Source organism: Halalkalibacter okhensis, assembly GCF_000787375.1.
GTDB lineage: Bacteria > Bacillota > Bacilli > Bacillales > Bacillaceae_D > Halalkalibacter > Halalkalibacter okhensis.
Genome location: NZ_JRJU01000006.1, coordinates 57,672 through 151,259, shown reverse-complemented (window position 1 = coordinate 151,259; position 93,588 = coordinate 57,672). Strand labels below are relative to the sequence as shown.

Genomic DNA, 93,588 nt, shown 5'->3' with positions numbered 1-93,588 from the left:
AATAGTTAAATACTTTAAAGCTATATCTATTAAAAAGGTAGAGCTTTATTCTTTTTGAATATAAATAAGGATCTTTTCTTTTGTATGTGATAATTTAACAAGGAAGTAGAGAGGCGATTAACTCTAATTTTTCTTTGATGCGAGATCAGATCGTTGTGTATCTAACTATTACTCATAATGATTATTCGTTCCTAATATACGCATGAAAAAACAAAAAAATGAATTTTGGTAATATTCAATAAAAAATCATAAAAAAGCGTTTACAAAATAGAAAATATCATGTATCTTTAATTTATTCAAAGAAAGAGCTTCAAACATTATTATAATGCTTTTTGTAATCGATTGCATAACCTGTAGTAGATGGTGTTTGATGCATGATTATTTGAGTAGAGCCAGCAAGTTTATAAGGGGGATGGTAGCAATAAGGTTGGAGGTCTTGTTTTTGGATTTTGTGAAAACGATTACAAAAAAATAATCTTATCAGGGGGAATTACAAATGAAACTTAGAAAAACAATTCTAGCTTTTGTTGGAGTAATCATGCTATTGTTCTTAACAGCTTGTGGAAGCGGGAACGAAGCGAGTTCAGAAATAGAAACAGAAGGCTCTGGAGATAAAAAGACAATTGGTGTTTCAATTTCTAATTTAGATGAATTTTTAACATATATGCAAGACGCGATGAAAGAAGAATCGGAAAATCATCCTGATTTTGAGTTTATTTATAGTGATGCACAAAATGATAGCGCAAGACAAATGGATCAAATAGAGAACTTTATCACACGTCAAGTTGATGCGATCGTTATCAATCCTGTAGATACAACAGCAGCAGTAGATATTATTAATATGGTCAATAATGCAGGTATTCCAATTATTGTTGCTAACCGTACATTTGATGGAGTAGAAGAAGCGACAGCCTATGTTGGATCTGAATCTATTCAATCAGGCCTCTTGCAGATGGAAGAAGTAGCAGAACTCTTAGGTGGAGAAGGTAATATCGCTATTATGGAAGGTGAATTAGGGCACGAAGCACAAATTAAGCGTACAGAAGGAAATGTGCAAATTATTGATGAGCATGATGGATTAAAAGTTGTTCATCAAAACACTGCAAAATTTGATCGCTCTGAAGGTATGAGATTAATGGAAAACTGGTTAAATTCCGGTACTCAGATCGATGCGATTGTTTCGAATAACGATGAAATGGCCCTTGGTGCAATTTTGGCACTTGAAGCAGCTGGAAAATTAGATAAAGTGTTAGTTGCGGGAATCGATGCAACGCCAGCAGCTTTAGAAGCAATGAAAGCAGGTAAACTCAGCGTTACAGTATTCCAGGATGCAAAAGGTCAAGGAGCAAATAGTATTATTGCTGCTGTAAAAGCAGCAAATGGTGAAGAAGTAGAAGACGTTTTAGTCCCTTATCAACTTGTGACACCTGATAATGTAGATGAGTATGTCGCTAAGTACGAGTAATGCTTAAGAAACAGCTAATGAAAGGAAACCTCATTGGTTTCCTTTCATTAGAAATATCCTATTGAAAATGGGAGGGTACAAAGTGAGTGAATACATTTTGCAATTAGAAAACATCACAAAAGAATTTCCTGGTGTAAAAGCATTAGACGACGTTCAATTAAAAGTAAGAAGAGGTACTGTTCATGCTCTTATGGGTGAAAATGGAGCAGGAAAATCGACTCTCATGAAAATCATTATCGGAATGTACACACCAGATACGGGAAAAATGATCTTTGAAGGTGAAGAGTTAAAGCTAACCAATATTAATGATTCTTTGGATAAAGGGATATCAATGATTCATCAAGAGTTAAGTCCTATCCCTGAAATGACTGTTGCAGAAAATATTTATTTGGGACGGGAGCCAACTTATGGGAAAAGTGGACTTGTAAATAATCGTAAGTTATATCAAATGACTAAAGATCTATTAAACAGTCTAGAAATAAATCTTGATCCTAAAACAAAAATGATCGATTTAAGCATTGCTAATACACAAATGGTTGAAATTGCAAAAGCGATATCCTTTGATTCAAAGTTAGTCATTATGGATGAGCCCACTTCTGCCATTACGGAAAAAGAGGTTGCTCAACTTTTTAAAATGATTCGCTCATTAAAAGAAAAAGGTGTAGGTATCATTTATATTACTCATAAGATGAGTGAGTTGTATGAAATCGCAGACGACATATCTGTATTTAGAGACGGTCAGTTTATCGGTACGGATACAGCTGCGAACATGGAAAGAGATAGACTAATTAAGATGATGGTAGGACGAGAATTAAATCAAGTATTCAATAAACCTGAAAATGAGATTGGAGAAGTGGCCTTATCAGTTAAAAATTTAAGCCATAATGGTTGGTTTGAAGACGTTAATTTTGAAGTTCGAAAAGGAGAAATTGTCTGTTTTGCGGGTTTGATGGGTGCTGGAAGGACAGAAGTACTTGAAACGATTTTTGGTGTGAAAAAAGTGGATCAAGGAGAGATATTTGTTCATGGCAAAAAAGTTAATATTAAAACTCCAATAGAAGCTATTAAAAATAATCTAGGCTTTCTAACTGAAGATCGAAAATTAACAGGTTTGTTTTTACCTCTATCAGTTAGAGAGAATATGATAACTGTCAATATTGATCAGTATATATCATCGGGGCTATTGAACTACAAACAAGTAAAATCTGACTGCTTAGAGCAAAAAGAAAACCTTAAAATCAAAACACCAAGCATTGATCAAATTGTTGAAAATTTAAGTGGTGGGAATCAGCAAAAAGTATTATTAGCAAGATGGTTATTGAAAAACCCAGATATATTATTTCTAGATGAACCGACTCGTGGAATTGATGTTGGTGCAAAATCGGAATTTTATAACATTATTTTCAAATTAGCAAGCCAGGGAAAAGCCATTGTCGTTGTTTCTTCTGAAATGGCAGAGATATTGGGCTTATGTGATCGTGTTATTGTTATGCATGAAGGACGAATTACTGGTGAATTAAGCAGAGAAGAGGCCAATCAAGAAAGAATCATGCAATATGCTACTGGTCAAAAAACGATTAGTGTAAAAAATACTAGGCAGAGTGAAATGCGACAGACGGTAACTAACTAATATTGAAATGGAATAAAAGAGCCTTGTGAATAAAACTAGTTTGGAGGAACGTAAGATGGGTTTAGAGTTAGAAAAGACGGAAACGAAACAAGTGAAAAATAATCAAGGTAAAGAGCTAGCAGTGAATATCTTAAAGAAATATGGTATATTTATCATTTTAATTCTACTAATTGTCTTAATGTCTATATTAACTCCCCACTTTCTAAGCGCTACTAACTTAATAAATATTGTAAGGCAAATGTCTATAATAGGTATTATCGCAATAGGAGTTACACCTATCATCATTACAAAAGGGATAGATCTATCATCTGGTTCAGTAATTGCATTAGTTTCAGTTGTAGTGGCCACGTTTGCTCAAGGTGATTTTCCGTTAGTTGTTCCGATCTTTGTAGCTCTAGGTGTCGGTTTATTAGCTGGTCTAATTAATGGAACACTCGTAGCAAAAGGAATGCTAGCTCCTTTTATCGCCACATTAGGAATGATGACAGCGGCTCGTGGAGCTGCGATGCTTTATAGTGACGGTCGACCAATCGGTGGTATTTCTGAATCATTTACATTTATCGGTCAAGGTATTATTTTTGGGATTCCAGTTCCAGTTATCATCTTTGGATTAGTAGGTTTAGTGACATGGGTCCTTCTTAACAAAACGAAGGTTGGTAGATATGTTTATGCAATTGGAGGAAATGAACAAGCGGCTGTTACAGCTGGTATTAATGTAAGCAGAATTAAGTTGATGGTTTATGCATATGCTGGTCTTTTAGGTGGTATTGCCGGTATGATTCTTACTTCAAGGATTGCATCTGGTCAGCCGCAAGCAGGTATTATGTTTGAGTTAGATGCAATTGCTGCAGCTGTTATTGGTGGTACGAGTTTATTTGGCGGGATTGGTACAGTTGGTGGAACAATCATTGGAGCCTTAATTATTGGTGTCATGAACAATGGTCTAGACCTTCTAGGTGTTAGTTCCTATTGGCAGCAAATTGTAAAAGGGGCAATCATTGTTGCTGCTGTATATATTGATTCTAGAAAGAACCGAAAAAAATAATGTTATCATTACAGAAATCGATTACATGATAGCGAAAATAAGTGCTTTTAAATTTGTTGAAAATGAATTGATTAGCCTGTAATCTAAAGATTGGTGACAGGCCCTTCTTAGATTTAATAACATGAAGGTAAATTTGTTAAAAATAATCAGATAAATAGCTAAAAAAGTATTGACTGAAAACGCTTTTAATATTATTCTGAAACAGAAGTTATCAAAACTTAACCAAAATATGATAACAAATATAATTTATTAAGTTTACAGGTACAAAATAATGCTTTGAACTTTTGCTAATATGTTTAAATATTAGCAAAAAAATTTAGTTTCAATGAAATCGATTTCATTAAGTTCGCTTATTTTTAGGAGGTAGTTGTAATGAGTAAATTGCTTCGTAAGCCAGGAAAAACGGAAATGAGAGACGGTATCACGCTCGTCCATGATGTGACATCTGAAAATTCATCTCTTGAATATGTAAATTTTAAGATGGTTGATTTAGCTCCTGGAGCAACATATTCAGAGGAGTTAGGTAAGCAAGAATGTTGTATTGTTGCCGTAACAGGGAAAATTACCGTTTCTGATAAAGAATTTACATTTGAGAATTTAGGAACACGCGAATCTGTATTTGAGAAAGTACCTACAGATAGTGTTTATGTATCAAATGATAACACCTTTGAGGTGAAAGCAGTTAGTCAAGCGCGTATTGCACTTTGTTATTCTCCATCAGAAAAACAATTGCCAACGAAATTAATTAGTGCTTCAGATAATGGGGTTGAATATAGAGGGAAAGGTAACAACAAGAGAATGGTTCATAACATACTGCCAGATTCCGATCCTTCAGCAAATAGCTTATTAGTTGTAGAAGTATTCACAGAAAGCGGAAATTGGTCCAGTTACCCTCCGCACAAACATGATCAAGATAACTTACCAGAAGAGTCATTTTTAGAAGAAACTTATTATCATGAAATGAATCCTCCACAAGGGTTTGTATTCCAACGTGTTTATACAGATGATCGTTCACTAGATGAAACTATGACTGTTGAAAATGAGTACGTGGTTATTGTCCCAGTAGGATATCATCCAGTAGGTGTTCCTGAAGGATATACTTCGTATTATTTAAATGTAATGGCAGGCCCTACACGTGTTTGGAAGTTTCATAATGATCCAGATCACGAGTGGATTCTAAAAGGTTAATTAATTATAAATCTATTAAAAGGAGTGTTAGGTTTAATGAATTATAACTTTAACGAGAACAGACAATTCGATATTATTGCAATAGGTCGAGCGTGTATTGATTTAAACGCAGTTGAGTTTAATCGCCCGATGGAAGAGACGATGACATTTTCTAAATACGTTGGTGGTTCACCAGCTAATATCGCAATAGGAAGTTCAAAACTGGGCTTGAAAGCAGGATTTATTGGGAAACTTGCAGACGATCAACATGGTCGTTTCATTGAGCAATACATGAGTAAGGTCGGAATCGATACATCTAATATGGTTGTTGATAAAGAAGGACATAAAACGGGCTTAGCATTTACAGAGATTAAAAGTCCAGAAGAGTGTAGCATCCTTATGTACAGACAAGATGTAGCAGATCTATACCTTGACCAAAGCGAAGTACATGAAGAGTATATTAAAAAATCTAAAGTTCTTCTAGTTTCAGGTACAGCTTTATCAAAAAGCCCATCTCGTGAAGCGGTGTTGAAATCGATTAGCTTAGCGAAGAAAAATGATGTAAAGGTTATTTTTGAGTTGGATTATCGTCCATATTCTTGGAATAGCTCTGAAGAAACGGCAGTGTACTATTCATTAGTTGCAGAACAATCTGATGTTGTTATTGGTACTCGTGAAGAGTTCGATGCACTTGAAAATAGAACGACTGAAGGAAAGAACGAAGATACGGTAAACTACTTATTTAAACATTCAGCTGATTTAGTTGTTATTAAGCATGGCGTAGAAGGTTCATACGCTTATGCAAAATCTGGAGAAGTTTTCAGAGGTTTAGCTTATAAGACAAAGGTTCTAAAAACATTTGGTGCAGGTGATTCGTACGCATCAGCATTCTTATTCGCATTAATTAGGGGGAAAGATATTGAAACAGCTTTAAAATATGGAAGTGCATCAGCGTCCATTGTTGTAAGCAAGCATAGTTCATCAGATGCTATGCCTTCTGTAGAAGAGATTGAAGGATTAATTGAAAAGAATGAAACCATTTCAGTGGGATAGAGGAGACGCTTATGAAAACGTTCAGATTAACAACAGCGCAAGCTTTAATCAAGTTTTTAAACCAACAATATATTCATGTTGATGGAGAAGAGATCCCGTTCGTGGAAGGGATTTTTAACATCTTCGGTCATGGAAATGTATTGGGTATAGGCCAAGCACTAGAAAGCGATTCTGGTCATTTAAAAGTGATCCAAGGGAAAAATGAACAAGGTATGGCCCATGCTGCGATCGCATACAGTAAACAGCTTTTACGTAAGAAGATTTATGCTATTACAACGTCAAGTGGACCTGGGTCAGCTAACTTAGTAACAGCAGCAGGAACAGCACTTGCGAATAATATTCCTATATTATTAATTCCGGCGGATACGTATGCTACTCGTCAGCCTGATCCGGTATTACAACAAATCGAGCAAGAACATAGTCTAGCCATCACAACAAATGACGCTTTAAAACCAGTATCTAGATATTGGGATCGTGTGACACGTCCAGAACAATTAATGTCAAGTTTAATTCGTGCGTTTGAAGTAATGACAGATCCTGCTAAAGCAGGTCCTGCAACGGTGTGTATTTCACAAGATGTTGAAGGGGAAGCATTTGATTTTGATGAAAAGTTCTTTGAAAAGCGCGTTCACTATATTGACCGCAAACCAGCAAGTGATCGTGAATTAAAAGGTGCTGCGAAATTAATTAAAGCAAGTAAAAAACCTTTAATTGTTGTTGGTGGAGGAGCGAAGTATTCAGAGGCACGTGATATTTTAGTAGAATTCTCAGAGAAATATAATGTGCCATTAGTAGAAACGCAAGCAGGTAAGTCTACTATTGAGCATTCATTTAAAAATAATCTTGGTGGTCTTGGTATTACAGGTACACTAGCCGCAAATAAAGCAGCGCAACAAGCTGATTTAGTAATTGGGGTAGGTACGAGGTACACAGACTTTGCCACTTCATCGAAAACGATCTTTAACTTTGATGAATCTAAATTCTTAAACGTAAATATTAGCCGTATGCAGGCTTATAAGCTTGATGGATATCAGGTAGTAGCAGATGCAAGAACCACGTTTGAAGCATTAACACCAATGCTAGAAGGATATGTCAGTGAATTTGGAGACACCATCACTGAATTGAAAGAAGAATGGTTGGCTGAGCGTGATCGCTTAAGCAAAATAACATATAGTCGTGAAGACTTTGTTCCTGAAATCAAAGATCATTTCTCTCAAGAAGTGATGAATGAGTATGCTGATGCGTTAGGAACAGAATTTGCTCAAACAACAGCGTTACTAACCATTAATGACACGATTGATCCTGATAGTATCATCATTTGTGCGGCAGGCTCGCTACCAGGAGACCTACAACGTCTATGGCATTCCTCGGTTCCTAATACGTATCATCTAGAGTATGGATATTCATGTATGGGATATGAAGTTTCAGGTACATTAGGGTTGAAATTAGCAGAACCATCAAAAGAAGTATACACAATAGTAGGAGATGGAAGCTTCTTAATGCTTCACTCTGAGTTTGTAACAGCCATTCAGTATAATAAAAAGATTAATGTTTTATTGTTCGACAATTCTGGCTATGGTTGTATTAACAATCTGCAAATGGATTTTGGCGGCGGTAGCTACTTCTGTGAATTTAGAACAGATGATAATCAAATCTTAAATGTAGATTATGCGAAAGTAGCTGAGGGTTATGGAGCGAAAGCATATCGTGCTAATACGGAAGAAGAACTAAAAGCAGCTTTAGAAGACGCTAAGAAACAAGATTGTTCTACGTTAATTGAGATGAAAGTTCTTCCTAAAACGATGACAGACGGTTATGAAGGAAGCTGGTGGAACCTTGGAGTTTCTGAAGTATCGGATCGTGAAGGAATCCAAAAAGCATATGAATTAAAGCAAGAAAAACTGAAAAATGCAAAGCAATATTAATAATAGAAGGTGAATGCTAATGAGTAATCAAGATATTTTATGGGGAATTGCTCCAATTGGCTGGCGTAATGATGATATTCCAGAAATCGGCGCAGAAAATACATTACAACACTTATTAAGTGATATTGTTGTAGCAGGGTTTCAAGGTACGGAAGTTGGAGGATTTTTTCCTGAAGCAAAAGTACTAAACAAAGAACTTAGTTTGCGTAACTTAAAAATCGCAGGTCAATGGTTCTCAAGTTTCTTGATTCGTGATGGACTTGAAGAAGTAGCAAAGGAATTCCACAAGCATTGTGCGAATTTACAGCAAGTAAATGCAGCTGTTGCGGTTGTTTCTGAACAAACATACAGTATTCAAGGTACAAAAAAGAATGTATTTGCAGAGAAACCTTATTTTACAGATGAGGAATGGAATACGTTGTACCAAGGTTTGAATGAGCTCGGAAAAATCGCCAAACAGTATGATTTGCATTTAGTATTTCACCACCATATGGGAACAGGAGTACAAACGTTAGAGGAAATCGATCGTTTATTAGAGAGTACGGATCCTAATCATGTTCACCTTCTTTATGATACAGGACACATTTATGTTTCAGATAATGACTATATGACATTATTAAAAAAGCATATGAATCGGATCAAACATGTCCACTTTAAAGATGTAAGACAGAACAAATTAGAAGAATGTAAGGCAGCAGGAAATTCGTTCCTAGATTCGTTTTTAAATGGAATGTTTACCGTACCAGGTGATGGTTGTATTGACTTCACAGAAGTTTATCAAACCTTACTTGATCAAAACTACAAAGGATGGATTGTCATTGAAGCTGAGCAAGATCCAGCTAAGGCTCATCCACTAGAATATGCTTTAATTGCACGTAAATATATTGATCAAAAATTATTTCAAAAAGTAACAGTCTAACTAGACTTAAACCGGGTCTTTCGTCTAGAGAGACCCGGTTTACTATAGTTTTAAAAGGATGCTTTTTTAAACGGAAATAAAAAGGAGGTGCCAGGTAATTGGCATTAGTATCAATGAAAGAAATGCTTACTCTAGCAAAAGAAGGAAACTATGCGGTAGGGCAATATAATATTAATAGCTTACAGTGGGCACAAGCCATACTACAAGCAGCTCAAGAAGAACAAGGACCAGTTATTGTAGCAGCTTCTGATAGACTCGTTGATTATTTAGGTGGGTTTAAAACAATAGCAGCGATGGTGAAAGCTCTAGTAGAAGAAATGGATATTACTGTTCCGGTTGCATTACACTTAGACCATGGTATGAATGTTGAAAGATGTAAACAGGCGATTGATGCAGGGTTTACTTCTGTTATGATCGATGGATCCCATTATTCTATTGAAGAAAATATCGCTATGACAAAAGAAGTGGTTGATTACGCCAAACCTCATCAAGTTTCAGTAGAAGCAGAAGTAGGAACAGTCGGTGGAATGGAAGATGGACTTATTGGTGGTGTAAAATATGCCGATCCTTATGAATGTTTGCGCCTTGTTGAAGAAACGGGAGTGGACGCATTGGCAGCCGCTTTAGGATCTGTTCATGGGCCATACCAAGGTGAACCGCAACTTGGCTTTGATGAAATGAAACAAATATCAGAAATGACTGGTATTCCATTGGTTTTACATGGAGGATCAGGAATTCCGGATTACCAAATTAAAAAAGCGATTGAGCTTGGACATGCAAAAATTAATGTGAATACTGAATGCTTACAATCATGGGCAAAAGCAGTCCGTGAAGTATTCATTAACGACAGTGACATTTATGATAACCGCGCAATTACCATACCTGGTAAAGAGGCTATCGTTGCTACAGTAAAAGAGAAAATGAGAGAATTTAATACAAGCAATAAAGCGGCTGAAAAATCTAACGTCTAAAAAAGTGCTATTAAAAGACCTGTCATGAAAAATATAACAGGTCTTTTTTCTATATAAAAAGGTCTTATAGATTGTCTAGTGGTTTGAAGTTAATCTGCAATAATTAGTTGATAATCATTTTCTTCAGCATATTTTGTGTAACTATCGGAAGGGACAGAGTCTGTAATGAGAACATCTATTTCCTGTAACTCACAATAGGTCATGACCGCGTGTCGATCAAATTTATTGACGTCAATTAAAAGAAATACTTCGGAACTTCTCTCAACGACCGTACGCTTGAGATCGGTTTCAAGAGGGCTTGAATTTGTTACTCCGTTTTTTATTGACACACCGGAGGAGGCCATAAATGCTTTGTTGATATTATGTGACTTCAGAATATCTTGCTTAGTGAAACTTGCAAATGAGTTGGTCTTACGTTCTAGTACACCACCAGTTGAAATCACATTTAAATTATCAAATGGAAGAGTTCGTATGATGAAATCAAGATTATTCGTAATGATTGTTAACTCAAGTGTTTTGATAAAATCGACCATTTCTAGTGTGGTTGTTCCTGAGTCGATAAAAATTACATCTCCATCTAGTAAATAACTTGCTGCTTTTTTTGCAATCAGTCGCTTTTGGTGAAGATGGCGTGTTTTTCTATCGTGAAAAGGTTCAAGACGTGTTTGGTTTACACTGATCCCACCATATACTTTTTTGTAATCACCAAATTCAACCAGTTCCTGTACGTCCCGTCTGATCGTATTTTTGGAAACACCAAATACTGTAACTAAGGTATCTAAAGAGACCGTTTGGTGTTGATCAATATAGGTTCGAATTTGTTTAATACGTTGTATTTTTAACATGTTTACCAGTCCTTAGTTTAGTTAAAATTGACTAGATTAATTTTAGAAGGTTTAACACGTGATTTATATTTCAGATATTGAAATGAATTGGAAAAAAACTTATTCATAGTATATCAACAATTAATCAAAAACATCACCAAATATTTTTAAAGAAGTAACAATTATTGTGTGTTCATAATAATTATTTAGTAACCGTTTTCGTAACATGGTAAAATATATATACGCTTTATTTTGACAAAGGTTTTACGTTTACTTATAATTTATTACTTAAATGATCATTTGAACTGATAGAAAGACTTTTATATAAATTCTTAATAAAGCGCTTTTACAGTGGAAAGAAGAGGAGGTGTGATGAAAATATGAAAATGAGTGATGTAGCCAAACTAGCAAATGTATCTGCGGCAACAGTTTCAAGAGTACTAAGCCAGCCTGAAAAGGTTAGTAAGGAAACAAGGGAAAAAGTTTTGGATGTTATAAATAAAGTGAAATACAAACCTCATATAGTTGCAAGGCAATTTAGAACTCAAGAAACGAAAATCATCCTAGTAGTTGTTCCAGATATTACGAGTGCATTTTTCTCAAAAGTGTTACGTGGTATTGAACATATTGCGTTGGAAAATGGCTATCAAGTAATTTTAGGGGATACAGAAAATGATATCGAGAGAGAGAACAGTTATATTAACTTATTATTACAAAAACAAGTGGACGGCATGGTATTATTAACAGCGCGGCTTGATAAGAATAAGTTAGAAGAACTTGCTAGTGAGTTTCCTTTAGTACTCGCGTGTGAATATGTAGATGGATTGAACGTGCCAACGGTCTCAATTGATAATGTAAGCAGCGCACGCAAGGCAACTGAACATTTAATTCAATTAGGACATTCAAAAATTGCACATATTACAGGACCGATTAATATTATCCTAAGTCGAGACCGGTTAAAAGGATATAGGCAAGCAATGATTAGTAACGATTTAGAGGTTGATCCTGCATATATCCAAGAAGGAGATTTAAGCTTTGAATCTAGTTATAATGAAACATTAAAACTATTGTCATTATCAACCCCTCCAACTGCAATCTTTGTATTTAATGACGAAATGGCAATGGGGACTATTAAGGCAGCAAAAGATAGCGGTCTAAGTGTGCCAAACGATTTAGCGGTGGTTGGTTTTGATAATATAAAGATGTCAACGGTATTTGAACCTAACATAACGACAATTGATCAACCGAAATTTGCTATTGGAAAAAAAGCGATGGAATTATTACTTCATTTAATAAAAGGCGAGCCGATGAAGAAGAAGAAATTTGTGATGAAAGATGAATTAATAATTAGAGAATCTACACTTATTAAATGAATCGAGTGAGAAAATGATGGGGGGCGTCTCAAAGGTCTGTTTTAACTTTTGAAACACCTCCATTACCTGTATAATTCTGTTTACAAAAAAAACTGAATAATATAAAATGAAATAAGAAGAATTAAATCTGTTTACTATTTATAAATAATAACAGGAATATTCTTGGCCTAGTGTAAGAGTTAAAATTGTCTTCTTTTTTAAAAGATTTTGTAATCGTTTACAAAGGCCATTTAGAATATGGGAGGTGAGACTATAATAACATGAAGATGAGTGATGTAGCCAAACTAGCAAATGTTTCTCCTGCTACAGTTTCAAGAGTGCTCTGTCACCCGGAGCTTGTAAGTAAAGAAACGAAGCAAAAAGTTATGGATGTTATCAACGAGGTCAATTATAAACCTCATGCAGTTGCAAGGCAATTTAGGACAAAGGCTACAAAAATCATTCTTGTTGTTGTTCCGGATATTACAAGTGCTTTCTTCTCTGAAGTTCTAAGAGGGATAGAGCATGTAGCTGTTAGTAGTGGATATCAAGTAATTTTGGGGGACACTGAAAATAACATAGAAAGAGAAGCAGAATATATTAACCTATTGTATCAAAAGCAAGCTGATGGGATGATTCTTTTAACAGCTCGTTTAGATAAGTACAAACTAGAGGCACTTTCTGAGCAGTACCCATTAGTGTTAGCTTGTGAATACATCGATGGATTGAATGTTCCGACAGTATCAATTGATAATATTAGTAGTGCAAGAAAGGCTACGGAACACTTAATTCAATTAGGTCATACTAGGATAGCTCATATTACAGGTCCAATAAATATTGTCCTAAGCCGAGATCGATTAAGGGGTTACAAGCAAGCGATGATTAGTCATGATTTAGAGATTGATTCAGCGTATATTCAGGAAGGGGATCAAACCTTTGAGTCTGGGTATAATCAAATGCTGAAATTATTAGCATTAGAATTACCACCAACTGCTATCTTTGTTTTCAACGATGATATGGCAATGGGGGTAACAAAAGCAGTAAAGGATTGTCATTTAAAAGTACCTGAGGATATCGCTGTTGTCGGTTTTGATTATATAAAAATGTCATCAATACATGAACCGAGCCTAACGACGGTTGCTCAACCAAAATATGAAATGGGAAAACAAGCGATGGAATTATTATTAAAACAAATAAGTGGTGAACCACTACACAAAAAGAAAATAGTAATGAAGGATGAATTAATCATCGGCGAGTCCTGTGGCTCGAAGATAAACGTTATAAAGTCATTAGAAAGAATTTAAAGAAAGAGTGAAATCGATTTCAAAAAAATACCCGAAAAAAAGCTGGTAATTACCATTAGAAGAAAGCATATTTATGTTAAAAAGATTAATTTTTTTATGTCACTTTTCAAACGGTTTTCCTGGTACATATAACTCAATCTAGTATATTAAAAGGTTTATTTGATGAAAAGTACTTTGGAAATAGCAGAAAAAAACAAGAAAAAGCATTTACAAAAAAAACTGAATACTATACAATAAATAGTGTAAGTAGAAGTTGGAAAACTGATTTTGATGTAATCGATTTCACTTAAGGGTTAATTGTTACTTCTAGAATGTGAACAGTCTCGTTTGTGAGACAGATACAGAACAGCAAATTCTACAAATAATAAATTATTAATAGAATTGCTGAAAAGGTTGATGCTTCCTATTATGAAAAGGATTTCATTGGTAGATAAAAAAAGTCTGAGTATAGGAAGTCTTGAAAGGGTAGTAAAGAAAAAGAAATTTTTGAAACAAATATTGAGAGGAGTAATCACTATGTCAAATGCAGTAACTGTACAAAATCTTAAGAACTATATTGGAGGTCAATGGGTAGAATCAACTTCCGGAAAAACAGATGCTGTTTTCAACCCTGCTACAGGTGAAATTATTGCGCATGTGCCGATCTCAAGTCGTGAAGATGTAGATCAAGCGGTAGAAAACGCAGCAGTGGCATTTAAAAAGTGGAGCAAAACAGCAGTACCACGCAGAGCTCGTATTCTATTTAAATACCAACAATTATTAGTAGAGAATTGGGATGAGTTAGCTCGTCTCGTAACATTAGAAAATGGTAAAAGTTACAGTGAAGCATATGGAGAAGTTCAACGTGGAATTGAGTGCGTCGAGTTTGCAGCAGGGGCTCCTTCTCTAATGATGGGTAAGCAATTACCAGATATCGCAACAGGGATTGAATCAGGAATGTACCGTTATCCAATTGGGGTAATTGGTGGGATTACACCATTTAACTTCCCGATGATGGTACCGTGCTGGATGTTCCCTCTTGCAATTGCATGTGGTAATACGTTTGTATTAAAGCCATCTGAGCGTACACCATTGCTAGCTAACCGTCTAGCTGAATTGTTTACAGAAGCTGGTCTTCCAGAAGGGGTATTAAATATTGTTCATGGTGCACATGATGTTGTTAACGGATTACTTGAGCATCCAACAGTTAAAGGTATTTCATTTGTCGGTTCTCAGCCAGTAGCAGAATACGTATACACAACAGCATCAGCTCACGGCAAGCGTGTTCAAGCGTTAGCTGGAGCAAAAAACCACTCAATCGTTATGCCAGATGCTGATTTAGATGGTGCAGTTAACCAAATCATGAATGCAGCATATGGATCAGCAGGTGAAAGATGTATGGCTGCTGCTGTTGTCGTAACGGTTGGCGATGTAGCTGAACCGTTTATGGAAAAATTAGTAGAAGCAGTTGATCAGATTACTATTGGTAATGGAATGGAAGAGGGAGTATTCCTAGGTCCAGTTATCCGTGATTCTCATAAAGAAAAAACAGAGCAATACATTGAACTTGGTGAAAAAGAAGGGGCTACGTTAGTTCGTGATGGGCGTCAGGATGCAGCAAGCTCAGGTGCAGGATACTTCGTTGGACCTACCATCTTTGACCATGTAAATACAGAGATGACAATTTGGAAAGAAGAAATTTTCGCACCTGTTCTATCAATAGTGCGTGTGAACTCACTAGAAGAAGCGATTGATTTAACCAATCAATCAGAATTTGCAAATGGTGCTTGCATTTATACAGATAGTGGAAGTGCAGTACGTCAATTCCGTGAAGATATTGATGCAGGAATGCTTGGCGTAAACTTAGGTGTACCAGCTCCAATGGCGTTCTTCCCATTCTCTGGTTACAAGAAATCGTTCTACGGTGATTTACATGCGAATGGTACAGATGGCGTTGAATTCTACACTCGTAAGAAAATGCTAACGTCTCGTTGGTAAATTAGTTAAGGTACTAAGCATGGACGCTTAGTACCTTTCCTTTGATATGGAGTGGTCATTTGAAATCTCATATTTCAAACAAAGAAAAGTATATCTTTTTAATTGTTTCATTTTCGATTTGGTTTCCGCATTTTATTTATCTTCCTATTTTGTCTCCGTATATAGAATCAATGGGTGGCACGTATATCTTTATAGGGATTGTCTTGAGTAGCTATGGTTTGATGCAATTTATTTTGCGATTACCAATAGGAATAAGTTCAGATTTACTAAAGCTTCGTAAACCATTTATTATTCTAGGAATATTATTAAGTGCTACTAGTTGTTTTATATTTGCTTTAACCGATAGTTTAGGTTGGATTCTTTTTGCACGCTCGTTAGCAGGAGTATCAGTAGCAACTTGGGTTGTATTTGCCGTGTTATATTCAAGTTATTTTACTGATAAAGAAGTTCATCGAGCGATGAGTAGTATTTCCTTTGTTGTTGTCTTAGCTCAGCTTTTAGGGATGATTTTTAGTGGTTATATCGTGAATGCATGGGGGTGGCATGCACCTTTCTGGATAGGTGGGTTCGTTGGGGTTTTTGGAGCTGTATTTGCATTTTTTATTTTTGAACCGAAAGAATCTGACTCGAGAGTGCCACTAAAGTTGAAAGATCTATTAACCGTTATGAAAGAACCTCATCTATTAAAAGTCTCATTGCTATCTATAATAGCGCATAGTATCATATTTACAACGATGTTTGGTTTCATTCCTACATATGTAACGAGTATTGGGTTAGAGGAAAAAGATATTAGTTTGATTGTTTTTGCCTTTATGATCCCGCACGCTATTGCTACATTGTTTATGGGGAACGTTGTTGTTCTGCGGCTAGGAAAATGGAAATCTTTGAAGTGTGCATTCTTGCTAACGGCGATATGTACTTTGTTAACCCCTTTCGTTGAATCAAAAATCATGCTAGGTGTTCTTCAAGGAGTTAATGGCTTTGCGCTTGGCTTGTTGTTCCCATTATTGCTGGGGATGTCGATAGAATTCATAACTCATGAGAAAAGAGCAACTGCTATGGGTGTTTATCAGGCATTATACGCCATTGGGATGTTCTTAGGTCCTTTGATAGCAGGAATCTTAAATGCTAGTTTTGGTATTGCTGCAGGTTTTTTCTTTGCAGGAATATTGGGTTTAACAGCGAGTGGTTTAATCGTGATGTGGGGAACGAAAAAATCCTATAAACAAATGGGAAAATACCCAATGAGGCTCTAGCGCAGTGGAACAACTATGTAATTTACACCAAATCTATTAAATAAGGTATACCGGTCACAGCTTAATGTGTCCGGTTTTATTTGTTTATGACATAGATTTGTCTGTTTGATCTATGCTGCTAGTGATGTACATCACAGATGAAATTTCAGACAATTAGTATGATAAAAGCATAGAAACACATAACTTTCATTTTAAAAGGAATTTTAGGAGGAGATCACCTATGAGGTTCAATATTCGTGGAGAAAATGTAGAAGTAACAAATGCTCTAAGAGAGTTCATAATAAAAAAAGTGGATAAATTAGAAAAGTACTTTGATCAACAAATCTTATCTGATGTTCAAGTAAAGTTAAAGGTATATGAAAAGGATACGAAGGTAGAGGTTACAATTCCCATGAAATCGCTAGTTCTGCGCGCCGAAGAACAGCATGAAAATATGTATGCAGCGATTGATTTAATTGTTGATAAATTAGAACGACAAGTTCGTAAATATAAAACAAAAGTAAATCGCAAGCCTCGTCAAGTGAAAGCGGTGAGTAAAGGTGACGCAAATGCAGTCCAATTACTTGAGCAAGAAGTTGATACTCTAGAGCTAGAAGATGCGTTTCAAGTTGTAAGAACAAAGCGATTCAACATAAAACCAATGGATACAGAAGAAGCAATTCTGCAAATGAATATGTTAGGACATCAGTTCTTTGTTTATACAGAAGCGGGGACGTTAGAAACTCATATAGTGTATCAGAGAAATGATAAAAAGTACGCTGTTATTGAAATTGAGTAGTTCTTTGAATGCCTAAGAGTCAAAGCACCTTGAACAAAATTCAAGGTGCTTTTAAGTGGAGGCAAGGAGGTTTTTATATATTAGAAATTAGAGCCTTGCATTTGCTGTTCTGCCATTTGAACTAGTCGTTTCGTAATTTCTCCTCCAACGGAACCGTTTGAGCGAGCTGTAGAATCAGCCCCAAGTTGAACGCCAAATTCTTGAGCGATTTCAAGTTTCATTTGATCAAGTGCACCCTCTACACCTGGAACTAAAAGGTTGTTGCTGTTGTTTTGTGCCATATCTAATCACCTCTTTATTAGTTTCAAGCATAGTATCTGTGTTATCTAATAAATTATACATAAGTTGAACAATAATTATATTTTAATAAAATGAATGGTCGGTCATATATGATTTCTCGCCTATTTGACTAAACTTTTACATTGATAGAACACCTAATGCACATCTTAGTAAGAAAACATGATAAGATAGAATTAGATACAAAAATGGATAAGCAAAGTCATAATGTTGTTTGAAAGATGAAGGAGGGTGTAAATTGTCATTACTACGAACGATTACTGGAATTTGGAAAAGTCACGAAGAAACGAGTGAAAAACCTAAGTTAGAGGGACTAAATACTCGTTACTATAAAAAAAGTCGTGAAGCAATGATTGACTATGTACATAAAATTGTAAATAATAATAAACTGCCAAACTGGAAGGTCTCAAGTGTAGATGAAGAGCGTGGAGAAATCGTCTTAGAAAAAAAGGGAGTATCTTCAAGTGTGATGGTCATTACTGTATTTAAAATTACTCCAATTAAATCGGCAGTAGATATTTATAGTTCAAAACAAGGATCTTTTGGAGATTTAGGAAGTAGTTATAAAAATATATTAGAATTTTTTAAAGCGCTTCACACAGAAGTGCAACCTGAGGATCAGCGTTAAAAACAACAGAGCCTATGGTCATGGTAAATGATCGTAGGCTCTGTTGTTTTTAAGTGCGGATGTTTTTAGTTAGTTGGTGATGTTCCGGTAATATTTAAAATACCGTTTGCACAATTAACGGTCGAAAAACCGATAAATCACAAATGTGTGAAAAGAGAAATTTTTAATAAAAAAGTATTGTCATTTGAAGAAAGACGTTTTATAATGAATTCAACCAAGTGGAACCGTTTTCAATGTGTTTTGATCGCAGTTCTTTTTTTTATTGTTTTATTGAGCAAACGGTTGCACTATAGTGCAAAAATTGCGCGAGTTTTCTCGATCCTTCAGTCATGATGTGATTGCAATGAGTACCAAATAATTGTAATTTTTACTTTTGATTTTACTAGGGGGTGTAATGGAGTCGTTTTAATAGTAGCAATTAGTAAGTCAATTATTTAAAAGGGGGACAAATCAAATGTTCAAGAAAACAAAGTATGTAACTGCAGTATTAGCATTAACTTTAGGACTTACGGCTTGTGGGGCACCTGCTGAGGAAGCTCCAGAAGAATCAGGTGTTGATGAAGGAATTGGTGCTGGTGAGGAAGCTGTAGATTTTGAAGTTGTACCTGAAGAAGGAGCGGAGTTGTTATTATGGACTGATGGCGACGAGCAGCTAGAGTGGGCAGAGCTAATGGCTGAGAAGTTTGAAGCTGAATACGGAGTTCCAGTTCAAGTAGAAGAAGTTGGTCAAGAGGATGCACCGGAGCGTTTAGCAACAGATGGTCCACAGGGGTTAGCTGGTGATGTATTCGCTTCGACTCACGATCGTATTGGTCGTGCCATTTCTGCAGGGTTAGTACTGGAAAACTTCTGGCCAGAAGAGTATGAAGAGGAGTTTATGGAAGCGGCAATTGATGCTACATCATTTGATGGAGAGTTATTTGGTTATCCGACAGGTATTGAAACATATGCTCTTTACTACAATACGGACTTAGTTGATGAGGCACCTGAGACTATGGATGAATTAATAGAAGTTGCAAGTGAATTGAATGAAGGCAGTCAATTTGGGTTTATGTATACACCTGAAACTCTTTACTTTAACTATGCTTTTATTGGAGGCTACGGTGGATATGTCTTTGGTGAAGATAACACAAATGTGAACGATATTGGTTTGAACAATGAAGGAGCCGTACAAGGAGTAGAACTATTAGTCAATATCCGTGACGAGCTACTTCCTAATATGGAAATGGAAGATATAACTGATGATGTGAGAACTGCTCTATTTGAAGGTGGAGATTTAGCGTTTGATATGAATGGTCCTTGGGCTGTACGTGGTTATGAACAAGCGGGAGTTAATTTTAATGTAGCACCACTGCCACTGCTTGATAATGGTGAAGCACCAACTAGCTTTTCAGGTACTCGAGCTTTCTATGTTAACGCATATACAGATTACCCAGATGCAGCTGCATTACTAGCTAAGTTTATTACAAGTGAGGAAAGTTTATTGGAGCATTATGAAATTGTTGGGCATTTGCCTCCTCGCTTAGCATTGGTGGAACATGAAGACATTCAAAGTAACTCAATTTCAGTTGGTTTCTTAGAACAAGCAACACACGCTGTTCCAATGCCGAACATCCCTGAGATGCCTCTTGTTTGGGATCCGATGGAAGCGGCTTTTACAGAAGTGTGGAATCGTGATGTTGATATTCAAGAAGCATTAGATCGAGCAGTAAGAACAATTGAACAAGCAATCGAAGAGCAACAACAATAAACATCATTGAATGGATCAGTGAGTGTGGTATATAGGAATCCCCCTAAACCACCTCACTGAAGATCCATTATTTAGAAAATATTAGTTAACAATTGAAGGGGGAATTATTGTGTCTATGAATGCACAAACTCAAGCGTCGCATAAAGGTAAAAGTTACAGCAAAACCGCAGCTTTGCTGTCTGTTCTCTTTATGGGACTTGGTCAAATGTATAACAAGCAGTACTGGAAAGGGATCGCTTGGGCTATATTTGAACTTATTGTCATTATTTTTTATATAAGACCTATCATGAGTGGGTTACATGGTTTAATTACGTTAGGTGAAACACCTCAGGTTAGACAACGAGGACGGATTGTTGATCCGGGTGATCATTCAATCTTACTAATGGCTGAAGGTCTCATGATGTTAATTTTACTTCTAGCTATACTGGGACTATATTATTTAAGTGTTCGTGATGCCTATCTTGTTGGAAAGCTTCGTGAGTTTGGACAGAAAGTGCCGAACTTTAGAGAAACGATTCGCAATGTATGGGAAAACGGGTATGCATACATTTTAATTACACCAACTGCAATTTGTATGTTGTTATTAACCGTTTTTCCACTTGTCTTTACTGCCTTAATTGCGTTTACTAATTTCTCGTCGCCCAACTATTTGCCTCCAAGGGCTTTAGTTGATTGGGTCGGAATTGAGCAATTTATTCGCTTATTTACAATGGAATCTTGGAGAGGTACGTTCCTTGGAGTTTTCTCATGGACTATTATCTGGGCAGTACTATCGACTTTACTCGTTGTGTTTGCCGGATTATTTGTAGCTGTTGTTTTATCACAAAAGGTCGTGAAATATACGAAGTTTTGGAGAAATATCTATATTATACCATGGGCAGTTCCTGGATTTGTCAGTATTTTAATCTTTAGAAATATGTACAATGGGCAGTTTGGAGTTATTAATCAAATGTTACAGTCTGTTGGCTTGAATCCAATTCCTTGGTTATCCGATCCGATGTGGGCTAAAGTAGCGGTATTGCTAACAAACCTCTGGTTAGGATTCCCTTTTTGGATGGCTTTGTTTACAGCAGTACTTACAACTATTAGTAAAGAGTTATATGAAGCTGCAGAAGTCGATGGAGCGACTATTGTTCAACAATTTCGCAATATAACATTCCCAATTGTTATGGTTGCTGCTGTTCCGTTAATGGTCTTTACGTTTGCGTTTAACTTTAATCAGTTAACATTTATCTACTTAATGACAGAAGGTGGACCAACGAACGCAAATTATAACTATGCAGGCCATACCGATATCTTATTATCATGGATCTTCAAAATGACACTAGATAACGGTCAATATGCGATAGCTTCTGCAGTTGCCTTAGTTGTCTTCTTGATCATTGCTGGGTTTGCGTATTTCAACTTACGAAATACAAAATCCATGAAAGGGGATGTGTGATAAATTATGCTAAGTACTAAAGCGAAACGAACAATAAACTACATTATTGTCTACAGTATTTTGATTTTGTTAGCGATCATTTGCTTATTTCCTGTCTATTTCATTTTCATTGGTTCTGTGAATCCGGGTTCATCTTTGCACTCTTCGCAAATTTTTCCGAGTCCTGCTGATTGGAACTGGGGGCATTACCGAGCTTTATTTGAAGAACATAATTACGTAACTTGGTATAAAAACACAATGTTTATTGCTGTATCCAATATGCTTATTTCAACATTGTTTGGTGTGTTTTCTGGCTATGCCTTTTCGAAGTTTAGGTTTAAAGGGAAGAAGCAAGGTTTGATGGCCATTATTATTTTGCAAATGTTCCCGACGATTATGGGGATGATTGCGATTTATACGTTACTTGGAGCTTTCAACCTTTTGGATACACACCTTGGATACATTTTAGTATTAGCAGCAGGAAGTGTGGCTTTTAATACATGGATTGTAAAAGGGTTCTTTGATGGGATTCCAAATAGTCTAATGGAAGCAGCTCGAATTGACGGAGCTACAAATTCAGAAACGTTCTTCAAGATCATGCTTCCATTAGCTATGCCAATTATTACATTTGTTGCATTTAATAGTTTTATTGCAGCAAGTATGGATTTTATCATGGCTGAAGTAATTCTTAGATCTAGTAGCAATTGGACTTTAGCTCAAGGCTTGTTTACATTAGTATCAGGGCAAGCGAATAACAACTTTACGGTGTTCGCAGCTGGAGCTGTGCTCATTTCAGTCCCACTTATGGTATTATTCTTTGTTTTCCAACGATATATCGTAGAAGGAATGACAGCTGGAGCAGAGAAAGGATAACGCTTTGCTAGGAAGGTGATTCTCATTGTTCGGGAAGTATAAAGTATTATCAATGATATTAATATTGCTAGCAGTAGGCATGTTTTTATACTCTGCATTGTTACTTTGGATTGTAACAACAACATAGAGTCACCATATACAATGGGGCATTATCTGTCTATATCTGGATAAGATAATGCCCTGTTCAATTATTTTTTGAAACCAATGGATTGTCTAAAGGGTATGTAAGGGCTAGAATAAAAGAAACAAAAGGAGTGGGAGGTGGATACCGATGGCGGTCACCATTAAGGATGTCGCTAAGCGGGCTAATGTAGCACCGTCGACGGTATCTCGAGTTATTGCAAATAGCTCGCGTATTAGTGAAAAAACGAAAGAACGTGTAAGAGAAGCAATGAAGGAATTAGGGTATCATCCCAACTTCAATGCTAGAAGTCTAGCTAATAAAAGTACGAATACATTAGGGATTGTTATGCCAAATTCAGCAAAAATTGCCTTTCAAAACCCGTTCTTCCCAGAAGTTATAAGGGGCATTAGTACAAAGGCACACCAAGAGGGGTATGGACTTTATTTATCAACTGGGCAGACAGAAGAAGAAATTCTTGAAGAAGTAAAGCAGATGGTGTATGGAGGCAGAGTAGATGGGATCGTTCTCCTATATTCTAGAGTGAATGATAAAGTAATGCCTTTTCTAATAGAACAGGGTTTTCCTTTTGTGCTAATTGGCAGGCCATACAATATGAATGAAGATGAAGTAACGTTTGTGAATAATGACAATTTTAAAGCGGCTAAAACCGTAACGGAGTATTTAATGTTATTAGGTCACGAAAGAATTGGATTTATCGGTGGTAATCTAGATTATGTTGTTACTATTGACCACATGAGAGGATATGAACAAGCGTTAACTAATGCTCATATTCGGATAAGAAAAGAATACATTGTCCACCATGAAGAAGTAAAAGAAGGTGGACAAGATGCCGTTATTGAACTCATGTCTATTGAAGAGCGTCCAACAGCCCTAATCGTTGCTGACGATATAATGACATTTGGCGTGCTTAGAATGCTTGCGGATATGAATGTGAACGTTCCAAAAGATATCTCAATTGTTAGTTTCAATAATGTCATGATCTCGGAACTATCTTCGCCAAAGATGACAACGGTCGATATTCATATTTATGAATTAGGATTTGAAGCGACAATGTGCTTAATTACTAAAATAAAAGAACCTGAGGTTGGAGAAAGAAAAATCATTGTCCCTCACAGGCTAATAAAAAGAGAATCTTGTAAATAAACGATTAATGCATATGATGGTTTTAAAAAAGAAGTCCGATTCAACGATAATGGGAAGTGTTTGTTAAATAAATTATTCGTAGGGTGCCTTAGAGGTTATAAAACTTTAAGAGCATCCTTTTTAATTTCAAAAGAAAGAGAAATTCAAAGAAAAAGAGAAAATGAAATTAGTGCAAACGGTTGCGCTTAGGTTCGTTCTATGATATTTTTATTGATAGATAAGGAGGAGCAAACATGAAAAAAACATGGTGGAAAGAAGCGGTAGCTTATCAGATTTACCCACGTAGCTTTATGGATTCAAATGGTGATGGGATTGGAGACATTCAAGGTGTCATTTCAAAATTAGATTATTTGAAAGCGCTTGGAATTGATGTGATTTGGATTTGTCCTATCTTTAGTTCTCCAAATGATGATAACGGTTACGATATTAGTGATTATAAAGGAATTATGGCTGATTTTGGAACAATGGAAGATTTTGATCAGCTCCTTAAAGAAGTGCATCAGAGAGAAATGAAATTAATTCTCGATCTTGTTATTAATCATACTTCTGATGAGCACCCTTGGTTTATTGAATCACGTTCTTCAAAAAACAATCCATACAGGGATTATTATATATGGCATAAAGGTAAGAAAGGGCAAGAGCAAGAGCCAAATAATTGGGAGTCAATTTTTGGAGGTTCGGCTTGGGAGTATGATGAGAGTACACAAGAATACTTCATGCATGTATTCTCTCGTAAACAACCTGATCTAAATTGGGAGAATCCAAACGTGAGAAGTGAGTTATATGACATGGTTAATTGGTGGTTGGATAAAGGAATTGATGGATTTCGTGTAGATGCGATCTCCCATATAAAAAAAGTCGCTGGTTTTCCTGATTTGCCGAATCCAAAGAAAAAGAAGTATGTCCCATCATTTGATGGACATATGAACCAAGAGGGGATTCATGTGTTCCTCGAGGAACTTAAGCGAGAAACGTTTGATAAATACGATATAATGACAGTCGGCGAAGCAAATGGAGTAAAAGTAAACCAGGCAAAACAGTGGGTTGGAGAAGAAGATGGCTGCTTTGATATGATATTTCAATTTGAGCATTTAGATCTGTGGGGCAAAAGCACAGATGGGCGCTTAGACTTACCTGCTTTAAAAAGGACTTTAACCAAGTGGCAAAAAGGCTTAGATGGATTGGGTTGGAATGCGCTATTTTTAGAAAATCATGATCAGCCAAGATCCGTTTCAACATGGGGAAATAGTGAGAAGTACCGTAATCAATCAGCAAAAGCATTAGCAACGATGTATTTTCTCATGCAAGGAACGCCCTTTATTTACCAAGGTCAAGAAATAGGGATGACAAATGTAAAATTTCCTTCTATTGATGATTATAATGATGTCGCTATTAAAAATTTATATCGAAATGAAAGAGAAGAAGGCAAGTCGCATGAGGAAATCATGGAGGTTATTTGGCAAAACGGTCGAGATAATTCGAGAACTCCAATGCAGTGGAACAATGGGGGAAATGCCGGGTTTACGACAGGAAAACCTTGGATAAAAATCAACCCGAATTACCAAGAGATAAACGTTGAACAATCAATTGAAGATCCTTCTTCGATTTATAACTATTATAGAAAGCTTATTCAACTTAGGAAAGATAACGATGTTCTTATTTATGGAAGTTATGATCTTGTCCTTATAGATCATGAACAAGTATATGCTTACACTAGAACGATGGACGATGAGCTGTTTCTCATTCTTACCAACTTATTCGATGAGGAAACAGAAGTGGAGTGGCCACCGAGTCTAGAAGGGAAAAGTAAGAAGTTAATGATTAATAATTATAAAGTTGATATGATTGAAGACAAGACTAATCTAGTATTAAAACCATATGAAGCAAGGGTATATAAAGTAAAATAGTATATTTCACCCTTCCATGCAAACGGTTGCTCAGGAAACGGAAGGGTGATATAAATAGGGGGGGAAGTAGTATGAAAATCACTTCGTTTGATTTTTGGCAAAAGTTTGGTAAAGCTTTGATCGTAGTAGTAGCTGTTATGCCAGCTGCTGGTATTATGATTTCACTAGGTAAGCTGATTGCCATGTTTGAAGTGGATTTGGCGTTTGTACAAACGAGTGCAGTTATTTTAGAAGAGCTAGGTTGGGCTATTATTGGGAATATGCATATTTTATTTGCTGTGGCAATTGGGGGATCTTGGGCGAAGGAACGTGCTGGAGGAGCTTTTGCTGCTTTAATAGCTTTTATCTTAATTAACCGTGTAACAGGTGCTTTTTTTGGAGTTAATAGTAGCATGCTCGGGGATCCTGACGCTACCGTAACATCCATTTTTGGAAGTGAATTAATTGTACAAGATTTCTTCACAGACGTTCTTGGTGCACCGGCTCTAAATATGGGGGTGTTTATTGGGATTATTTCTGGGTTCCTTGGTGCTGTTATCTTTAACAAATACTATAATTATGACAAATTACCACAAGCATTGTCATTCTTTAATGGAAAGCGCTTCGTTCCATTTGTTGTTATTTTATGGTCAGTTGTAACCGCATTAACTCTTTCATTTGTCTGGCCAGTAATACAAGGTAGTTTAAATGATTTTGGTCGGTGGGTCGCAACATCTAGAGAAACAGCTCCATTTCTAGCTCCATTTATTTACGGAGCAGTAGAAAGATTATTGCTTCCTTTTGGATTGCATCATATGTTAACGATACCAATGAACTTCACAAACCTTGGTGGTACATATACCATTTTAACAGGGACAAATGCAGGACAGGTTGTTGCTGGTCAAGAGCCGCTTTGGTTTGCATGGATTGCTGATCTGAATAATTTAAGAGCCGCTGGCGATCTTGCCGCTTATAACCAGTTATTAGCTGAGGTGACCCCTGCTCGTTTTAAAGTCGGACAAATGATTCTTTCTAGTGCGGCCTTAATGGGGATTGCGATAGCGATGTATCGTAATGTCGACCCAGATAAGCGAACAAAATACAAATCCATGTTCTTTTCTGCTGGTCTTGCAGTCTTCTTAACTGGAGTAACGGAACCGATTGAATTTATGTTTATGTTTATTGCTCCTGTTCTATATATCATATACGCGCTTATGACTGGGCTTGCTTTTGCAGTCGTTGATCTTGTTGATATTCGTCTTTCATCTATGGGGATGTTGGAGCTATTAACTAGAACTCCGATGGCAATTAGAGCAGGATTATGGTTAGATTTTGTTAACTTCAGTGTTGCTTGTGCTGTATTTTTTGGTTTGAATTTTGTCGTTGCTAACTTCATGATTAAGAAGTTTAAATTTGCTACTCCTGGTCGTTTAGGTAATTATATTGATGAAGGAAGCGATCAAAGTACTCACAAAGGCAATGCCAAACAACCAGATGAATCGTTAGCTAGCTCTATTATTGTACTACTAGGTGGAAGAGATAACATAGAGGAAGTCGATGCGTGTATGACAAGACTTCGTGTAACGATAAAAGATATTACTGCCGTTGCCTCTGAGGAAGAATGGAAGAAAAACGGTGCATTAGGTTTGATCGTAAAAGGTAAGGGTGTTCAAGCAATCTATGGTCCAAAAGCGGATATTATTAAATCTGATATTCAAGACCGAATAGGAGCGTAATACATGAAACTGCTAACTGTAAATTGCCATGCTTGGCAGGAGCACAATCAATTAGCCAAGATAAAAACTTTAGCAAAAGCGATTAAAGAGAATTCATATGATGTGATTGCTTTACAAGAAGTGAGTCAGTCAATGGGGGCAGAAATCATAGAAGGTGCTGTGAAAAAAGACAATTATGTTTTGGTGTTGCTTGATGAGTTAATGGCGCTCGGTGTTCGTGACTATCACTATGTGTGGGGTTTTGCGCATATTGGATTTGAAATATATGAAGAAGGTCTTGCCATCCTAACAAAACATAAAATTGAGAATGAACATTCTTTCTTTATTACTCAATCTGATCATACGGAAAATTGGAAAACAAGAAAGATTGTCGGTGTGACGATTTCTTACAACGAGGAACCCATTTCTTTTTATTCATGCCATCTTGGCTGGTGGAATGACGATGAAGAACCGTATAAGAATCAAGTTGATACACTTTATTCATTTGTTCAAAAGAATGAACGTTTCTTCTTAATGGGAGATTTCAATAATGATGCTAGTTCAAAAGGCGAAGGCTACGACTATTTACTTGGAAAAGGTCTATTTGATACGTATCAGCTAGCAGAGGATAAAGATAAAGGTATAACTGTAAAAGGAAAGATTGCTGGATGGGATCAAAACAAACGAGATTTACGAATTGATTATATTTTTACGAACACTCTAGTTGATGTGAAAAGATCAAATGTAATTTTTAATGGAGAAAATCGACCAGTCATTTCTGATCACTTTGGCGTAGAAGTTGAAGTGGAATTCTAAAAAATGCAGATTCAAACGGGTTTAAGAGGTGGAAAGAATACGAAATGTTGGAGGCAGACATGGATATGCATAACCAGCAAATTGAAAAAGCTAATCAAGAAGTGAATAAATTAAAAGAGCAAGTTAGTAATCACGAATGGAACCTCCAATACCATGTGATGCCGCAAGCAAATTGGATGAACGATCCGAATGGGTTTTCTTATTATAAAGGAGAGTATCATCTTTTTTATCAACATCATCCATATGATTCAAAGTGGGGCCCGATGCATTGGGGACATGTGAAAAGCAAGGACCTTGTTCGTTGGGAACATCTGCCTATTGCCTTGGCTCCAAGTGAGGATTATGACAAAGACGGCTGTTTCTCTGGTAGTGCAATAGAGAAGGATGGTAAGCTCTATCTAATGTACACAGGGAATGTCTGGATTGAAGGGAAACTGGATGAAGATTTAAAACAAGTACAGGCGATAGCCGTAAGTGAAGATGGGATTCATTTTGAAAAGATAAAAGAAAACCCTGTCATTTCAGAAGTGCCTGGAGGAGATATTAATATTTTTCATTTTCGAGATCCGAAAGTATGGAAACACGAGGGTTCTTACTATTGTGTTTTAGGGTCTAAGACGAAAAGCAATACAGGACAAGTATTGTTATACCGTTCTTCTAACTTAATTGATTGGGAATTTGTATCCGTCATGGCAAAGGGGAAGGGCAATTTCGGGTTTATGTGGGAATGTCCTGATCTGTTCGAGCTTGAAGGAAAAGAAGTTTTGGTTATGTCTCCACAAGGGGTGAAGCCTGAAGGAAACGATTATCACAACCTACATCAGGCTGGTTATGTAATTGGTGAGCTTAATTACCAAACTGGAATCTTCCAATATGGTCCGTATTACACATTGGATCATGGCTTTGATTTTTATGCTCCACAAACGATGGTTGATGATAAAGGACGGAGAATTCTTATTGCATGGATGGATATGTGGGAAAGTGATATGCCAACTCAAGAATTTGGCTATTCAGGTGCAATGACCATTCCGAGAATCGTATCGTTAAAGAATAGCAGACTGTATATGTTACCAGTTCCTGAACTAGCGGAACTTCGGGAAGAAGAAACGTACTATTCTGATGTTAAGATTAATGGCGAACAATCTTTCGAAGGCGTTTACGGTGACTGTTTAGAACTTAACATGGAAATCAATGTTAAAGAGGCAACAACCTTTGGTCTGAAACTTAGAAAAGATGCTGCGACGAAACAAGAGACTATCTTGTCATTTGATAAGCTCGATGGTCTTGTTACACTCGATCGAACGAAAGCTGGGGTTGGACCAGGTGGAGTTCGTAAGGCAGCGATTTCGCTTGACGAAATCATTACACTTCACATTTTTATTGATAAATCCTCAGTAGAAATATTTATTAATGAAGGAGAAAGAGTCATGAGTGCACGAATCTATCCAACAAAAGAGGCGCAAGGCATAACGTTTTTTTCTGATCGCTTAATCACCATCACAAGCTTATCAAAGTGGAATTTAAAAAAAGCTATTAAATAGTGATTAACCACCTCTCTATAAATGGGGAGAAGGATACTGAAAAAGGAAAAAATCGTCCTTTTTTCAGTATCCTCATAAATGGGGAGGGGAATATAAATTTATGTTGTTTTTTCCAGTGGGCTATTTTAAAATAAAAGTAGTTCGTGAAAGCGCTATCGTACGGAAGATCTCATACTCCTCTAAAATAGAAAGGAGGGTTACGGTGGCAACGATTGAAGATGTAGCTAAGTTAGCTGGATTATCAAGATCTACGGTTTCTAGAGTGATAAATAATCATCCGTATGTAACAGAAAGAAAAAAACAGCTTGTTTATCAAGCGATGAAGGAATTAGATTATTATCCTAATTCATCTGCACAACGCCTTAGAAAGCAAAGAACAGACACAATTGCTGTCCTTGTTCCAAGCCTTACAAATCCATTCTTTCCTTTCCTTATTGAAGGGCTAGAAATAGTAGCAGTGGAGAACGGGCTGCAATTACTTATTTGTCAAACACACCAAAACAAAACCAAGGAGTATAATTACTTGCAATTGTTACAAACAAAGCAAGTAGACGGATTGATCTTCACTTCATTAGAAAATGATTGGGCTTCCATTGCACCATTTAAAGAGTCAGGTCCGATTATTATGTGTAATGAATATCGTTCAGAGGCAACGATTCCCGTCGTAAGACTCGATCAAGTAAAGGGCAGTTACTTAGGTGCCAAACACTTAATTGAAAACGGACATAAGAAGATTGCCTATTGTGGAAGCAACAAAGGCGAGCTTGGTATGGATCGCCAAAAGGGATTTTTAGCTGCACTGAGTGAGAGTAACATTGAAATGAATAGTCAGTGGATTTTCAGAGATAACCCAAGTATAGAAAGTGGAAAAAAAATATTAAGAGCTATTCTGTCTCTTGAAGACAAACCAACGGCCATTTTTGCAGGAAGTGATGAAGTAGGCGCAGGAATGATTAAAGAGGCCAAAATACATGGATTGAACATCCCAGAGGATCTAGCAGTTATTGGTTTTGATGACCTGCCAGTTGCTCAATTAATGGAACCTGCCCTTACAACAGTGAAGCAGCCAATTAATGAGATGGGACAAAAAACTATGGAGATGATGGTATCCATGTTAACGAATCAAGATAAAAGTATTAAAAATGTAGTAGAGCTTCCAATCGAACTAATTAAGAGAGAGTCTGTCTAGTATGGGATCGATCTCATAACTATCTCAATCTTGTTAGTGGTTGGTAGACAAATAAATAGACGATATGGGATCGTTCTCATATTTTGCTATTCCCAACTATGTTGGCTTATATGAGAACGATCTCAGGTAGGAGGTGCTATCCTTTATTATTCTTTTTTAGTACTTGAGGAATTATGGCTAATCTTGATCGTCAAACTGTAAAAACGAAAATTATGGTCATTAAAGAGGAGGAAATAAGATGGTGAACGTAACAGTATGGAACGAAAATCGTCATGAACAAAAAAATCCGGTCGTGCGCGACATTTATCCTGAAGGTATTCATGGAACGATAGCCAATTTTATAAAGGAAGATCAAGTGCAAGTAAAAACAGCAACTTTAGACGATCCGGAACATGGTTTAACAGAGGAGGTACTTAACTCAACAGACGTGTTAATCTGGTGGGGACATTTGGCTCATGATGAAGTTGAGGATGTTATTGTTGAAAAAGTGAAACAAAGAGTGCTTGAGGGTATGGGGCTAATCGTTCTTCATTCAGGACATTTCTCCAAAATCTTTAAAACATTAATGGGAACAACATGTGACTTAAAATGGCGTGAAGCAAATGATAAAGAACGTTTATGGATTATAGACCCAAGTCACCCTATTGTAGAGGGCATCGGTGAGTTCATTGAACTAGAAGAAGAAGAAATGTATGGTGAGCATTTCGATATTCCAGCTCCAGAGCAATTAATTATGATGAGTTGGTTTAGTGGTGGAGAAGTATTTAGAAGCGGCTGTACGTATCAAAGAGGGAAAGGGAAGATCTTCTACTTCCGTCCTGGACATGAGACGTATCCAACGTACCATAACGAAGAAATACAAAAAGTGATCAAGAATGCTGTTAGCTGGGCAAAGCCAACAGAACGAAAGATGCCAGTTTACGGAAATGCGAAACCATTAGAGCAAATCTAATAAACTAATACATTTAGGGGGAGTCTACATGAGTAAATTAAAGGTTGGAGTTATCGGTTGTGGAAGTATTGCAAAGCACCGTCATTTACCAGAGTATGCAAATAATTCTGAGGTAGAAATTGTTGCTGTTTGTGACATCGTTGAAGAGAGAGTCCATGAATTTGCAAAAGTCTATAGTGCTAAGGCTTATACAAGTTACGATGAGTTACTCTTAAGTCCTGATGTTGACGCAGTTAGTGTTTGTACACCAAATTATTTACATGCACCTATTTCTATTGCAGCTCTAAAAGCAGGAAAACATGTTCTTTGCGAAAAGCCAATGGCGACTTCAAGTGAAGACGCGGAAAAAATGATTGAAGCTGCAAAAGAAAATAATAAGAAATTAATGATTGCTCATAACCAACGTTTTGTTCCTTCTCATCAAAAGGCAAGACAATTAATTGAAGCAGGTGAAGTAGGGAAGATTTATAGCTTCCGCACGGCATTTGGTCATGGTGGTCCTGAAGGCTGGAGTGCAGATGGAAGTGAGAGCTGGTTCTTTAGAAAAGAAGAAGCATTTATTGGTGCCATGGGTGACCTGGGTGTTCATAAAACCGATTTATTGCGTTTTGTTCTTGGAGAAGAATTTGTAGAAGTAGGTGCTTTTATTGAAACAAGTGCAAAGCAAAACACAGATGTCGATGATACAGCTGTGTGTGTATTAAAGACGAAAAGTGGGATTATCGGAACTCTTGCTGCTAGCTGGTCTTATGTAGCGAGCGAAGATAACTCGACAATAATCTACGGAGAAAAAGCGATTCTGCGTTTAGAAGATGACCCTGTTAACTCTCTAGTCGTTCAATATAAAACAGGTGAAGTCGTAAAGTATGAGCTTGGTGGTATTCAAACGAATGAAGCAGGTGGACAAAACAATACACAAGTTATTGATCAGTTTGTAAGTGCGATCTTACAAAATAAAGACGTTCCTGTATCAGGAGAAGAAGGGATGAAATCGCTTCAAGTGGTGTTAGCTGCTTTAGAATCAAATGAAACTAAACGAATTACTAGCTTGTCATAGAGGGAGTTTGTTATGCAAAAAATTAGAATGGGAATCATTGGAGCAGGAGGGATTGCTCAGGATCGTCATATCCCTTCCTATCAACTTATTTCAGACAAAGTATTAATAGAAGCTGTTTGTGATGTCAATCTTGATACAGCAAAAACAGCTGCAAAAAAGTTTGGTATTCCTAAAGTCTATTCTGACTACCGTGACCTTTTTAGCGAAGTTGATGCGGTTACCATTTGTACACCAAATAAATTTCACGCGGAAATTACCATTGCAGCCCTTGAAGCTGGTGTTCATGTCCTTTGTGAAAAACCAATGGCTATGAGTACGGATGAATGCATGGCGATGATTGAATCGGCAAATGAGTCAGGAAAAGTTCTTTCTATTGGTTATCACTATCGTTTTATGAAAGAATCACAGGCTGCAAAAAGGGTCATCTTAGAGCAGGAAATTGGTGAACCGATTGTAGCAAGAGCACAAGCGCTAAGAAGACGTAAGGTGCCAGGCTGGGGGGTATTTACGAATAAAGAACTCCAGGGTGGCGGGAGTTTAATAGATTGGGGGTGTCACTTTTTAGATTTGTCGCTTTGGCTTCTTGGCAATCCGAAACCAGTTCAGGTGATGGGGAAAGCCTATAATCATCTTAGTAAAATGCCAGATCAAGTGAATCAATGGGGAAGCTTTAATCATGAAACGTTTGATGTAGATGATCATGTCACAGCCTATATTACATTTGAAAACGGTGCATCGATGTTATTTGAAACATCGTGGGCTGCAAATATTAAAGATGATGTCGAGAATGTTAGTATTTCAGGCTTACAAGGAGGTATTGACTTATTTCCATTTGAACTTAATCAGGCAAAGCACGGCATGCTCCTAAATAGTCAACCAAACTGGATTCCAGGTGAAGATAACCCTGGGCTAGTTCAAGTAAGGAATTTCGTTGATGCTTGCTTAGGCAACGACGAATTAATTGTTAAACCAGAGGAAGCCTTGCAAGTATCTCAAATAATAGACGCAATATACAGAAGCAGTGAAACGGGGCAAAGTATAAAAATAAAAAATAGGGAGGACTTTGTATGAAAGTAGGCGTATTTACTGTATTGTTTTCTCAAAAGAAGTTTGAGGAAATGCTTGATTATGTTAAGGATGCTGGAGTAAAAGCTGTAGAAATTGGCACGGGGGGCTATCCTGGAAACGCTCATTGTGATATAGATAACCTTCTAGAAAGTGAAGAGTTACGTAAAGATTATATGGAGAAGGTAACGTCACGCGGTCTAGAGATTAGTGCGTTCAGTTGCCACGGGAATCCAATTTCACCAGATGAGGCTTTTGCAAAAGAATCACATGAAGCATTAGTTAAAACAATCAAGCTAGCTAGTCTAATGGGAGTACCGGTTGTGAATTGTTTCTCTGGTACAGCTGGAGATCATGAAGGTGCAAAATATCCAAATTGGCCTGTTACTCCGTGGCCAAATGAATATGGTGATATCTTAAAGTGGCAATGGGAAGAAAAGCTCATTCCTTATTGGAAGGAGTGGGGTCAGTTTGCGAAGGATCATAATGTAAAAATTGGTTTAGAACTTCACGGCGGCTTTTTGGTTCATACTCCATACACTTTATTAAAACTACGAGAGGAAACATGTGATGCGATTGGAGCAAATCTCGATCCAAGTCATTTGTGGTGGCAAGGAATTGATCCTGTTGCAGCCATTAAAATTTTAGGAAAAGAAAATGCCATTCATCATTTTCATGCAAAGGACACATACATTGATCAAGATAACGTCAATATGTATGGATTAATTGATATGCAGCCATATGGTGAAGTCAAAACGAGAGCATGGACGTTTAGATCTGTTGGTTGTGGTCATAGTGTTCAAGAGTGGTCAGATATGATTAGTGCCCTTAGAACGTATGGGTATGATTTTGTTGTAAGTATTGAGCATGAAGATCCAATTATGTCGATTGAAGAAGGGTTTGCTAGAGCCGTTAAAAACCTTAATTCAGTCGTAATTGAAGAAAAGCCATCTGATATGTGGTGGGTGTAACCATAACCTAAGGAAAAGGATACCGTAACGGTGTCCTTTTGTAATTATTTTTTTCTGGAATATCAAAAAACGACCGTTATGTGATAGGATTATTTACATAACAAATCTTAAGATAGGGATGGAATATATGGAAAACAAATGGCTAGTTGGTGTAGATATTGGCGGTACAACAATTAAGATGGCGTTTTTAAGCGAGGATGGCGAAATCATATTTAAATGGGAAATTGATACGGATACAAGTCAAAATGGAAAACAAATTCCTAGTGATATAGCAAGGTCCATCGATCAAAAATTAGATGAATTAAATCAATCAAAGAGTAATTTGATAGGGATTGGAATCGGTGCACCTGGCCCGGTGAACTTTGCGACTGGAGCAATTGAAGTAGCTGTTAATTTAGGTTGGAAGAACTTTCCGCTCAAAGAATTTTTAGAGAAAGAAAGTGGATTGCCAGTTGTTGTTGACAATGACGCCAACCTTGCAGCTTTAGGGGAAATGTGGACAGGTGCTGGTGAAGGTGCCAATGATTTGATTTTTGTTACATTAGGAACAGGCGTTGGAGGAGGCGTCATTTCTAATGGAAGAATTGTCCATGGTAAAAATGGAGCTGGAGGAGAAGTTGGACATATAACATCGATTATTGAAGGTGGGGCGCGTTGTAACTGTGGCAAAAATGGATGCTTAGAGACAATTGCTTCAGCGACTGGTATTGTCCGCTTAGCGATAGAAGAACTAGAAAGAGTAGATGCAACTAGTCAACTTAGAGCTTATTACGAGAAACATAAGACGGTAACAGCTAAACTAGTTTTAGATGCTGCTAAAGAAGATGATGAAATTGCAAAACAAGTGATCGGAAAAGTTACATTATATTTAGGACTTGCTTTAGCTAATCTAGCCAACGGCCTTAATCCAGAGAAGATTGTTATTGGTGGAGGTGTATCAAGAGCTGGAGATACACTATTAACCCCGATTGCAGAACAATTTGCGCGTTTTGCCTTTCCAAAAGTATTAGAGGCTGCTGAGTTAACAATTGCGACACTTGGAAATGATGCTGGTGTAATTGGAGGAGCCTGGTTAGCGAAAACAAAATTATCTTAAAGATATCCGAAATATAAGCCCCTTAACTTTATCGTCAAGGGGCTTAATAGTTATTAACGAATTCTTAATTCACTTTCAGTATCAAAGAAGTGTACTTTGTTCATATCAAATGCTAGATCAACTTTTTGTCCCATCTTCACATCAGAACGAGCATCGATACGAGCAATAAAGTCTTGACCATCTACTTTAGAATAAAGATATGATTCCGCTCCTAATAACTCAGATACATCAACAGTAGCTGTGAATTTTGACTCAGGAGATGATTCTAAGAATAGTAGTTCATCATGGATGTCCTCTGGACGAACTCCTAAGATCACTTCCTTATTAATGTAGTTTCTTTCTTTTAATGTTTTTAACTTACCTTCAGGAACTTTTACTTGGATGTCTCCCATTTTAAAGAATCCATCTGCAGTAAGTGAACCTTTAAAGAAATTCATTGCCGGAGATCCGATAAATCCACCAACAAAGACATTATCTGGATTGTCATATACTTCTTTTGGTGTCCCAACTTGTTGAATGATTCCGTCTTTCATAATAACGATTCGCGATGCCATTGTCATCGCTTCTGTTTGGTCATGTGTTACATAGATTGTTGTAGTTTGTAAGCGTTTGTGTAATTTCGTAATCTCAGCACGCATTTGAACACGAAGCTTTGCATCTAAGTTTGATAACGGCTCATCCATTAAGAAAACTTGAGGGTCACGGACAATTGCTCGTCCTAAAGCAACACGTTGACGCTGACCACCAGACATGGCCTTTGGCTTACGATCTAGCATTTCTGTTAGACCTAAGATTTTTGCTGCATCTTTTACTCTTCTATCAATCTCTTCTTTTTTAAATTTACGTAGTTTTAAACCAAATGCCATATTATCGTAAACATTCATATGTGGATAAAGGGCGTAGTTTTGGAATACCATCGCAATATCACGGTCTTTTGGAGCTACATCATTTACGCGACGATCTCCGATATAGAGGTCCCCTTTAGAGATATCCTCAAGTCCAGCAATCATACGTAACGTTGTTGACTTACCACAACCAGAAGGTCCAACAAATACGACAAACTCTTTATCTTGAATATGCAAATTGAAATCCGTTACAGCTGTTACGTCTCCGTCATAAATCTTGTAAACGTTATCTAATCTAATTTCACCCATATCGATCTCTCCTTTTGAATATCTTTAATATAGATAAAGTGTAACTTTTGTAACCGTTTTCGTATACGGTAAAAGTGCATAAAAAAGAATGCATTGTTTTTGTGCACAATGCATTAATGGATGTTTTTTTCAATTAATAGAGAGAGATAAACAGTAACTGCACTTCGAAAATGTCTGATATCAATCCCTGTTTTTTCTATGAATTTATCAACTCGGTATTGTAAAGTATTTCGATGCAGAAATAGTTTTTTTGCAGCAAGGGATACATTCATGTTGCAATCAAGATATACTTTGATACTTTGAATTAAATCATGATCTTCGAGGACTGGTTTCAATGTCTGCTCTTTTATTTGCATTAAAGTGTTAGAAGAAGCTTTGCCAATTAGGAGAAAAGGTAGTTCTTCTTCTCCTTTATACACTTTTTTCTTGTAGAGCTGCTTTACTGTATGAAAGCTCGACTTTTCCCATTGATAGCGACTTTTAGCATCTGTAATTGAAACGTTACTAATCCCTATATACATGACGATCTCTATAAAGAAATCACTAATGATATTATCAACGATCGATTCAAAAAGGTTTTCAATTGTGTCTGTTATTTTAGGATCCAAGTCAATGATCACACCAGAAGATTCATTTTCCCACAAGAGGATGGTCTTTGCAGGGAAGAGACTTTTTATCGCACCTGTAAATGCCTCACGTTCTTGCAACTCATCTTTTAAATGAAAGTACACAAATCGAAAGGACTCTTCGGTATGCTGATCTAATGAGGTTTCAGTATCTTTAAATAATATGGATGACCAATATTCTTCCTCTTTAGATCTAGGAAAATATTCATTTTGTTTCGGAAGGGGAGTTAGGAATATATTTAAGATGTCTAGTTCTTTCTCGTGGATCCGATCAATTGGAAACCCAATAGTTATATTATCAGGAGTTATAAACCAATAATAATTTTCGTCATATGTATTGTAATCATTACCTATAATAAATGTATCTCCGAAATGCGCCTTAAGCTTGTCTAGCATGTATGATCAAATCCTTTTCAAAGTAGTTCTACCTTGAAATAAGTATAACAAATCAACAAAGGCAAGAAAAAGGTAACGCAGTCATTTTGATCAATTTATATAGAGTGCAATGGCAATTCAAAACGATTTGTAAGAATAAAAGCGCCTTTTTTTAGAAGGCGCTGTTTATTTTGGTTGTGCAGAAACTATTTATACCAACTAGCACCTAGGATAATAAGCAATATGACTAGCACCACAATTAGTGCGAATCCAAAGCCAAATCCCGGGCGGGGTGTTGGGGGACAACAATATCCACCGTACCCGCCATATCCGCCGTACCATGGACCATAGTAACCCATTTTTCACACCACCTTTCAGGAGGGTTACTACACACTATGCATATGTCTCGGCTTTCGAGATAGGTAAGTGTGGAATTTGGATAAAGTTTAGATAATTTATTATATATAAAAGGAAATGAATCTATTAATCTGTTATGATATTAGTCAAAAAAAGTAAGGTTGGGGAACAACATGTGGGTTAACGATTTGATCGTGTATATAATGGTCGGATTTTTATGTCTTGGAGCATTAGATAAATTACTTGGGAATAAAATGGGGCTTGGTCAAAGCTTTACAAACGCATTTATGACCATGGGTTCTTTGACACTTGCTATGGTTGGAATTGTTTCTTTGGCACCTGTTATCGCTGCTATCTTAACTCCTTTAATTTCACCTGTTTATGGGTTAGTCGGAGCCGACCCTGCTGCCTTTGCTAATACTATATTAGCACTTGATATGGGGGGATATGCTCTTGCGAAGGAGATGGCTCAAAGTCAAGATGCTGAATTGTTCTCTTGGGTTTTCCTAGGAACAATGCTTGGGCCAACGCTTGTTTTTACGATCCCGGTTGCATTGGGAATCATTGAGAAAGAAGATCATCCGTATTTTGCTAAAGGGATCCTTCTTGGAATTATTACCGTTCCGATTGGTTGTTTAGCTGGAGGCCTCATTGCCCAACTTGATATGGTGACGGTCATTCGAAATTTAATCCCTACCATCGTCTTATCCATATTGATCTCTTTAGGACTTTGGAAAATGACTGATGTCATGATTAAAGGATTTCAATGCTTTGCAAAATTGATCGAGATGATTGCTATTATTGGCCTAACAGCAATTATATTTGAAACGTTAACAGGATTTGCTGTCATTCCAAATATGACTCCGTTGGAAGAAGGTATTAAGATTGTTGGGATGATTGTCATTGTATTAGCCGGTGCTTTCCCGTTAGTCACTTTCATTAATCAAGTATTTCTCAAGAAGTTGAAGAAGCTTGGAGCACTACTGCGAATAGACGAGAAGTCTACTGCGGGGTTAATTGCTTCATTAGCGCATGTCATTCCTATGCTTACAATGTTGAAAGAGATGACACCAAGGGGCAAGGTTTTTAATGTTGCTTTTGCCGTAAGTGGTGCGTTTGTTTTAGGAGGGCATTTAGGTTTTGTTGCGGGCATGCAACAAGAAATGGTATTTGCCATGGTTGTCGGGAAACTCGTCTCCGGGTTTTGCGCATTAGTACTAGCACATGTCGCTTTGGAACAAGTCTGACTGCTGAATGAGGAATCATTTCATTTGAATCAACAATTATTTGTTAGAATTTGCGATATATGCTACGCTTTTTTCGGGAAATTCTAGCGCTATATTTAGGAGAGATTTGTTATGTTTGAAAAAGAGAAGATAAAAAAGCAAGTAGTAGATGCATTCATGTTCCGCCATGCAACAAAAGTTTTTGATCCGAACAAAATTATTTCGGATGACGATTTTAACTTTATTTTAGAAACGGGTAGGTTATCTCCAAGTTCTATTGGTCTTGAGCCTTGGAAATTTGTTGTGCTACAAAATAAAGAGATGAGAGAAAAGTTAGGTGAGTTCGCATGGGGGGCTGGAGGGCAACTTCCAACAGCGAGTCATTTCGTTATTATTTTAGCTCGAACGAGTAAAGATGTCCGTTACGATTCTGAATATATTACAAATCATTTTAGAAACGTGAAGAATGCACCAGAAGAAATTGTTAGAGAGCTTCCAGCACGATACCAAAATTTCCAAGAGAAGTTTGGTGTGTTGGAATCGGAACGTACAATTTTTGATTGGTCGTGTAAACAAACGTATATTGCATTAGGAAACATGCTAATTGCTGCTGCACAAATCGGCATAGACTCTTGTCCGATTGAAGGCTTTAATTATAAGCTTGTTCATGATTTCCTTCATGAACAAGGAGTGCTAGAAGATGGGCATTTTGACGTTTCCGTTATGGCAGCGTTTGGCTATCGAAAAGATGAACCAAGACCAAAGACAAGAAAAAAACTAACTGATATCGTGACATGGATAAAATAGTGTATGTTTTTTAGGTTGTTTAGTGGTCACTAAAAAAGGTCAAATCACCTTTTTTGTGACCATATTTTATTCTCGTTATGGTTTTACTAATTCCTTCAGTTGGATAAGAATCTTTGAAAAAGCATCCTCATTATTAACTTCGCGAAAAGAAGAGAAGGGGTCTTTTTCTGTTTCTAATCGTTCAATCACAGCTGGAAGTGTGAAGCGATCAGGGGTTAATGAATCAGTTACATCTTCCCATTTTAATGGAGTCGCAATAAGCCCTTGGATGCTTCCGCGAGGGGAGTATGGTGCGACGATGGTTTTACCTTGATCATGTTGGATGTAATCAAGGTATAATTTATTATTCCTCTTTTTTTTCAGGCGCTCCGTTGTAAACAAATCAGGCTGTTGCTCACATAAAAATTGACAAATGAATTGAGTGAATACTCGCGTCTCTTGGTACGTGAAACGATTAGTAGGCAGTGGAATATATACTTGCAGCCCTTTCCCGCCAGATGTTTTAACAAAAGAGGTAAGATGAAATTGATCAAAGATTGCTTTCATTTGCTTAGCGGCAATAACAGCTAATGAAAAGTCTTCTACCGACGGTGGATCTAAGTCGAACACAATTTCTGTTGGTTTGTCTGTATATCTTGTTTGAAAAGGGATGTGCAATTCAAGAGCAAGTTGATTCCCTAGCCAAAGAAGAGTTTCAATATTATTGCATATAATATAATTTATATCTTCAACCTCTTCTGTCTCGATGAATTCAGGTGCGTATTCGGGACAATGTTTTTGATAAAACCGTTCGCCTTCTGCACCATGTGGATACCTAATTACAGTCAATAGTCGTTCACGTAAAAATGGAAGCAAGTATGGTGAAGCTTTTTGTAAGTACAGTAAATAGTCATCTTTTGATATGTTAATGTCTGTCCAAATTGGTTTTTGGGGATTTGTTATCGTAATATGTTCAGGAATGGGATGAAGCTGACGTTGCATCTGGTTCCATGTGCACTCTGGTGGTTCCTGGTTGAAATTAAATGCATGGAAACGAGGCTCACGTAGTTGTTTCCCGTCAAAATCAATACAAGCAATGTCAACGCATATAGATGGAGGCAGCTCCCATAGATTTGTTCCTCTTTTCACCCCATTGTTTTCGAAAAAAGTAAATAATGTCTTCTCTTCTTCATCCGTTAATCCATGCTTGAAGTTGACAACCTCAGTAAGATGGTTCTCTTGATAGATGGCACCATGAAAATAGCCGTTGTTTTTATCATATTTCGTTAAGATGACAGAAACAAATCTGTAGTTTTTTATTTTAAGCCAGCTCGTTGTTCTTTTATCGTTTTCCCACAGACTTGCTGCTCGTTTGGCAACAATTCCTTCTCCGTTATAAGCGATAATTTGATTCCATAAATAATCTTTGTCCGTAAAAACATCAATTAATTGAATGCGGTGACTGTTTCGATAATCAACAGTAGTTTGTAATTTATTATCTGAAAAGAAAGCTTCTAATAATTGCTTTCTTTTTGTTAACTTTTGGGCAACGAGTTGTTCACCCTTTAGCGATATAATATCAAAAACAATAAAATGACATGGGTGTTCTTCTGCGTGTTTGGAAATAGTTACTTGATTTTTCATTCGCCCACGAACTTGGACAGTTGAAAAGTGACTTTGAAAGTTGTTTCTTAAGTTCACCAGTTCCCCGTCAAACGTTAAAGGCAAATAATTCTTAAGTAACGGATACATGTCCTCACAGTACTGCGTTATTTCAGGGAAATGGATAGTCAATTCTTTTCCAGTTCGGCTAATCAATTTAATCGCGTCTTTATCCCAATACAATAAACAACGAAAACCATCAAACTTTGTTTCGTAAATCCAATCCTTACCTGTAGGAATATCAATTGCAGGAGAAAGGAGCATTGGTTTCATAAATGTCACCTTCTTTGTTATGCCAGTTACTATTTAAGCTGTAACAAAAATATAACAACCATACATAATCGTTCATAAAAAATTGCACATTAAAAGAAAAGGCAGGTGATCCTTATGCATACCGTTTGGAAAGGCAGCATTAGTTTCGGACTCGTTAATATTCCAATTAAGCTTCATACAGCAACGGAAAACAAAGATATTAAATTGCGACAAATACACAAGGAGTGTCATACACCGATCAGTTATCAAAAGGTGTGTCCAGGTTGTGAGAAGGAAGTAAAGAGTGAAGATATTGTTAAAGCGTATGAATATGCAAAAATAAATTTGTTGTTTTAGATGATGAGGAACTTGAAAAATTAAAGAAAGAAAATGAAGATAAAGCTGTTGAAATAATTGACTTTGTAAAATTAGAAGAGATTGACCCAATCTTTTTTGAGAAAAGCTATTTTATTGCTCCAGATAACGGTGGGGGCAAAGCGTATTCATTGTTAAGAAAAGCGTTAACAGAATCAGGAAAGATTGGAATTGCCAAAATTATTATCCGATCCAAAGAGCAATTAGCCGTTGTACGAGTATACAAAGATACTCTTTTAATGGAAACCATTCATTTTCCTGATGAAGTACGTAATGTACAAGATGTTCCTAATGTCCCTTCAGAACAATTAGTGGAACAAAAAGAACTTGATACAGCACTAATGCTTGTTGAACAACTAACGACAACGTTTGAGCCAAAAAAGTATACGGATGAATACCGTACTGCATTGATGGAGTTAATCGAGGAAAAGAAATCTGGAAAGCAAACCGTTACGGCAACAGAAAAGGAACCTGCTGCCGCAGCTTCGAATGTAACAGACCTAATGTCTGCATTACAAGCTTCTCTAGATAAAACAAAAACGAAGAAGCCTGCAACAAGAAAGAAGAAAGCACCAGTTAAGAAAAAGACAGAGGAAAAAGTGACAACTGCACGAAAGAATGCGTAAAGAAAGAGGAGATTTATAGCGATCTCCTCTTTCTTTTTATGGAAGACCACTGAAAAAGGTACGATTTTCATCTTTCTCCGTGGTCTTTAAGCAATGAGCGGGTTACTCGTAACAGGTGCGCAATGTGTGGAGCCATTGCTGCTTCCTCGAATTACGAGAATGGACTTTTTCAGTAGCTTCCCTTTATGGTAGTGGAGAATTCCCCTATTTATATAGAAGTACTATGGTTTATATAGTAAACTATTAAATATTACCAAAAAAAAGTCAGGAGTATCTAAAAAGTTATGAAATTAAATACAAAGCTTCTAATCGGATTGGGTTCAATACTAGGTATCATTATCATCTTAAGTATGATTGTCTTTTACACGTTAACACAACAAAATACGTATATGCGTGAAATTGTTACGGAAGATCATCAAAAGGTGGTGTTAGCACAAACGCTCAATCTAGAAACCAATACCATAGCACGAGAAATGAGAGAGCTTTTGTTAATGGATGCTGATACCGAAGTGCCAGAGAAGATAGCAATTATTAATAATGCGTTAGGGAATCAAGTTTCCATTATAGAATCTCTTCAAGAATTAAGCTCATTAAATGAGGCTGAAGTAGCAGCAATCTCGTCGATTCAGCAAATTAGAAATGACTATAACGAAATGGTACAAACCATCATATCGCTTGTGACCTCAGATAATTACACAGGGGCAATCAATTATTTGTTAGATGAAAATGAAGGTTTGCGACGAGATATGCTAATTGAAGTAAATTTATTTACAGAACAAGAACAGTTGATCATGCTCGAAAGACTACAAGAATCAGAAGCTACTTATCAAAGTGCAATTACATATTTAGTTATCCTAACAATTATTTCGTTGGTAGTGATTTCAACGATTACATATTCTATTGTGAAAAATATTAATACAAGCATTAATAGGGTGCGAAAAGTGATCACGAGTGTAAGAAGTCATCCTTTAGATAGGCTTCCCCGAATAGAAGTAAAGACGAAAGATGAAATTGGTGAGATTGCTATTAGCTATAACAATATGGCCGATTCGTTGGAAACAGTAACGAAACAAGAGAAGGAGATTGCTGAAGCATTAAAAGAAGAAAACTGGATTAAATCCAGATATGCAGAAATTGCTATGAAGTTTCAAGGGATTAAAGATTTAAACGAATTTGGCACGGTATTTATGACAAATATTGCTCAATTTGTAAGAGCAACGTACGGAGTAATTTATGTAAGGGAAGAGGGAAATACATTAACGAAAATTGCCTCTTATGCCGCTTGCGATAGCAATATTGGAACGGAAAAAATTCACCTTGGACAGGGGCTAGTCGGGCAGTGTGCTGCGGATAAGAAGCTAATGATATTCGATCACCTTCCAAATGAATATGTATCCACAACTTCTGGTTTAGGAGCAGCTGCTCCAACCTCTCTAATCCTTCTGCCTATTGAATTTGATCAAGAAATTGTAGGAGTTTTAGAATTAGCGAAATTTGAGCCTTTCAGTCAATCAGAAATAAGGATATTGGAACAATTAAGTCAATCATCTGGTTCTAGTATTGAACGAATCTTAGATCATATGAAAATAGAGGAGTTACTTACTGAATCTCAAACTCAATCCGAAGAGCTCCAAACTCAATCGGAGGAGCTTCAACAACAGCAAGAAGAGCTCCGATTAATTAATGAGCAATTACATGAACAATTTAGACAATCAGATGAGAAAAATCAGGAGCTTGAACTAATTAAAAAGGATTTAGAAGAGAAAAATCGAAATATTAAACTTGGCTCAAGATATAAGTCTGAGTTCTTAGCTAACATGTCTCATGAACTAAGGACACCTTTAAATAGTATGTTAATTTTATCGCAAATGCTTGCTGAAAATGTAAATGGAAATTTAACAGATAAACAGGTTGAGCATGCCTCAACCATTTACTCATCCGGTAGAGACTTACTAGATTTAATCAATGATATATTAGACTTATCAAAAATTGAATCAGGCAAGATTGAAGTGTTCCCAGAAGAGGTATTAATTAGTGATATAAAAGCATTTGTTCAGAGACAATTTGCCCCTATCTCTAGCCAAAAAAATATAGATTTTAACATTGTAATTGACTCAGAATCTCCAGCGATACTTTTTACGGATGATCAGAAGTTGAAACAAATCTTAAAGAATTTATTATCAAATGCTTTTAAATTTACTAATGCAGGCAAAGTTGAGTTACATTTTAAAAAAGCAATGGAAGCCGATAGTGGAAAATTGGGCATATCTGTTGTTGATACAGGAGTCGGTATTGCCTTAGATAAACAGCGGAGTATTTTTGAGGCATTCTATCAAGAAGATGGTACAATCACTCGCAAGTATGGAGGAACAGGTCTCGGCTTATCCATTAGTAGAGAGCTGTCAGAGTTGTTAGGTGGCTATATTAGTGTGAAAAGTACAGAAGGTAAAGGGAGTGTCTTCACTTTGTACTTACCAGACTACCATCAAGAACCTGAATATGAAGAACCGTTAATGGATGAAGTGGCAGGAACCATAGAGGAGAGTGTGGTAGTTGAAGAAGATCATACTGAAGTAATAGAACAGAATGAACAAGTAACAGAACAGTTGCAAAATAAAACCGTTCTAATTGTAGACGATGATATGCGGAATGTTTTCTCGCTAACAGCAGCTTTAGAAGGACAACATATGAAAGTCCTTTTTGCAGAAAATGGAATGGAGTCGATTGAGGCCTTATCAGAACATACGGAGGTTGATATCGTCTTAATGGACATTATGATGCCTGAAATGAATGGCTATGAAGCGATGCAAGAGATTCGAAAAAATGAGAAGTGGGCTCAGTTACCTATTTTAGCGTTAACAGCAAAAGCGATGAAGAATGATAGAGAAAAATGTATTAGTGCAGGTGCATCTGATTATATTAGCAAGCCTGTTAATATGGAGCAGCTTTTGTCATTAATGAAGGTTTGGCTCCATAAGTAGTGTAGAGAGAGAGTGATGCCGATGATTGATTCGTCTTTAATCCAAACTCAAGAAGGACGCTCGAATGAGATAGAGAGAACCGAAATTAAGTTATTGCTTGAAGGGATTTATCAGACGTATGGGTATGATTTTCGTAATTATGCTTATTCATCGATAAAAAGAAGAATTTGGTACCGCGCTCAATTTGAAGATGTTAAGAACATCTCAGAGTTTCAGGCAAAAGTGCTGTATCAACCTGAACTGATGAAGCAATTGTTGCGTGATTTCTCCATTAATGTAACAGAAATGTTTCGAGATCCGAGCTTTTTTAAAGCTTTTCGTACCGAGATTGTTCCGATATTGCGGAAACTCCCATATATTCGAATTTGGCATGCAGGCTGTTCATCAGGGGAAGAAGTTTATTCTATGGCGATTGTTTTGTTAGAAGAGGGTCTTTATGATAGAACAAAGATTTATGCTACTGATATGGATGAAGAAATTATTGAGAGGGCAAAGCTTGGCAAGGTATCACTTGAGCATATGAAGTTATACACTAAAAATTATCATCAAGCAGGAGGGAAGAAGGAGTTCTCGGAATATTATTCGGTATGTGATAATGAGGTAGTCCTTCACCCTTTTCTAAGAGAAAATGTTGTCTTTGCTCACCATAATCTAGTAACGGACCATTCTTTTAATGAATTTCAAATGATTGTTTGTAGAAATGTCCTTATTTACTTTAATAAAAAGTTGACAAATCGAGTGTATGATCTTTTTTACGATAGCTTAAGTGATGAAGGATTTTTAGGCCTTGGATCAAAAGAATCGCTTAGCATGTACAATTCAGCAGGATTATTTGAGGAAGTAAATCCTGTTGAAAAAATATATATAAAAGTCTGAAGGAAAATAGAGAGGTATCGTTATGTCTGCTCACGATAAGGTTGCAATATTAATGGTTGATGATCGACCAGAGAACCTAATGGCTTTAGAGGCAGTGTTAGACTCTGAGCAATATCTCTTGATCGGTGTGAGGTCAGGAGAAGAAGCATTAAAGAAAGTTTTACTATATGATTTTGCTGTAATTCTCTTAGACGTTCAAATGCCCGGCTTGAATGGCTTTGAGACGGCAGAGATAATCAAGCAACGTAAAAGTTCAAGCCATATTCCAATTATCTTTATTACGGCATTAAGTAAAGCGAATGAACACGTGTCAACAGGCTACTTAACCGGTGCAATTGATTACATATTTAAACCATTTAATCCGATAATCTTAAGAAGCAAGGTCGACGCGTTTGCTCAAATTCATCGAAAACAAAAAGAGATTGAACAGCAAAATTCTCATTTGGAAAAAACGTCGATTGAATTACAAGAAAAGCATAACAATCTTGAAAATCTGATAAACGAAAAAACAAAAGAATTAGTACAAGCAAATGAAGAACTGCAAGTATCCCAGGAACGATTCCAAAAAATATTTCAGCATAGTCCCAACTTAATGGCGATTCGTTCCTTAGTTGATCAACGATATGTAGACGTAAATCAAAGTTGGCTTCAATTTTCTGGTTATGAGTATAAGGAGCTTGCTACATTAGGTAACGATGTGTTAAGGATCCATTCAAACTCGGTAGTGATACATAGTCCAAAAGGACAACCAGAGGATTTACAAAATGGGGTTTATAACAAAGAAATTACATATGTGACAAAGCAAGGCGAAAAACGTGAAGGGCTGCTTTCTACTGAAACTGCAACCATTGATGGTGAACCATGCATAATCAGTACGATTACCGATATAACTGAAATTGTTGATTTAGAAAGAGAGGTTACTCGGTTAGATCGATTAAACTTAGTGGGAGAAATGGCAGCAGGTATTGCGCACGAAATTCGTAACCCGATGACAACCGTACTAGGATTTCTACAATTGGCTAAGAATCAAAGTCAACACCCTCAGCCTGAGGAGTACATTAATTTAATGATCGATGAATTGCACCGAGCCAATGGAATTATTACAGAGTTTCTGACGTTAGCAAAAGATAAAGCAAATAATCGTAAGAAAAAAGACTTAAATGAAGTAGTAACAACCTTGCATCCTTTACTAAGAGCAGAAGCGCTGATGAATAATAAAGTGGTTATATTGGATTTAAAACAATGTCCAATGCTATTTCTAGATGAAAAAGAAATCAGGCAGTTAATCCTTAATATTGGATTAAATGGATTAGAAGCAATGGAAAGTGGAGGAAGATTAACACTAAAGACATATACACGTGATGATTACGTTATCTTAGAAATTGCAGATACGGGTCCTGGAATTAAGAAAGAGGTTTTAGAGAATATAGGTACACCGTTTTTTACGACAAAGGATGAAGGCACAGGACTAGGGCTAGCTATATGTTATAGCATTGCCTCACGTCACTTTGCAAATATAGATATAAAAACAAGTGGCAATGGAACTTCTTTTATTATTTCTTTTCAACAAAATACAGTTGAGAATCATCAAGTTACGAATCGTCTTTCTTAATCATATTTGAAAATCATGTTTACATAAAGATAAATCTGGGTATGGAGTACAAACACCGTTGCAGGAGGTATATGCCATAATGAATGGAAATGTAAAATATCCCAATTTGAGACGTTCTGTTGAAAAAAACTTAACAAGAAAAACAGATGAAAAAGAAAGAAGCTTCATGAAATGGCTGATTAAAAAGGCGAATACAAGCAAATTAAACAAAATGTAAAAAAAGCAACTCTATAACGAGGCTGCTGAACAAGCCTCTCCAGACGTTGCGAACCGATTGATAGCAGCCTTAAGACAAAGTACCGGTTCCGTTCATTGCTTAAAGACCTGAATTTTTCTCATTCATATTTCGTCAAAAATGTACGATACTAATGGAGAAAAAGGAGGGAACTATATTGACAAATCATAAAGATAAAAATTCTGTAAAGTCATCAGAGGACGTTGCGCAAAACTCCTATCAACCATCTGATTATCAAAGTACGGAAGAAGTAGAAAAAGGATTAGCAGCCACGCATGAACAAGTTAGTGATGCCTATGTTGAAGGCACAATTGATGGTCAAATTGATAACTATGAAGGTGAAGATTTAGACCTTCCAAAAGAAGGTTATCAAAAAGATGTCTATAAAGAAAAGTAAATTTTACAGGGTGTGGGGTGTCTAAAGAGGAGAAAACTTAGGCACCCCTCTTTATATTACAATTTCACTTCCACTCCTAATTACTTTTAGGCTTGTCCTCAATACAAAAAAATGCAGGAATAGTAGAGTATAATACAATATTGTTTTATGTACCTTTTTAACCTACCTATGATAAAATACTATGTGCAAAGGTGGGATTTTTGATGGAGATTGATAATTGGAAATGGGATGCCTTCGTTCATTCGTTAAATCGTTTAGAATGGGCTGATATTGGAATAGCAATTGCTATTTTTTCTGTGTTTTTGTTATTTAGGAAAATATTCACAAGATACATTTTTAAGCTTATTCTAATGATGCTAAAGAAAACGCCAACTGAATTCTTTTCTAATCTCTTAATATCTTTTGAAAAGCCAATTCGTGTTTTGTGGATTGTAATTGGTACATACTTGGCACTCGTATATTTGCCTTTTCATTTTACTACTATTGAATTTGTAGAACACCTTTATCGATCAATTATTATTATGATTATTGGGTGGGGTCTTTACAATTATACTTCTGAATACTCTATGGCAATTATTAAACTTGCCCGCAATATCGATTTAGATGAGCAAAGTATGTTTGTTCCTTTCTTATCGAAAATCTTGCGTTTTGCAGTCATTGCTTTAGTGATCGTCGTTGTTGCTAGTGAGTGGGGCTATGAAATAAGCGGTTTTATAGCTGGTTTAGGTCTCGGTGGACTTGCGTTTGCTTTAGCAGCTCAAGACACAATTGGAAATTTCTTTGGTGGAGTCATTATTATTACGGAGAAGCCGTTTCAAAAAGGAGATTGGATTCAAACCCCTTCAGTAGAAGGAACTGTTCAAGACATTAGTTTTAGAAGCACACAAATACGAACCTTCTCGGATTCAATTGTTACAATTCCGAACTCTACGTTGGCGAATGAACCGATCACGAATTGGTCAGAGATGGGGAAGCGCCGGATCGCGTTTAGTGTCGGTGTTACGTATTCAACTCCTAAGGAGAAGCTTGAAACGTGTGCAAGACGAATTGAATCTGTACTAAGATCACATGAGGAAGTTGACCAAGAGTTAATAATGGTTCGTTTCAATGAATTTAATAGCTCTAGCTTGGATATATATATTTACTTTTTTACAAAAACGATTGTATGGGTTGAGTGGTTTAGAATTAAAGAAGAAATTAATTTTGAGATTATGAACATATTAGAAGAAGAAAATGTATCGGTGGCGTTTCCAAGTAGAAGTATTTATATGGAAAATGAACGAATAGCTAAAAATGAAGAATATACTGTAAAAGAGAGTTCTAGCGAAAGCTGAGCTCTCTTTTTGGTATTGATGTTCTTATTAATAAATATTTTAATTTGTCGCAAGCTAAATAGGAGAGTAGGGAGTAGGAAAGGAAGGAGATAAAAAACGTGAAGAATTTAACTGTTACTTATAAGATTTCGGTTGTGATGGCTCTTATTTTTGTTATTTGGGGAGCATTGTTTCCTGAGCAACTTGGAGAAATGATGGGTATTGCACAAGCTTTTTTCTTAAGTGCTTTTGGTTGGTTTTATAACTTAGCTGCTACGTTCTTTTTAATTTTCTCGCTCATATTGATTTTTAGTAAATACGGGAAAATAAGACTCGGTAAAGATACAGATAAACCAGATTTCAATAGAGCAACCTGGTTTGCTATGTTATTTAGTGCCGGTATGGGGATTGGACTTTTATTTTATGGAGTATCTGAGCCTGTCTCCCATTATGCTGCTCCTCCAACAGGCGAAGGAAGTACAGAAGCATCAGCTCTTCTTGCTCTTCGGTATACGTATTTGCATTGGGGGTTTCATGCTTGGGCGATTTATGCTGTTGTTGCCTTAGCGCTTGCTTATTTTAAGTTTCGAAAGGGTGCACCTGGTTTAATGAGTGCAACCTTGCATCCCATTTTTGGAGATCGTGTTAATGGCCCGCTTGGATATACAGTTGATATTATTGCTGTATTTGCAACGATCTTTGGAGTTTGCGCTTCATTAGGGTTAGGTGCTCAACAAATTAATGCTGGACTAGGGTACTTGATTGGGGTCCCTGTTAATTTTACGGTTCAACTTATCATTATTTCTATTATTACAGTATTGTTTATTCTCTCTGCTAGTACAGGAATTAAGCGTGGGATTAAGTATTTAAGTAATACTAATATGATCTTAGCAACACTTTTATTGATTGCAATGGTGATATTGGGACCTACCTTGTTTTTGTTGAATTTATTTACACATACATTAGGGGAATATATTCAAAACTTGCCACAAATGGGTTTACGAATATTTCCATTTGATGAACAAAGAGCTGCCTGGACACAAGGTTGGACCATCTTTTACTGGGCGTGGTGGATTTCTTGGTCGCCATTTGTAGGTATGTTTATTGCAAGGGTTTCAAGAGGGCGAACCATTCGAGAGTTTACAATCGCCGTTTTAGTTGTTCCTACCCTTGTTTGCGCCTTTTGGTTTTGTGTGTTTGGTGGAACCGGGATAAACTTGGACTTATTACATGGTATTGATGTTGCTGGACAAAGCTTAGAGACAGGCCTGTTTTTTGTATATGAACATCTCCCTTTAGGTGGGTTTCTTTCCGTTGTTACTGTCTTATTGATTACAACATTCTTCATTACTTCTGCAGATTCTGCAACATTTGTTTTAGGTATGCAGACGACTGAAGGAGATATGGATCCCTCTAATTTCATAAAAATATCTTGGGGTTTAATTCTATCCGCATCAGCTATTGTTCTTATGGCATCGGGTGGTTTACAGGCACTTCAAACAGCAATTATTGTAAGTGCTTTTCCTTTGACCATTGTATTACTAATTATGAGTATTGGCATTCTCAAGGTATTTAAGACGGAAGTGAAAGGCTTTAAAAGAACGCGCAAAGAAGGATGATGTAACGTTAGATGACCTATTCCTCCGTAAGTATGAATGATAGGGAGGATTAGGTCATCTTTTTTGGCATGCTTATTTATGAATTACATACACTAATAAGGTTAATTAGTTTCATGTTCGTCAACACTTTTATTATTTGCATTACTAAGAGGTGAGCGAAATGAAAAATCTTTTATTTATCGTTTTATTATTGTTATTAACAGGGTGTGGACAAGTCTCTGGTGAAGAACCAATTGTTGAAAAGCAGGGGCAAATTACAAAGGTCGATATGAGTCAAACGGGTTCTTTCCTATCGTTTTCATGGATCGAGCAGGGGTATACTGGAATTTTCACCCCTGTGCAAGCTTATATTGAACAAAGTATAGAAGAGGTCAGGAAACAATTAGGTGAGCCGATAGCGCAGGGATATTATGAAGGTGGAGTTTATTTGGAGTACGATCAGGCAACGTATTTTTTTGATCCAGAAACAAACATTGGTGTTGCTATTGCCATAAATATAGGTGATCATCAGCTTACTAATGAAGAGATGAAAAGACAACTAGGTACCCCAGATCAAAGTGAAATAAATGAAATGGATGGATATTGGACGTTTGTATATAAACTAGATAATTATGAATTGATGTTTGAAGCCAAAACAGAGGAAAGTCATTTAGCTTATGCATGGTTAAAAAGAGCGAGTGAAAACGATAACTAAAAGGGGATTAGATGATTTGTATCCTATTATTTAATCTACAGCATTTTATATGAATTAAATAGGATCCTGATTCGCTATAGACTCAAAATCAATAAACTTTAAGGTCATAACAGAACGAGGATCCGAATCTATAAAGAGAACAATCATATAAATAAAATAGCGGAATGAGGATCAGGTAAAACTACAAAATGTAGCTCATTCCTAAAGTTGTTAGACCAAAAACGCTCAGATATTTCTGAGCGTTTTTTGATGTTATTTGTATTGCCCCTGTTTTAATTGAACCTTTGCTGTTATTAACATGTCTCTCGCAACCTTTTCATGCCTTTTTTTGTTCTCTATTAACGGTTCTCAATGAAAGCTTTTCTGACCTCAGCAAAGAAAATTCAGAAAAAAAGAAAAAAATGGTTGCAGAACCACCTCTTCTGTTATATTATAACAACATAAGTTAATAACTGTATTAATACAGATGAGGGAGGAGAAAGTTGTGAGTCAGGACACGAAGCAAGGCCTGCGAGTAGTTGGGCTAGTAAATCAATGTAGTAAAGAAATCTTAACACCTGAAGCTTTAGCTTTTGTTGAAGGGCTATGCAGAACATTTAATGGACGAAGGGAGAAGCTTTTGCAAAGGAGGCAAGTTCGACAAGAAGAGTTAGACCAGGGGATCATGCCATCATTCTTGGATTCAACAAAGCACATTAGAGAAAGTGATTGGACGATTGCTCCACTTCCGAATGATTTGCAAGATCGTCGAGTTGAAATTACGGGGCCAGTTGAACGGAAAATGGTTATTAATGCATTGAATTCAGGCGCACACGTTTTTATGGCTGATTTTGAAGACGCTAATGCTCCTACATGGGATAATACAATACAAGGTCAAATCAATCTCCGTGATGCAATTAGAAGAACGATTCAATATGAAAATACGAAAACAGGCAAAATTTATCAGCTCAATGAAAATACTTCAACTTTGGTTGTGAGGCCACGAGGATGGCATTTAGTTGAGAAACATCTTTTATTAGATGGGCAGCCTGTTTCTGCTAGTCTTGTTGATTTTGGTTTATATATGTTCCACAATGCCAAGGAATTAATCAGTAGAGGAACGGGACCATACTTTTATTTACCAAAGATGGAGAGTCACCTTGAAGCTAGGCTATGGAATGATGTATTTATTAGTGCGCAAAGGCAATTAGGCATTCCAAAAGGAACGATTAAAGCGACGGTATTAATTGAAACGATCTTAGCATCCTTTGAAATGGACGAAATTTTATTTGAATTAAAGGATCATTCAGCCGGATTAAATTGTGGTCGTTGGGATTATATATTTAGTTATTTAAAGCGCTTCCGCAATCATCCTGATGTTGTACTGCCAGATCGAAGTCAAGTCACAATGACGTCTCCATTTATGAGAGCTTATTCGCTCTTAACAATTAAAACATGTCACAAAAGAGGAGCACCTGCTATTGGAGGGATGGCTGCACAAATTCCTGTTAAAAACAATGAAGTGAAAAATAGAGAAGCGTTTGAAAAAGTACGTCTAGACAAAGAAAGAGAGGTCCGAGATGGACATGATGGTACTTGGGTAGCACATCCAGCTCTTGTTCCAGTTGCAAAAGAAGTATTTAACTGCTATATGCCAACACCAAACCAAATAGATAAAAAGAGAGAAGATGTTGAAGTTACGGCAAAGGACTTAATCGAAGTGCCTGATGGTTCGATTACGGAAGAAGGACTTCGTATGAACATTAGTGTAGGGATTCAATATATTGAATCATGGTTAAATGGAAATGGTGCTGCACCGATTCGGAATTTAATGGAGGATGCAGCTACAGCAGAAATTTCTCGTGCGCAAGTATGGCAATGGATAAGGCATCCAAAAGGGATATTAAATAATGGGACCGATATCACTTTAGAGCTAGTTAAACGCATTCAAGAGGAGGAGCTAGATATTTTACGTGGTGAACTAGGTGAACAGAGGTGGGGACAAGGAAGATTTACTGAAGCTGCACATTTATTTACTACTTTAATTGAAGAGGATGAATTTGAAGAGTTTCTTACGCTACCTGGTTATCAACTAATAAACTAATAAAAAAGATAGGGAGAGATGGAAATGAGTATGCAAATGGAATCTAGACAAATGGAAGTAAGACAGTTGGAGAGAAAATGGGGAGAAGATTTAAGGTGGAATGGGATTGAAAGACCTTATTCAGCTGAAGATGTTGTTCGGTTAAGGGGGTCTGTTCAAGTTGAGCATACACTTGCTAGAAGGGGTGCCGAGAAACTATGGAAGTTATTAAAGAAAGATGATTACGTAAACGCCCTAGGTGCACTAACTGGAAACCAAGCTGTTCAACAAGTGAAGGCAGGTTTGAAAGCTATTTATTTAAGTGGGTGGCAAGTAGCTGCCGATGCAAATCTTGCTGGTCAAATGTATCCAGATCAAAGCCTATACCCCGCCAATAGTGTTCCAAGTGTAGTAAAGCGGATCAATCAAGCATTGCAGCGTGCTGATCAGATTCAACACATGGAGGGCACAGGGGATATTGATTATTTTGCGCCGATTGTAGCCGATGCGGAAGCTGGATTTGGTGGTCAACTGAACGTATTTGAATTAATGAAAGGAATGATTGAAGCAGGCGCTGCAGGAGTGCATTTTGAAGATCAACTCGCATCTGAGAAAAAATGCGGTCATCTTGGGGGGAAAGTTCTTATTCCAACACAAACAGCTATTCGAAATTTAACAGCTGCACGACTTGCTGCTGATGTAAGTGGAGTTCCGACAATCATTGTGGCGCGAACAGACGCGGATGCTGCTGACTTAATTACAAGTGATATTGACCCTAGTGATCATCGATTTATTACAGGAGAGCGTACACCAGAAGGGTTTTACCGAACAAAAGCAGGAATTAATCAAGCGATTGCAAGGGGTCTGTCTTATGCTCCTTATGCTGATTTGATTTGGTGCGAAACGTCTAAGCCATCATTAGAAGAAGCAAGGCAATTTGCAGACGCTATACATGCAAAATATCCAGGGAAAATGCTTGCCTATAATTGTTCACCATCATTTAATTGGGAAGCAAACCTTGATAAAGAAACGATTGAAACATATCAAGTTGAATTAGGGAAAATGGGCTATAAGTTCCAATTTGTAACACTTGCAGGATTCCATGCACTCAATCATAGTATGTTTGAGCTCGCTCATGGATACAAGAAGCGCGGTATGGGTGCATACTCTGAATTGCAACAAGCCGAATTTGCAAGCGAACAAAAAGGGTATACTGCAACACGACACCAGCGTGAGGTAGGAACAGGGTACTTTGATGAAATCTCTCAGGTTGTTTCAGGGGGGACATCTTCAACGACTGCTTTAAAAGGTTCAACAGAGGAAGCGCAATTTCAGAAATGAATGAGTAACTGATCGTGTTTATATTTTTTTGGAGTTACTGTTATACTACACAAATTAATTTATTATATTGATATGGTACATGGAATGAGTTGTCGATACAACTCATTCCATGTACCATTTTTTTATTTCTTGCCGGGGAAATATCGAGACTGATCTATTCAATTCGTTCAAAATGAAGAGTATAATGGTCGATATACATAATTTAGGAAGTTCAGGTTGGAGGATTCAAAATGGATATATTTATTCAAGTGGTCGTACCTGTTTTTTTTGTTTTTATTATTGGATTTGCCGTTCAAAAGTGGAAGAGAATAGACATAAAACCAGTATCGACGGTTGCCATTTTTATTATGACACCTTGTTTAGTGTTCCGAACATTTTATAGTGCTGACTTAAATGTACAGTCTTTTTATATGGTTATTTTTTCTATTATTCTATTATTTAGTCTAATTGTGGTAAACAAAATTTACGCTAAGATCATGAAATATAATCAGTCCACAGAAAGTGGCTTAATTCTTTCAACGGCTTTTATGAATGCAGGGAATTATGGTGCCCCCATTATTTTATTTGCTTATGGTGAAGAGGCTTTCGCTTATGCAGTTATGTTTCTTGTATTGCAATCGATTATTATGAATTGTTTCGGTGTCTATTATGCCGCTAGAGGAAAGGCTGGATTTGGGGTTGCGCTTAAAGAAGTTTTTAAGATGCCGGCAACGTATGCGGTAGTCATTGGCCTTTTCTTGAAGGTCTTTAATGTGTCTTTGCCAGATAATGTTCTAGTTACAGTTGATATCATAGCAGAAGCGGCGATCCCAACAGTGATGATTATTTTGGGGATGCAATTAGCGAGAATACAATGGGGGGGATTTGAATGGGGGAAAGTAACTTATTCAACCATTATGAGGTTGCTCATTTCTCCGGCTATTGGATTTGGTATAACATTAGTGTTACCCATGGATCCTACTATGGCTAAAGTGTTAATTGTTTCTTCAGCCATGCCTTCAGCGGCAACAATCGTCATGTATGCTGTACAATTTGATTCACATCCTAGACTTGTTTCTAGTGTGACGTTAGTTTCAACTATTCTAAGTGTCATAACAATCACTGTGTTGTTAATTATTTTAGGATGAAAGGCTAAAAGTCACTGAGAGGCCTATGCAAAAATCCTTTTAGTAAATTCGAGGAAGCGGCAATGGCTCCACATGTTGCGCGCCTGCTATGAGAACCCCAATCACAGCAGGCTTAAGACAAAGCAACGGTTCCGCTCATTGCTTAAAGGCAGCTGAAAAAGATGAAAATCGTACCTTTTTCAGCTACCTGTCGAAAAACAGTCTTTTTCCATTGCTTTTTTTCGGCGAAATCTTTATCATAATGAAGAGATTGTTTTAGAAAGGTAGGAGGACTTAAACATGAAAATGATGGATGCAAATGAGATTATTCAATTTATCTCTAATAGTGAAAAGAAAACCCCAGTAAAAGTACATATTAAAGGTGATTTAGAGGGCTTAAACTTTGGAGCCGATACAAAAGCATTTATTACAGGTTCTGCAGGCGTACTTTTTGGTGAGTGGAGTGATATTGAACCTGTATTAAAGGAAAATGAAGCGAAAATTGAAGACTATGTTGTAGAGAATGATCGTCGTAACTCTGCTATTCCGCTTCTTGACATGAAAGGAATTCAAGCGCGCATTGAGCCTGGTGCTGTTATCCGAGATCAAGTTGAAATCGGAAACAATGCGGTTATCATGATGGGGGCTAGTATTAATATCGGTTCTGTTATCGGCGAAGGCACGATGATTGATATGAATGCAGTATTAGGAGGACGTGCAACAGTAGGAAAGAACTGTCACATTGGCGCAGGTTCAGTATTAGCTGGAGTGATCGAGCCACCTTCTGCGAAGCCAGTAGTTGTTGAAGACGATGTAGTAGTTGGTGCAAACTGCGTTATCTTAGAAGGAGTAACTGTAGGTAAGGGGGCTGTTGTAGCTGCAGGAGCGATCGTAACTGAAGATGTTCCTCCAAATACAGTAGTCGCTGGTACACCAGCACGTGTGATTAAAGAAATTGATGAAAAAACAAAAGGCAAAACAGAGATTAAACAAGAACTTCGTCGTTTAAATGAAGATAGATAAGTAAGTGGACAAGCAGCTTTGTTGTAAGGGATCCTCCTTTCGGCAAAGCTCTTTCCGTACTTGGAATGAAAGGGGATCATTTTGTGTCAAATTGGATGGAACGTGACAACCAAGTCATCATGTCTACATATGGACGCTTACCGATTGTGATTGATCGTGGAGAAGGAAACTATTTATTTGATGAAGAAGGCAAGAAATATTTAGATTTATTTACAGGCTTAGCTGTTAATATTTTAGGCCACTCTCATCCTGAGATTACGAAAGCACTTACGGGTCAAGCGGCAAAATTTCTTCATATATCAAATTATTTTTATAACAAACCAGCGATTACATTAGCAGAAAAATTGATTGCACGCTCAATTAAGGGTAAGGTTTTCTTTGCGAACTCAGGGGCAGAAGCTACAGAGGCTGCATTGAAGTTTGTTCACAAATGGTCAAAAGAACAAACAGAAGATCGTAACGGTGTTGTTGTGCTGGAAAAGAGTTTTCATGGTAGAACTTTAGGGGCATTAAAGCTAACAAGACAAGCAGGGGTCTATCAAGATTTCCCTGTCACTGATACACCTGTGTATGAGGTAGAACCTCATAATGTAAAAGCGTTAAGAGACATTTTTGAAAAGGATAAACCAGCTGCAATCATTGTTGAGCCAATCTTAGGATCTGGTGGTATTGTGACACTTGAAAAAGAATATTTACAAGAAATATCTAGACTTTGTGATGAATTTGGTGTCCTGTGTTGTATGGATGAAATTCAAACAGGTGTAGGACGAACAGGAACATTTTTTGCTTATCAACACGCAGAGATTGAACCTGATGTTATTCTTTTTGCAAAAGGGATTGGTGGAGGTCTTCCACTTGGCGGGATTATTGTTGCAGAACGCTATGCACATTTGTTTAAACCTGGAGACCATGGTACAACCTTTGGACCATCACCATTAAGCGCTGCATTAGGAAATGCGGTTATTGATGTTTTAATTGAAAAAGGACAGCTTGAAGAAGGCAATAAAGTGGCTTCTGAGCTATATCAATCTGTCATAAAATTAAAAGAGCAGTTTCCAAGTATCATCACAGATGTACGCGGCAAAGGTATGATGCTTGGCATTGTGATGAACGTTGAAGCCGCCCAAGTGAAAGAGATTCAACGTCAGTTACTTGAAGAGGGGCTTATGGTTGATGTGACTCAACAAACAATTATACGCTTGTTGCCACCGCTAACATTAACTAGTCGAGAGGTTACTTTATTTATTAAGGCATTTGAAGAAAAGCTACAAAAAGTGGTGAAATCTAATGTTATCAGTTGAGCAATTAACACAAATACGTCGTGATTTACACCGAATTCCGGAATTCGGTTATGCGGAAGTAAAAACACAACAGTATCTACTAGAACAGATTGGGAAACTACCGCAAGAGCTCTTAACAATAAAAAAATGGAAAACAGGGATACTAGTTCATGTGAAAGGATTAGACAGTTCAAAAACAATTGGTTATCGTGCCGACATTGATGGCTTGCCAATTGATGAACAAACGTCCTATACGGAATTTCGTTCGACACATGAAGGGGCAATGCACGCATGCGGTCACGATCTACATATGACGATTGCCTTGGGCGTGTTATCGTATTTTGCTCATCAACAACCTAAATATAATCAGGTGTTTATCTTTCAACCTGCTGAAGAGGGGCCAGGTGGTGCTAAGCCTATGCTCGAATCACCTCAGTTAATGGAATGGAAACCTGATCAAATTATGGCGCTTCATATTGCCCCTGAATATCCAGTAGGTACGATTGCCATTAAGACAGGCTTGTTATTTGCAAATACTTCTGAGTTATTTATAACGTTAAAGGGAAAAGGTGGGCATGCAGCCTATCCTCATACTGCTAATGATATGGTCGTTGCAGCGAGTCATCTTGTAACCCAGTTACAAACGATTGTATCTAGAAATGTCAATCCGTTAGATGCTGGTGTTGTAACGATTGGAGTGATTAAGGGTGGGACAAAACAAAATATTATTGCTGATACGGCCGTAATTGAAGGAACAATTAGAACACGTTCAATCGAGACAATGAAGTTAATAAAAAAACGAATTGAAGATTTAACAAAAGGGATGGAGATCGGCTTTGATTGCTCCATTTCGATAGATTATGGAGCTAATTATTGCCAAGTGTATAACGAGGAACGTGTTACAAATGATTTTATTGAATATTTGAAAGGTAAGGAATCGGTCAATCTTGTTATATGTGACGAGGCAATGACTGGGGAGGATTTTGGCTACTTCTTAGAAGAAATTCCTGGCTTTATGTTCTGGCTCGGTGTTGATAGTGCATATGGGCTGCATGATGCGAGGTTAGAACCAAATGAGAAGGCCATTTCCTTTGCGGTTCCAACCATTATAGACTATTTAAGTAGATAAAGATGAGAAAGTGTCCGATTATCCCATTTTTCGGACGCTTTTTTGTACGTTATTTTTGCTATTTCATGCATAGTTACCATATTTTTGGGGAGTTTAATTATTGAAATGGAATTAAATTTTTATATTGTGGAGGTAAGAATCATGCCAAAAATTGGTGTCGAGCAATCGCTTACAGATGTACAGCAAGAATTACAATCCATGGGTTATGATGTCGTTCAATTAAAGCAGGAACAAGATGCGAATGGATGCGACTGCTGTGTCATTACAGGGCAAGATCAAAACGTAATGGGTGTGCAAGATGCAGCTATTAATGGTTCTGTTATCAATGCACATGGAATGTCAGCACAAGAAGTATGTCAGCAAGTTGAGCAAAAGATAGGTCATCAACAATAATACAAAGGAGGCTGATACACATCAGCCTCCTTTTAACATAATTTGTTTTGTTATTGTTCTTTCTTTTCAATGTATACTTGATGTGGAAATGGAATTTCTATGTTGTTCGCATCTAATGCCTCTTTTAAAGCTTTTCTTAATTTCCTTTCAACAGCCCATTGCTCCATATTTTCTGTTTTAGCAATAATCCTAATAACAACATCAGAATCTCCAAGACCTTGGACACCAACGACATTTGGTCCTTCTTTAATCGTTTCATCTTCTGTTGCCAATTTATCGCAAGCTGCTTGTAAAACAGCCATGGCATGATCAATATTATCATTATATGAAATGCTCATATCAACGAGTGCTCTCATGTTTCCTCTTGAATGATTGCTAACATTAGTGATTCCTCTATTTGGTATGTAATGCAACGTGCCATCAAACCCTCTAATCTGAACATTTCGCAAACCTACCTCTTCAACAATGCCATCAATTCCACTAGCGGTGACATAATCTCCTACGTCAATTTGTCTCTCAAGCAGGATAAAGAAACCTGTGACAACATCACTCACGAGACCTTGAGCTCCGAAGCCGATAGCTAGACCGACGACACCAGCCCCTGCGATTAACCCAGTCGCATCAAGCCCAAAGATACTGATAATGATCGTGATAAATACGAATATTAGTACGTATGAGAAGGCGTTCACTGAAAGTTTTTCAAGCGTTTTTACACGCGGGGCCGACATTCCTTTTTGGGATTCCATTTTTGAGAATCCACCTTGAATAATTCTTTTCCCAATCGAACGCGCGATCAAAAATGCTAAGATAGCTAAGACGATTTGACCGACGAGTTTCACCAATCCTACAAGAATGGTTCCTTCTGTAAATTGGTTAAGCCATTGTTCCATCTAAAATCACTCCTAAATATAAAAAAACTCTATCAAAGCTATTCCCGTTTGGTTACACATTCAAACCATTTTTTGATAGGTGAATACTAATCCTAGCATAAAAAAGTAATTCTCTCAGTAATGAAATCGTAATTTAGTGAGAATGATAAGCATATTTGTCGCATTACGTGGAAAGGGCTGGTATAATTTAATTTGGAAAGGTCGTTTATTAGCGCGAACCATGGGTATACTACAATTGGTGCTGATGTAAGAGAAGATAACATATTAATTTATATTTATTATTAATTAATATTGACTCGTAATAAATCTTCTTTTATAATGACGGCTGTATAGAAATTTTTTTATAAATTGGAGGTTTTACATATGACAGACAAGCGTATGGTAGCAAAGCAAGCGCCGCGTTTTGAAATGGACGCAGTTATGCCAAACAAAGAATTTGCAAAGGTTAGCCTAGAAGAAAACATGAAAAATGACAAGTGGACAGTTCTTTATTTCTATCCAATGGACTTCACTTTCGTTTGTCCAACTGAAATTACTTCATTAAGTGATCGTTACGATGAGTTCGAAGACTTAGACGCAGAAGTAATTGGAGTATCTACTGACACAGTTCATACTCATAAAGCATGGATTAACACATCTCGTGATGAAAATGGTCTTGGTGAATTGAAGTACCCACTTGCTGCTGATACAAACCACGTTGTTTCTCGTGAGTATGGAGTCTTAATTGAAGAAGAAGGTGTTGCTCTTCGTGGACTTTTCATTATCAGTCCAGAAGGTGAGTTAATGTACTCAGTTGTTAACCATAACAACATTGGCCGTGATGTAGACGAAACTCTTCGTGTACTTCAAGCTTTACAAACTGGCGGTCTTTGCCCTGCGAACTGGAAGCCAGGTCAAGAAACACTTAACGTGTAAGAAAAAAGGAAAGATAAAGGGTCTAGCAGTGATGTTAGGCCTTTTTTTATCCTAGATGCTTTAAAAAAAAGGAGGTATGATTATGGCGTTAAAATTAAGGTCTCAAATGCCGGAGTTAGAAGGAGCTTCAACTTGGTTAAATGGTGAAGTAACAAAAGGTGAATTGGTAGGTGATAAGCCAACCCTTTTTCATTTTTGGTCTATTAGTTGTGGTTTGTGTAAAGAAGCGATGCCAAATGTAAATGAGTTTCGTGATTTGTACAAAGATAAATTAAATGTAATTGCTGTTCATATGCCTCGATCTGAGAAAGACTTAGATCTAGATGAAATTAAAAAAGTGGCCGAAGAACATGGGATTACTCAACCGATTTTTGTTGATAATCAGCACAAACTTACCGATGCGTTTGAAAATGAATATGTGCCTGCGTATTACGTATTTGATGAGGAAGGCCAACTTCGCCACTTCCAAGCAGGCGGCGGCGGTATGAAAATGCTGACAAAACGAGTGAATCGAGTACTTGGAATAAAAGAATAATAATGATGTTAGAGGTGTTCTAGGGGCTATGCTCAGGTAGAACACCTTTTTTGTGGTAACTATTCTATTTAGTTACATCACTTTTGATCATTTCTTCATATATATACAACGAGGTGATTTTATGAACATAATTGATAAGCGAAGTTCTCTTGCGTCTAGTCGTTCAAGAACGTATCGAAAAAGAGCAAGAAGTGCCATTCGAAACATTGCTATCCACCACAGTGCGACAACTTCTGGAAGTGCAGAAGCGTTTGCTCGCTATCATGTTAATGAATTAGGTTGGCCGGGAATAGGTTATCACTATGTTGTTAGTAGAGATGGATCAATTAGTCGTTGTCATGATTTAGAAGTTGTCAGTTATCACGTCGGTAACAGCAATAGCCATGCAGTAGGAATCTGTATGGTCGGAGATTTTAGAACTCAGTCTTTACCAGATGCCCAAAGGCGTGCAACTCTTGATTTAACAAGGTATTTAATGGACGAATTAAATATTCCCGTTGATAATGTTTGGGGACATATAGAATTTCCCGGCTATTCATGGAAACCTTGTCCATCGATCAGTATGCAAAGCTTTAGGAATTGGCTTCGTGAAGAAGGAGGGGCTATGTCGAATCGTCCAACACAATCTCCTACGTATGTTGCTGGGGTTAGACAAAGGAGCATTCTTTCTAGAGGTGATCAAGGAGATGATATACGAGCGCTACAAGAAAGGTTAGATGAACTTGGGTTTCATCCAGGGCCAATTGATGGGATTTTTGGTCGCCAAACACGTGACGCAGTCATGAGGTTCCAAAGATCAGCTTCAATATCAGTGGATGGGATTGTGGGACCGCAAACGAGGGAGGCCCTTCGCGATTTTGAACCTACTATTGAACAACCGGATCATGCCTCTCCTACCGATGAACCTGATGAACGCGAAGAAATGTACTATAGTGAGACTAGGAGAATGCTTCGATTGATTCAACCGAGGATGCGAGGGACGGATGTCCAAGAGGTTCAACGAAAAGTTGGTGCTACTGTAGATGGAATTTTCGGACCAGAAACACAAGAAAGGGTTAGGCAATTTCAAAGTAATGAAAGGATTACAGTGGATGGGATAGTAGGTCCTCAAACGTGGCGTGCCTTAGATCGCGTTGAGCAGTCCAGTAGAAACAGAGTAAGCTATCAACGTCTTTTATCTGTTCAAACTCCTAATTTACGAGGTTCCGATGTCAAACAAGTACAGGATGCACTCGGTGTCACTACTGATGGCATATATGGGCCAATGACGGCAGAGGCGGTTCGGAGTTTTCAAAGAAGAGAAGCGATAACAGTAGATGGAATTGTTGGACCGCAAACGTGGAGAAGGCTATTTGAATAAATCTATTGAGAGAGAATGGCGACATGCTGTTCTCTTTTTGAGGTTTAACATGTCGTGGGTTTTGGTTCTTTGACTAATTGATTGAATAGGAAATGACTTGGTGCCTCATAGTAAGAAGAGTGAATTCTAAATAAGGAGGGTATACATGAGACGCCGTTTTTTCATAGGCTTAACTATTGCTGCAGTTGTTATTGCTGTATATATGGGACTAAATTATTTTGAACCAAGCTATGCAGTAAATCCATCTAGCGACATTTCTTTGAATCACCCCATTGAACATGAAATGAATGATGTATATGGTTTTGATATTTGGGGAGTGTCTGTGTCCGCAATTGAAGCGAAAGAATTAATAAATTCTGAAGAAGGTAGAGATATGCTTTCGCTACATAATGGTGCTGTGAAAGTAGATGAAGAGTTTGTGCAAGAAGGTCGTAATTTATTTTACGAAGAAACATTTAATAATGAAGAATTTATAACGGACGTACTTGGAATCTTAGAAGGGCCGTTATCCGTGATAAATATTGGAAAAGCAGTTCTGAAAGCTAGAGGAGAAGGAACGACCAACTTAAAAGTGGAACTAGCTGAAGATGCTGTAATTGGCGGAAAATCATTTAAAAAAGGTCAGACGATTGAAACAGGGTTAGATGTGCCTAAAGGAGCGTTCGCTCCACTTGGAATGCCTATGAAATTTAGTGATGGTCGTTTAAAAGCCGGGATTTCCTGTGCAGCCTGTCATGCTACGGTTGATCGTGAAACGGGAAAAGTTATCGAAGGGGCACCAAATGCCGATTTCAACGCAGGATTAATGATGGCCCTAGCAACGAATTCAACTGCCTACTTTACGAATACAGATGTGGATGCAGAGAAGATCGAGTCTTTTATTAATCATCAAGATTGGATGAAAGAGAAGGAACTAGGGCAGGAAAGCTTTGTTGCTTTGCCAGATGCTGAAAAATTAGAAGATGCAGTGGATCGTGCGTTGTTAGCTTGGCCGCGGGGAAATTTTGATTCAACGATGGACTTAGAAAATAATCCAACGCAAATACCGGATTCGTTCACGTTAGGGGATCATCCGTACGGTTGGAATGGATTTGCTTCTATTGGACCGTTTAAAGGGTTAACGGCATTAAATAATAATGTTCATGCTCAAAATTCTGACTTATTGGCTCAAGCAGACCAAAGTGATGAATTATTTGACATTGAGAAAGAACGTTATATTGGTACTCTTCTACAAAATGCACCGAATCCTAACTATCGTTATACCAACTCTGTAGAAGAAAAGCCAAGTGAACGATTAGCAAGAGTTGATCATAACAAAACCGTTTATGGATTCAATGATATGATTCGTCCACCAACCTATCCTAATATTTCCCTTTTCACTCCAAATGGAACGGTCATAGGTTCAGAAGGGCATACAGTTTTGGAGGAGTTAAATGCTTTATCGGCATATCAAAATGCATTAAAACCACCATCTGATGTACCTACGTATACCGTAGCTGAAGCAACTGGTAGAGAGGTATTTGATCGAGCGGGATGTATAAGTTGTCATGCAGGTTTTTCGCGAACAAACAACAAGGTCATTCCAAATGATATCGTAAAAGCAGAACCTTCACGTGCCAAAGCATTCGAAGATTCAATAAAGTTATTAAAAGAATCGTGGTTTTATCCGTTAGATACACCAATTCCAGTACCGGAACATGCAGAAAGAGTGAAAATCCCAACAGGTCACCTAGATATGGATCAAGTTAAACTGACGCTTGCTCAAGGGAATGAAGGTGGATATAAGGTCAAAGGGTTAGTTGGTTTAACGTTTTCACCACCATACTTACATGATGGAGGGGTCGCGGTAGGTAAAGACAAAGCATCGCAATTAGGTCTTACGGGGACCCTAGAAAAGGGAATTATGCCCGATGCTTATAACAGTTTATTAGCACTTGTGGATCGAGATTTACGTGAAAAAGTTGTTAAAGCTAATAAGAAATCAAAACGCTTGCAGGAAGCTCATTCAACTGGTGAAGGGCACAAGCACTGGGTAGATAAAAAAAATGGCTTCTCAAAAGAAGAACAGGACGCGTTAATACAATATTTATTATCGATTGATTTAGAGAAAGAGAAACAAGCTGAGAATGAGTAGAAGGTGGTTTCATAAATGAACAAGAATTTCTAGCAATAATAAGAAGGCGGATGACTTAGGATGTCATTCGCCTTCTTCACTATACTTCCATTATGATTGGTAAAATCATTGGCTTTCGTTTCGTACGTTCATATAAAAATGGTCCAAGTAAATCTGTAATTTCATTTTTGATCTCTGACCACTGCGTTGTTTTACGTTCCATTACGTCATTTAAATGAGATGCAAGTAACTTTTGAGCTTCATGAATTAAATCACTAGATTCCCTCATGTAGACGAATCCGCGAGAAATAAGATCAGGGCCAGCAGTTACTTTAAACTCTTTCATATTCAAACTAACAACTACAACAACAAGACCTTCCTCTGAAAGGATACGTCTGTCTCTTAAGACGATGTTGCCAATATCTCCAATTCCATTTCCGTCAACATAGACTGATCCTGAAGGGATTTTGCCGACCACACCAGCTTCTTCTGGGTGAAGAGCTAAAACATCACCATTATCCATGATGAAACTATTCTGTTTTGGTACGCCACAATCCTCAGCAAGTTTCATATGCATTTTTAACATACGATATTCACCGTGAATCGGCATGAAATATTGTGGTTTCATCAGGCGTAACATTAACTTCTGTTCTTCTTGACCACCGTGCCCAGAAGTATGAATGTCATTTAAAGAACCGTGAATGACATCTGCTCCTGCACGATACAATTGGTTGATGGTCTTGCTAACACTCAATGTATTTCCAGGGATTGGAGAAGATGAAAATACAACAGTATCTCCTGGAATAATCTGTATTTGCCGGTGTGTACCATTGGCAATTCTTGATAGGGCTGCCATTGGTTCGCCTTGGCTTCCTGTGCAAAGAATCGTTACTTGATTATCAGGTAACTTATTTAATTGAGATGGCTCAATAAATGTACCTTTAGGGGCTTTAATATATCCTAACTCTTGCCCGATTGTTAAAGCGTTCTCCATGCTACGCCCAAATACAGCCACTTTTCTCCCTTGCTGAACGGCTGCTTCAACGACTTGTTGGAGGCGATGGATGTTAGAAGCAAATGTGGCAAAAATAACTCGTCCATCTACTTTTCTAAAGATGTTACTAATACTTTCTCCTACTTTTCGTTCAGACATGGTGAACTCAGGAATTTCACTGTTTGTACTATCTGATAGTAAGCAGAGTACACCTTCTTCACCAATTTTGGCCATCTTTGTTAAATTCGCTGGCTCCCCAACTGGTGTGAAATCAAATTTGAAATCACCCGTATGAACGACATTTCCGGGTGGGGTCTTAACAACAATCCCGTACGCATCTGGAATGCTATGAGTCGTACGGAAGAACGTAACCGACGTTTTCGTGAATTTAACAATTTGGTCTTCGTGAATTTCATGTAGCTTTGTTTTACGAAGTAAGCCGTGCTCTTCCAGTTTTCCTTTTAATAATCCAAGAGCCAACTTTCCTCCGTATATAGGTACGTTTACTGCTCGGAGTAAATAAGGAATTCCACCGATATGGTCCTCATGACCATGTGTAATAAATAGACCTTTGATTTTGTCTTCATTTCTTACTAAGTACGTATAGTCAGGTATAACATAATCGATACCAAGAAGCTCGTCCTCTGGAAACTTAATCCCAGCATCGATTAATATGATTTCATCTTGGAATTGAACTGCATACGTATTTTTTCCGATTTCACCTAGGCCACCTAAGGCAAATACTGCAGTTTGGTTGTTTTTTACTTGTTTCATAAAATTAAATAGTCTCCACTTTAAAATCTTCGTTTTGTTGCTCGTATTCCAAATAAGCCCCAGAGACAGGCGTTACAAATTCAATATTGTAATTACGATCGACTAGTTTTTTTCTTACATCTTCTTCACTTTCACCTTCTACGAATATCGTTTCAGTAAATTCACGAACGGGAACTTGATTAAAATTCTTTTGATAAAATACTTTAAATAACATGTTACTACCTCTCCTTACCATTGGTTATATTTTCATTATAAAGCAAATGTCTCCTCATTTCATGTTATTTATTTACGAGTACGGTTTCGTCTCTACATAAAAGCACAGTATTCACGATATTTAAGTGTATTAAACTTCGATTAAACGGCTTTTTGGTAAAAGGTTTTTGCACCCTTTTACGATTTTCTTTTTCCATCTACGTAACATTCGTTCACTCTCCTTTATTCACGTTTTTCTAAGGGGTGAGAGGGTTTTTATATGTATAGTATGTGTAAGTTAACATTTCACTGTTCAAGGTAATAATTGGATAAAAAAAGATCCAAAACCCGAGAAACCTCAGGAAATGAATCATTTGTTTTATACCTTATTAGGTAATTCCTTTTTTAATTTATCTTTAAAGTCTTCAATTCGATCATAAAACATGATTCCATTTAGATGATCAAGTTCATGTTGGAAGACAATGGATACTAAACCACGTAAGCGTAAAGTTACTTCTTCACCTTCTAAATTAGTTCCTTTGACAGTAATCCTTGAATAACGAGGAACGTTTCCAGGAATATCTCTATCTACAGATAAGCATCCTTCGCCACCTTCTAAATGCGTTTCCTCAACAGAGTGGCTTATGATTTTGGGATTAAATAGTCCCATGCTATACAGTTGATCTTGTTCATCTGTTACATGAACAGCAAACATTCTTTTAGAAATCCCAATTTGAGGAGCGGCAATTCCGACACCTGGTCTTAACTCGTATTTCTCAGCTATATCAGGGTCTTGGCTGTTAATAACGAAATCAAGCATCTTTTGTAAAGTTTTTTTATCTTCTTCACTTGCAGGTAGTGCCACTTCTTTAGCTATTTCTCTTAAAACAGGGTCGCCTTCTCTTACTACATCTTTCATGGTTAACATTATGTATCACTCCTTTTACACATACGTTTACTTTATGAAGAAATAAATGAAATATCAAGTAATTTTCAAAACAAAAAAGGAATAAGACGAATCGCCTTATTCCTTTTCGATCATTATTAGCAATGTCCGAACTTAGAAGCTCCAACAATGATAAGCAGGATGAATAGTACTACGATTAACGCGAAACCTTTTCCAGCACCAGGTGCGTAGCTTGCTCCTGCAACTACTGGGGAACCGTAACCATATCCACAAGGATCAGTACATCCAAAACCTGCACCATAACCTGCGCCATATCCGTAACCAAACATTTTGCATTCCTCCTTTTTGTCTTGCACCGCATTGGCTGCGATTCACTAACTACATTATGCATGCTTAGGCAAGTTGGTTGGACGAATGCCCATTTTTTCCAAATCTTTCAGAATAATTTAATGGACAGGCTCATAATACAAAAACGCTACTCATATACTAGCTTTGTAATTGCCATATTGTTAATTTGGATGGTTTGTTTTAAGGTAGAGCTTAAGTATTTGGATAGGGGGGAATGGCTGGTGGTTGTTATAAGATGGGGAATCTTAGTTATAGTAATGATGTTCTTTTTAACAGGGTGTGGGGAGAATCCGGCAGAATCAGTATATCAGCATTTGGAAACCGCAGTAGAGTTAGAACTTCCATTTGAACAGCAACAAGAGCCTCTTCAAAAAGCAGAAATAAGAGAAAATGAATTATTTGAGGAGATTGTTACATTAGGTATGAATGAATATGAAGAAATTGTTTTGTTAGCCGAAGAGGCATTGTCGTCAATAAATTCTAGGGAATCGATGTTGCTACAAGAGAAAGAAAGTATTGAGGAGAGTTATCAAGAGTTTTTGAAAATTGAAGAGCAACTTGAGGATATTGATGGAGAAGTGCTCATCTTATTAAAGGAACTTCAAACTTCGATGACCGAGCGGTATGATTATTATCAACAATTACATGATCGCTATAGTGAAGCAATACAATTAGATAAATCATTATTTGAAATGCTTCAGCAAGAAGATTTAACAATGGAAGAGTTACAAGAACAAATTGATAAAGTAAATGACATTTATGAAAAAGTTGTCGTTCAAAAAGAGAAATTTAATGACTCGACGGATACGTATAACGAACTAAAGCGCGAATTTTATAAAAAAGCAGAGCTTAACGTACAGTATGACTAGTGCGTTAAGTTTTTTTGTGAAAAGGCTTTTTCGTAAAGATCATTGCTGAGTAATAGTTTCTCATGTAGTAAAAGCTAGTTGGTGGAGCGCTGGTGGAACGAATGTGGAGACTGCGTAACCCATGAAAACAACAAAGTATGTGAAAATAGTCTTTGAAAAAAACATTTCTGAGAGGATAGATTCCAATCTGTACTAATATTGTATCGAGTTGTAATATAACAAGTTACTTGGAAGTGTTTGCTAGGGGGACTGAAAAAAATCTAAAAAATAGATGAGCAAAAGGATTGACGTATTTTGTTGTAGTGATGTAGACTTAATTTCGTAAGTTATGTTGTATCACTTCATTGGTAATTAGACTAATACAGATAAGATTATGACATAAAGCTGGACTTGAATATAAAAGCTCTAGACTTTGTACATTAAGTAGCTTGCATGAATTTTTGTTTCAATCTTTACTCCAAAGGTTATGGAAGATAAGAGTTTGGGTATCCTATGGGGGAGATTTGTCAAATAGTCATTAGATTACCTTAATTATTAATTTTTTTTATTAGAAAGGAAGAGGTGAAGGTAGTGAGTACAAAAACGTTAGAACAAGTTGAAAATCAATTTGAAACTTTCCAGATTTTAAATGAAGAAGGCGAAGTTGTGAATGAAGCCGCTATGCCTGATTTAAGTGATGAACAATTACAAGAAATGATGAGACGTATGGTGTATACACGTATTTGGGACCAGCGTGCTATCTCATTAAACCGCCAAGGTCGCCTTGGTTTCTACGCACCTGTAGCAGGTCAAGAGGCTTCTATGTTAGGAAGTCAATTTGCTCTTGATAAAGAAGACTGGATTCTACCTGGTTACCGTGATATTCCACAAATTGTCTTTCACGGACTTCCGTTACATCAAGCATTCTTATGGTCTCGTGGTCACTTTGCAGGAAGCCAATTCCCTGATGGGTTAAACATTCTTTTCCCTCAAATTATTATTGGTGCACAGATCATTCAAACAGCTGGTGTGGCATTAGGTCTTAAGCGTAAAAATAAAAACAACATTGCAATCACTTACACAGGTGATGGTGGAGCTTCACAAGGGGATTTCTACGAAGGAATGAACTTTGCTGGTGCTTATAATGCTCCTGCTGTATTTATTGTACAAAACAACCGTTTCGCAATTTCGGTACCTGTTGAAAAGCAATCAGCTGCAAAAACAATTGCTCAAAAAGCTGTTGCTGCAGGTATTGAAGGGATCCAAGTAGATGGTATGGATATTCTTGCTGTTTACGCTGCGACAAAAGATGCTCGTGATCGTGCATTAGCAGGTGAAGGTCCTTCACTAATTGAGACAATGACTTACCGTTACGGTCCACATACAATGGCTGGGGATGACCCAACTCGTTACCGTTCTTCTGATTTAGATGATGAGTGGACGAAAAAAGATCCACTAGTTCGTTTCCGTAAGTTCTTAGAGACGAAAGGGCTTTGGACAGAAGAAAAAGAAAATGAAATTGTAGAACAAGCAAAAGAAGATATTAAAGCTGCAATGAAACAAGCTGATGCTGCACCTAAGCAAAAAGTGACAGATCTTATTGGTTTCATGTTCGAAGATTTACCTTACAATCTTCGTGAGCAAATGGAAGAATACACAGCAAAGGAGTCGAAGTAACCTATGGCACAAATGACGATGATTCAAGCGATTACGGATGCAATGCGTAATGAGCTTAAGAATAATGAAGATGTTCTTGTGTTTGGTGAAGACGTCGGTCAAAACGGCGGAGTATTCCGTGCGACTGAAGGCCTACAGAAAGAATTTGGTGAAGAGCGCGTATTTGATACACCACTTGCAGAGTCAGGAATTGGTGGTTTAGCAATTGGTCTTGGTTTAACAGGATTCCGTCCTGTTATGGAAATTCAATTTTTTGGATTCTTATTTGAGGTATTTGATTCAGTTGCTGGTCAAATGAACCGTATGCGTTACCGTACAGGTGGCAAATTAACATCACCAATTACTGTTCGTTCGCCATTTGGTGGAGGAGTTAAAACACCAGAGATGCATGCAGATAGTTTAGAAGGCTTGGTTGCACAAACTCCTGGTTTAAAAGTAGTTATTCCTTCAACTCCTTATGATGCAAAAGGGCTTTTGATCTCAGCTATTCGTGATAACGATCCTGTTGTTTATCTTGAACATATGAAGCTATATCGCTCATTCCGTGGAGAAGTACCTGAGGAAGAGTACACAATTCCACTTGGGAAAGCAGACATTAAGCGTGAAGGTAAAGATTTAACTATTGTTACATACGGAGCAATGGTACACTCTTCGCTAAAAGCAGCTGAAGAGCTTGAGAAAGAGGGCATTGACGTTGAGGTTATCGATCTTATGACGATCAGTCCACTTGATATCGATACGATTCTTGCTTCTGTAGAGAAGACAAATCGTGCGATTGTGGTTCAAGAAGCTCAAAAGCAAGCGGGAATTGCAGCAAATGTAGTAGCTGAAATTACTGAACGAGCGATTTTAAGTTTAGAAGCTCCAGTACTTCGTGTAGCTGCACCTGATACGGTTTATCCATTTGCTCAAGCAGAAGATGCTTGGTTACCTGACTATAACGGAATCATTGAAACGGCTAAAAAAGTTATTAATTTCTAAGAAGTTAGACAAGCTCACGAAAAGGAAAGATACTGTCTTTCCTTTTCATTTAAATTCAGTTTAAGAGGAATTAAAGGAGGCACTTCAAAGTGGCATATAATTTTAAACTTCCTGACATTGGTGAAGGTATTCACGAAGGCGAAATTGTAAAATGGTTTGTTAAACCAGGTGACGAAATTAAGGAAGATGACATTCTTCTTGAAGTTCAAAATGATAAAGCTGTTGTAGAAATTCCATCACCTGTTGATGGTAAAATTATTGAAGTTAAAGTAGAAGAGGGTACGGTTAGTATCGTAGGTGATGTTCTTCTAACGATTGATGCTGGAGATGCAAACCCTGCAGAAGAAGAGAGTGCTCCGGAAGCTGAAGCACCTGCAGCAAAAGAAGAAGTAGCAAAAACTTCTGAGCCTGCTGCTGATACTGCAAATGATGAAGTAGATAATGATACGCGTGTCATTGCAATGCCTTCAGTGCGTAAATATGCTCGTGAAAAAGGTGTCGCTATTCAAAAAGTTAGCGGAACTGGAAAAAATGGTCGTGTTGTTAAAGAAGACATCGATACATTCTTAAACGGTGGCGCTCAAGAAGCACCAACTGAAGCATCGCAAACAGAAGAAAAAGAAGCACCAGCAGCATCTGCACCTCAAAAATCAGAACCAGTTGCTATCCCTGTTGGTGAGTTAGAGCACCGTGTTCCGTTCAAAGGTGTTCGTAAAGCAATCGCAAAAGCAATGGTGAACTCTAAGCATACTGCACCACATGTTACACACATGGATGAAGTGGAAGTATCTGCATTAGTTGCTCACCGTAAAGAGTATAAAGCTACTGCTGCTGAACAAGGTACAAAGCTTACTTACTTACCATACGTTGTGAAAGCTTTAACGGCTGCCCTACGTAAATTCCCTGCACTAAATGCTTCAATTGATGATGCAAACGATGAAATTGTTTACAAAAACTATTTCAACATCGGTATTGCTGCAGATACAGAGCATGGGTTATTTGTACCAGTTGTTAAAGACGCAGATCGTAAATCAATTTTTGCTCTTGCTGATGAAATTAATGAGTTGGCAGTTAAGGCACGTGATGGTAAACTTAGTGGTGCAGAAATGAAGGGCGGATCTGCCACAATTTCCAATGTTGGTTCAGCTCGTGGTCTTTGGTTCACTCCAGTTATTAATCACCCAGAAGTTGCCATTTTAGGTATTGGTCGTATTGAAGAGAAGCCGGTTGTAAAGAATGGCGAAATAGTAGCTGCTCCAGTACTAGCGCTTTCAATCAGTTATGATCACCGTCTTATCGATGGCGTTACAGCTCAGAATGCACTAAACCACGTAAAACGCCTATTAAATGATCCACAATTATTATTAATGGAGGGGTAAACATGGTTGTAGGAGATTTCGCAAATGAAGTAGACACACTTGTCATCGGTTCTGGTCCTGGTGGATATGTTGCAGCAATTCGCGCAGCGCAACTAGGGCAAAAAGTAACCATCGTAGAAAAAGGAGAAATGGGCGGCGTTTGTTTAAACGTTGGTTGTATCCCTTCAAAAGCATTGATTGCTGCAGGTCACCGTTACCATAATGCTAAGCATTCTGAAGACATGGGGATTATTGCAGAAAAAGTATCCATTAACTTTGAGAAAGTACAAGAATGGAAAGCTTCCGTTGTCAATAAGTTAACTGGTGGAGTAGAAGGACTACTAAAAGGAAATAAAGTAGAAATTGTACGTGGTGAAGCGTACTTTGCTTCTGAAAACTCTGTTCGTATTATGGATGAGAAAAGCGCACAAACATACAATTTCAAAAATTGTATTATTGCAACAGGATCTACACCAATTGAGATCCCTGGTTTTAAATATACGGATCGCGTCATTAATTCAACTGGTGCTTTGGCTCTTAAAGAAGTACCTAAGAAAATGGTCGTTATTGGTGGAGGCTACATTGGTATTGAGTTAGCTGGTGCTTATGCGAATATGGGAACAGAGGTTGTTGTTCTTGAAGGCTCAAAGCAAATTCTTGGCGGATTTGAAAAACAAATGGCTAAGGTTGTTGAACGTCGTTTGAAAAAGAACGGTGTTGAATTCAAGATGGAAGCACTTGCTAAAGGTGTAGAAGAGACAGGTGACGGCGTAAAAGTAACAGCTGAGGTAAAAGGTAAGGAAGAAGTCTTCGAAGCTGACTACTGCTTAGTAACAGTTGGTCGTCGTCCAAATACAGATGAGATTGGCCTTGAGCAAATTGGTGTTGAAACAACAGATCGCGGTATTGTTAAGATCGATAAGCAGTGCCGTACAAGCGTTTCAAATATCTATGCAATTGGTGATATCGTAGAAGGTCCACCGTTAGCTCACAAAGCATCTTATGAAGGGAAAATTGCTGCTGAAGCCATTGCAGGTGAAAAGTCTGAAATAGATTACCTTGCAATTCCAGCTGTTGTATTCTCTGATCCTGAGCTAGCAAGTGTTGGTTATACAGAAGCAGAGGCAAAAGATGCTGGGTTTGATGTCATTGCATCTAAATTCCCATTTGCGGCTAATGGACGTGCGTTATCTTTAAATGAAACAGATGGATTTATGAAACTTGTTACTCGCAAAGATGACGGACTTGTTATTGGTGCTCAAGTAGCCGGCCCTAACGCTTCTGATATGATTGCAGAGCTAGGTCTTGCGATTGAGACAGGAATGACTGCTGAAGATATTGCTTTGACGATTCATGCACATCCTTCCCTTGGTGAAATTACGATGGAAGCAGCAGAAGTTGCTCTTGGTACACCAATTCATATTGTTAAGTAATAAAAGAAAGACCTTCCGCTTTTGTGGAAGGTCTTCTTTGTGGAACGAACATGTGAAGAACATCTCAAACGCAATAATGTATGCCAAACAGCCATATTTAATAAACAAATCCAGCTTCTTATAAAGAGAAACTGGATTGTTCTATGTAATGAAGGGATATAGTCTTGCGGACGCTTTTTGCTTCTTTTTCTATTCGAAAGACTTCCATTAATTGAGTTAATATTTCGTCTTTTGTGAAAATACCTTCCATTCGTAAATCTTCATGACTACCGGTTATGACAAGCATTGTTGGGAATTGTTCAATGTTAAAATAACGAATGGCGTCACGTTCATCTGCGTCAATAATTAAAAATGAGGGCATTTCACTTGGATGATTTTGTTTGAGTTCGAGTAACGCATCATAATATGTCTTCTCATCTTGCATCGAAGAAGAATCTGAAAAAAGGACAGTAATTGTTTCGTCAGTGTGCTGCTCTAAAGGATTTTCCATCGAAGACGCTGTTGAAAAACAAGAGCTTAATAATAGAATAGATCCTATTATCATTAATTCGATACACTTGTCCATTACTAGTCACTTCCTTTTTCAAAAATTACAATTTTTTACTAATTACGTAATGATACTTCATTTTATCACGCATTCATTCACTTAGGATATTTATTATATAAATGTAATCAAATAGAAATATTTAGGACTTTTATGTGACAAAAGGCGTCTCTCCAAAGGTAAAAAATGGAGAGACGCCTTTCAGTTTATCATTTTATTTTTTCTTTTTTTGTTCTGCCTTTTCTTTTTTGAAGGCAGATTTCTCTTCTTTTAATCGTTCCCGTTCTTGTTTCAGTTCATAACGTTCAAGACGAATACGTTCTTTCTCACTTGCTAAAGTTGGTTTCTCAGCCTTTAATGATTTCATGATCGAGAATACCATCATAATCATAATAATCGTAAAAGGGAGAGCGGCGATAATGGCTGCTGTTTGTAAGGCGCCTAAACCTTTCTCTGTAGATAGCAAAACAGCGGCTATTACTGAAATTATAAGTCCCCAAACAAACTTCACCCCATTTGGTGGATTTAAATTTCCATTCGTTGTCTGCATCCCAAGTACGACTGTCGCTGAATCCGCAGATGTGACAAAGAAAGAAGATATTAAAAAGACAGCAATAATGGACAGGAGTAAGCCTAGTGGGAATTGTTCAAGTACGGCAAATAATGCCACTTCCATTCCGCTATCAGACATGGTTTGCATGATATCTGCTGTTCCTAATCTTTGCATTTGAATGCCGGTACCACCGAAGACAGCGAACCACAACGCACCGAAAAGAGATGGCACAGCTAATACACCCACTACGAATTCCCTAATGGTCCGTCCTTTTGATACACGAGCTATAAATGTCCCTACAAATGGCGCCCAAGAAATCCACCAAGCCCAATAGAAGATAGTCCAGCCTTCAACCCACGTTGTCTCAGGGTTATACACATCGAGCCTAAAGCTCATTCCAGCTAGGTTTTGAAGGTAACTTCCAATTCCTTGTGTGAAAACACCCATTATGTAACTCGTTGGACCAAGTATTAAAACAAATAACATTAATGCTATAGCAAGGTAGACATTTGTTTTACTCAGTATACGAATTCCTTTATTTAACCCAGTTTGGGCGGAAATCATAAATAAAACAGTTACTACCAAAATGACAATTAGTTGTAGAAGTACTTGATTCAGATCTTGTAGAGCAGGTATTAAATAAGCAAGTCCTGCTGAAATTTGAGCAGCTCCAAATCCTAAAGAAGTTGCTACTCCAAAAATCGTTGCAAAGACAACTAATACATTAATAGAGGTCCCAAGCCCACCATTTGCTCGTTCTCCTAAAAGTGGCTGTAGAATAGCACTCATTACAGCTGGGGATTCTTTTCTAAATCTAAAGTATGCTAATGCTAATGCGACAACAGAATAAATCGCCCATGGATGTAGCCCCCAATGGAAGAATGCATACCGCATCGCTTCACCAGCAGCTTGAGTAGAACCTGGTTCGGCTGTTGGAGGATCAAAGAAATGGTAAAGCGGTTCTGCTACACCCCAAAAGACAAGTCCAATCCCCATTCCGGCTGTAAATAAAAAAGCAAACCAAGTTAAATAGTTGTATTCTGGTTTATCGTCAGGTTTACCTAATTTAATTCTTCCGTAAGGACTAAATATTAAGTAAATACAAAAAATCAAAAATGAAGTGGCAGCTAATAGGTAAAACCACCCTAATTCATTCGTAATAAAGCTTTGAATGCTTGTTGTGACTGCCTCTAGATTTGAAGGAGCAGCAACGCCCCATATAATGAATGCTAGAGCAATCGCAACTGAAATGGTAAAAACAGGTGTTATTTTTTTCATGATTCATCAACCTTTCTTTAAAAACCATCTTCTACCGTAACATAAAATTGGAAGTGAGTGCAAAAGATTTCCTTCAATAAATAAAAGTACCCGCAATCTCGGAATGAAAACCGATTACTTAATCATATAACGCCTGTTTTTGAAATATATAGGTTGGATAACTTGTTTCTTGCATAGAAAATCTTCGTTCATCTGTTGTTACCAATGCTAATTCAGAAGTAACTTCATTCAACGAAATCAGTTCATGGCAGATTTGTGATATGAATGAATCTTGTTTGGTTTGCTCGGATCGCATTTGTTTTATTTTTTGTATATTGGTAAAATGAGCAGTTGTTATTTGGTGATAATGATCTTCATATATAGTACAAAAAGACCTAATTGTATCGCGAAGAAGCTCCTGATCTTTTTTAGATAAAGTTTGATTTAAACGAAGATGGCAAATCTTTCCTAGATGAAATAATGTAAGGTGCAAGTAATCTAACTTTTTTTGTAAATAACCAAATGATCTTCTTTCAAACTCACACGAACGTCTATATTGCCACTCATCATGCTGAAATTGTGTTAATTGATAGGCCTTAGTTAACTCCTCGTGTAATTGCCGATAGTATTGTGTACGATCGTGTGCATCATCTAAAAAATGGGATTCGAGAATCGTAGCAAATTGCTTTGAAGTTTGTTTGTACAAAGCATCGACTTTCTTTACTAATATTGGTCCAAATTTTGGTGGAAGTATAACAAAATTCACAAAAGTTGATACAATAATGCCAATGGATGTACCAGATATTCTGATTGAAAAGTCAAAAATAGCATGGTCTGTAGTGCCGGGAATCATTGCTACAGCAGTTAAAGTAGCGACTAGTGTACCAGTATCGAGCTTAAGTTTAGAACAAGCGATTATTGTGAGCATCGCCACAATTGCATACGTGATCGCATTCTGTCCAAGTACAAAATCAGCAGCAATAGCAAAGGTTGCTCCAAGTGCTGCGGCAGGTAATCGAATCATCCCTTTTTTTAATGAATCAGCAGCTGTGGGTTCTGTTGTTACAATCGCGGTAATAACGGCAAACGTAGGTGGCAAATTAATAAGGTGGCAAACAAAAGCAGTTATGAAAACTGCGACACCTGTTTTTATTACACGTCTCCCAATCCAGCTTTTCATATCAACACGAACTCCTTAGGTCAAACTAGTTTTTATTTTCATGAAGGATACATACTAAATAAGTCCTATGATGGTTAGTATGAGAGAGAAAAAGAGAAGTTATACTCCATCTTTCGACATTTGTAGGAATGTCTGTAAGGATAGAAAGGGTGATGAGAATGGTGATACGACTATTAGTTAGTGTGTGTATGATGTGCTTCGTTATCATGGTCGGATGTCAATATGATGCTAGTCAAGGGGAAATAGAACAGGTGTCCCAATATGCAGAGAAATGGAAGGAAGAGGAGCGCGAAAAAGAGCAATCACTTGATAAAGAGGAGCATTATGAGAAGCACAGCCTTGAAACAGAAGAGATAGAAAATAACGCTGAAAAACAATATATGATTAATCAAACGAATTGGTTGGTTGAACCGATAGGTGACGCATCTGATCAAGTAGTACTTTTAACGATAGATGATGCTCCTGAACAATATAGTGTGAAAATGGCAGAAATATTGAAAGAACTAAACGTTGGAGCTATTTTTTTCGTGAATGGGCACTTTTTACAAACGGAAGAAGACCGTGAGAAGTTAAGAAAAATTCATGAGCTTGGTTTTGAAATTGGAAACCATACAATGACGCATCCAAACCTCAGTCAATTATCACCAGAAGAGCAAAAAAATGAAATTGTAGAATTAAATCTTTTAATTGAAGAAATTATCAATGAACGTCCAAGATTTTTCCGGGCACCTTATGGAGTAAATACGGATACGTCAAATCAAGTGGTAGAAGATGAAGGAATGCAAGCCATGAATTGGACGTATGGTTATGATTGGGAGAAGGAGTATCAAGAAGCGGACTCTTTAGCCGAAATCATGGTTCATAGTCCTTTGCTTACAAAAGGAGCAAACTTGTTAATGCATGATCGGAAGTGGACAAAAGAAGCGTTAGCAAAGATCGTTTTGGGACTAAAAGAGCAAGGGTATGACATTGTTCACCCTAATATGATCAAAAGTAGATAATGGTGTAACGAATTAGTGAAGAAAGCTAATTCGTTTTTTTTTTTTGCTTCTTTTATCACCTTGTCAACGGTAGTAAACAAAGGGTAAAATAGTCGATATGTGACGAATTATACATACAAGGAAAGGTGTACTATATGAAAGCAGCTAAGAAGATATTTTCCGTACTATTTGTTTTATACCTGATATCCGGTTGTCAGGTCGGGCAAAATAACACGGACAAAGAAACATCTCAATCGGAAGCCCCGATTGAAAGTGAGTATCAAGAATCAGTAGCGATTGAAATTAAAGAAAATGAAGCAAGATTTTTACTAGATGACTTACTAGAGGTTGTTGGTGGTAGCTATGAATTTGATGAAATTCACCGAACTTTGCAATTAACTATTAATGAGGACTCTTATTATTTAATTGATGAAGTTCCTGTTTTAGAAAGAAATGGGGAGTATATTCCAACGGAGGACATCTACTTAATTGTTGAAGGGGAAGTCGGGAATGAAGAGATTTATTTACCAGTGGAATTTCTTGGACAAGCTCTCGATACAAATGTTGTCTTTAATGATGAACAAGTTACGTTTGATTGGTTCGGTCCCGCTGAAAGAGTAGGTGGGCCTCCAGAAGCATTCACATTTGAAGATTGGACTGTCGATGAAATGGTTGAATACTTATCTTTTCTAGAAAAACCAATCAAAGGAGCTCAAGTTAGTAAAGTTCCGAGCCACCTACCGGGTGCTCCGAGAGCTTACCGTAACGGATTCCATGAGGGGATCGACTGGTATGATCATGCCAGCGGTGGCGGCATAACAACCGAGACGCCCATTTACGCGATGGCTGAGGGGATCGTTGTAAGAGCAGATCATGACTTTGTAGAATATGAGTCGTCAGAAATAAGAAATCAAGATCTAGCTTATACAGCCGAACTTCAAGCTACCCCTGAATATATCTTCGACAGATTAAGAGGAAGACAAGTCTGGGTTCAATATCAAGGCGGTGTGATGAATCGCTTTGCTCATCTACATGAGATTCCTAGTGATTTACAAGTTGGGGATCGTGTAACGGCTGATACGATCATTGGCTATGTTGGCAATTCAGGGACAAGTGATGGAGTAGCTGGGGACTTTGAAGCAGGCTTGCATTTGCATCAGGACCTCTTGATCTATGGTGAACTGTTTTGGAAACCTTTATCTCAAGAAGAAGTGTTAGAAGTATTAGAAAGAATTTGGGATTAATTGTGTCGACGAGAATTGCCTAAACAAACCAACCTTCGACATCCGTAATTATGGTAAGCTAAGTATAAAAGTTAGTTGATTTTGTTTGGTTGGAGGTATTTATATGGATAAGTCCTATTTTCTTGATGAGTTACGCCTAGAAATTGGCCTTGTGCGTGAACAAGTTCAAACATTATCTAGTTTCTATATTGGTATTACGAGAAAGTTTGCTACTATTATGGATGATCGTTCCTCTGTTTCGATCTTTGTGGCCACAGATCGCGATTTTGTCATGAAAGTTTGTGCTGGACCATGTTACGTAGATCAAACGATGCCATTTGGTGAGGGGATACTTAGTGAAGTGGCAATAAAAGGAGATTTGTTGTTTCAAATTGAAAAAGATATGCAAATTATTTATTTGCCATTTTATAAATCACACCATCTACTTGGGGTCATGGTGTTTTATATTTCGTTGGATTCTTATGTTGTATCTGACGATGATTTTATTTTCATAAAAGAGGTAGGGCGCTTTATTGAAGTACAGCATGAGACGTTTTACCCACATACTTATTAAAAGTTGTAGAGGATACTTAAAAGGTGCAAATCACCTTAAAAAGTATTCTCTTTTTATTTTTAAAAAAATAATTATGTCATACAATTAATGATTGACGTAACCATTAGTGTGTATTATTATGTCATTAAGGGTAATAAAACCGCTTCCAAAATACTAAAATGCATAAAGGGGATGACTCAAATGGGGATTATCATTTGCCAATCATGTAACAAGACGATCGATGTGTTTGAAGGTGAAAAAGTCACAAAGCTTTATGCAAAGGGAAATGGTTGTACGCATTGTAAACCGGCCGAACAAAAAAAATGATGATAAAAAGAAGAAGGGCATCCATTTTCGGAAGTCCTTCTTCTTTTTCTTAGAATATAAATCTGTGGAGATATTCAATCATTAGAAAAGACCACCCATTGAAAAAGGTGAAAGTCGTACCTTTTTTAGGGGTCTATTTCTATTGTATTGCTCTATGTTCTTTAATAACCCGCAATGTTTGAAATGTTCCATCCTCTGGTCCTTGTACAGGTAAACCGTTTTTTAGATTTTCTTCAATATAGGAAAGATTTTCTTCTGTGACAATCTCTCCTGGAATAAGAATAGGGATTCCAGGTGGATAAACCATTATAAATTCAGCAATAATTCTACCGGATGATTCGTGAAAAGGAACAACCTCTGTTTCAGCATAAAAAGCATCTCGAGGTGAGAGCGCCAAAGTAGGGATGTTCGGAACATAAACAGATGATGTTTGATTAGATTGAGTATTAATCGTTTTTGTAGATGCAAGTTGTGATAGGGCATCAATTAAAATATTCATTTTTTCTTGTGTATCCCCTAATGTAACGATACAAAGAATATTGTACAAATCAGACATTTCCACTTCAATAGAATGATGATCCCGGAGCCACATTTCCACTTCATGACCACTAATGCCTAAATCCCTTACACTAATTAGCAATTTTGTAGGATCAATATCAAAAGTGGCTTTTGTCCCTAAAATTTCGTCACCTACACATGCTAAACCATCTATGTTATTTATGCGGCTTCTTGCTGTTTCTGCTAAAGTGATCACTTCAGAAATCAATTGTTCCCCTTTTGTTGCAAGCTGTTTTCTGGCAACGTCTAATGAAGCTAGTAATAAATAGGAAGTTGAAGTTGTTGTCAACATGCTAATGATAGATTGAACACGGTTTGGTGATACAAGGCCCTCTTTTACATTTAGTATAGAGCTTTGAGTCATCGACCCGCCTAGTTTGTGAACACTAGTGGCTGCCATGTCAGCTCCAGCTTGCATGGCAGACATTGGTAACTTATTATGAAAATGAATATGAACACCGTGAGCCTCATCAACGAGAACAGGAACATCATAAGAGTGAGCAATTTCCACAATTTTTTTTAAATTGCCGGCAATCCCAAAATAAGTGGGGTTGATTACAAGAAGTCCTTTTGCATCAGGATGTGAGTCCAATGCTTTTTCAACTGAGTCAGTAGTAATACCGTGAGATATTCCAAGTAAAGGATCGATCTCAGGGTGAATAAAAATAGGAGTAGCTCCAGAAAAAATTATGGCAGACATAATAGACTTATGCACATTTCGAGGAACAATAATTTTGTCTCCTGGTCCACAGACAGACATAATCATGGTCATAATGGCACCGCTTGTCCCTTGAACAGAAAAAAAGGTATGATCTGCTCCAAAGGCTTCGGCAGCCAACTCTTGAGCTTCTTTAATAATGCCGTGAGGATGATGAAGGTCATCCAAAGGTTCAATATTTATCAAATCAATTGAAAGGGCATTTTCTCCAATGAACTGTCTGAATTCAGGATCCATGCCTTTTCCTTGTTTGTGTCCAGGGATATGAAATTGAATGGGTTGTTTTTCGGCGTGATTACGAACACCGGTGAACAACGGAGTAAGATGTTGTCTTGACAACAGGTTCACCTCATTTTTCTTTATAAACTAAAAACTAGTTGCCTAAAAGCTCACAAAAAGGTGAACATCCGTTTTTGCGAACTTATAAAACAAATTTGAGTATATCAAAAATGCGAGGGAATGCAAAGATTCAATACATACAATGAAATAATAATTCGACATTTTTCTTCTTACTTATATGGTACGATTTTGTCAATTCAGGAAGGGGAGGGTTTTCGATGTGGGGAAATAGAGTAACACAATTACTTGGAACTACTTATCCAATAATTCAAGGAGGACTTGCTTATTTGGCATATTCTGAATTAGCATCAGCTGTTTCGGCTGCGGGAGGGCTAGGTCAAATTACAGCGATGTCACTCTCGTCACCTCGAACGTTACGAGAAGAGATTAGAAACGTGAGGCTGAGAACAGATCAACCATTTGGTGTGAATTTTGCCATCGGACAACATGGGCGAAGCTTTGAACCTATGCTTGACGTTGCGATTGACGAATTTGTTCCGGTTATAACAATGACTGGAGGAAATCCTGCTCCGATATTAAACAAACTCAAAGATACAAAGATTAAGAAAGTGGTTTTAGTCGCATCGAGACGTCAGGCAGTAAAGGCGGAAGAGCTTGGGGCAGATGCTGTAATGGTTGTTGGGCAAGAAGGAGGGGGACACTTAGGGAGATCAGATACAGGAACTTTCGTGTTAGTTCCTCAGGTGGTGGACGCTGTGTCCATTCCTGTTATAGCCTCAGGTGGAATTGGAGATGGTAGAGGAATGATGGCGGCTTTAGCCCTTGGAGCAGAAGGAATTGAAATGGGAACTAGATTTATCGTTACAAAGGAATGTGTCCATGCACATCCGAATTATAAAAGGAACATTATTGCAGCTACGGAGGATGACACAATCGTAATTAAACGTTCATTGGGTACTCCAGGACGTGCTCTGAAGAATGAATGGACAAATAAGATTCTTCAAATTGAGAACAAAGAGCCGACCTACGACGCTTTAAAAGAGTATATTAGTGGGGAAGCGAATAAGTCCTATATCTATGGGGGGAAGGAAGATAAGGGGTTTGGATGGGCAGGACAAGTGGTGGGTAGAATACATGAAGAGTTGACAGTCTCTCAATTAATAACGAAAATAATCAATGAAGCAAACATTATTCGAAACCAATGGATGTTCTAGGAGGCGAAACAAGTGGAATCAAAGCTACCAATCTCACTTGACTGGACGACAGATGAAGTGATAGCTGTCATTCAATTTTTTGAGACCGTTGAGAAGGCATATAAACAGGGAGTCGAAAGAGAGAAACTCCTTTCTGAATATCGGAGGTTTAAAGAAATTGTTCCAAGTAAAAGTGGAGAGAAGCAACTTTTTAAACAATACGATGAAGAATTAAACATTTCTAGTTTCCAGGTTATAAAGAAAGTTCGTGAAGGAAATGAAAAGGTAATTAAAATGGAAAGAGGGTGATTCACCCTCTTTCCATTTTTGTAATTATGATTGTGACATTGCTAGTTGATAAATCGGGAGGAGTTGTTCATATGTTTCTTTCGTAAAGGTCAACAATGCCTGTCCGTCTTGGACGAGTGATTGTTCGGGCTGAAGGTGACGGCCTACCAAATATTCCGCCTTCTTTACGTCGCGTAACCTTTCTAAATCAGTTATAACATCACTTTCATTTTTTTCACCAATGGTTGTTGCGTCCTTTTTCATGTGATCTAATGAAATGACATAGTCTTCTGGCAGATCCATAATTAAATGGCTATTCGTCATCAAACTTTCTGCGATAGCTTTTTTATTAGGTGCTTCATAAATAAGTGCAAACCAAATAAAAAGGTGGTCATCAAATAAACCTAATTGAAAATGTGGATGTTTCTTATAGCCACGCTTATCATGAGCAATCGCCATCCACGTATCGTTCGGTGGATTAACTTTTCGTCTAGCATGCTTGGCAATGTGAAGATACATCTCATTTCCTAAAAGCACAGCGAGTTCATCAGCTAAAATATCGCCAAAAGCTTTAAACTTTGGTTGAATTTGTGACTGAATTGCCTCCATTCTAGCTTCAAGCCCGTCGATATGAAAAACGTCAAAATCTGACTTTGTAAATCCTTTTAAACTCATAACTTTACCTCACTTTATCATTTATATATGTATTTTATCATATCTTAGCTAATAAACTCGAATGATATGCAGTTATTAGCAAAGTCAAAAAGCAGTACTGTAATAAGATTTTATTCTTTTTGTAATTTACATTCTCTTCTACATGTAAATGTGCTATAATATAATTAATTTAAATAACAGAAAATTTAGTTTTAATAAGAAGCAAGAATTTTAAGTAAATAAAGAGGAGTGAAGCCGTATGGAACAAGTTGTGCAAGCTTTTATTCGTGAAGATGGTGAAATGAGAATTCCGGTATTGCGACTTGAAATTGATTATGAGCTAGCGACTCTTCATGATGCTTTACTCAATGAAGATTTACTTACAATTAAACAAACGAAACAACGACTTGAACAATTACGCCAAGAACTTATATTGTTGGAAGTATAGTAAGCGTAAAATTACTTGGGAGTGGCTTTGTAAATGAATAAGCTACTCTCTTTTTTTGCATTTAAAGAAGAGTTACGATTTTTCTATTTGGAAAATGTATGTCATAATGGAAATGAAAAGTGAAGTACCATTTAGGAGGTCATGTAGATGTCAGTCGACTGGTTAGAACTTGAAAAGGTTGCTAAAGCATGGACATATGAAGCTGCTGGCTTGATTAAACAATCACTAGCCAACCCAATTCATATAGAAGCCAAGTCTAATCCGGATGATTTAGTTACTGAGGTTGACAGAGCAATTGAATCATTCTTTTATCATAAGATTGATCAAACTTATCCCGAGCACCACTTTTTGGGTGAAGAAGGAATTGCAGAAGAACTTAATTCGTTAGATGGAACGGTTTGGATTATTGACCCGATTGATGGGACAATGAATTTTGTTCATCAAAAATATAATTTTGCCATCTCAGTCGCTGTCTATCATGATGGGGTCGGAATGGTTGGTCTTATTTATGATGTCATGAATGATGAATTATTTCATGCTATACGAGGCCATGGTGCTTATGTGAATAATGAAGAGCTTGTACCTGTTAAGGAACGCCCTTTACATGAATCCATTATTGGATTAAATGCGAAATGGTTAGTACAAGAGAAAAATCCATATAAAAATCCTTTGAAAGCGCTCGTACGTGATGTGAGAAGTATTCGATCTTATGGTTCTGCTGCTCTTGAAATTGCTTATGTCGCTGCAGATCGATTAGATGGATATATAAGTGTAAATCTTTCTCCTTGGGATTATGCAGCAGGGATCGTTCTATTAGAAGAGGTTGGTTGCAAGGCTTCTACCTTTAGAGGAGAACATTTAGATTACTTGCAAAAGAGTACCGTTATTGTTGGAAAGCCAAGTTTACATAAAGAAATGGTTTCTTCTTATGTTGGAGAGGAGTTATAAGTGATGAGAAAAGTAGGCTTTATCGGATTAGGAACAATGGGGTTACCAATGACGAAACATTTGATTGATTCGGGGTACGAAACTTATGTAGTAGGACGCAGCAGGGGACCAATCGATCGTGCTGTAGCGTTTGGTGCAAAAGAACTAGCTACTCCAAAAGAATTGATGGAGCAAGTCGATATGGTCATGACATGTTTACCGGTACCTCAGACAATTATTGATGTATATGAAGGTGAAAACGGATTAATTGCGGGAGCCAAAGAAGGCAAAATTGTTATAGACCATTCCACGGTGAATCGTGAAACAAATGAACATGTAGCTAATCTATTAGCTGAAAAAGGAGCTTCTTTTATTGACGCACCTGTTAGTGGGGGGCCGATGGGTGCCTCTGCAGGGACATTAACCATTATGTGTGGTGGAGAAGAAGACGCTTACGAACGAGCTCTACCAGTGATGAAAGCATTTGGTGAATATATTGTTCATGTTGGGCCAACTGGTAGTGGAACGGTTGTGAAATTGCTTAATAATATGTTAATTGGCGTACATCAATCAGCTCTAGCAGAATGCTATATCATGGCCGAAAAAGCAGGTGTAGATCCGGCTGTAGCTTATGACCTAATTAAAAGAAGTGCAGGGTTCTCCAAAAGTATGGATTGGTCTGTTGATGCGATCCTTGATCGAAACTTTGATCCCCGCTTTTCTATTAATCTTTTACATAAAGACATTAAGCTTGCCTTGCAATTAGCTGAGGAAGTGGATATGCCGCTTGATTTAATCAGGTTAGGCGAACAAAAAGTAGCTGAGGCGAAAGAAAAATACGGTGAACAAGACGTCTGTGCAATCGTTCGTCCGTTAGAGGAAAAAACAAATACGATCCTTAAAAGAAGAGAAGGATAATATGGAAAAGCACGCAAAAAGGTTGGATGTTAACCTTTTTGCGTGCTTTTTTACATTTCACTAGATTCTCTTACTTTTTTGCGGAGTGTGAAGCCTAGGCCAGTAGCGATGAAAACCCCAGCAATGGCAAGAACAGCAATTAAAATACTTCTTTCAGCAACAGCCACTCCGATGCTCATTATGCAAATTACTGTGATTGCAGAAAGTAATAAAAACAGTATATTCTCTTTTTTCATTGATGAGATCCCCCTCAAAAAGATCATTCTCTTATCTTAAGTGTAACTCTTATTATAAAAAAGAAAAACCCCAACATTGTGACAAATACGTTAAACATGATACAGATAGTGTTAATAAGGTTGTTTAGCTGAGGCGAATTCGTTCATAATAACGAGTATACAACAAATAGAATGAACTGCAATGTATTTGTCGATAATTGTTTCTTTATATGGAATTTATGATATACTTGTACAGTTAATGAACGAATAAGGAGAGAAAAAAATGACAATTCGTAATGATATACGTAACATCGCAATTATTGCTCACGTTGACCACGGTAAAACGACGTTAGTTGACCAATTATTAAAACAATCAGGTACTTTCCGTGAAAATGAGCAAGTCGATGAACGAGCGATGGATTCTAATGCCCTTGAAAAAGAACGTGGAATTACAATTCTTGCTAAAAATACAGCAATTAATTATAACGATAAGCGGATCAATATTATGGATACGCCAGGACACGCTGATTTCGGCGGAGAAGTAGAGCGTATTATGAAAATGGTTGATGGTGTATTACTAGTTGTTGATGCATACGAAGGGTGTATGCCACAAACTCGATTTGTTCTAAAAAAAGCTTTAGAACAAAACCTTACGCCTATTGTGGTTGTCAATAAAATCGATCGTGACTTTGCTCGTCCAGCAGAAGTAGTTGATGAAGTCATTGATTTATTTATTGATCTAGGAGCAAATGAAGATCAATTAGAATTCCCGGTTGTGTATGCTTCTGCTATTAATGGTACAGCAAGTATGGACGCGGAGAAGCAAGATGACAACATGTCTGCATTGTTTGATACGATTATTGATACAATCCCAGCACCGATTGATAATAGTGATGAGCCTCTTCAGTTCCAAGTGACGATGCTTGATTACAATGACTACGTTGGTCGTATTGGGATTGGACGTGTGTTTAGAGGGACAATTAAAGTAGGACAACAAGTAGCTTTAATGAAACTTGACGGTTCTGTTAAAAATTATCGTGTGACGAAAATGTTCGGCTTTTTAGGATTGAAACGCACAGAAATTCAAGAAGCGAAAGCTGGAGATTTAATTGCGATTTCAGGGATGGAAGAAATTAATGTTGGTGAAACAGTTTGTCCTGTTGAACATCAAGAAGCTCTTCCTATTCTCCGTATTGATGAACCGACGCTTCAAATGACGTTCTTAGTTAACAATAGTCCATTCGCTGGTCGTGAAGGGAAATTTGTAACAAGCCGTAAACTTGAAGAGCGTTTGAAGTCGGAGCTTGAAACAGATGTAAGTCTTCGTGTTGAAAATACAGAATCTCCAGATGTTTGGGTTGTTTCTGGTCGTGGTGAGCTTCACCTTTCTATTCTTATTGAAAATATGCGTCGTGAAGGATATGAGCTTCAAGTTTCTAAGCCAGAAGTAATCATTCGTGAAATTGATGGAGTGAAATCTGAGCCAATGGAACGAGTGCAGATTGATGTTCCAGAAGAATACACAGGATCTGTAATGGAGTCAATCGGTGAACGTAAAGGTGAAATGCTAAATATGACGAATAACGGTAGCGGCCAAGTTCGTCTAGAGTTTTTAGTGCCAGCTCGTGGTTTGATTGGTTACACAACAGAGTTTCTTTCACAAACGCGTGGATATGGAATTATTAATCACTCGTTTGATAGCTATGCACCGCTTACTCCTGGACAAGTTGGTGGACGTCGTCAAGGTGTTCTTGTTTCAATGGAGACAGGAAAATCTAGTCAGTACGGAATTATGCAAGTAGAAGATAGAGGGACGATTTTTGTCGAGCCTGGTACGGAAATATATGAAGGTCAAATTGTAGGAGAACATACTCGTGACAATGACCTTGCTGTCAACATAACAAAAATGAAACAGCAAACAAATGTTCGTTCTGCGACGAAGGATACAACGGTAACAATGAAGAAACCTAGAATCATGACACTAGAAGAAGCACTTGAATATTTAAATGAAGACGAGTACTGCGAATTAACGCCTGATTCCATCCGACTTCGTAAGAAAATTCTTGTGAAATCAGAGCGTGAGCGTGAAGAAAAACGTAGAAAGCTTGCGGCGAAGTAACATTATAAAGTTGGTGATCGAATGGACAACCAGTTTACGGAAGAAGAAATAGAAGCATTAACATGGATGATGCGAATGACGGCGGAAAATCCATGGTATGGTTTTTTATCGTATCTAGTCGTCGTTTTATTAACCATAGTTGTATTTAACTTAGGCTTTGCAAGAGAGTTACCCGTTCTCAAAAAAGCAATAGTCTATGTGTTATTAGTTGTTGGTAGCTTTGTTATGTGGTTTTTGGAATTTGCATTCGGTGCGCCCATTATTGCGGTATTAATTATCTCAGGATTTATTCTCGGTATGTATCGTTTTAGACTCCATAAGCATCGTAAAGAACAAGCCTAACGAAAAGAGAGCGTTTGGAATTACATCCATTCGCTCTCTTTTTTTGTTTCTACTGTTAATTGAAAGGAACTAGACGCTTTTCACGTCTCGGTTCGATCTTTTATGCGTTCGTAACAAGTGTCGCACATATAAGTGTGGATAGGACGGTTACGTAAGCGTTTAGCTAAAGGTAATTGATCATCTAATTTATCAATCTTATCACATAATACGCATTTCACTCGCATGTGCTAATCACTCCATTCTCCTTTTATTGTAACAAAAAAAACAAAAAAAGCTATCTTTGATGGAACCGAGTTTTCGAAAATGAAAGTAGTTTTTTTGAAAAAGTGTAATGAAGCGTTCAAACTTGCTTAAGAATAATGGTATGATAGTAATAAATGTAAGTAGAAATCACAAGGAGGGTTAGGGATGGCCAACCAAGTTGAACATGCATTAACGGAAGAAATGTTACCACTTCTCCAAAAAGAATGTTTCGTTACCATTGCAACGGTCGACTTTGAAAGGAAAATTCCTCATGTTAAAGCTATTTCATGGATCTATGCTCCAAATGGACAAACGGTACGTTTTTTAGTTGATCATCGTTCTCGAATGATTGATAACATTAAAGCGAATGATGGTGTGGTTTTGACCTTGATTGCCAATGGCTCGACCTATTCGATCACAGGCTCTGCTCGAGTTGTAACAGAACGAATTGAGCAACTACCTTTAAAGCTGTCTTTAATCGAATTGGATGTTAAAGAGGTGCGTGATGTGATGTTTTATGGGGCAAAAATGACAATGACGCCTTCTTATGAAAAGACATATGATGCAGAAGCTGCTGCTAAATTAGATCGTCAAGTTATGGAAGTACTAAAGAAAACTGAATGACTACTATATCCAAATAATCGTGACTACTTAAGTCCGTTATTTGGATTTTTTTATGATAACTACGTTTTGTTTGTGATTCCTTCGTCTAAGTTTGATAGCTTGAACATACATTCATAGTAAGAAGATAATTATTGAACAATTGGTTTGAAGTTATGGACCGTCTTGTTCAATTTGCATAACTTAATAGTATGAGTTGATAAACGATTCTTTAGTCAGGAGGCGGAATGTTGAAAAAAATCTACGTATTGGACACGAACGTACTCTTACAGGATCCTTACTCCATTTTTTCATTTCAAGATAACGAAGTAGTGATACCAGCAGTTGTATTAGAAGAGGTTGACTCGAAGAAACGCTATATGGACGAGATTGGTAGAAACGCACGACAATTT

Annotated in this window: 84 protein-coding genes and 2 pseudogenes (1 of these 86 cut by a window edge); 68 read left to right on the top strand and 18 right to left on the bottom strand. The window is 37.3% G+C overall.

Annotated features, from left to right (window positions below; translation table 11 throughout):
* Positions 1–496: 496 nt before the first annotated feature.
* The 8 genes from LQ50_RS06910 to fba all read left to right on the top strand — a co-directional run bounded on the left by LQ50_RS06910 (position 497) and on the right by fba (position 10,175).
* Positions 497–1,465: a sugar ABC transporter substrate-binding protein gene (locus LQ50_RS06910; RefSeq protein ID WP_034627471.1), complete on the top strand. Its 969-nt coding sequence runs from the start codon at positions 497–499 to the stop codon at positions 1,463–1,465.
* Positions 1,466–1,532: 67 nt separating this feature from the next.
* On the top strand, positions 1,533–3,095 hold the full coding sequence (locus tag LQ50_RS06905) for a sugar ABC transporter ATP-binding protein (protein WP_034627510.1): 1,563 nt from the start codon (positions 1,533–1,535) through the stop codon (positions 3,093–3,095).
* Between the two features lie 55 nt (positions 3,096–3,150).
* The gene (locus LQ50_RS06900) at positions 3,151–4,140 is read left to right on the top strand and encodes an ABC transporter permease (protein ID WP_034627468.1); all 990 of its coding nucleotides are present in this window, start codon (positions 3,151–3,153) and stop codon (positions 4,138–4,140) included.
* A 372-nt stretch (positions 4,141–4,512) separates the two neighbouring features.
* On the top strand, positions 4,513–5,328 hold the full coding sequence (iolB, locus tag LQ50_RS06895) for a 5-deoxy-glucuronate isomerase (protein WP_034627467.1): 816 nt from the start codon (positions 4,513–4,515) through the stop codon (positions 5,326–5,328).
* A gap of 36 nt (positions 5,329–5,364) precedes the next feature.
* Entirely contained in the window at positions 5,365–6,360 is a 996-nt protein-coding gene (gene iolC / locus LQ50_RS06890) for a 5-dehydro-2-deoxygluconokinase (protein WP_034627466.1), read from the top strand.
* An 11-nt stretch (positions 6,361–6,371) separates the two neighbouring features.
* Positions 6,372–8,285: a 3D-(3,5/4)-trihydroxycyclohexane-1,2-dione acylhydrolase (decyclizing) gene (iolD, locus tag LQ50_RS06885; protein WP_034627463.1), complete on the top strand. Its 1,914-nt coding sequence runs from the start codon at positions 6,372–6,374 to the stop codon at positions 8,283–8,285.
* Between the two features lie 19 nt (positions 8,286–8,304).
* Entirely contained in the window at positions 8,305–9,204 is a 900-nt protein-coding gene (iolE, locus tag LQ50_RS06880; RefSeq protein WP_034627461.1) for a myo-inosose-2 dehydratase, read from the top strand.
* 98 nt (positions 9,205–9,302) lie between these two features.
* Positions 9,303–10,175 carry a class II fructose-1,6-bisphosphate aldolase gene (gene fba, locus LQ50_RS06875; RefSeq protein ID WP_034627459.1) on the top strand — a complete coding sequence of 291 codons (873 nt, stop codon included), beginning with the start codon at positions 9,303–9,305 and terminating at the stop codon, positions 10,173–10,175.
* 89 nt (positions 10,176–10,264) lie between these two features.
* On the opposite strand, the gene LQ50_RS06870 is transcribed toward fba, so the two are convergent.
* Entirely contained in the window at positions 10,265–11,020 is a 756-nt protein-coding gene (locus tag LQ50_RS06870) for a DeoR/GlpR family DNA-binding transcription regulator (RefSeq protein WP_034627457.1), read from the bottom strand.
* A 359-nt stretch (positions 11,021–11,379) separates the two neighbouring features.
* Here LQ50_RS06870 and LQ50_RS06865 point away from each other — a divergent pair, with 359 nt between their 5' ends.
* From LQ50_RS06865 to hpf, 5 genes are all read left to right on the top strand, one after another.
* A complete protein-coding gene (locus LQ50_RS06865) occupies positions 11,380–12,372 on the top strand; it encodes a LacI family DNA-binding transcriptional regulator (RefSeq protein ID WP_034627456.1) in 993 nt (330 codons plus the stop codon).
* Between the two features lie 260 nt (positions 12,373–12,632).
* Complete coding sequence (locus LQ50_RS06860) at positions 12,633–13,655, top strand: LacI family DNA-binding transcriptional regulator (protein WP_034627455.1); 1,023 nt, start codon at positions 12,633–12,635, stop codon at positions 13,653–13,655.
* Between the two features lie 516 nt (positions 13,656–14,171).
* The gene (locus LQ50_RS06855; RefSeq protein ID WP_034627452.1) at positions 14,172–15,632 is read left to right on the top strand and encodes a CoA-acylating methylmalonate-semialdehyde dehydrogenase; all 1,461 of its coding nucleotides are present in this window, start codon (positions 14,172–14,174) and stop codon (positions 15,630–15,632) included.
* 59 nt (positions 15,633–15,691) lie between these two features.
* Positions 15,692–16,888 (top strand): MFS transporter, encoded by a 1,197-nt coding sequence (locus LQ50_RS06850; RefSeq protein ID WP_034627451.1) that lies wholly within the window; start codon positions 15,692–15,694, stop codon positions 16,886–16,888.
* Between the two features lie 220 nt (positions 16,889–17,108).
* A complete protein-coding gene (gene hpf / locus LQ50_RS06845; RefSeq protein WP_034627448.1) occupies positions 17,109–17,666 on the top strand; it encodes a ribosome hibernation-promoting factor, HPF/YfiA family in 558 nt (185 codons plus the stop codon).
* An 80-nt stretch (positions 17,667–17,746) separates the two neighbouring features.
* Here the strand turns inward: hpf and LQ50_RS06840 are convergent, their stop codons facing one another.
* Positions 17,747–17,947 carry an alpha/beta-type small acid-soluble spore protein gene (locus tag LQ50_RS06840; protein WP_034627446.1) on the bottom strand — a complete coding sequence of 67 codons (201 nt, stop codon included), beginning with the start codon at positions 17,945–17,947 and terminating at the stop codon, positions 17,747–17,749.
* A gap of 254 nt (positions 17,948–18,201) precedes the next feature.
* On the opposite strand from LQ50_RS06840, the gene LQ50_RS06835 reads away from it, so the two are divergent.
* The 15 genes from LQ50_RS06835 to LQ50_RS06765 all read left to right on the top strand — a co-directional run bounded on the left by LQ50_RS06835 (position 18,202) and on the right by LQ50_RS06765 (position 36,210).
* Positions 18,202–18,591 carry a hypothetical protein gene (locus tag LQ50_RS06835; protein WP_034627444.1) on the top strand — a complete coding sequence of 130 codons (390 nt, stop codon included), beginning with the start codon at positions 18,202–18,204 and terminating at the stop codon, positions 18,589–18,591.
* A 454-nt stretch (positions 18,592–19,045) separates the two neighbouring features.
* Positions 19,046–20,341: a sugar ABC transporter substrate-binding protein gene (locus LQ50_RS06830; RefSeq protein ID WP_034627442.1), complete on the top strand. Its 1,296-nt coding sequence runs from the start codon at positions 19,046–19,048 to the stop codon at positions 20,339–20,341.
* A gap of 115 nt (positions 20,342–20,456) precedes the next feature.
* Positions 20,457–21,782 (top strand): sugar ABC transporter permease, encoded by a 1,326-nt coding sequence (locus LQ50_RS06825; protein WP_034627508.1) that lies wholly within the window; start codon positions 20,457–20,459, stop codon positions 21,780–21,782.
* 6 nt (positions 21,783–21,788) lie between these two features.
* Complete coding sequence (locus tag LQ50_RS06820) at positions 21,789–22,634, top strand: sugar ABC transporter permease (RefSeq protein ID WP_052144618.1); 846 nt, start codon at positions 21,789–21,791, stop codon at positions 22,632–22,634.
* Between the two features lie 271 nt (positions 22,635–22,905).
* Entirely contained in the window at positions 22,906–23,922 is a 1,017-nt protein-coding gene (locus LQ50_RS06815; RefSeq protein WP_034627440.1) for a LacI family DNA-binding transcriptional regulator, read from the top strand.
* 233 nt (positions 23,923–24,155) lie between these two features.
* Positions 24,156–25,829: a glycoside hydrolase family 13 protein gene (locus tag LQ50_RS06810; protein WP_034627438.1), complete on the top strand. Its 1,674-nt coding sequence runs from the start codon at positions 24,156–24,158 to the stop codon at positions 25,827–25,829.
* A 71-nt stretch (positions 25,830–25,900) separates the two neighbouring features.
* Positions 25,901–27,544, top strand: a complete 1,644-nt coding sequence (locus LQ50_RS06805; protein ID WP_034627436.1) for a PTS transporter subunit IIBC — start codon at positions 25,901–25,903, stop codon at positions 27,542–27,544.
* A 3-nt stretch (positions 27,545–27,547) separates the two neighbouring features.
* Positions 27,548–28,339, top strand: coding sequence for an endonuclease/exonuclease/phosphatase family protein (locus tag LQ50_RS06800; protein ID WP_034627434.1), 792 nt, complete (start codon positions 27,548–27,550; stop codon positions 28,337–28,339).
* A 59-nt stretch (positions 28,340–28,398) separates the two neighbouring features.
* Entirely contained in the window at positions 28,399–29,880 is a 1,482-nt protein-coding gene (locus LQ50_RS06795) for a glycoside hydrolase family 32 protein (RefSeq protein WP_034627503.1), read from the top strand.
* A gap of 202 nt (positions 29,881–30,082) precedes the next feature.
* A complete protein-coding gene (locus tag LQ50_RS06790) occupies positions 30,083–31,069 on the top strand; it encodes a LacI family DNA-binding transcriptional regulator (RefSeq protein ID WP_034627432.1) in 987 nt (328 codons plus the stop codon).
* Positions 31,070–31,307: 238 nt separating this feature from the next.
* A complete protein-coding gene (locus LQ50_RS06785; RefSeq protein WP_034627431.1) occupies positions 31,308–32,021 on the top strand; it encodes a ThuA domain-containing protein in 714 nt (237 codons plus the stop codon).
* Positions 32,022–32,049: 28 nt separating this feature from the next.
* On the top strand, positions 32,050–33,078 hold the full coding sequence (locus tag LQ50_RS06780; protein WP_034627429.1) for a Gfo/Idh/MocA family protein: 1,029 nt from the start codon (positions 32,050–32,052) through the stop codon (positions 33,076–33,078).
* A gap of 12 nt (positions 33,079–33,090) precedes the next feature.
* The gene (locus tag LQ50_RS06775) at positions 33,091–34,149 is read left to right on the top strand and encodes a Gfo/Idh/MocA family protein (protein ID WP_034627427.1); all 1,059 of its coding nucleotides are present in this window, start codon (positions 33,091–33,093) and stop codon (positions 34,147–34,149) included.
* Positions 34,146–35,114, top strand: a complete 969-nt coding sequence (locus LQ50_RS06770) for a sugar phosphate isomerase/epimerase family protein (protein ID WP_034627425.1) — start codon at positions 34,146–34,148, stop codon at positions 35,112–35,114. The genes LQ50_RS06775 and LQ50_RS06770 overlap by 4 nt, the downstream gene beginning before the upstream one ends.
* A gap of 127 nt (positions 35,115–35,241) precedes the next feature.
* Positions 35,242–36,210 carry an ROK family glucokinase gene (locus LQ50_RS06765; protein ID WP_034627423.1) on the top strand — a complete coding sequence of 323 codons (969 nt, stop codon included), beginning with the start codon at positions 35,242–35,244 and terminating at the stop codon, positions 36,208–36,210.
* A gap of 53 nt (positions 36,211–36,263) precedes the next feature.
* On the opposite strand, the gene LQ50_RS06760 is transcribed toward LQ50_RS06765, so the two are convergent.
* The 3 genes from LQ50_RS06760 to LQ50_RS24870 form a co-directional block, all read right to left on the bottom strand.
* Positions 36,264–37,364 carry an ABC transporter ATP-binding protein gene (locus LQ50_RS06760; RefSeq protein WP_034627422.1) on the bottom strand — a complete coding sequence of 367 codons (1,101 nt, stop codon included), beginning with the start codon at positions 37,362–37,364 and terminating at the stop codon, positions 36,264–36,266.
* Positions 37,365–37,477: 113 nt separating this feature from the next.
* A complete protein-coding gene (locus tag LQ50_RS06755) occupies positions 37,478–38,386 on the bottom strand; it encodes a PucR family transcriptional regulator (protein WP_034627420.1) in 909 nt (302 codons plus the stop codon).
* 185 nt (positions 38,387–38,571) lie between these two features.
* The gene (locus tag LQ50_RS24870; protein WP_084138640.1) at positions 38,572–38,724 is read right to left on the bottom strand and encodes a YjcZ family sporulation protein; all 153 of its coding nucleotides are present in this window, start codon (positions 38,722–38,724) and stop codon (positions 38,572–38,574) included.
* Between the two features lie 171 nt (positions 38,725–38,895).
* On the opposite strand from LQ50_RS24870, the gene eutH reads away from it, so the two are divergent.
* Together eutH and LQ50_RS06745 are read left to right on the top strand one after the other, a co-directional pair.
* Positions 38,896–39,969: an ethanolamine utilization protein EutH gene (gene eutH / locus LQ50_RS06750; protein ID WP_034627418.1), complete on the top strand. Its 1,074-nt coding sequence runs from the start codon at positions 38,896–38,898 to the stop codon at positions 39,967–39,969.
* A gap of 111 nt (positions 39,970–40,080) precedes the next feature.
* Entirely contained in the window at positions 40,081–40,755 is a 675-nt protein-coding gene (locus LQ50_RS06745; RefSeq protein ID WP_034627417.1) for an NAD(P)H-dependent oxidoreductase, read from the top strand.
* Between the two features lie 75 nt (positions 40,756–40,830).
* Here LQ50_RS06745 and LQ50_RS06740 read toward each other — a convergent pair whose 3' ends face one another.
* Complete coding sequence (locus LQ50_RS06740) at positions 40,831–42,669, bottom strand: DNA ligase D (protein WP_034627415.1); 1,839 nt, start codon at positions 42,667–42,669, stop codon at positions 40,831–40,833.
* 114 nt (positions 42,670–42,783) lie between these two features.
* Here LQ50_RS06740 and ku point away from each other — a divergent pair.
* The 16 genes and pseudogenes from ku (at position 42,784) to LQ50_RS06665 (ending at position 61,710) form a co-directional block, all read left to right on the top strand.
* Positions 42,784–43,649, top strand: a pseudogene (ku, locus tag LQ50_RS06735) (non-homologous end joining protein Ku).
* A gap of 284 nt (positions 43,650–43,933) precedes the next feature.
* Positions 43,934–46,630 carry a response regulator gene (locus LQ50_RS06730; RefSeq protein WP_034627413.1) on the top strand — a complete coding sequence of 899 codons (2,697 nt, stop codon included), beginning with the start codon at positions 43,934–43,936 and terminating at the stop codon, positions 46,628–46,630.
* A gap of 15 nt (positions 46,631–46,645) precedes the next feature.
* A complete protein-coding gene (locus LQ50_RS06725; RefSeq protein ID WP_052144617.1) occupies positions 46,646–47,506 on the top strand; it encodes a CheR family methyltransferase in 861 nt (286 codons plus the stop codon).
* Positions 47,507–47,528: 22 nt separating this feature from the next.
* A complete protein-coding gene (locus LQ50_RS06720) occupies positions 47,529–49,118 on the top strand; it encodes an ATP-binding response regulator (RefSeq protein ID WP_034627410.1) in 1,590 nt (529 codons plus the stop codon).
* Positions 49,119–49,197: 79 nt separating this feature from the next.
* Positions 49,198–49,335 carry a hypothetical protein gene (locus LQ50_RS25345; protein WP_161784660.1) on the top strand — a complete coding sequence of 46 codons (138 nt, stop codon included), beginning with the start codon at positions 49,198–49,200 and terminating at the stop codon, positions 49,333–49,335.
* 175 nt (positions 49,336–49,510) lie between these two features.
* Positions 49,511–49,750: a YozQ family protein gene (locus tag LQ50_RS06715; protein ID WP_237563659.1), complete on the top strand. Its 240-nt coding sequence runs from the start codon at positions 49,511–49,513 to the stop codon at positions 49,748–49,750.
* A gap of 203 nt (positions 49,751–49,953) precedes the next feature.
* Positions 49,954–51,084, top strand: coding sequence for a mechanosensitive ion channel family protein (locus LQ50_RS06710; RefSeq protein ID WP_034627405.1), 1,131 nt, complete (start codon positions 49,954–49,956; stop codon positions 51,082–51,084).
* Positions 51,085–51,182: 98 nt separating this feature from the next.
* Positions 51,183–52,682, top strand: coding sequence for a glycine betaine uptake BCCT transporter (locus LQ50_RS06705; RefSeq protein WP_034627402.1), 1,500 nt, complete (start codon positions 51,183–51,185; stop codon positions 52,680–52,682).
* 160 nt (positions 52,683–52,842) lie between these two features.
* Complete coding sequence (locus LQ50_RS06700) at positions 52,843–53,376, top strand: DUF4309 domain-containing protein (protein ID WP_034627400.1); 534 nt, start codon at positions 52,843–52,845, stop codon at positions 53,374–53,376.
* Between the two features lie 466 nt (positions 53,377–53,842).
* Positions 53,843–55,459 (top strand): malate synthase A, encoded by a 1,617-nt coding sequence (gene aceB / locus LQ50_RS06695; protein WP_084138639.1) that lies wholly within the window; start codon positions 53,843–53,845, stop codon positions 55,457–55,459.
* A gap of 36 nt (positions 55,460–55,495) precedes the next feature.
* A complete protein-coding gene (aceA, locus tag LQ50_RS06690) occupies positions 55,496–56,779 on the top strand; it encodes an isocitrate lyase (RefSeq protein ID WP_034627498.1) in 1,284 nt (427 codons plus the stop codon).
* A 230-nt stretch (positions 56,780–57,009) separates the two neighbouring features.
* Entirely contained in the window at positions 57,010–57,906 is an 897-nt protein-coding gene (locus LQ50_RS06685) for an AEC family transporter (protein WP_034627394.1), read from the top strand.
* Between the two features lie 279 nt (positions 57,907–58,185).
* The gene (gene dapD, locus LQ50_RS06680; RefSeq protein WP_034627392.1) at positions 58,186–58,908 is read left to right on the top strand and encodes a 2,3,4,5-tetrahydropyridine-2,6-dicarboxylate N-acetyltransferase; all 723 of its coding nucleotides are present in this window, start codon (positions 58,186–58,188) and stop codon (positions 58,906–58,908) included.
* A gap of 83 nt (positions 58,909–58,991) precedes the next feature.
* A complete protein-coding gene (locus tag LQ50_RS06675) occupies positions 58,992–60,209 on the top strand; it encodes an aspartate aminotransferase family protein (protein WP_373279174.1) in 1,218 nt (405 codons plus the stop codon).
* Positions 60,196–61,317: an N-acetyldiaminopimelate deacetylase gene (locus LQ50_RS06670; protein ID WP_034627388.1), complete on the top strand. Its 1,122-nt coding sequence runs from the start codon at positions 60,196–60,198 to the stop codon at positions 61,315–61,317. Before LQ50_RS06675 ends, LQ50_RS06670 begins: the two co-directional genes overlap by 14 nt.
* A gap of 141 nt (positions 61,318–61,458) precedes the next feature.
* Positions 61,459–61,710 (top strand): YkuS family protein, encoded by a 252-nt coding sequence (locus tag LQ50_RS06665; protein WP_034627386.1) that lies wholly within the window; start codon positions 61,459–61,461, stop codon positions 61,708–61,710.
* 50 nt (positions 61,711–61,760) lie between these two features.
* Here the strand turns inward: LQ50_RS06665 and LQ50_RS06660 are convergent, their stop codons facing one another.
* Entirely contained in the window at positions 61,761–62,600 is an 840-nt protein-coding gene (locus LQ50_RS06660) for a mechanosensitive ion channel family protein (RefSeq protein ID WP_034627384.1), read from the bottom strand.
* A 363-nt stretch (positions 62,601–62,963) separates the two neighbouring features.
* On the opposite strand from LQ50_RS06660, the gene LQ50_RS06655 reads away from it, so the two are divergent.
* From LQ50_RS06655 to LQ50_RS06640, 4 genes are all read left to right on the top strand, one after another.
* A complete protein-coding gene (locus tag LQ50_RS06655) occupies positions 62,964–63,515 on the top strand; it encodes a peroxiredoxin (protein ID WP_034627382.1) in 552 nt (183 codons plus the stop codon).
* A gap of 82 nt (positions 63,516–63,597) precedes the next feature.
* A complete protein-coding gene (locus LQ50_RS06650) occupies positions 63,598–64,050 on the top strand; it encodes a redoxin domain-containing protein (RefSeq protein WP_034627379.1) in 453 nt (150 codons plus the stop codon).
* Positions 64,051–64,171: 121 nt separating this feature from the next.
* On the top strand, positions 64,172–65,410 hold the full coding sequence (locus LQ50_RS24250; protein ID WP_052144616.1) for a peptidoglycan recognition protein family protein: 1,239 nt from the start codon (positions 64,172–64,174) through the stop codon (positions 65,408–65,410).
* A gap of 145 nt (positions 65,411–65,555) precedes the next feature.
* Complete coding sequence (locus tag LQ50_RS06640; RefSeq protein WP_034627377.1) at positions 65,556–67,544, top strand: electron transporter; 1,989 nt, start codon at positions 65,556–65,558, stop codon at positions 67,542–67,544.
* A 79-nt stretch (positions 67,545–67,623) separates the two neighbouring features.
* Here LQ50_RS06640 and rnjA read toward each other — a convergent pair whose 3' ends face one another.
* The 4 genes from rnjA to LQ50_RS06620 all read right to left on the bottom strand — a co-directional run bounded on the left by rnjA (position 67,624) and on the right by LQ50_RS06620 (position 70,719).
* Complete coding sequence (rnjA, locus tag LQ50_RS06635) at positions 67,624–69,291, bottom strand: ribonuclease J1 (protein WP_034627375.1); 1,668 nt, start codon at positions 69,289–69,291, stop codon at positions 67,624–67,626.
* Between the two features lie 4 nt (positions 69,292–69,295).
* On the bottom strand, positions 69,296–69,505 hold the full coding sequence (locus LQ50_RS06630; RefSeq protein ID WP_034627364.1) for a DNA-dependent RNA polymerase subunit epsilon: 210 nt from the start codon (positions 69,503–69,505) through the stop codon (positions 69,296–69,298).
* Between the two features lie 357 nt (positions 69,506–69,862).
* A complete protein-coding gene (gene def / locus LQ50_RS06625) occupies positions 69,863–70,411 on the bottom strand; it encodes a peptide deformylase (RefSeq protein WP_034627361.1) in 549 nt (182 codons plus the stop codon).
* A 116-nt stretch (positions 70,412–70,527) separates the two neighbouring features.
* A complete protein-coding gene (locus LQ50_RS06620; protein WP_034627359.1) occupies positions 70,528–70,719 on the bottom strand; it encodes a YjcZ family sporulation protein in 192 nt (63 codons plus the stop codon).
* 240 nt (positions 70,720–70,959) lie between these two features.
* Between LQ50_RS06620 and LQ50_RS06615 the strand changes: the two genes are divergently transcribed.
* From LQ50_RS06615 to lpdA, 5 genes are all read left to right on the top strand, one after another.
* Positions 70,960–71,607 (top strand): YkyA family protein, encoded by a 648-nt coding sequence (locus tag LQ50_RS06615; RefSeq protein ID WP_034627356.1) that lies wholly within the window; start codon positions 70,960–70,962, stop codon positions 71,605–71,607.
* A gap of 570 nt (positions 71,608–72,177) precedes the next feature.
* The gene (gene pdhA, locus LQ50_RS06610; RefSeq protein ID WP_034627350.1) at positions 72,178–73,263 is read left to right on the top strand and encodes a pyruvate dehydrogenase (acetyl-transferring) E1 component subunit alpha; all 1,086 of its coding nucleotides are present in this window, start codon (positions 72,178–72,180) and stop codon (positions 73,261–73,263) included.
* 3 nt (positions 73,264–73,266) lie between these two features.
* The gene (locus LQ50_RS06605; protein ID WP_034627349.1) at positions 73,267–74,244 is read left to right on the top strand and encodes an alpha-ketoacid dehydrogenase subunit beta; all 978 of its coding nucleotides are present in this window, start codon (positions 73,267–73,269) and stop codon (positions 74,242–74,244) included.
* Between the two features lie 89 nt (positions 74,245–74,333).
* The gene (locus tag LQ50_RS06600; RefSeq protein ID WP_034627346.1) at positions 74,334–75,623 is read left to right on the top strand and encodes a dihydrolipoamide acetyltransferase family protein; all 1,290 of its coding nucleotides are present in this window, start codon (positions 74,334–74,336) and stop codon (positions 75,621–75,623) included.
* 2 nt (positions 75,624–75,625) lie between these two features.
* Positions 75,626–77,035 carry a dihydrolipoyl dehydrogenase gene (gene lpdA, locus LQ50_RS06595; RefSeq protein ID WP_034627344.1) on the top strand — a complete coding sequence of 470 codons (1,410 nt, stop codon included), beginning with the start codon at positions 75,626–75,628 and terminating at the stop codon, positions 77,033–77,035.
* A 118-nt stretch (positions 77,036–77,153) separates the two neighbouring features.
* Here lpdA and LQ50_RS06590 read toward each other — a convergent pair whose 3' ends face one another.
* The 3 genes from LQ50_RS06590 to LQ50_RS06580 all read right to left on the bottom strand — a co-directional run bounded on the left by LQ50_RS06590 (position 77,154) and on the right by LQ50_RS06580 (position 80,569).
* Entirely contained in the window at positions 77,154–77,600 is a 447-nt protein-coding gene (locus LQ50_RS06590; RefSeq protein WP_034627342.1) for a hypothetical protein, read from the bottom strand.
* Between the two features lie 193 nt (positions 77,601–77,793).
* Complete coding sequence (locus tag LQ50_RS06585; protein ID WP_034627338.1) at positions 77,794–79,410, bottom strand: glycine betaine uptake BCCT transporter; 1,617 nt, start codon at positions 79,408–79,410, stop codon at positions 77,794–77,796.
* Between the two features lie 118 nt (positions 79,411–79,528).
* Positions 79,529–80,569 carry an FUSC family protein gene (locus LQ50_RS06580; protein WP_034627337.1) on the bottom strand — a complete coding sequence of 347 codons (1,041 nt, stop codon included), beginning with the start codon at positions 80,567–80,569 and terminating at the stop codon, positions 79,529–79,531.
* Positions 80,570–80,727: 158 nt separating this feature from the next.
* Between LQ50_RS06580 and LQ50_RS06575 the strand changes: the two genes are divergently transcribed.
* From LQ50_RS06575 to LQ50_RS24865, 4 genes are all read left to right on the top strand, one after another.
* Positions 80,728–81,570: a polysaccharide deacetylase family protein gene (locus LQ50_RS06575; protein ID WP_084138637.1), complete on the top strand. Its 843-nt coding sequence runs from the start codon at positions 80,728–80,730 to the stop codon at positions 81,568–81,570.
* A 134-nt stretch (positions 81,571–81,704) separates the two neighbouring features.
* Entirely contained in the window at positions 81,705–82,793 is a 1,089-nt protein-coding gene (locus LQ50_RS06570; protein WP_034627335.1) for a M23 family metallopeptidase, read from the top strand.
* A gap of 103 nt (positions 82,794–82,896) precedes the next feature.
* Positions 82,897–83,346 (top strand): hypothetical protein, encoded by a 450-nt coding sequence (locus LQ50_RS06565; RefSeq protein ID WP_034627334.1) that lies wholly within the window; start codon positions 82,897–82,899, stop codon positions 83,344–83,346.
* Between the two features lie 180 nt (positions 83,347–83,526).
* Positions 83,527–83,652 (top strand): GapA-binding peptide SR1P, encoded by a 126-nt coding sequence (locus LQ50_RS24865; protein WP_084138636.1) that lies wholly within the window; start codon positions 83,527–83,529, stop codon positions 83,650–83,652.
* A 139-nt stretch (positions 83,653–83,791) separates the two neighbouring features.
* On the opposite strand, the gene LQ50_RS06560 is transcribed toward LQ50_RS24865, so the two are convergent.
* Positions 83,792–85,267, bottom strand: coding sequence for an aminotransferase class I/II-fold pyridoxal phosphate-dependent enzyme (locus tag LQ50_RS06560; protein WP_034627332.1), 1,476 nt, complete (start codon positions 85,265–85,267; stop codon positions 83,792–83,794).
* Positions 85,268–85,485: 218 nt separating this feature from the next.
* On the opposite strand from LQ50_RS06560, the gene LQ50_RS06555 reads away from it, so the two are divergent.
* Together LQ50_RS06555 and LQ50_RS06550 are read left to right on the top strand one after the other, a co-directional pair.
* Positions 85,486–86,442 (top strand): NAD(P)H-dependent flavin oxidoreductase, encoded by a 957-nt coding sequence (locus tag LQ50_RS06555; protein ID WP_034627331.1) that lies wholly within the window; start codon positions 85,486–85,488, stop codon positions 86,440–86,442.
* Between the two features lie 12 nt (positions 86,443–86,454).
* Positions 86,455–86,730, top strand: a complete 276-nt coding sequence (locus LQ50_RS06550; RefSeq protein WP_034627328.1) for a UPF0223 family protein — start codon at positions 86,455–86,457, stop codon at positions 86,728–86,730.
* Between the two features lie 24 nt (positions 86,731–86,754).
* Here the strand turns inward: LQ50_RS06550 and LQ50_RS06545 are convergent, their stop codons facing one another.
* Entirely contained in the window at positions 86,755–87,384 is a 630-nt protein-coding gene (locus LQ50_RS06545; RefSeq protein ID WP_034627326.1) for a YktB family protein, read from the bottom strand.
* Between the two features lie 238 nt (positions 87,385–87,622).
* Here LQ50_RS06545 and LQ50_RS06540 point away from each other — a divergent pair, with 238 nt between their 5' ends.
* The 3 genes from LQ50_RS06540 (at position 87,623) to LQ50_RS06530 (ending at position 89,656) form a co-directional block, all read left to right on the top strand.
* The gene (locus LQ50_RS06540) at positions 87,623–87,811 is read left to right on the top strand and encodes a YkzI domain-containing protein (RefSeq protein ID WP_034627320.1); all 189 of its coding nucleotides are present in this window, start codon (positions 87,623–87,625) and stop codon (positions 87,809–87,811) included.
* 147 nt (positions 87,812–87,958) lie between these two features.
* The gene (locus LQ50_RS06535) at positions 87,959–88,759 is read left to right on the top strand and encodes an inositol monophosphatase family protein (RefSeq protein ID WP_034627319.1); all 801 of its coding nucleotides are present in this window, start codon (positions 87,959–87,961) and stop codon (positions 88,757–88,759) included.
* A 3-nt stretch (positions 88,760–88,762) separates the two neighbouring features.
* Complete coding sequence (locus LQ50_RS06530; RefSeq protein WP_034627318.1) at positions 88,763–89,656, top strand: NAD(P)-dependent oxidoreductase; 894 nt, start codon at positions 88,763–88,765, stop codon at positions 89,654–89,656.
* 50 nt (positions 89,657–89,706) lie between these two features.
* Here LQ50_RS06530 and LQ50_RS06525 read toward each other — a convergent pair whose 3' ends face one another.
* Positions 89,707–89,892 carry a DUF5325 family protein gene (locus LQ50_RS06525; RefSeq protein WP_034627317.1) on the bottom strand — a complete coding sequence of 62 codons (186 nt, stop codon included), beginning with the start codon at positions 89,890–89,892 and terminating at the stop codon, positions 89,707–89,709.
* Between the two features lie 262 nt (positions 89,893–90,154).
* Here LQ50_RS06525 and typA point away from each other — a divergent pair, with 262 nt between their 5' ends.
* The gene (gene typA / locus LQ50_RS06520; protein WP_034627316.1) at positions 90,155–91,990 is read left to right on the top strand and encodes a translational GTPase TypA; all 1,836 of its coding nucleotides are present in this window, start codon (positions 90,155–90,157) and stop codon (positions 91,988–91,990) included.
* Between the two features lie 21 nt (positions 91,991–92,011).
* Positions 92,012–92,332, top strand: coding sequence for a YlaH-like family protein (locus tag LQ50_RS06515; RefSeq protein WP_052144615.1), 321 nt, complete (start codon positions 92,012–92,014; stop codon positions 92,330–92,332).
* Between the two features lie 86 nt (positions 92,333–92,418).
* Here the strand turns inward: LQ50_RS06515 and LQ50_RS24860 are convergent.
* A pseudogene (locus LQ50_RS24860) lies at positions 92,419–92,556 on the bottom strand (YlaI family protein); the annotation flags it as partial.
* A gap of 184 nt (positions 92,557–92,740) precedes the next feature.
* Here LQ50_RS24860 and LQ50_RS06510 point away from each other — a divergent pair.
* Together LQ50_RS06510 and LQ50_RS06505 are read left to right on the top strand one after the other, a co-directional pair.
* On the top strand, positions 92,741–93,199 hold the full coding sequence (locus LQ50_RS06510; protein ID WP_034627314.1) for a pyridoxamine 5'-phosphate oxidase family protein: 459 nt from the start codon (positions 92,741–92,743) through the stop codon (positions 93,197–93,199).
* A gap of 224 nt (positions 93,200–93,423) precedes the next feature.
* A protein-coding gene (locus LQ50_RS06505; RefSeq protein ID WP_052144614.1) for a PhoH family protein crosses the window boundary here: on the top strand, positions 93,424–93,588 show its start. Its footprint extends 1,167 nt past the window's final position; 165 of the gene's 1,332 nt are visible here — the first part of the coding sequence; it begins with the start codon at positions 93,424–93,426; its stop codon lies beyond the right edge, outside the window.

What these genes read in the sequence shown, in the direction of transcription:
- LQ50_RS06910 (WP_034627471.1), top strand. Translation starts at nt 497, where the DNA reads ATGAAACTTAGAAAAACAATTCTAGCTTTTGTTGGAGTAATCATGCTA.
- LQ50_RS06905 (WP_034627510.1), top strand. Translation starts at nt 1,533, where the DNA reads ATGGGAGGGTACAAAGTGAGTGAATACATTTTGCAATTAGAAAACATC.
- LQ50_RS06900 (WP_034627468.1), top strand. Translation starts at nt 3,151, where the DNA reads ATGGGTTTAGAGTTAGAAAAGACGGAAACGAAACAAGTGAAAAATAAT.
- iolB (WP_034627467.1), top strand. Translation starts at nt 4,513, where the DNA reads ATGAGTAAATTGCTTCGTAAGCCAGGAAAAACGGAAATGAGAGACGGT.
- iolC (WP_034627466.1), top strand. Translation starts at nt 5,365, where the DNA reads ATGAATTATAACTTTAACGAGAACAGACAATTCGATATTATTGCAATA.
- iolD (WP_034627463.1), top strand. Translation starts at nt 6,372, where the DNA reads ATGAAAACGTTCAGATTAACAACAGCGCAAGCTTTAATCAAGTTTTTA.
- iolE (WP_034627461.1), top strand. Translation starts at nt 8,305, where the DNA reads ATGAGTAATCAAGATATTTTATGGGGAATTGCTCCAATTGGCTGGCGT.
- LQ50_RS06870 (WP_034627457.1), bottom strand. Translation starts at nt 11,020, where the DNA reads ATGTTAAAAATACAACGTATTAAACAAATTCGAACCTATATTGATCAA.
- LQ50_RS06865 (WP_034627456.1), top strand. Translation starts at nt 11,380, where the DNA reads ATGAAAATGAGTGATGTAGCCAAACTAGCAAATGTATCTGCGGCAACA.
- LQ50_RS06860 (WP_034627455.1), top strand. Translation starts at nt 12,633, where the DNA reads ATGAAGATGAGTGATGTAGCCAAACTAGCAAATGTTTCTCCTGCTACA.
- LQ50_RS06855 (WP_034627452.1), top strand. Translation starts at nt 14,172, where the DNA reads ATGTCAAATGCAGTAACTGTACAAAATCTTAAGAACTATATTGGAGGT.
- hpf (WP_034627448.1), top strand. Translation starts at nt 17,109, where the DNA reads ATGAGGTTCAATATTCGTGGAGAAAATGTAGAAGTAACAAATGCTCTA.
- LQ50_RS06840 (WP_034627446.1), bottom strand. Translation starts at nt 17,947, where the DNA reads ATGGCACAAAACAACAGCAACAACCTTTTAGTTCCAGGTGTAGAGGGT.
- LQ50_RS06830 (WP_034627442.1), top strand. Translation starts at nt 19,046, where the DNA reads ATGTTCAAGAAAACAAAGTATGTAACTGCAGTATTAGCATTAACTTTA.
- LQ50_RS06825 (WP_034627508.1), top strand. Translation starts at nt 20,457, where the DNA reads ATGAATGCACAAACTCAAGCGTCGCATAAAGGTAAAAGTTACAGCAAA.
- LQ50_RS06820 (WP_052144618.1), top strand. Translation starts at nt 21,789, where the DNA reads ATGCTAAGTACTAAAGCGAAACGAACAATAAACTACATTATTGTCTAC.
- LQ50_RS06815 (WP_034627440.1), top strand. Translation starts at nt 22,906, where the DNA reads ATGGCGGTCACCATTAAGGATGTCGCTAAGCGGGCTAATGTAGCACCG.
- LQ50_RS06810 (WP_034627438.1), top strand. Translation starts at nt 24,156, where the DNA reads ATGAAAAAAACATGGTGGAAAGAAGCGGTAGCTTATCAGATTTACCCA.
- LQ50_RS06805 (WP_034627436.1), top strand. Translation starts at nt 25,901, where the DNA reads ATGAAAATCACTTCGTTTGATTTTTGGCAAAAGTTTGGTAAAGCTTTG.
- LQ50_RS06800 (WP_034627434.1), top strand. Translation starts at nt 27,548, where the DNA reads ATGAAACTGCTAACTGTAAATTGCCATGCTTGGCAGGAGCACAATCAA.
- LQ50_RS06795 (WP_034627503.1), top strand. Translation starts at nt 28,399, where the DNA reads ATGGATATGCATAACCAGCAAATTGAAAAAGCTAATCAAGAAGTGAAT.
- LQ50_RS06785 (WP_034627431.1), top strand. Translation starts at nt 31,308, where the DNA reads ATGGTGAACGTAACAGTATGGAACGAAAATCGTCATGAACAAAAAAAT.
- LQ50_RS06780 (WP_034627429.1), top strand. Translation starts at nt 32,050, where the DNA reads ATGAGTAAATTAAAGGTTGGAGTTATCGGTTGTGGAAGTATTGCAAAG.
- LQ50_RS06775 (WP_034627427.1), top strand. Translation starts at nt 33,091, where the DNA reads ATGCAAAAAATTAGAATGGGAATCATTGGAGCAGGAGGGATTGCTCAG.
- LQ50_RS06770 (WP_034627425.1), top strand. Translation starts at nt 34,146, where the DNA reads ATGAAAGTAGGCGTATTTACTGTATTGTTTTCTCAAAAGAAGTTTGAG.
- LQ50_RS06765 (WP_034627423.1), top strand. Translation starts at nt 35,242, where the DNA reads ATGGAAAACAAATGGCTAGTTGGTGTAGATATTGGCGGTACAACAATT.
- LQ50_RS06760 (WP_034627422.1), bottom strand. Translation starts at nt 37,364, where the DNA reads ATGGGTGAAATTAGATTAGATAACGTTTACAAGATTTATGACGGAGAC.
- LQ50_RS06755 (WP_034627420.1), bottom strand. Translation starts at nt 38,386, where the DNA reads ATGCTAGACAAGCTTAAGGCGCATTTCGGAGATACATTTATTATAGGT.
- LQ50_RS24870 (WP_084138640.1), bottom strand. Translation starts at nt 38,724, where the DNA reads ATGGGTTACTATGGTCCATGGTACGGCGGATATGGCGGGTACGGTGGA.
- eutH (WP_034627418.1), top strand. Translation starts at nt 38,896, where the DNA reads ATGTGGGTTAACGATTTGATCGTGTATATAATGGTCGGATTTTTATGT.
- LQ50_RS06745 (WP_034627417.1), top strand. Translation starts at nt 40,081, where the DNA reads ATGTTTGAAAAAGAGAAGATAAAAAAGCAAGTAGTAGATGCATTCATG.
- LQ50_RS06740 (WP_034627415.1), bottom strand. Translation starts at nt 42,669, where the DNA reads ATGAAACCAATGCTCCTTTCTCCTGCAATTGATATTCCTACAGGTAAG.
- LQ50_RS06730 (WP_034627413.1), top strand. Translation starts at nt 43,934, where the DNA reads ATGAAATTAAATACAAAGCTTCTAATCGGATTGGGTTCAATACTAGGT.
- LQ50_RS06725 (WP_052144617.1), top strand. Translation starts at nt 46,646, where the DNA reads ATGCCGATGATTGATTCGTCTTTAATCCAAACTCAAGAAGGACGCTCG.
- LQ50_RS06720 (WP_034627410.1), top strand. Translation starts at nt 47,529, where the DNA reads ATGTCTGCTCACGATAAGGTTGCAATATTAATGGTTGATGATCGACCA.
- LQ50_RS25345 (WP_161784660.1), top strand. Translation starts at nt 49,198, where the DNA reads ATGAATGGAAATGTAAAATATCCCAATTTGAGACGTTCTGTTGAAAAA.
- LQ50_RS06710 (WP_034627405.1), top strand. Translation starts at nt 49,954, where the DNA reads ATGGAGATTGATAATTGGAAATGGGATGCCTTCGTTCATTCGTTAAAT.
- LQ50_RS06700 (WP_034627400.1), top strand. Translation starts at nt 52,843, where the DNA reads ATGAAAAATCTTTTATTTATCGTTTTATTATTGTTATTAACAGGGTGT.
- aceB (WP_084138639.1), top strand. Translation starts at nt 53,843, where the DNA reads ATGAGGGAGGAGAAAGTTGTGAGTCAGGACACGAAGCAAGGCCTGCGA.
- aceA (WP_034627498.1), top strand. Translation starts at nt 55,496, where the DNA reads ATGGAATCTAGACAAATGGAAGTAAGACAGTTGGAGAGAAAATGGGGA.
- LQ50_RS06685 (WP_034627394.1), top strand. Translation starts at nt 57,010, where the DNA reads ATGGATATATTTATTCAAGTGGTCGTACCTGTTTTTTTTGTTTTTATT.
- dapD (WP_034627392.1), top strand. Translation starts at nt 58,186, where the DNA reads ATGAAAATGATGGATGCAAATGAGATTATTCAATTTATCTCTAATAGT.
- LQ50_RS06670 (WP_034627388.1), top strand. Translation starts at nt 60,196, where the DNA reads ATGTTATCAGTTGAGCAATTAACACAAATACGTCGTGATTTACACCGA.
- LQ50_RS06665 (WP_034627386.1), top strand. Translation starts at nt 61,459, where the DNA reads ATGCCAAAAATTGGTGTCGAGCAATCGCTTACAGATGTACAGCAAGAA.
- LQ50_RS06660 (WP_034627384.1), bottom strand. Translation starts at nt 62,600, where the DNA reads ATGGAACAATGGCTTAACCAATTTACAGAAGGAACCATTCTTGTAGGA.
- LQ50_RS06655 (WP_034627382.1), top strand. Translation starts at nt 62,964, where the DNA reads ATGACAGACAAGCGTATGGTAGCAAAGCAAGCGCCGCGTTTTGAAATG.
- LQ50_RS06650 (WP_034627379.1), top strand. Translation starts at nt 63,598, where the DNA reads ATGGCGTTAAAATTAAGGTCTCAAATGCCGGAGTTAGAAGGAGCTTCA.
- LQ50_RS24250 (WP_052144616.1), top strand. Translation starts at nt 64,172, where the DNA reads ATGAACATAATTGATAAGCGAAGTTCTCTTGCGTCTAGTCGTTCAAGA.
- LQ50_RS06640 (WP_034627377.1), top strand. Translation starts at nt 65,556, where the DNA reads ATGAGACGCCGTTTTTTCATAGGCTTAACTATTGCTGCAGTTGTTATT.
- rnjA (WP_034627375.1), bottom strand. Translation starts at nt 69,291, where the DNA reads ATGAAACAAGTAAAAAACAACCAAACTGCAGTATTTGCCTTAGGTGGC.
- LQ50_RS06630 (WP_034627364.1), bottom strand. Translation starts at nt 69,505, where the DNA reads ATGTTATTTAAAGTATTTTATCAAAAGAATTTTAATCAAGTTCCCGTT.
- def (WP_034627361.1), bottom strand. Translation starts at nt 70,411, where the DNA reads ATGTTAACCATGAAAGATGTAGTAAGAGAAGGCGACCCTGTTTTAAGA.
- LQ50_RS06620 (WP_034627359.1), bottom strand. Translation starts at nt 70,719, where the DNA reads ATGTTTGGTTACGGATATGGCGCAGGTTATGGTGCAGGTTTTGGATGT.
- LQ50_RS06605 (WP_034627349.1), top strand. Translation starts at nt 73,267, where the DNA reads ATGGCACAAATGACGATGATTCAAGCGATTACGGATGCAATGCGTAAT.
- lpdA (WP_034627344.1), top strand. Translation starts at nt 75,626, where the DNA reads ATGGTTGTAGGAGATTTCGCAAATGAAGTAGACACACTTGTCATCGGT.
- LQ50_RS06590 (WP_034627342.1), bottom strand. Translation starts at nt 77,600, where the DNA reads ATGGACAAGTGTATCGAATTAATGATAATAGGATCTATTCTATTATTA.
- LQ50_RS06585 (WP_034627338.1), bottom strand. Translation starts at nt 79,410, where the DNA reads ATGAAAAAAATAACACCTGTTTTTACCATTTCAGTTGCGATTGCTCTA.
- LQ50_RS06580 (WP_034627337.1), bottom strand. Translation starts at nt 80,569, where the DNA reads ATGAAAAGCTGGATTGGGAGACGTGTAATAAAAACAGGTGTCGCAGTT.
- LQ50_RS06575 (WP_084138637.1), top strand. Translation starts at nt 80,728, where the DNA reads ATGGTGATACGACTATTAGTTAGTGTGTGTATGATGTGCTTCGTTATC.
- LQ50_RS06570 (WP_034627335.1), top strand. Translation starts at nt 81,705, where the DNA reads ATGAAAGCAGCTAAGAAGATATTTTCCGTACTATTTGTTTTATACCTG.
- LQ50_RS06565 (WP_034627334.1), top strand. Translation starts at nt 82,897, where the DNA reads ATGGATAAGTCCTATTTTCTTGATGAGTTACGCCTAGAAATTGGCCTT.
- LQ50_RS24865 (WP_084138636.1), top strand. Translation starts at nt 83,527, where the DNA reads ATGGGGATTATCATTTGCCAATCATGTAACAAGACGATCGATGTGTTT.
- LQ50_RS06555 (WP_034627331.1), top strand. Translation starts at nt 85,486, where the DNA reads ATGTGGGGAAATAGAGTAACACAATTACTTGGAACTACTTATCCAATA.
- LQ50_RS06545 (WP_034627326.1), bottom strand. Translation starts at nt 87,384, where the DNA reads ATGAGTTTAAAAGGATTTACAAAGTCAGATTTTGACGTTTTTCATATC.
- LQ50_RS06540 (WP_034627320.1), top strand. Translation starts at nt 87,623, where the DNA reads ATGGAACAAGTTGTGCAAGCTTTTATTCGTGAAGATGGTGAAATGAGA.
- LQ50_RS06535 (WP_034627319.1), top strand. Translation starts at nt 87,959, where the DNA reads ATGTCAGTCGACTGGTTAGAACTTGAAAAGGTTGCTAAAGCATGGACA.
- LQ50_RS06530 (WP_034627318.1), top strand. Translation starts at nt 88,763, where the DNA reads ATGAGAAAAGTAGGCTTTATCGGATTAGGAACAATGGGGTTACCAATG.
- LQ50_RS06525 (WP_034627317.1), bottom strand. Translation starts at nt 89,892, where the DNA reads ATGAAAAAAGAGAATATACTGTTTTTATTACTTTCTGCAATCACAGTA.
- typA (WP_034627316.1), top strand. Translation starts at nt 90,155, where the DNA reads ATGACAATTCGTAATGATATACGTAACATCGCAATTATTGCTCACGTT.
- LQ50_RS06515 (WP_052144615.1), top strand. Translation starts at nt 92,012, where the DNA reads ATGGACAACCAGTTTACGGAAGAAGAAATAGAAGCATTAACATGGATG.
- LQ50_RS06510 (WP_034627314.1), top strand. Translation starts at nt 92,741, where the DNA reads ATGGCCAACCAAGTTGAACATGCATTAACGGAAGAAATGTTACCACTT.